This is a genomic window from Mycobacterium sp. E2479 (assembly GCF_001667925.1).
Taxonomy (GTDB): Bacteria; Actinomycetota; Actinomycetes; order Mycobacteriales; family Mycobacteriaceae; genus Mycobacterium.
Map to the genome: position 1 here is coordinate 1 of NZ_LZJR01000158.1, position 115343 is coordinate 115343.

The 115343-nt window shown below is 64.3% G+C and carries 108 protein-coding genes and 1 pseudogene (1 of these 109 running past the window's edge); 45 read left to right on the forward strand and 64 right to left on the reverse strand.

The annotated features are described in order from the left end of the window. Positions 1-37 precede the first annotated feature (37 nt). The 4 genes from A5686_RS24595 to A5686_RS24610 form a co-directional block, all read right to left on the reverse strand. Positions 38-523, reverse strand: coding sequence for an SRPBCC family protein (locus tag A5686_RS24595; RefSeq protein ID WP_067939886.1), 486 nt, complete (start codon positions 521-523; stop codon positions 38-40). Between the two features lie 63 nt (positions 524-586). After that, a complete protein-coding gene (locus tag A5686_RS24600; protein ID WP_082947811.1) occupies positions 587-1039 on the reverse strand; it encodes an SRPBCC family protein in 453 nt (150 codons plus the stop codon). Positions 1040-1097: 58 nt separating this feature from the next. Beyond that, positions 1098-2234, reverse strand: a complete 1137-nt coding sequence (locus tag A5686_RS24605) for a CaiB/BaiF CoA-transferase family protein (protein WP_067939890.1) — start codon at positions 2232-2234, stop codon at positions 1098-1100. A 5-nt stretch (positions 2235-2239) separates the two neighbouring features. After that, complete coding sequence (locus A5686_RS24610; protein WP_067940067.1) at positions 2240-2683, reverse strand: SRPBCC family protein; 444 nt, start codon at positions 2681-2683, stop codon at positions 2240-2242. A gap of 65 nt (positions 2684-2748) precedes the next feature. Here A5686_RS24610 and A5686_RS24615 point away from each other — a divergent pair, with 65 nt between their 5' ends. Continuing rightward, positions 2749-4434 (forward strand): alpha-keto acid decarboxylase family protein, encoded by a 1686-nt coding sequence (locus A5686_RS24615; protein WP_067939892.1) that lies wholly within the window; start codon positions 2749-2751, stop codon positions 4432-4434. An 8-nt stretch (positions 4435-4442) separates the two neighbouring features. Here A5686_RS24615 and A5686_RS24620 read toward each other — a convergent pair whose 3' ends face one another. From A5686_RS24620 to A5686_RS24640, 5 genes are all read right to left on the reverse strand, one after another. Then, positions 4443-4628, reverse strand: coding sequence for a bacterioferritin-associated ferredoxin (locus A5686_RS24620; RefSeq protein WP_067939894.1), 186 nt, complete (start codon positions 4626-4628; stop codon positions 4443-4445). Positions 4629-4638: 10 nt separating this feature from the next. After that, complete coding sequence (locus tag A5686_RS24625) at positions 4639-5265, reverse strand: fatty-acid--CoA ligase (RefSeq protein WP_067939896.1); 627 nt, start codon at positions 5263-5265, stop codon at positions 4639-4641. Continuing rightward, positions 5262-6704: a FadD3 family acyl-CoA ligase gene (locus A5686_RS24630; protein ID WP_082947812.1), complete on the reverse strand. Its 1443-nt coding sequence runs from the start codon at positions 6702-6704 to the stop codon at positions 5262-5264. The genes A5686_RS24625 and A5686_RS24630 overlap by 4 nt, the downstream gene beginning before the upstream one ends. Before the next feature lie 52 nt (positions 6705-6756). After that, on the reverse strand, positions 6757-7947 hold the full coding sequence (locus tag A5686_RS24635; RefSeq protein ID WP_067939898.1) for an amidohydrolase family protein: 1191 nt from the start codon (positions 7945-7947) through the stop codon (positions 6757-6759). Between the two features lie 87 nt (positions 7948-8034). Further along, positions 8035-8454: a lipoprotein LpqH gene (locus A5686_RS24640; protein ID WP_067939900.1), complete on the reverse strand. Its 420-nt coding sequence runs from the start codon at positions 8452-8454 to the stop codon at positions 8035-8037. Between the two features lie 106 nt (positions 8455-8560). On the opposite strand from A5686_RS24640, the gene A5686_RS24645 reads away from it, so the two are divergent. Together A5686_RS24645 and A5686_RS24650 are read left to right on the forward strand one after the other, a co-directional pair. Further along, a complete protein-coding gene (locus A5686_RS24645) occupies positions 8561-9316 on the forward strand; it encodes an enoyl-CoA hydratase/isomerase family protein (protein ID WP_067939902.1) in 756 nt (251 codons plus the stop codon). Positions 9317-9333: 17 nt separating this feature from the next. Next, positions 9334-9750 (forward strand): hypothetical protein, encoded by a 417-nt coding sequence (locus A5686_RS24650; protein ID WP_067939904.1) that lies wholly within the window; start codon positions 9334-9336, stop codon positions 9748-9750. Here the strand turns inward: A5686_RS24650 and A5686_RS24655 are convergent. After that, positions 9666-10385, reverse strand: coding sequence for a TetR/AcrR family transcriptional regulator (locus A5686_RS24655; protein ID WP_067939906.1), 720 nt, complete (start codon positions 10383-10385; stop codon positions 9666-9668). The two genes, A5686_RS24650 and A5686_RS24655, sit on opposite strands and share 85 nt — an antisense overlap. Before the next feature lie 193 nt (positions 10386-10578). Here A5686_RS24655 and A5686_RS24660 point away from each other — a divergent pair, with 193 nt between their 5' ends. Next, complete coding sequence (locus tag A5686_RS24660; RefSeq protein ID WP_067939908.1) at positions 10579-11874, forward strand: cytochrome P450; 1296 nt, start codon at positions 10579-10581, stop codon at positions 11872-11874. Between the two features lie 13 nt (positions 11875-11887). On the opposite strand, the gene A5686_RS24665 is transcribed toward A5686_RS24660, so the two are convergent. From A5686_RS24665 to A5686_RS24680, 4 genes are read right to left on the reverse strand one after another with little or no spacing between them, the layout of a single operon-like run. Continuing rightward, positions 11888-12136: a cytochrome C oxidase subunit IV family protein gene (locus A5686_RS24665; RefSeq protein WP_067940072.1), complete on the reverse strand. Its 249-nt coding sequence runs from the start codon at positions 12134-12136 to the stop codon at positions 11888-11890. A gap of 37 nt (positions 12137-12173) precedes the next feature. Then, on the reverse strand, positions 12174-12752 hold the full coding sequence (locus A5686_RS24670; protein ID WP_067939911.1) for a cytochrome c oxidase subunit 3: 579 nt from the start codon (positions 12750-12752) through the stop codon (positions 12174-12176). Further along, positions 12749-13564 carry a hypothetical protein gene (locus tag A5686_RS24675; RefSeq protein WP_067939913.1) on the reverse strand — a complete coding sequence of 272 codons (816 nt, stop codon included), beginning with the start codon at positions 13562-13564 and terminating at the stop codon, positions 12749-12751. The genes A5686_RS24670 and A5686_RS24675 overlap by 4 nt, the downstream gene beginning before the upstream one ends. After that, entirely contained in the window at positions 13561-14346 is a 786-nt protein-coding gene (locus A5686_RS24680) for a hypothetical protein (RefSeq protein WP_067939915.1), read from the reverse strand. The genes A5686_RS24675 and A5686_RS24680 overlap by 4 nt, the downstream gene beginning before the upstream one ends. Positions 14347-14447: 101 nt before the next feature. On the opposite strand from A5686_RS24680, the gene A5686_RS24685 reads away from it, so the two are divergent. Beyond that, positions 14448-15050 carry a TetR/AcrR family transcriptional regulator gene (locus tag A5686_RS24685; RefSeq protein ID WP_067939918.1) on the forward strand — a complete coding sequence of 201 codons (603 nt, stop codon included), beginning with the start codon at positions 14448-14450 and terminating at the stop codon, positions 15048-15050. Positions 15051-15055: 5 nt separating this feature from the next. Here the strand turns inward: A5686_RS24685 and A5686_RS24690 are convergent, their stop codons facing one another. Continuing rightward, a complete protein-coding gene (locus A5686_RS24690) occupies positions 15056-15475 on the reverse strand; it encodes a hypothetical protein (protein WP_197520697.1) in 420 nt (139 codons plus the stop codon). 181 nt (positions 15476-15656) lie between these two features. Here A5686_RS24690 and A5686_RS24695 point away from each other — a divergent pair, with 181 nt between their 5' ends. The 3 genes from A5686_RS24695 to A5686_RS24705 all read left to right on the forward strand — a co-directional run bounded on the left by A5686_RS24695 (position 15657) and on the right by A5686_RS24705 (position 17696). Then, positions 15657-16427 (forward strand): hypothetical protein, encoded by a 771-nt coding sequence (locus A5686_RS24695; protein ID WP_067940077.1) that lies wholly within the window; start codon positions 15657-15659, stop codon positions 16425-16427. After that, positions 16424-17041: a hypothetical protein gene (locus tag A5686_RS24700; RefSeq protein WP_067939919.1), complete on the forward strand. Its 618-nt coding sequence runs from the start codon at positions 16424-16426 to the stop codon at positions 17039-17041. Before A5686_RS24695 ends, A5686_RS24700 begins: the two co-directional genes overlap by 4 nt. Positions 17042-17174: 133 nt before the next feature. Continuing rightward, a complete protein-coding gene (locus A5686_RS24705; protein WP_067939921.1) occupies positions 17175-17696 on the forward strand; it encodes a hypothetical protein in 522 nt (173 codons plus the stop codon). A gap of 62 nt (positions 17697-17758) precedes the next feature. Here A5686_RS24705 and A5686_RS24710 read toward each other — a convergent pair whose 3' ends face one another. From A5686_RS24710 to A5686_RS24750, 9 genes are all read right to left on the reverse strand, one after another. Continuing rightward, complete coding sequence (locus A5686_RS24710; RefSeq protein WP_067939922.1) at positions 17759-19495, reverse strand: MCE family protein; 1737 nt, start codon at positions 19493-19495, stop codon at positions 17759-17761. Next, a complete protein-coding gene (locus tag A5686_RS24715; protein WP_067939925.1) occupies positions 19496-20824 on the reverse strand; it encodes an MCE family protein in 1329 nt (442 codons plus the stop codon). Further along, positions 20821-22236, reverse strand: coding sequence for an MCE family protein (locus A5686_RS24720; RefSeq protein WP_369829743.1), 1416 nt, complete (start codon positions 22234-22236; stop codon positions 20821-20823). Before A5686_RS24720 ends, A5686_RS24715 begins: the two co-directional genes overlap by 4 nt. Beyond that, entirely contained in the window at positions 22233-23351 is a 1119-nt protein-coding gene (locus A5686_RS24725) for an MCE family protein (RefSeq protein WP_067940079.1), read from the reverse strand. The genes A5686_RS24720 and A5686_RS24725 overlap by 4 nt, the downstream gene beginning before the upstream one ends. Continuing rightward, entirely contained in the window at positions 23351-24373 is a 1023-nt protein-coding gene (locus A5686_RS24730; RefSeq protein ID WP_067939928.1) for an MCE family protein, read from the reverse strand. The genes A5686_RS24725 and A5686_RS24730 overlap by 1 nt, the downstream gene beginning before the upstream one ends. After that, entirely contained in the window at positions 24370-25632 is a 1263-nt protein-coding gene (locus A5686_RS24735; protein ID WP_067939930.1) for an MCE family protein, read from the reverse strand. The genes A5686_RS24730 and A5686_RS24735 overlap by 4 nt, the downstream gene beginning before the upstream one ends. A gap of 20 nt (positions 25633-25652) precedes the next feature. After that, the gene (locus A5686_RS24740) at positions 25653-26498 is read right to left on the reverse strand and encodes an ABC transporter permease (RefSeq protein ID WP_067939932.1); all 846 of its coding nucleotides are present in this window, start codon (positions 26496-26498) and stop codon (positions 25653-25655) included. Positions 26499-26505: 7 nt separating this feature from the next. Next, a complete protein-coding gene (locus A5686_RS24745) occupies positions 26506-27324 on the reverse strand; it encodes an ABC transporter permease (RefSeq protein ID WP_067939934.1) in 819 nt (272 codons plus the stop codon). Between the two features lie 372 nt (positions 27325-27696). After that, positions 27697-28902, reverse strand: coding sequence for a CaiB/BaiF CoA-transferase family protein (locus A5686_RS24750; protein WP_067939936.1), 1206 nt, complete (start codon positions 28900-28902; stop codon positions 27697-27699). A gap of 366 nt (positions 28903-29268) precedes the next feature. Between A5686_RS24750 and A5686_RS24755 the strand changes: the two genes are divergently transcribed. The 6 genes from A5686_RS24755 to A5686_RS24780 all read left to right on the forward strand — a co-directional run bounded on the left by A5686_RS24755 (position 29269) and on the right by A5686_RS24780 (position 33685). Further along, positions 29269-29970 (forward strand): SDR family NAD(P)-dependent oxidoreductase, encoded by a 702-nt coding sequence (locus tag A5686_RS24755; protein WP_067939938.1) that lies wholly within the window; start codon positions 29269-29271, stop codon positions 29968-29970. 53 nt (positions 29971-30023) lie between these two features. After that, positions 30024-30224, forward strand: a complete 201-nt coding sequence (locus tag A5686_RS24760) for a ferredoxin (protein WP_067939940.1) — start codon at positions 30024-30026, stop codon at positions 30222-30224. 47 nt (positions 30225-30271) lie between these two features. Next, positions 30272-31636 (forward strand): cytochrome P450, encoded by a 1365-nt coding sequence (locus A5686_RS24765; RefSeq protein WP_067939941.1) that lies wholly within the window; start codon positions 30272-30274, stop codon positions 31634-31636. 99 nt (positions 31637-31735) lie between these two features. Then, positions 31736-32182, forward strand: coding sequence for a hypothetical protein (locus A5686_RS24770; protein ID WP_067939943.1), 447 nt, complete (start codon positions 31736-31738; stop codon positions 32180-32182). A gap of 55 nt (positions 32183-32237) precedes the next feature. Beyond that, positions 32238-33116, forward strand: a complete 879-nt coding sequence (locus tag A5686_RS24775) for a hypothetical protein (protein ID WP_067939945.1) — start codon at positions 32238-32240, stop codon at positions 33114-33116. Continuing rightward, positions 33113-33685: a hypothetical protein gene (locus A5686_RS24780; protein WP_067939947.1), complete on the forward strand. Its 573-nt coding sequence runs from the start codon at positions 33113-33115 to the stop codon at positions 33683-33685. Before A5686_RS24775 ends, A5686_RS24780 begins: the two co-directional genes overlap by 4 nt. 143 nt (positions 33686-33828) lie before the next feature. On the opposite strand, the gene A5686_RS24785 is transcribed toward A5686_RS24780, so the two are convergent. The 10 genes from A5686_RS24785 to A5686_RS24830 all read right to left on the reverse strand — a co-directional run bounded on the left by A5686_RS24785 (position 33829) and on the right by A5686_RS24830 (position 43265). Then, positions 33829-35007 carry an acyl-CoA dehydrogenase family protein gene (locus A5686_RS24785; RefSeq protein WP_067939949.1) on the reverse strand — a complete coding sequence of 393 codons (1179 nt, stop codon included), beginning with the start codon at positions 35005-35007 and terminating at the stop codon, positions 33829-33831. Continuing rightward, positions 34991-35989, reverse strand: a complete 999-nt coding sequence (locus A5686_RS24790) for an acyl-CoA dehydrogenase family protein (RefSeq protein ID WP_067939951.1) — start codon at positions 35987-35989, stop codon at positions 34991-34993. The genes A5686_RS24785 and A5686_RS24790 overlap by 17 nt, the downstream gene beginning before the upstream one ends. 123 nt (positions 35990-36112) lie before the next feature. Continuing rightward, the gene (locus A5686_RS24795) at positions 36113-36730 is read right to left on the reverse strand and encodes a nitroreductase family protein (RefSeq protein ID WP_067939952.1); all 618 of its coding nucleotides are present in this window, start codon (positions 36728-36730) and stop codon (positions 36113-36115) included. An 89-nt stretch (positions 36731-36819) separates the two neighbouring features. Next, a complete protein-coding gene (locus A5686_RS24800) occupies positions 36820-38214 on the reverse strand; it encodes an acyl-CoA reductase (RefSeq protein WP_067939954.1) in 1395 nt (464 codons plus the stop codon). Continuing rightward, positions 38211-39557 carry a hypothetical protein gene (locus A5686_RS24805; protein WP_067939956.1) on the reverse strand — a complete coding sequence of 449 codons (1347 nt, stop codon included), beginning with the start codon at positions 39555-39557 and terminating at the stop codon, positions 38211-38213. Before A5686_RS24805 ends, A5686_RS24800 begins: the two co-directional genes overlap by 4 nt. An 85-nt stretch (positions 39558-39642) precedes the next feature. Beyond that, a complete protein-coding gene (locus A5686_RS24810) occupies positions 39643-40101 on the reverse strand; it encodes a hypothetical protein (RefSeq protein WP_067939958.1) in 459 nt (152 codons plus the stop codon). A gap of 10 nt (positions 40102-40111) precedes the next feature. Then, a complete protein-coding gene (locus A5686_RS24815; protein WP_369829744.1) occupies positions 40112-40777 on the reverse strand; it encodes a hypothetical protein in 666 nt (221 codons plus the stop codon). A 411-nt stretch (positions 40778-41188) separates the two neighbouring features. Further along, positions 41189-41803: a TetR family transcriptional regulator gene (locus tag A5686_RS24820; protein ID WP_067940080.1), complete on the reverse strand. Its 615-nt coding sequence runs from the start codon at positions 41801-41803 to the stop codon at positions 41189-41191. 66 nt (positions 41804-41869) lie between these two features. Further along, entirely contained in the window at positions 41870-42613 is a 744-nt protein-coding gene (locus A5686_RS24825; RefSeq protein WP_067939963.1) for an alpha/beta fold hydrolase, read from the reverse strand. Between the two features lie 7 nt (positions 42614-42620). After that, complete coding sequence (locus A5686_RS24830; RefSeq protein ID WP_067940083.1) at positions 42621-43265, reverse strand: TetR/AcrR family transcriptional regulator; 645 nt, start codon at positions 43263-43265, stop codon at positions 42621-42623. A gap of 46 nt (positions 43266-43311) precedes the next feature. Here A5686_RS24830 and A5686_RS24835 point away from each other — a divergent pair, with 46 nt between their 5' ends. The 7 genes from A5686_RS24835 to A5686_RS24865 all read left to right on the forward strand — a co-directional run bounded on the left by A5686_RS24835 (position 43312) and on the right by A5686_RS24865 (position 49885). Next, positions 43312-44736 (forward strand): aldehyde dehydrogenase family protein, encoded by a 1425-nt coding sequence (locus A5686_RS24835; RefSeq protein WP_067939965.1) that lies wholly within the window; start codon positions 43312-43314, stop codon positions 44734-44736. A gap of 12 nt (positions 44737-44748) precedes the next feature. Beyond that, entirely contained in the window at positions 44749-45141 is a 393-nt protein-coding gene (locus A5686_RS24840) for a carboxymuconolactone decarboxylase family protein (RefSeq protein ID WP_067939967.1), read from the forward strand. A 51-nt stretch (positions 45142-45192) separates the two neighbouring features. Continuing rightward, positions 45193-46086 carry an NAD(P)-dependent oxidoreductase gene (locus A5686_RS24845; RefSeq protein WP_067939969.1) on the forward strand — a complete coding sequence of 298 codons (894 nt, stop codon included), beginning with the start codon at positions 45193-45195 and terminating at the stop codon, positions 46084-46086. Positions 46087-46336: 250 nt separating this feature from the next. Then, positions 46337-47428: an amidohydrolase family protein gene (locus A5686_RS24850; RefSeq protein WP_067940084.1), complete on the forward strand. Its 1092-nt coding sequence runs from the start codon at positions 46337-46339 to the stop codon at positions 47426-47428. A gap of 29 nt (positions 47429-47457) precedes the next feature. After that, positions 47458-48603, forward strand: coding sequence for an amidohydrolase family protein (locus tag A5686_RS24855; RefSeq protein ID WP_067939971.1), 1146 nt, complete (start codon positions 47458-47460; stop codon positions 48601-48603). 1 nt (position 48604) lies between these two features. Next, on the forward strand, positions 48605-49003 hold the full coding sequence (locus A5686_RS24860) for a Rieske (2Fe-2S) protein (RefSeq protein WP_067939973.1): 399 nt from the start codon (positions 48605-48607) through the stop codon (positions 49001-49003). Positions 49004-49018: 15 nt separating this feature from the next. Next, complete coding sequence (locus A5686_RS24865; protein WP_067939975.1) at positions 49019-49885, forward strand: alpha/beta fold hydrolase; 867 nt, start codon at positions 49019-49021, stop codon at positions 49883-49885. Positions 49886-49890: 5 nt separating this feature from the next. On the opposite strand, the gene A5686_RS24870 is transcribed toward A5686_RS24865, so the two are convergent. Next, positions 49891-50364 (reverse strand): hypothetical protein, encoded by a 474-nt coding sequence (locus A5686_RS24870; RefSeq protein ID WP_067939977.1) that lies wholly within the window; start codon positions 50362-50364, stop codon positions 49891-49893. 36 nt (positions 50365-50400) lie between these two features. On the opposite strand from A5686_RS24870, the gene A5686_RS24875 reads away from it, so the two are divergent. The 9 genes from A5686_RS24875 to A5686_RS24915 all read left to right on the forward strand — a co-directional run bounded on the left by A5686_RS24875 (position 50401) and on the right by A5686_RS24915 (position 72526). Next, positions 50401-51705, forward strand: coding sequence for an NADH-ubiquinone oxidoreductase-F iron-sulfur binding region domain-containing protein (locus A5686_RS24875; RefSeq protein WP_067940086.1), 1305 nt, complete (start codon positions 50401-50403; stop codon positions 51703-51705). Continuing rightward, entirely contained in the window at positions 51702-51998 is a 297-nt protein-coding gene (locus tag A5686_RS24880; protein WP_067939979.1) for a ferredoxin, read from the forward strand. The genes A5686_RS24875 and A5686_RS24880 overlap by 4 nt, the downstream gene beginning before the upstream one ends. Positions 51999-52225: 227 nt before the next feature. Continuing rightward, positions 52226-52546, forward strand: a complete 321-nt coding sequence (locus A5686_RS24885) for a hypothetical protein (RefSeq protein WP_067939981.1) — start codon at positions 52226-52228, stop codon at positions 52544-52546. 119 nt (positions 52547-52665) lie between these two features. Further along, the gene (locus tag A5686_RS24890) at positions 52666-67443 is read left to right on the forward strand and encodes a nuclear transport factor 2 family protein (protein ID WP_082947813.1); all 14778 of its coding nucleotides are present in this window, start codon (positions 52666-52668) and stop codon (positions 67441-67443) included. A gap of 82 nt (positions 67444-67525) precedes the next feature. Then, a complete protein-coding gene (locus A5686_RS24895; RefSeq protein ID WP_067939986.1) occupies positions 67526-69190 on the forward strand; it encodes an OB-fold domain-containing protein in 1665 nt (554 codons plus the stop codon). Then, on the forward strand, positions 69187-70080 hold the full coding sequence (locus A5686_RS24900; RefSeq protein ID WP_067939988.1) for an alpha/beta hydrolase: 894 nt from the start codon (positions 69187-69189) through the stop codon (positions 70078-70080). The genes A5686_RS24895 and A5686_RS24900 overlap by 4 nt, the downstream gene beginning before the upstream one ends. Continuing rightward, positions 70080-70895 carry an NAD(P)-dependent oxidoreductase gene (locus tag A5686_RS24905; RefSeq protein ID WP_067940087.1) on the forward strand — a complete coding sequence of 272 codons (816 nt, stop codon included), beginning with the start codon at positions 70080-70082 and terminating at the stop codon, positions 70893-70895. Before A5686_RS24900 ends, A5686_RS24905 begins: the two co-directional genes overlap by 1 nt. Before the next feature lie 215 nt (positions 70896-71110). Continuing rightward, a complete protein-coding gene (locus A5686_RS24910; RefSeq protein ID WP_067939990.1) occupies positions 71111-72316 on the forward strand; it encodes a cytochrome P450 in 1206 nt (401 codons plus the stop codon). Between the two features lie 9 nt (positions 72317-72325). Continuing rightward, a complete protein-coding gene (locus A5686_RS24915) occupies positions 72326-72526 on the forward strand; it encodes a ferredoxin (RefSeq protein ID WP_007777398.1) in 201 nt (66 codons plus the stop codon). A 3-nt stretch (positions 72527-72529) separates the two neighbouring features. On the opposite strand, the gene A5686_RS24920 is transcribed toward A5686_RS24915, so the two are convergent. From A5686_RS24920 to A5686_RS24955, 8 genes are all read right to left on the reverse strand, one after another. Next, positions 72530-72763, reverse strand: a complete 234-nt coding sequence (locus A5686_RS24920; RefSeq protein WP_231986477.1) for a DUF1330 domain-containing protein — start codon at positions 72761-72763, stop codon at positions 72530-72532. A gap of 82 nt (positions 72764-72845) precedes the next feature. Beyond that, positions 72846-73034 (reverse strand): ferredoxin, encoded by a 189-nt coding sequence (locus tag A5686_RS24925; protein ID WP_067939994.1) that lies wholly within the window; start codon positions 73032-73034, stop codon positions 72846-72848. After that, positions 73031-74305, reverse strand: a complete 1275-nt coding sequence (locus A5686_RS24930) for a cytochrome P450 (protein WP_067939996.1) — start codon at positions 74303-74305, stop codon at positions 73031-73033. The genes A5686_RS24925 and A5686_RS24930 overlap by 4 nt, the downstream gene beginning before the upstream one ends. A gap of 160 nt (positions 74306-74465) precedes the next feature. Further along, positions 74466-74972, reverse strand: a complete 507-nt coding sequence (locus A5686_RS24935; protein WP_067939998.1) for a hypothetical protein — start codon at positions 74970-74972, stop codon at positions 74466-74468. Next, complete coding sequence (locus A5686_RS24940; RefSeq protein WP_067940089.1) at positions 74969-75583, reverse strand: TetR/AcrR family transcriptional regulator; 615 nt, start codon at positions 75581-75583, stop codon at positions 74969-74971. Before A5686_RS24940 ends, A5686_RS24935 begins: the two co-directional genes overlap by 4 nt. Before the next feature lie 126 nt (positions 75584-75709). Beyond that, a complete protein-coding gene (locus tag A5686_RS24945) occupies positions 75710-76864 on the reverse strand; it encodes a thiolase family protein (protein WP_067940001.1) in 1155 nt (384 codons plus the stop codon). A 111-nt stretch (positions 76865-76975) separates the two neighbouring features. After that, on the reverse strand, positions 76976-78142 hold the full coding sequence (locus A5686_RS24950; protein ID WP_067940003.1) for an acyl-CoA dehydrogenase family protein: 1167 nt from the start codon (positions 78140-78142) through the stop codon (positions 76976-76978). Between the two features lie 132 nt (positions 78143-78274). Beyond that, complete coding sequence (locus A5686_RS24955) at positions 78275-79573, reverse strand: amidohydrolase family protein (protein ID WP_067940091.1); 1299 nt, start codon at positions 79571-79573, stop codon at positions 78275-78277. Positions 79574-79956: 383 nt separating this feature from the next. Between A5686_RS24955 and A5686_RS24960 the strand changes: the two genes are divergently transcribed. The 8 genes from A5686_RS24960 to A5686_RS24995 all read left to right on the forward strand — a co-directional run bounded on the left by A5686_RS24960 (position 79957) and on the right by A5686_RS24995 (position 86171). Continuing rightward, the gene (locus tag A5686_RS24960) at positions 79957-80490 is read left to right on the forward strand and encodes a carboxymuconolactone decarboxylase family protein (protein ID WP_067940005.1); all 534 of its coding nucleotides are present in this window, start codon (positions 79957-79959) and stop codon (positions 80488-80490) included. A 17-nt stretch (positions 80491-80507) separates the two neighbouring features. Beyond that, positions 80508-81785 (forward strand): aromatic ring-hydroxylating dioxygenase subunit alpha, encoded by a 1278-nt coding sequence (locus A5686_RS24965; protein ID WP_067940007.1) that lies wholly within the window; start codon positions 80508-80510, stop codon positions 81783-81785. Next, positions 81769-82092 (forward strand): hypothetical protein, encoded by a 324-nt coding sequence (locus A5686_RS24970; RefSeq protein ID WP_067940009.1) that lies wholly within the window; start codon positions 81769-81771, stop codon positions 82090-82092. Before A5686_RS24965 ends, A5686_RS24970 begins: the two co-directional genes overlap by 17 nt. Before the next feature lie 3 nt (positions 82093-82095). Continuing rightward, on the forward strand, positions 82096-83328 hold the full coding sequence (locus tag A5686_RS24975) for an amidohydrolase family protein (protein WP_067940011.1): 1233 nt from the start codon (positions 82096-82098) through the stop codon (positions 83326-83328). Next, entirely contained in the window at positions 83306-83776 is a 471-nt protein-coding gene (locus tag A5686_RS24980; protein ID WP_067940013.1) for a nuclear transport factor 2 family protein, read from the forward strand. The genes A5686_RS24975 and A5686_RS24980 overlap by 23 nt, the downstream gene beginning before the upstream one ends. An 18-nt stretch (positions 83777-83794) precedes the next feature. Continuing rightward, positions 83795-84892, forward strand: coding sequence for an acyl-CoA dehydrogenase family protein (locus A5686_RS24985; protein ID WP_067940015.1), 1098 nt, complete (start codon positions 83795-83797; stop codon positions 84890-84892). A 75-nt stretch (positions 84893-84967) separates the two neighbouring features. Next, complete coding sequence (locus A5686_RS24990; protein WP_369829745.1) at positions 84968-85726, forward strand: acyl-CoA dehydrogenase family protein; 759 nt, start codon at positions 84968-84970, stop codon at positions 85724-85726. Positions 85727-85901: 175 nt separating this feature from the next. Beyond that, a complete protein-coding gene (locus tag A5686_RS24995) occupies positions 85902-86171 on the forward strand; it encodes a DUF4190 domain-containing protein (RefSeq protein WP_067940020.1) in 270 nt (89 codons plus the stop codon). A 9-nt stretch (positions 86172-86180) separates the two neighbouring features. Here A5686_RS24995 and A5686_RS25000 read toward each other — a convergent pair whose 3' ends face one another. Next, entirely contained in the window at positions 86181-87368 is a 1188-nt protein-coding gene (locus tag A5686_RS25000; protein ID WP_067940093.1) for an acyl-CoA dehydrogenase family protein, read from the reverse strand. 242 nt (positions 87369-87610) lie between these two features. Here A5686_RS25000 and A5686_RS25005 point away from each other — a divergent pair, with 242 nt between their 5' ends. Together A5686_RS25005 and A5686_RS25010 are read left to right on the forward strand one after the other, a co-directional pair. After that, positions 87611-88261, forward strand: a complete 651-nt coding sequence (locus tag A5686_RS25005) for a TetR/AcrR family transcriptional regulator (RefSeq protein WP_067940022.1) — start codon at positions 87611-87613, stop codon at positions 88259-88261. A 228-nt stretch (positions 88262-88489) separates the two neighbouring features. Continuing rightward, positions 88490-89338 carry a mycofactocin-coupled SDR family oxidoreductase gene (locus tag A5686_RS25010; RefSeq protein ID WP_067940024.1) on the forward strand — a complete coding sequence of 283 codons (849 nt, stop codon included), beginning with the start codon at positions 88490-88492 and terminating at the stop codon, positions 89336-89338. Between the two features lie 3 nt (positions 89339-89341). Here the strand turns inward: A5686_RS25010 and A5686_RS25015 are convergent, their stop codons facing one another. Both A5686_RS25015 and A5686_RS25020 read right to left on the reverse strand, forming a co-directional pair. After that, a complete protein-coding gene (locus A5686_RS25015) occupies positions 89342-89758 on the reverse strand; it encodes a DUF5313 domain-containing protein (protein WP_067940026.1) in 417 nt (138 codons plus the stop codon). A gap of 21 nt (positions 89759-89779) precedes the next feature. Continuing rightward, entirely contained in the window at positions 89780-90274 is a 495-nt protein-coding gene (locus A5686_RS25020; RefSeq protein ID WP_067940028.1) for a MarR family winged helix-turn-helix transcriptional regulator, read from the reverse strand. An 85-nt stretch (positions 90275-90359) separates the two neighbouring features. Here A5686_RS25020 and A5686_RS25025 point away from each other — a divergent pair, with 85 nt between their 5' ends. Next, a complete protein-coding gene (locus A5686_RS25025; protein ID WP_067940030.1) occupies positions 90360-91199 on the forward strand; it encodes an SDR family NAD(P)-dependent oxidoreductase in 840 nt (279 codons plus the stop codon). On the opposite strand, the gene A5686_RS25030 is transcribed toward A5686_RS25025, so the two are convergent. The 10 genes and pseudogenes from A5686_RS25030 to A5686_RS25075 form a co-directional block, all read right to left on the reverse strand. After that, positions 91196-92005: an SDR family NAD(P)-dependent oxidoreductase gene (locus A5686_RS25030; protein WP_067940032.1), complete on the reverse strand. Its 810-nt coding sequence runs from the start codon at positions 92003-92005 to the stop codon at positions 91196-91198. The two genes, A5686_RS25025 and A5686_RS25030, sit on opposite strands and share 4 nt — an antisense overlap. A gap of 6 nt (positions 92006-92011) precedes the next feature. Then, entirely contained in the window at positions 92012-94441 is a 2430-nt protein-coding gene (locus A5686_RS25035; protein ID WP_067940034.1) for a CaiB/BaiF CoA-transferase family protein, read from the reverse strand. Continuing rightward, positions 94441-95267 (reverse strand): annotated as a pseudogene (locus A5686_RS25040) (enoyl-CoA hydratase/isomerase family protein). The gene A5686_RS25035 and the pseudogene A5686_RS25040 overlap by 1 nt, the downstream one beginning before the upstream one ends. A 2-nt stretch (positions 95268-95269) precedes the next feature. Continuing rightward, positions 95270-96397, reverse strand: a complete 1128-nt coding sequence (locus tag A5686_RS25045) for a Xaa-Pro peptidase family protein (protein WP_067940036.1) — start codon at positions 96395-96397, stop codon at positions 95270-95272. Next, positions 96387-97631 (reverse strand): Xaa-Pro peptidase family protein, encoded by a 1245-nt coding sequence (locus tag A5686_RS25050; protein ID WP_067940038.1) that lies wholly within the window; start codon positions 97629-97631, stop codon positions 96387-96389. Before A5686_RS25050 ends, A5686_RS25045 begins: the two co-directional genes overlap by 11 nt. Continuing rightward, positions 97631-98692, reverse strand: coding sequence for an amidohydrolase family protein (locus A5686_RS25055; protein ID WP_197520698.1), 1062 nt, complete (start codon positions 98690-98692; stop codon positions 97631-97633). The genes A5686_RS25050 and A5686_RS25055 overlap by 1 nt, the downstream gene beginning before the upstream one ends. Positions 98693-98844: 152 nt before the next feature. Then, positions 98845-100089 carry a cytochrome P450 gene (locus tag A5686_RS25060; protein WP_067940042.1) on the reverse strand — a complete coding sequence of 415 codons (1245 nt, stop codon included), beginning with the start codon at positions 100087-100089 and terminating at the stop codon, positions 98845-98847. A gap of 1 nt (position 100090) precedes the next feature. Continuing rightward, complete coding sequence (locus A5686_RS25065; protein WP_067940095.1) at positions 100091-100285, reverse strand: ferredoxin; 195 nt, start codon at positions 100283-100285, stop codon at positions 100091-100093. A gap of 11 nt (positions 100286-100296) precedes the next feature. Further along, positions 100297-100962, reverse strand: coding sequence for a TetR family transcriptional regulator (locus tag A5686_RS25070; RefSeq protein ID WP_067940044.1), 666 nt, complete (start codon positions 100960-100962; stop codon positions 100297-100299). A gap of 131 nt (positions 100963-101093) precedes the next feature. Further along, entirely contained in the window at positions 101094-101900 is an 807-nt protein-coding gene (locus tag A5686_RS25075; protein ID WP_067940046.1) for an SDR family NAD(P)-dependent oxidoreductase, read from the reverse strand. Positions 101901-102071: 171 nt separating this feature from the next. Between A5686_RS25075 and A5686_RS25080 the strand changes: the two genes are divergently transcribed. Together A5686_RS25080 and A5686_RS25085 are read left to right on the forward strand one after the other, a co-directional pair. Then, on the forward strand, positions 102072-102839 hold the full coding sequence (locus tag A5686_RS25080) for an SDR family oxidoreductase (protein WP_067940097.1): 768 nt from the start codon (positions 102072-102074) through the stop codon (positions 102837-102839). A 266-nt stretch (positions 102840-103105) separates the two neighbouring features. Then, the gene (locus A5686_RS25085) at positions 103106-104653 is read left to right on the forward strand and encodes a multicopper oxidase family protein (RefSeq protein WP_082947815.1); all 1548 of its coding nucleotides are present in this window, start codon (positions 103106-103108) and stop codon (positions 104651-104653) included. 4 nt (positions 104654-104657) lie between these two features. Here the strand turns inward: A5686_RS25085 and A5686_RS25090 are convergent, their stop codons facing one another. The 8 genes from A5686_RS25090 to A5686_RS25125 are packed head-to-tail and all read right to left on the reverse strand — an operon-like array spanning position 104658 to position 113815. Continuing rightward, complete coding sequence (locus tag A5686_RS25090; protein WP_067940048.1) at positions 104658-105476, reverse strand: alpha/beta fold hydrolase; 819 nt, start codon at positions 105474-105476, stop codon at positions 104658-104660. Then, positions 105473-106465: a cyclase family protein gene (locus A5686_RS25095; protein WP_067940050.1), complete on the reverse strand. Its 993-nt coding sequence runs from the start codon at positions 106463-106465 to the stop codon at positions 105473-105475. The genes A5686_RS25090 and A5686_RS25095 overlap by 4 nt, the downstream gene beginning before the upstream one ends. Further along, complete coding sequence (locus A5686_RS25100) at positions 106453-107280, reverse strand: coniferyl-alcohol dehydrogenase (protein ID WP_067940052.1); 828 nt, start codon at positions 107278-107280, stop codon at positions 106453-106455. The genes A5686_RS25095 and A5686_RS25100 overlap by 13 nt, the downstream gene beginning before the upstream one ends. A 41-nt stretch (positions 107281-107321) precedes the next feature. Continuing rightward, the gene (locus A5686_RS25105) at positions 107322-108623 is read right to left on the reverse strand and encodes an LLM class flavin-dependent oxidoreductase (protein ID WP_067940054.1); all 1302 of its coding nucleotides are present in this window, start codon (positions 108621-108623) and stop codon (positions 107322-107324) included. A gap of 3 nt (positions 108624-108626) precedes the next feature. Further along, entirely contained in the window at positions 108627-110354 is a 1728-nt protein-coding gene (locus A5686_RS25110) for an FAD-binding protein (protein ID WP_156750232.1), read from the reverse strand. Positions 110355-110362: 8 nt separating this feature from the next. After that, positions 110363-111280, reverse strand: a complete 918-nt coding sequence (locus A5686_RS25115) for a 3-carboxyethylcatechol 2,3-dioxygenase (protein WP_067940057.1) — start codon at positions 111278-111280, stop codon at positions 110363-110365. Next, positions 111228-112952 (reverse strand): bifunctional 3-(3-hydroxy-phenyl)propionate/3-hydroxycinnamic acid hydroxylase, encoded by a 1725-nt coding sequence (locus tag A5686_RS25120; protein ID WP_067940059.1) that lies wholly within the window; start codon positions 112950-112952, stop codon positions 111228-111230. Before A5686_RS25120 ends, A5686_RS25115 begins: the two co-directional genes overlap by 53 nt. Beyond that, positions 112952-113815: an alpha/beta fold hydrolase gene (locus tag A5686_RS25125; protein WP_067940061.1), complete on the reverse strand. Its 864-nt coding sequence runs from the start codon at positions 113813-113815 to the stop codon at positions 112952-112954. Before A5686_RS25125 ends, A5686_RS25120 begins: the two co-directional genes overlap by 1 nt. 126 nt (positions 113816-113941) lie before the next feature. On the opposite strand from A5686_RS25125, the gene A5686_RS25130 reads away from it, so the two are divergent. Together A5686_RS25130 and A5686_RS25135 are read left to right on the forward strand one after the other, a co-directional pair. Next, positions 113942-114619 (forward strand): IclR family transcriptional regulator, encoded by a 678-nt coding sequence (locus A5686_RS25130; protein WP_067940063.1) that lies wholly within the window; start codon positions 113942-113944, stop codon positions 114617-114619. A 25-nt stretch (positions 114620-114644) separates the two neighbouring features. Then, positions 114645-115343 carry the start of an FAD-dependent oxidoreductase gene (locus A5686_RS25135; RefSeq protein ID WP_067940065.1) on the forward strand. The gene runs 918 nt beyond the window's last position, so only the first 699 of its 1617 coding nucleotides appear in the window; it begins with the start codon at positions 114645-114647; its stop codon lies beyond the right edge, outside the window.

A 115343-nucleotide genomic window follows, 5' to 3' on the forward strand; every position in this document is an offset into this window, starting at 1 on the left:
GGGTTCGAGGCCATCATCGCGTCAAACAACCACCAGCTCAGCCATCGCCACGCCCCGACTTTTTCAGGTCGAAGTAGTTAGCCGGACCGAAACCCTCCATCACCCGAGTGCGCAGGCCCTCCAGCGCGGCATGAAGGATTTTCTTGCGGGCCCGGGCGACCCAGAACTCCGGCAGCGGCGCCCACGGTTCGACGGTGATGGTGAATCGCACCCTGGTCTTGTCGTCGCCCACCCGGCTCAGGTTGTACTCACCGTGCTGACCGTGTTGCTGCGCGGTCTTGTCGGCGTCCCACACCATCCAGTCCGGACCCCAGTGGTACTCCAGCAATTCGGTGTCGTGGATACCGGTCACCGAGATCGTGACCTTCACATGGTGCGGTCGCCCGTCGGAGTGCTTGTCGACGACCTCGACCCGCTTGTGCACCGACGACCATGACGGCACCGCGTCCATATCGGCGAGCGCCTCCATGATGAGTTCTAAAGGCGCGTCAATGACGATTTCCGACGATGCTTGCACAGCCATCGCCTACAAGTTAACAACAGCACCGCCGGCGGTGCGGACTAAAAATGTCGACGTTGCCGATTATCAGGACTCGGCCGGATGATTGCCGCTGTTCACCAATTCGCACAATCCCCTCACCGCCGCGTCCAGCACGCTCTCGGCCGCCCGCCGCACGATGAACGCGGGCATGGGACGTCCGGGTTCGACGGTGACGTCGAAGCGCACCCGGGTCTGATCGACACCTTCTGGTTTGAGGGTGTACTCGACGTGCTGACCATGCTGCTGTGAGGTGCCCTTGGCGTCGTAGACAACCCAATCGGGCCCCCAGTGGTACTCCAGGATCTCTTTGTCGACCAGCCCGAGAATCTTGATGGTGGCCTTGACGTGGTGCGGCCGGCCGTCCGGATACCGGTCGATCACTTCGATGTGTTTGTGCAGGGGCGACCACGATGACAGAACACCGACATCTGTCAGCGCTTCCATGACCACTTCTGGCGGCGCGTTGACGACAAAATCCCGTGATGCTTTTACGGCCACTGAGGATCAACTTAGCAACGCCGATCGCGACGCGGACCGGTTCGCCGTAAACGACTTTCTACCAATCGATTTCGTTGAGCGGCGTGGTCGCCGCCGGGGGCCGTCCGACCGGTCCGGCGGGCGTCCGCGAAAAGCGTGGGGCGGGTGCGGCCTGGTCGACGCCGTGCGCGGTGATCACGGTAGACCTGCTGCGCAAGTGCTCATCGGCAGCGGCCTCGCCCCACGTCAGTACCGGGGTGACGCACGCATCGGTGCCGGCGAAAATCCGCGCCCATTCGTCGCGACCGCGGCTGGCGAATCGTTGGGTGAAGATCTCGCGCATGCGTGGGTAGGAAGCCTTGTCGTGCTGGGCGGGCACGTCGTCGGGTGACAGGCCGAGCCCATCGAGCAGCGCCGAGAAAAATTGCGGCTCGATGGCGCCGACGGCCACGTATTTTGCGTCGGCGGTCTCGTAGCAGCCGTAGAACGGCGCACCGCCGTCGAGCAAAAAAGATTCGCGTCGGTCCCGCAGTGCGCCAGTGGACTTCATAGTCCACATCATCTGGGCCAGCAGGCTGACCCCGTCGACCATCGCCGCGTCGATCACCTGACCCATGCCCGAACGCTCCCGTTCGTATAGGGCGGCCGCAATGCCGATCACCGCCAGCATCGAGCCGCCGCCGAAGTCGGCGACCAGGTTCAGCGGCGGCATCGGGGGCCTGTCGGCGTAGCCCAGCGCCGACAGCGCGCCGGTCTGCGACAGGTAGTTGATGTCGTGGCCGGCGGTCGGCGCCAGCGGTCCTTCCTGTCCCCAGCCGGTCATGCGCGCGTAGATCAGCCGCGGATTGGCCGCCGCGCACTCGTCCGGCCCGATGCCGAGTCGCTCGCAGGTCCCGGGCCGAAAGCAGTCCAGCAGCACGTCAGCCTTGGCGGCCAGCTCCAGCAGCGTTTGCGACTGAGTCTTGACGTCCAGGTCGACAATTCGCTTGCCGCGGTGCAGCAGATCGCGCTCCTCGGCCGGCATCGTGAGCCCGCCTGTTTGGTGGCGACCCGCTTCGCCCGGCTTCGCCGCGCTTGCGATCGCCAAGCCGCCGGGGCGGCGCACCCGCACCACGTCGGCCCCCAGATCAGCGAGCAGCATTCCCGCGTGCGGTCCCGGTCCGATGCCGCCGAGCTCGATTACTCTCACCCCGGCCAGCGGGCCGCCCCGCGTCACGGCGGCTACTTACCCTTCTTCACCGCAAGCACCCGCTCCCGCAGGGCCTTCGTCGCCGAATCGATCGTCCCCTTCACGGCGCGCTTGAGCACGAAGCCGGGCAGGGGCACATTTGGGTCCGCGAGAAGCTCGAACTTGACCAGAGTCGCATCGCCCTGTGGCACCAGGGTGTACTTGCCGTCCTGCGCCTTTTGCTGCGACGAGTTGACCAGCTTCCAGCTCACCACGTTGTCACCCCACGTGTAGGCGACCACCTGTTCGTCGGTGATCCCGGCGACCTTGACCTTCATCTTCACTTGGCGGGGGCGCCCGTCGTCGCCGGTGTCGAGAATCTTCGCACTCTGGTGCGGTTCCGACCATTCGGGCATCGCCTCGAAGTCGGCGATCACGTCCAGAATCTCATCCGGACTGGCTTCGATAACGATCTCGCGGGATTCTTTGAGTGCCATGGCCCGCACGATACTGGCCTGGCGTCTCACCCGGAACAGATTCGACCGAGCGTACCGTCGTGCCTGTGAGTGATGCCGCGGCCGACCCCGCATACACCGTCGGTGACTACCTCTTGGACCGCCTCGCCGAGCTCGGCGTCTCGGAGATCTTCGGCGTTCCCGGCGATTACAACCTGGAATTCCTCGACCACATCATCGCCCACCCCCGCATTCGCTGGGTCGGCAACGCCAACGAGCTCAACGCCGGCTACGCCGCCGACGGGTACGGCCGGCTACGCGGAATGTCGGCGTTGGTAACGACTTTCGGGGTCGGCGAGCTCTCCGCGGCCAACGCGGTCGCGGGCAGTTATGCCGAGCAGGTGCCCGTTGTACACATCGTCGGCGGCCCATCCAAGGATGCCCAGGGCACCCGGCGGGCGCTGCACCATTCACTCGGTGACGGGGACTTCGAGCGCTTCTTTCGGGTGAGCCGCGAAATCACCTGCGCCCAAGCCAATCTCATGCCCGCGACGGCACGCCGCGAGATCGACCGCGTGCTGTCCGAAGTGCGCGAGCAGAAGCGCCCCGGATACATCCTGCTGTCCACCGACGTGGCCCGCTTTCCCACCGAGCCGCCGGAGGCACCGTTACCCCGCTATACCGGTGGCACCAGTCCCCGCGCCCTGGCGATGTTCGCCGAGGCGGCCGCCGAACTCATCGGCGACCACCAGATCACCGTGCTTGCCGACCTGCTGGTACACCGGCTGCAGGCGATCAAAGAACTCGAGGAGTTGCTGGCGGCCGACGTGGTGCCGCACGCCACGTTGATGTGGGGAAAAAGTCTGCTCGACGAGAGTTCGCCCAACTTCCTGGGCATCTACGCGGGGTCCGCCAGCGCACCGGCGGTGCGTACCGCGATCGAAGAGGCACCCGTGCTGGTCACCGCCGGAGTCGTGTTCACCGACATGGTCAGCGGCTTCTTCAGCCAGCGCATCGACCCCGCCCGGACGATCGACGTGGGCCAGTATCAAAGCAGTGTGGCCGGAGAGGTCTTCGCGCCGTTGGAAATGGGTGCCGCGCTCGAGGCGCTGGCCACGATCCTGGTCCGGCGCGGAATCTCGTCGCCACCCGTGGTGTCGCCGCCGGCCGAGCCGCTGCCGCCGCCACCACCGCGCGACCAACCGCTCACCCAAAGGATGTTGTGGGACCGCCTTTGTGTGGCCCTCACGCCCGGCAACGTCGTGCTCGCCGACCAGGGCACCTCTTTCTACGGCATGGCCGACCATCGGCTGCCGCAGGGCGTGACCTTCATCGGGCAACCCCTTTGGGGTTCAATCGGTTACACGTTGCCCGCCGCGCTCGGGGCGGCGGTCGCACAGCCGGACCGCAGAACGGTGTTGCTCATCGGGGATGGTGCCGCGCAATTGACCGTCCAAGAGCTCGGGGCCTTTTCGCGTGAGGGGCTGTCCCCCGTCATCGTGGTGGTCAACAACGATGGCTACACCATCGAACGGGCGATCCACGGCGTGACCGCACCGTACAACGACATCGTCAATTGGAAGTGGACGGACGTCCCCCGCGCGCTAGGGGTTACCGAACACCTGGCGTTCCAGGTCCGGACCTACGGCGAACTCGACGACGCCCTGACCGCCGCCGCCGAGCGCAAAGACTGCATGGTTTTCGTCGAGGTGATGTTGCCCCGGCTCGAAATCCCCAACCTGCTGGTCGACCTCGTCCAGCCGACATCACCGGATGGCAGTCCGCGCCGCTGAAGCACGCTCTAGCGCGAGTTGGCGGTTCGATCCGGATGCGAAGACCGCAGGATGGCCTGCACCGTGCGTCGGCAACGCCCGCAGTCGGCGCCCGCACCGCACGCCTGGGCGACTTCCTTCGTGGTCGACGCCCCTCCTGCAACGGCCTCGGTCACGGTTTGGGTGGTTACTCCGTTGCACAGGCACACGAACACCGGCGAACCCTCAGTCCGCCTCGATGCGCATCATGTCGAAGAAGCGGCCGACGAACAATGGTGGGTAGGCACCGATACCGGCCCCCGACATCCATTGCGCCGCGGCATCGGGGTGGTCGATCCAATGCCGCGCGCTTTCTTCGTCGGGGAACTCCTGCAGGATCAGGACTTCGTGATCGTCGTCGAAAGCCTTGAACACCCACGTCTTTCGGATGCCGGCGGTGGTGAATCTGTCGATCGCCGTGCTGACTTCGGAAGTCAGTAGGGATACGTCGTTGACGGACGCGATGGCGGCCACCACGACGCCCGGTGCCGCAGGGGCTTTCGGTGGCTGCGCGATGAACCTGTCGACGATCTCGCCGGCGAAGACCGCGGGAATGTCGTCGACGCCGGCCTCGTCGAACCAATCGAAGAAGACCCGGGAGCGCAGCAGCTCCACGATCGGCTCACGGCTGTGCACGCCGATCATCACCAGTACCCGGCCGTGGTCGCGGGTGGAGGTGTAGACCAGCACGTGGTGCGCGCCGATATCTGCCAGAGCGGCCTTGTTGCGCTTCAACAGCGGCCATACCCGGGTGGGATCGGGGACACGATAGTCCGAGGCGATCACCATCGAATGAATATCGCCGTTGTTCATCGGAGTCGGTCCTTCATCACTTTCCCCGTCGCGTTGAGTGGGAGTGAAGTGAGGAACTCTACCGTGCGCGGCACCTTGAATCCCGCCATACGGTCACGACACCAGGCGATCAATTCGTCGGCACTGACATCGCCGGTGCGGACCACAAACGCCTTTCCGACTTGGCCCATGCGTTCGTCGGGCACACCGATGACCGCGGCCTGTGCCACGACCGGGTGGTTGAGCAGGAAGCCCTCGATCTCGGCCGGGTAGGCGTTGAAGCCGCCGACGATGAACATGTCCTTTTTGCGGCCCACGATGCGCAGCCGCCCGGTCTGGGTGAAGTCACCGAGGTCTCCGGTGTGCAGCCACCCATCGCGATCGATCGCCTGGGCGGTGGCCTCCGGCTCGTCGAGATACCCCTGCATGACTCCGTAACCGCGGACCAGCACCTCGCCGTCATCGGCGATGCGCACCTCGACCCCCTCGCACGGCACGCCCGCGGTCGTGGCGACGTCCTCAAACGAATCGCCGGGCAGGGAAAGGGTGACGTTGCCGGCCTCGGTGAGACCATAACCGGTCATCAGCGTCTGAAACGGCAGTTCGTCGTGGATGCGACGCACCAGCTCGACGGGGATGTCGGCGGCGCCGGTCACTCCCGCACGCAATGACGACAGCTTGGACTTGTCCGTCACCGTCAGCAACGAGTGATACAGCGTCGGCGGTCCGGGAAGCATCGTGATGCGTTCGCGTGCAATGAGATCCACCACCGTGTCGACGTCGAACACCGCGACGGGCAGCATTGTGGCACCGCGCAGGAACGACGTGACCAGACCCGCCTTCAGCCCGAACGTGTGGAAATAGGGGTTGATCTGCAGGTAGCGGTCACCCTCGCGCAGGTCCGCGAGCGTCGCCCACTCCTCGTACATGCGCAGCGTCTGACCGTGATTGAGCATCGCCCCCTTTGGGCGCCCGGTCGTGCCCGAGGTGAAGATGATGTCCGAGGTGTCGGTACTGCACACTGGACGCTCGAAGGGCGAGCCGCTAAGCAGAAAATCGGACTTCAGGTCGATGACCGGCACGCCGGCGGGCACGGCGTAATCCTGGTCTAGAAAGCCCTTTTGGACCAGGACGGCCCTCACCTTGCTGCGGGCGATGATGTCGCCGGCTTCCTCTTCCTTGAACCGCGTGTTGACCGGGACGAGCACGCCGCCCGCGGTGAGCAACCCGAACGCCGCGATGATCCACTCGGCCGAATTGGGTGCCCAGATCGCGACCCGGTCACCCTTTTGTATGCCGAGTTCTGCGAAGGCGCCTGCGGCGCAACGGATCCGCTCGACTACCTGCCTGAAAGTCAAGCGCAGCGGACCGTCGACTACTGCTTCGGCATCGCCGAAGCGATCCGCTGCACTCAAGACCATCTCGGGGATGGTCTGCCATGGCTGACGGGCCTCGGTCATCTTGCGCTGTTCCTCATCGGGCGCTTCGCGCCCTTGATCGTGGCAGCGCGGGTCACACCGTGACGAGTCGACCGAGGTTGCCGCCCATGATCTTTGCCTGGTCGTCCACGGACAGGTGCGACAGCGCGTTGACGTAGAACGTCGGCTCCGCCAACCCCTCCGGGTGCGGCCAGTCCGACCCGTACAACACCCGGTCCACGCCGACGAGGTTCACCAGATCGTCGATGCCGTCCTCGAAGAACGGGCTCACGTGGATCCGGTTCTTGACCATCTCGACGGGGTCGCTTGGGAAGACTTCGGGGGCCTTGCGGAAGACCTCGGCCAGGCCGTCCAGCAGCGGGTTCATCCACTTCGAACCGGCCTCGACGATCGCGACCTTCAGCTTCGGGTGGCGGTAGAGCGCGCCGTGAATTACCCACGACCCCACCGCGTCCTGGATCGGCCGCCACTCGTTGAGGATGCCCATCGCATTGGTTTGGAACGGCAGCATCTCTTGTTCGGCGCCGTCCCACTCGGAGGTGTACCGGGAGTAGCCGCTGTCGCTGGAGTGCATGCCGACCAGAACGTCGTGCTCGACGACCCGCTCCCAGAACGGGTCGAACTCTGGCACCGCGAACGAACGTGGGCCGCGGAAGCCGGGAACGGGAGCGGGACGGATCAGGATGGCACGTGCACCACGCTTGACCGCCCATTCCAGCTCCTCGATCGCCTTCTCGACGATCGGCAGGGTGATGACCGGGGTGGTGAAGATCCGGTTCTGGTAGTTGAAGCCCCAGACCTCGTCGAGCCACTCGTTGAGCGCGTGAATCAGGACATGGACGGCGACCGGGTCGTCGCGCAGCCGTTCCTCGAGGAGGCTGGCCAGTGTCGGGAACATCAGGGTGCGGTCCAGACCCAGCTCGTTCATCTTCTCCAGGCGCGGGCCGGGCTCGAAGAACGCCGGGATCGCGCGCATCGGCTCACCGAACAGCTCGCGCTTGCTCTTGCCGTCCGGGTTTCCGTACTTGAAGTACTCCTCCCAGGCACCCGGCCGGGCGACGACCTCGAAGGTCGGGTTGGGAATGTAGTTGCTGATATGGCCGCGGATCGCGATCTTCGTCCGCCCGTTGATCTGCACGTACTGGACGAAGTCCTTGTACTGCTTGGGCAGGAACTTGGTCAGCGCCTCGGGCGGCTCATACAGGTGGTTATCCGCGTCAAAGATGGGAAACGGGACGTCCTCCCGGTGTGACAACTGGCCCATGAGATCCTCCTTCGCATTTTGTGAGAATACTATTCTCTACAAGCGCCTAATCGCAACGTGGCCCCGCCGCCCGCCGGTTCGGCCTGGTCAACACGCCACGGAGATCTTGTACGTGGCGTCAGCCGGTTCACCGGGCTTTGCGGTCAGGTAGCCGTTGGCGGTGCCGCTGACGGTGAATTTGTCGCCGGTCATGCTCATGCCCGCGGTCCCGTCGCCGCCTCGCGAGTACATCCCGCTGAAGCCACCCAGGTTCTGGATGTGCACCGACTCGACTGTCGCCGGTTGTGCGCTCTCGTCGATGACGAGTTTGGCCCCGGCAAAATCGCTGCCGATGTCGATCGTCCGAGTCCACTCCCGCTGGCCGCACTTGACGACGTGAAAATTCCGGTCGGTGCCGTTGACGGTCACTGAAGCCGTGCTGGCGAGTTGGGTCGGTGGCCGCGACGTGCAGGCCCCAACCAATGCAACGGCAAGGATCGCGGCCGCGGCCACGATTGGGTTGCGCATCAGCCACCTCTATCTCACGGACGAAAGTTCTTGGGCCTGCAGCGATGATGTTATTCTCGCGAAAAGAGAATGCCAATATCGGGTTTGTGCCGAGGAGCGATAACACGTGGTGGACCTAGAGATTGACGCCGGGCTGGCGGTGGTCACCATCGACCGCCCCCATGCGCGCAACGCCATCGGTCTGGACACCATGGACCAGCTGGAGAAGGCGCTCGATGTGGCGAAAGGCGCTGAAGCGCTGGTGATCAAGGGCGCCGGAGACAAAGCTTTCGTCTCCGGCGGTGACCTCAAGGAGTTGAGCGCGCTGCGGACCGAGGAGGACGCCGCGGCGATGGCCCGGCGGATGCGCTCCATCTGCGATCAGCTGGCGGACTTCCCCGCCCCGGTCATCGCCGCCCTCAACGGCCACGCGTTCGGCGGCGGCGCAGAAGTCGCCGTCGCCGCCGACATCCGGGTGGCCGCCGACGACATCAAGATCGCCTTCAACCAGGTGCAGCTGGAAATCATGCCGGCCTGGGGTGGAGCCGAGCGGCTGGCCGCGCTGGTCGGAAAGAGCAAGGCGCTGTTGCTGGCCGGCTCGGGAATGACCCTCACGGCGGTCGACGCCGAGCGCATCGGCTTGGTGGACCAGGTCGTGCGCCGTCAGGTCTTCGACTCGCCCGACGAAGGATGGCGAGCCATCGCGAGGTCGCTGACCCGGCGCCCGGCGACCGAGATAAAGCGGGTAATCCGCGGAGTTTCCCCGGACGAGGCGATAGCATCCTTCGCACGGTTATGGGTTGCCGACCCGCACTGGCAGGCCGCGGAACGAATCATGACCCGCAACACCAAATCACGTCCGGCGTCCGGAGGAGCGTCATGACCACTTTGAAGACAGCGATGGGTGTCGGTTCCGTCGTGTCGCTTGCTTCTCTTTTGGCAGCGGCGGGTCTACTGGTGGGAAGCGGACGGGCGCATGCCGATGACCCGGTCATGCATCACGTCAAGTACACGGTCAGCGCGCAGAATCCGATCTACACCAGCATCTACTACCTGGACCACGAGCCGGAGAAATTCTCCGACTACAGCCACAACACCTACTCATTCACACCACACGTCGACATCGATATCGCCCCGGGCAAACCGTGGAGCTACGAGCTGGACTTGGCCAAACCCGACGTGTACGCGATGGTCGTGGCGAGCACGGGCACCGAACCCGGCACGCCGGGACTTCACTGCGACCTGGCGGTAGACGGCGCCGTCGTCGTATCCAAGGACGGGCCCAAAGGCGTGCTTTGCTCACTGCGGAACTGGTGAACCACCCAGTTCTCCGGCACACCCTCGATCGGCTGCGGTTCGCCTTCCAGGCGGCGCAAGTAGTTCTCCACCAGCTCCAACGTCTCGGCATGTCCGGCGGACATCCCGATCGCCTGCTCGAGAACCAGAAACCGCGACAGGCTGCTCATCAACACCGTCCACACCACCGGAGGGATGTCGATGTCTTGACCTCCGTCTTGGATTTTGGAGCCGTAGCGCTCCAGGGCCGTAGCCACCGCTTGGCGCTGTTCTTCGCGAAAACGCTCTGCGTAATAAGCGATTTCGGCGCGCATCTCCTTGCGGTGGTTGGCCAGCGCCATGAATTCCATGGAAATCCGTGTGAAGGCGGGATCGGTGCCGAATCGCCACAGCGCCCACAGCGGCTGTGGCAACTTCAGCATTTGCGCGTGCACTTCGAGCGCTTCTTCCGCGCGGCGTCGGAAGACTTCCAGGAACAGCTCTTCCATGGTCCGGAAGTAGTAGTGCACCAGTTGAGGTTTCAGCCCGGCTTTGTTCGCGAGGCGGCGCGACGTGACCGCGGCGTAGCCCTCCTCGAGCATCAGCTGCTCGGCGGCATCGAGCAAAAGACCACGATTTTTGGCGTCCGGCGCCCCGATTCTGCGGGCCGATGTCATGTCCCTGCTCCGTACTGTGTGCCATCCCGTGCCGACCACACGGATCGTATCGTGATGCGGCGTTGCCTCCTTGACCCTGACATTACCGCCATGCTAAGCAGGTGCTCAGCACATTTTCGATCTCGGAATCGGGCGGCGGTACCGTTTGCCGCCGAATACCACCGGTAGACCCAGCGCAGGGAGACGCAATCCGATGAGCACCTTCGACTCGATCGACTTCTTCACCGATCCGTCACTGGTCCCAGATCCGCACCCTTACTTCGACTACCTGCGCAGCCAGAACCCGGTGCTGCGGCTGCCGCACTACGGGGTCGTCGCCGTCACCGGCTATGACGAAGCCTGCGAAATCTATAAGGACCCGGACACGTTCTCCAATATCGTCGCCCTCGGCGGACCCTTCCCGCCGCTTCCGTTCACGCCCGAAGGCGACGACATCAGCCCCCAGATCGACGCGCATCGCAGCTATTTCCCGATGAACGAGCACATGGTCACCATGGATCCACCGGACCACACCAAGGCCCGGTCGGTGCTCGCCAAGTTGCTGACCCCGAGCCGGCTCAAGCAGAACGAGGAGTTCATGTGGCGCCTCGCCGACCGTCAACTCGACGAGTTCCTCGGCATCGGTGAGTGCGAATTCATCGCCGAATATTCCAAGCCGTTCGCCACCTTGGTGATTGCCGACCTGCTCGGAGTTCCGGAATCCGACCACAAAGAGTTCCGTAAGGTCTTGGGTGCCGATCGCCCCGAGGCGCGGGTGGGTGCCCTCGACCACGAGTCGGTGGGAATTAACCCGCTGGAGTGGCTCGACGACAAGTTCTGTCACTACATCGAGGATCGGCGCGGTGCGCCCCGCGGCGACGTGTTGACCTTCCTGGCGGAAGCCAAGTATCCGGACGGATCGACGCCACCGGTCATCGAGGTGGTCCGCTCGGCGACGTTCCTCTTCGCCGCCGGACAGGAGACCACGGCGAAGCTGCTCAGCGCGGCCCTGCAAGTGCTCGGTGACCGGCCCGATATCCAGCAAGAGTTGCGCGACGACCGCAGCCTGATTCCCGGTTTCATCGAGGAATCGCTACGGATGGACAGCCCCGTCAAGAGCGACTCGCGGCTGGCCCGTAAGACCACCACCATCGGCGGTGTCGACATCCCCGCGGGCACCGTGGTGATGATCCTGCCGGGCGCCGCCAACCGCGACCCGCGCCGGTTCGAGAACCCACACGAGTTCGACTTGCGGCGCAAGAACGTTCGCGAACACATGGCGTTCGCCCGTGGCGTGCATTCGTGCCCCGGCGGTCCGCTCGCCCGCGTCGAGGGGCGTGTCTCGATCGAGCGGATCCTGGACCGGATGCCGCACATCGAAATCGACGAAGCCCATCACGGGCCTGCCGCCGATCGTCGTTACACTTACGAGCCGACGTACATCCTGCGGGGCCTGAGCGAACTGCACCTGAGATTCACCACCGCGGACGCGATCGCGCCGGTGGCCTAGTCACCGGCGAGCGCTACCGGACCTGCATGCCGACGAAGTAGCTGCCGAGCAAGACGGCGGCGATCAGCACCACCCATGCGTCGGTGAGTCGGCACAGTAGGACCGGGGCGTCTCGCACTTCCATGAATTCGCGAAAGATGATGCGCACCTTGATAAGTGCGATGACGATGACGCTCGAGGTCACCACCGCACTGGACTTCAGCAACCCACCGGCGGAGCGATCTATCCACAGGTAAGCCAGCGTCAGCGCGGCCAAGATCATCCAAACAAACAGCAGCCTCTTGTTGAATTTCACTGGCTCACCTCACCACGTAGAGCAGCGCGAAGATGAGCACCCACAGGAAATCGACGGTGTGCCAATACGTTGCGCAGGTTTCGACGATTTCCTGGGAGCGCCGTGCCGGACTCCGGAGTTGGTAGACGATGACGCCGAGGACGACGAAGCCGATCAGCAGGTGAACGAAGTGGATCCCGGTGAGAAAGAAGTAGTACATGAAGAAGTCGTTGCGGTCTATGCCATTTCCGGCTTGAATCAACCGCGCCCACTCGAACACCTTGAAAAACAAAAACACCACGGCGAATGCGGCCGTGATGAAGGCGTCCCTGAGGGCCGCCCGGTAAGCGCGGGCACGCGCCGACTGAACACACCTCGCCACCGACCATGAGCTGAGCAACAGAACCAAAGTATTGAAGACTCCCACCCGCAGGTCGAGGTGGGCCTGCGAGTGCAGGAACAGCTCGGGATTGCGGCCCCGTGAGAACAGGTAAAAGGCGAAATACGCGGTGAAAACCAGGGTCTCGAACAATACGAAGGCCCACATGTCGGGCTGCCCCGGTACGGCCTTGTCCCGTCCTCGCTTTTGCGCCAGGTCTGTCATCGTGCAGCCGCCTTCTTTTGCGGCAGCGCGGGCAGGGGTCCGGTACCGAAGTCTTCGCGTCGGATCATCTGAAACAGCATGACGATGAAGGTGACTTGGTAAACGCCGAACACGACCATGTCCAGCCACCAAGCGATCTCGCCATTCCACGCGAACACGCCGCGCCTAAAAATCCAGCAGGGCGCCACGACCACCTCGGTCAGCGCGTTGCACAGGTTGAGATATCCGAACCACTTGGGGAAGACGCGATTCTTGTCGAGCAGGATCGCCACCATCCAGATGAGCGAACCGATCAAAAACACCCCCATCGTCCCGTCGAAAGACAAGAAGGCGAAGTCATAGAGCCAGCCGATCACCCGGGGGTCGCGTTCCGGGCGCAGCGTGCCGACGATCAGCGCGATGTTGAGCAGCAGCATGCCGGGAACCGCGGCGAGCGAGTAGATGACGAGGTACGAATAGCCGAACGCGCGGCTGACCGACATGCGCCGCATCGAATACGCGATGAGGGCGTTGTTGACCGCGGTCATGCCGCTGATGGCGAAGATGACGCCGAAACCGACGGGTATGCCGAGGTGACGTTCGGCGAACCAGTGGGCCTGCGTCGCGAGGTCCCAGGTGGGCTCCGGCGGCGGCTGGACCTGCGCCACGATGAAGAACATCGGGAAGAACAGGGTGTAGAACACCATGAGCACAGCCCACGCCAACCACAGCTCTCGCTTGGGGTCGCACCTCAGGTGCCATCCGATCCGGTGATGCAGTGGACCTTCGGGCGGCGTTGCCGGGGACGTGGGCGGGGTGATCACCGCACTCATGCGGTCGCCAAGTCGTTTGGGCGCCCGCGGTTCTCGGCACGTTCGCGATGAACGGCCTGGCCCAAGACAAAGCCCATCACGACGATCCAGATGGCGATGGCAACATTCTTCACCCAGAACGACAGCAAGCCGTCCCAGGCCAGCGGGCCGGTCAACGAAACGCCGACGAACGACGCCGGCACGAGGGCAGCCCCCACGAGAAGATTGAAGTGTGCCACCCAGCGGTTGAACACCGGGCGGGACGGATCATCGAAATAGACTGCCAGGGCCAGGATTACGCACTGCCCGATGAAAAATGGGACCAGAATGGTAAAGGTGATCCAGCCGAGGTCGTTGAGCAGTTGAGTCAGCTCGGGGCTGCGCTCCGGCCGGAAGGCGGCCAGCAGCCAGCACACATTGGCGACGAGGAACAGCGTCGGCCCGCCGGCCGCACATCCGAGCATGGCGTAGGAGAAGATCGGCGTCCGATGGGCCATGCGGCGGATCTGCAGCACAATCAGGGCCAGGATCGGCACGAGGCACACCCCGAACCAGTTGAACAAGATCATGCTCGAACGGATCTGCGGAATGTGCCCCGGATCGCGGTAAAAGGCGGCCACCTCATCCGCGGGCATGGTGGGTGACATCGGCGGGTTGAATCCCGGGAACAGGAAGAAGGAGACGATCCAAAGGATCAGCGCCACCGGCAACGTCCAGAGCAGGATGAGCTCGCCGTCGGTTCGTCGCGACGCGGTCCGGGTGGATTCGCCACTGTCTGCATCGTTTCCGCCGACGTCGGACATCGAAACTCCTTCCCCGCACGAAATCGCCGCCGAAACACGGCTAGTGAGCGAAGCTAGCCGATCGGCTAGCCACGGTCAAGGGCGTCGTCTAGTCTCGGTGCGTGGGAACAGCACGGCAGCCCGTCACCGGTGAGCAATTCTGGCTCATCGAGCACAGCCCGGCCCGGACGCGGGTCCTCGATGCCGCGCTGGATCTCATCGCCACACACGGTGTCAGCGGCACGTCACTGCAGATGATCGCCGACGCCGTCGGGATCACGAAAGCCGCTGTCTACCATCAATTCCGGACCAAAGAACAGATCGTCATCGCCGTGACCGAGCGCGAACTCGGCCGGCTTGAGCCGGCCCTCGAGGAGGCCGAGGCATACGACGACGGCCCCCAGGCACGGGACGCGTTGTTGGTGCGCGTGGTTGAGATGGCCGTTCGCGATCGCCGGTTGGTGCGCACGCTGCAATTCGATCCCGTCGTCGTCCGGTTGCTGGCCGAGCACAAGCCATTTCAACTTTTCATGGACCGTCTGTACCGGGTGCTGCTAAGTGATGCGGGCCTGGACGGGCGGATCGAGGCCGCCATGTTCTCCGGGGCGCTCAGCACGGCTGTCATGCATCCGCTGGTCGCCGACATCGACGACGAGACCTTGCTCGATCGGGTTACCGATTTGAGCCGGCGCCTGCTCGGCCTGCCGCGTGAACCCCACGGCTGACGCGCCTATGTGTCGGCGCGGACCCAGCTTGTTATGCCGTCGTGAGCAATACAGATCAGGAACAGGCCATCAGGCGCCTGCGCGACGTAGTTCAGATAGTTCGAGCACTCCGCGTTTTCTTCCTTGACCCCCGCCATCGGCGGTGACCGGAACCATCGCGGCTGGTATCTCCGCGGCGAGCCGCAGAACATCAGCCGTCCGGGTTCCGAGGCGAAGGAAACGTATCCGTCGGCTACACCGAAGGCATAGTAGGTGGTGTTGTCACACGGCGCACCGAGAACCTGATGGGGCATGATGCCTGGGGTGCAGGCCGGGTAGTCGCAGACCGTCGGCCCGGCGATGGCCGGCGGCGCCGCCAGCACACCCGCGCCGAGCAACGCAGCAACCAGGGCCACGAACGATCGCACCCGATTACTCTGCCACATCCGAAAAGAAAATTCTCCTCGTTGGAGAGCATCATCTGAACCAAGGATCCGTCGGCGCCGGGCCACCCCGACTCACTACGCCTCGTTATCTGCCGGACGAACATTTCCGCATGTAAGGGGCACGATTTATGCTGTGGGACGACGCCGTTGGGGCCGGACCGAAGTGATAAGCTCGTTCTCCGTGCACGATCCGGAGGGGCCTGAAGCCGACCATCGCGGCCGGGCGGAGGCGACTGATCCCAACGAACCGCAGTCGACCGCCGGTGCCACAGCTTCCGCCTCGGAACTGGACGAAGACAACGAAGTCGCCCAGGCTGAAGCGCGCGCCGAGGCGGCGCGGGCACGCGTCTTGCAGCTGCGCGAGGCAGCCGAAACCGCCCCTTCCCAAGATGTCGAGCAGCGCCCCCCGAAGTGGACTCGGAAACGGTTGCCGTTGCGGGGTCGTGGGCGACCACGGTGGCTCCGCCGCCCGGGGCGCAAAACAATAGCCGCCGGCGTCGGCATTGTGCTCGCTGCCGCTTCCCTCGGTGCCAGCGGGTACATGGTGTGGCAGCACAATGTGATCGCGCACAAACGGCAACTCGCCGCTGAATTCACTGCGGCAGCTACGCAACGGGTCACGGCGCTGATGTCGATTGACGCTAATCATGCCAAGGAGGACTTCCAGCGGGTCATCGACGATTCGACGGGCGACTTCAAGAACCAGATATCGGTGATGTCAGGCCTAATGGCCAAGCAGGCGGCGCAGTCGAAGGCGCGCAGCAAGGCCACCGTGGAAGCCGTCGCGGTCGAATCGTTGACCGATGACTCGGCGGTCGTGCTTGTCGCGGCGAAATCCGATGTCACCAATGCCGACAACACAATGCAGCCACCTGTCGTGTGGCGGCTCAGCGTCGACCTCAAGCGAGACGGCGGTCGGCTCAAAATGTCGAAAGTCGATTTCCTGCAATGACTGTCGAGCATGGCTCGTCGCTGGACGCCACCGAGACCACGCCGCCCGGCCAGAGTGAGCGGCCACCCGCTTCGTCGGGATCGCCTCGCACCACAGCACTGGCCACGATCAAGCGCTGGATCCGCCCGTGTTCGGCGCGGTGGCGTTCGATAGTCGGGACGGTTTTGGTTGCGACGACGGTGGGCGTCGCTGCCGGTTTGTTCTTCGTTATGTACCGGCCGGATCAGCAGATCGGTGACGCGGCGGCGCAGCGGGCAATCCGCGCGGCGTCAGACGGTTCCGTAGCGGTGCTGTCGTACTCTCCCGGCGATCTGAACCGCGATTTCGCCAAGGCGAAGTCATATTTGACCGGTGATTTTCTCGCCTACTACACCAAGTTCACCGAACAGATCGCGGCGATGGCGCAGCAGAAGCAGGTCACAGAGACGGCCCAGGTGGTTCGGGCCGCCGTTTCGGAATTGCACCCGAATTCAGCCATCGTTTTGGTTTTTATCAACCAGACCGCTACGAGCAAAGCGGTGCCTGAACCGCAGACAACGGCAAGCAGCGCCCGGGTGACATTGACGAAGATCAAAAATTCCTGGCTGATCTCGAAATTGGATCCACTGTTGTGACCGCTGCCAACTTCGATTTCAATCGGTTCCCAGGCGGCCGCGCCGGTGTTATTCTCATCGCACAAGAACGCCGCAACCGATGCCGAAAAGCTGCCATAGGCGCTGTCGGATTATTCCCGTCGAGGAGCACTTGATGCGTTCAGTTCGAACACTTGCTACCGCAACGCTGTTGACTGCCACGGTTTTCGGCATATTGGGCACCGCATCCACAGCCGGGGCAACGACGAAGGAAGAGGTGGCCGTCAACGGGACGTTCCGCGCCACGTCAATCGGCGATTATGCACAGCGGAATGATCAATATTACGGCGAGCCCACGGTCATCCAGACATGGACCATCAGCTCATCGTGCGTCACGTTTCAGGAATGCCACGGCACGGTGACCAGCGATCAGGGCTGGAGCGCACCCATATACATGATCGATGGGCAGATGTGGAAGTCGAAACGCGAAGTGCCGAACTGGGAAAGGTGCGAGGACGGTACCGCGTTCACCGGACAGCAGACCTTCTTTTTCTATCCGGTGAACGAGTACGGGGGATATCAACTCGGGTCGTCGACCTTCGCCGGAAAGGACAAAACGGTTGGCCCGACCGGAGCGTGCGGGCAAAACCAATGGCTCGATATCACCATGCCGCTGCGCCTGGACAAGTTGAGCTGACCGGCCGTTCGTAGCTCTATCGCCCTGCTCATTCCAGACCGTTCCGGAATCGCAAGAATGCTTCAGGTCGGAAGCATGTCCTTCCACGTCTTGGGCGCTTTCGGAGCAACGAGATCCGACTGCTGGTACAACTTGCCGTCGGGACCGACATAACGACCAGTGCGCGGATCGTACTTTGCCACCACGATCGACGGCGCGGGCTTGGATGCCTTGGCTCCGAATGAGCTTGGCGCCGCCTGCGGTCCTCCGCCGCCGGCCGCGTCGGCGGGTGCAGGATCGGGCGGTGCGGGCGCGGCAGGCGCCGCTGGAAGTTCCCCGTGAGCAGGGACGTCGAGTGGTGCTATGGGTGGGATGTCGGCCGACATTCTCGACATAGGCGCCAGCGCGGGGGGGCCCGACGACGGCACCGGCGGAACAGCGGCCCCAACCGTGCCCGGTGGTGGATTTTCGCCCCGCGGCCCCGCGGGTGCGCCGCGCGGCACCGCTCCCGGCGGCAGTGGCGTTCCCTCGACCGGCCCGAAGATCCGGTCATTGGAAGTAACCCGGTCATCGGGCGGGACCCCCTGGGAAAGCAGGTTCGGATCCAGGGGGTAGGGACCGAGAGTGTGCTGGCGCATCGCCAACGGCATGAATGGCTTGTCGCTGTTGCAGATTTCGACAGTGGGGGCCCGCTTGCCCGGATGACCCATGCAGGGGTAGTTGCGGGCGCCGCGAACCGAGAGCGGTGAATCCTGCGGGAGTTTACAATACAACCCGTCGGGTGTGTCGATGTCGCTGAGGTCGTCCGGGGATCGCCATGTGTTGGGCGGCATGAATCCGACCGTGCAGATGGGCGGATCGTCGATCGTGAGTGCGAAGTCGCCTTTGGCCAGACCGTCGGGATCATTTGTGGGGGAGGCGGCCTGCTCAATAGCAACCGCCGACGGCAGCAACACCAGCAGCTGCTCTAGCGAGGGGTGATAGGTCACACCGATCTGCCCGATGGTGGTCAGGTTGGCAAGCAACACCGGCAGCGTCGGTTTGATTTGTTCTAGAAGCCGCGACGCCTCGTTCGCAGCCTCAGGGCCTCTTTCCAAGATGGTGCGGAAGTGGGAATCGTTGTCCACCAGCGTATCCGAGATGCCGGCGAAGCTGCGTGCCCACGTCCTGATCGAGTCGGTAGTGCGCGCTTGGGTATCCAGCAGCGGCCCGGTGTCTTCGGTGAGGGCTCGGGTGCGATCGACGACGCCGTTGGCGTCGCGGGACAGCGTCTGCGAGGAATCGATCAGTGACCCAAGGTCGTAGCCGGCACCGTTGAAGCCCTGGAAGGACTCGTCAAGCAATTGGCCGAGTTTGGTCTTCGGGATACTTTGAACCAAGGCATTGAGCTGGTCGAGCATCGGCCCGACCGGCTGCGGAATCGTCGTGTCGCGCATGGCGATTACGGAGCCGTCGTGCAGGTAGGGCGCCGCATCGGTCTTGGGCTGTAAGTCCACGTACTGCTCGCCCACCGCGGAAACGCTCAGCACCTTCGCCGTCAGGTTCGCGGGGACCTTCGGCGAACTGCTAAGCGACAGTGTGGCTTTCGCGCCGGTCGGTGTCAGACTTACCGAGGTGACCTTGCCGAGCTGAACCCCGCGGTAGGTCACGTTGGAAAACCGATACAGGCCGCCGGTGGCCGGCAGCTCCAGTGTCACGGTCATCCGACCGATGCCCAGTAGCGTCGGCGCTTGGATGTAGAAGAGGACCATCGCGATCACGCCAATGGTCCCGGCGATCACGAAGATCGCCAGCTGGATACGGACGAAGCGCGTCAGCATCTATCCACCCGATCCCGTTCCGGGCGCCTCTGCGGGCGGCGCCGTTTGACCGAGACCCGCGTCCGGCACTGGCGCCGCACCCGGCGCAGGTCCAGGGAGCGGTGCCGCACCCGGCGGCGGTCCGGGCAGTGGTGCCGCACCCGGCGGCGGTCCGGGCAGCGGAGCCGTAGCCGGCCGAGGGCCTGGCAGCGGAGGGAGGCTCGCGGGGTCAACCCAGGGTGGCCTCAGGGGGTCATGCATCGGGTCGTGCGTGTAATTCAAGTAATACGGCTCCCCCGGCGCTGGGGGCTCCGGCGCGTCGAGCTCCCCCCAATGGGTCCCCAACAGCAGTCCTCGCTTGAGCCTTGGAATCGACAGATCGAGCTCGACGTGCAGGTTGAAATAGTCGCCCCGGACGGCTCGGTCGACGAAGTTCTGGGTAAAGGGGAACACGAACCCGGCCGCGAGCGCCGTTCCGAACTCCGGCCCGACGTCGGCGAGCGCTCGGATGGTCGGCGCCAGGTTTTGCAGATTCTTGACCAGGTCGGCCTGAGAGTCGTTGATCAATCGGGTGGCGGTGTTGCTGAAGACGCGAAGTTTGTCCAGGGCGGCCGTCAGGCGCGGCCGCTCCTTGATCAGCACATCGAGCGCGGGCGGTATCTTCTGCAGCGCCTGGGTGAGAACGTCGCGTTGTCCGGCGAATGTGCCGGCGAGCCGGTTCAGCGCCTGGATGGAGTCGACAATGTTGTTCCGCTGATCGTCCAGCGTTCCCACGAAGGTGTCGAGACGAGTGAGCAAATCACGTACGGCACCCTCGTGCCCGGACAGGGCGGCGGAGAAATTGTGGATGATCTCCCCGATCTGTCCTAGTCCGCCACCGTTGACGACCGCGCCCAGCGACGACAGCGTCTGTTCTGTCGACGGGTAGGCCGATGACCGGCTGAGCGGGATGGTGGCGCCCGGCTGCAGCCGTCCCCTTCCCTGCTGGCCGAGTGGCGTGTTGAGCTCCACGTGCATCGACCCCAGCAGGCTGGTCTGACCGACGGTGGCGACCACGTTGGCCGGGATGGCGACGTCGCGCTTCACCGAGATCTCGACATCCGCGTGCCAGCCCTGCACCCGCATCGCTCCGACACTGCCGACTACGACATCGTCGACCATCACCGGCGAATTCGACTCCATCGTGCCGACATTCGGGAGCTCGACGTGGTAGATGTCGGCCCCCGGGCCACGTCCGACCGCGCCGGGCAGTGGGAGTGAATTAAGGCCGTGGAATGCGCATCCCGTCGCCGTCAACACCACGCAACACCCGACTGCGAACACCCGCCGAGCCGCAACCCGGGCGATCATTGTTGTGGCCCTTCCGCCGGCAGCAGCATGCCTGACACGCCCGGCGCGGGAGGCGGAGGTGGCGCTTCCGGTGTGGACGGCGGCGGCGGCAACGGCATCGCCGCGCCCGGTATCCGCGCCGGCGGCACCGCACCCGGTGGTCCCACCGGATCACCGGGCAAACCGGTGTAGGCGGACACCGCTGGCGGGATTTCCGGTGGCCCCGGTTTGGGGCCCTCGCCCCCGGGCGCTAGACGCGATTCGCTGTAGAGGATCTTGGACGGGTCCACCGACTTCTGCAGGAATATGTTGATGGGAATCGGCAAGTTGTTGAAGTTGAGCAGTCGCAGCCCCGGGCCGAGGAACAACGAGCACAGCTTGCCCGATTCGACTGCGGTGATGTTCTCGATGGCGCCGATCTGCGTGCAGCCCGGGAAGGACAGCAGAAGCTGACCGCCCCACGTGGGATTCGCGAAGTTCATGATCCCGAAGCCGCCCACGATGGTTCCGGTGTCGGCGTTGTAGTCATTGAAGAAGTTGCCGAGCGCGTTCGGTGCGCCGTGCAGAATGTTTTCCAAAGCCATGTGCTTATCGACCAGGACCTGCGTGACGTCGGCCAACCTGGCGATCTGCTCGCTCGTCTGGTTGCGGGTCCCGGCGATGAAACGCTGCACCTCGCCGACCGCCGTCGACAGATCGGTCAGCGCCGCGTCCAGGTCGGATTTGCTGTCATTGACCACACTGGTGAGCGTGGCCAGGCGGTCGTTGAACTGCACGATCTGGACGTTGCTGTCGCGCAGCGCGCCGACGAATGTCTGCAGGTTTTTGATGATGTCGACAATGTTGCCGCTACCATTGGCGAGGATCCGGCCTACCCCGGACAGTTGACCGAGTGTCTGCCGCAGCTTGTCGCCGTTGCCGTCCAGCGCGTTGGCGGCGCTGTCGATGAACCGGCCCACCGACGTGCCCGATACACCACTCTTCGGCCCTAAATCCGTTGCCAGCCGCATCAACTGGGTTTTGACCTCGTCCCACTCGACGGGCACCGCGGTGCGTTCGATCGGTATCACTGCCCCATCTCGCATGACCGGCCCACTGTCTCGATAGGCCGGCGAGAGCTGGACATAGCGGGCGGACACCAGATTCGAGGCAACGATAACCGCCTTGGCGTCCGCCGGAATGGGCACATCGTGTTCGACCTTGAGGGTCATCTTGGCCTGCGTGCCTTGCGGTTGAATGGATTTGATGCTGCCGACTTTCACACCCGAGACCCGCACGTCGTCATTCGGATAGATCGCGGTGGCGGTGGTGAAGTAAGCGGTGATCGTCTTCGGGCCGTAGAACGCATTGCGGACGAGAACGGCAGCACCGGCAATGATCAGTCCGACCAGGACAACCGCGGTCAAGGCCCCTAGCCTCTTGCGGGGGATCACTGCGATCCTCCGATTCTGCCGCCCAACGTGCAGCCGGGGCACACCGGAATACCGTTGTACGGCCACGGAATCAGCGCGCGAGGTACGGGGGACGGGTGGCCGGGACCCTTGGAAGTATCGAAGGTGCGGAAACCCCAAAGGTAGTCGAAGAACGGTTGGAAGAGCTGCGGGACAAGGAAGTTGGGGACGAACGCCGAGTACGCATACATGCTTGAGATGGCCTCACCGACCGTGATCTCGAATTTGGCGAGACCCGGCAGTGCTTTGCTGATGTTGTCGCGGTTCTTCTCCAACATCGCCAGCACCGAATTCAGCCTCTCCAGCGTCGGCGCCAATTTGCTCTCGTTGTCGTGCACCAATCCCGTGAGCTGCTTGGCCACCACTGACGTGTTGGCCAGTAGATCTACGATCTCTTGCCGGCGCGCGACCAGCACCTGCAGCAGAGAGTCGGAGTTGAGGATGAGCTTGTTGACCTGCATGCTGCGTTCGGAAAGAACACCGGTGACGTCGCCGGCGCTCTTGAACAGCTCGCCCAGGCTCTTGTTGCGGCTGTTGAGGGTCCGCGATAAGCGGGTGAGTGCGTCGAAGGCCGGCCCCATTTGCGGCGCGATCTGGTCGAGCGTCACTGCCAGCGTGTCCAATGACTGGTTCAGTGCAGTGGTGTTCGTTCCGGCGGTGTCGGTGGTCAGGTCGCTCACCGCTTCCGTCAGCGAGTAGGGCGAAGACGTGCGCGAGACGGGAATGAGGGCCATCGGATGCATCGTGCCGGCGCCGGCGGACTCCAACGTCAGCATCCGCTCGCCCAGCAGCGTGCCGGTGCGGATGTGCGCGGACGTCTCCGACCCCAGCAGGATGTTGCCCTTCATCGCGAACGTCACCAGCGCATCGCCATGGCGCAGCTTCACATCCGACACAGTGCCGACCTTCATCCCCGACACGATCACGGGGTTGCCCGTGGCGAGGCCGCCGGCTTCGGTGAACAGCGCCTGGTACCTGACCATCGTCGCCCATTGCGTGAACCGGTCGGGCGACAGGCCGACCAGGATGACCATCACCGCCAGAACGACGCCGATGAGTCCGGCCTTGACAAGTGCAGCTCCGCGATACTTGAGCATCAGGGTTCCGTGCACCTTCCAGCTTCTGACCTGAATATGGGGGCTTTCACCGTCTTGCCCGAGAGATCCGTTCCCCGCAGTTCCAACATGCATAGGTAGTACGGGATGGTGGCGCCGTTGACGCCGAGCCGGACCAGCTTGCGGTAGTTCTTCGGCGCCTTGGCGATTGCGGCGTCGAGGCGGTCCTTGTCGTCATCGAGAATCGGTGCCAGGCGGTTCAACTGGTCGATGGTGCCGGACAGCGGCGGCCGCGCGCTGCTCAGCAGGTCCGCCAGCGAGGCGGTTCCGTGGTCCAGGGCGTCGATGGCGGAGCCGATGGTGTTGCGGTCATCCGACAGCCCGCTGACCAATCGCTCGAGGCGATCGATCGCACCGGAGAACTGCTTGCCGTCCTTGTCGATCGTGCCTATGACGATGTTGAGGTTGTCGATGAGTTGCTGCACGGTTTGATCGTTGTCGGCCAAGGCGTTCGAAAACGACGTCGTCTTGGCGAACAGGGACTCGAGAGTCCCGCCCTGACCCTGGAAGACCTGCAACAAACCCGAGGTAAGCGCGTTGACATCGCGCGCATTCAGGCCCTGGGTAACGGGTTTCAATCCGCCGAGCAGTAGATCGAGGTCGAGCGCCGGTGCGGTGCGGTTGACGGGAATCTGACCGCCGGCCGGCAGGCGTCTGGTCGAGCCCGGGCCGTCGACGAGTTCGAGGTAGCGATCGCCCACCAGGTTCAGGTAGCGGACCGCCGCCCGGGAGCCTTCGGTGAGGACGACGTTGCGATCGACGTCGAACTTCACCACCACTTTTTTGTCGGGCTGCAGTGAAACGTCGTTGACCGTGCCCACGCGGATCCCCGCGACCCGTACCGATTGCCCCGGCTTCAGGCGCGACACGTCGGTGAACACCGCCGAATATCCGGACGTCGAACCCGTCCGGTACTGGCCGAAGATGAAGAACAGGAAGGCGGTAAGCATCGCCATCACGATCGCAAAGATCGCGAACTTGATCAGCGTGGCGCGCGTCCTCATCCGGGTTGTCCGATCTGAGCGGAGTTGCGCGGCGGGCCGGCAATCGGCCCGTACAACAGCTGTTTGAGGAGATCGGAGTTGATCAGCAGCTGCGGGTTTCCGTACCCGACCGGGTCGGCGCCGATATCGGTGATGAACTGCGGCGGTGCCGAGTTGAACGGTATTTGCGGCAGCCCCAAGCACTTCGGGCCGCCCGTCGCCGCTACCTTGGGCAGGTTCGTCGGATAGCGATAGCGTTCGCCGCCCCACGTGAGGCTCGCCGAGATGTTGATGCTCGGTTCCGACAGCGGCGGACTGTGCGCGATCGTTATCAGTCCGCCGAAGCTGCAGGTGAGCGCCTCATGGTATTCGTTGGTCAGATCGGTGGTCGGCACCAACAGATGCAGCACGTTCGTCAGCGGTTCGCGGTTTTGGGACAAGACGTCGTTTCCGATGTCGGCCAGGCCGATCGCGCTGATCAGCAACGCATCCAGGTTGTGCTGCTCATCGACGAGCGTCTTGCTGATCCGGGTCGCGTTCGCCGCGGTCTTCACCAAGTTTGGTGCCGCGTCGGCGTAGGCGTTGGACACCGCCGGCAAGACCGCAAGGTCATGCCTGAGAGCGGGAAGGCTCGGCTCATATTTGGCCAAAAACGAATTCAAGTCGCTCAGCGATTGGCCAAGCTGTGGGCCGCGCCCGCTGAACGCTTGTGCCAGCGCACCCAGTGACTCGTTCAGCTTCGGCGGGTCGATATGCGACAGCACCGACACCAGTTGCTGGAACACCGTGTTGATTTCGACCATGACGTGCTGGCCCTGCAGCGTCTGGCCGGCGCGGAGCCGCTGCGCCGAGGGCTGATCGGGTGGCACCAGTTCGACGGACTTCGCGCCGAATACCGTCGAGGACGCGATGTTGACGAGCACATTGCTGGGGATGAAGTGCAACTGGGATGGGTCCATCGCCAAATGAATGGCCGCTTGGCCGTTGGGCAGCGGTTGGATCGAGTCGACCTTACCCACCTGCACGCCACGCATCTTGACCTTGGCGTCCGGGTTCATCACCAGGCCGGCTCGTTGCGAGATCACGGTCACCGGCACGGTTTCGGTGAAAGAGCCCTGAAACAGACCCACCGCGACGGCAAAAATCACGCCAATAATGACGACGGTGGCCAGTCCGAGCAGGGGTGGCAGGTAATTCCGTCCGGCCGGCGGCCGCGCATGACCGGTGCGCGGGGGGCGGCCGGCGACCGCGCCGCGACCCGCTGGCACACTCTGCGTCACTGCCGTTCCACCTCCTGAAGCTAACCGGACAGGTTGAAGTTGCCGTTCGTGCCGTAGATAGAGAGCGAGACCAGCAGTGTTACCGAGACCACGACGATGAGCGAGGTGCGCACGGCGTTACCGGTCGCGTTACCGACACCGGCCGGGCCGCCCGAAGCGAAATAACCGTAGTAGGTGTGGATCAGCAGGATGGTGAGTGCCATCAAGATGGCCTGCAGGAACGACCACAACAAGTCGATCGGGTTCAGGAACGTGTTGAAGTAGTGCTGGTACAAACCCTGCGACTGTCCGAGCAGAAACGTCGTGGTGAATTGACTGGCCACGAACGACAGGATGACGGCGATGGCGTACAACGGGGTGATAGCCATCATTCCGGCTAGAATCCTGGTGCTCACCAAGTAGGCAACGGGCCGAATGGCCATGCTCTCCAAGGCATCGACTTCTTCGTTGATCCGCATGGCGCCCAACTGAGCAGTCACCCCGGCGCCGAAGGTGGCGGCCAGACCGATCCCGGCGACCACCGGCGCCGCGATGCGCACATTGATGAACGCGGACAGAAACCCCGTCAGCGCCTCGATGCCGATATTGCCCAGCGAGGTGTACCCCTGAATGGCCAAGGTGCCGCCCGCCGCGAGCGTCAGGAACCCGACGATCACCACGGTTCCGCCGATCATCGCCAGAGTGCCCGCGCCCATGCTGATCTCGGCGATCAGTCGAACGACTTCGCGCGTGTAATGCTTGGCTGCGAAGGGCACCCCAGCGAGCGCCTTGCCGTAAAAGAGGGTGTGGTCGCCGATCCGCCCCATCAGGGCGACCGGCCTCTCGAGTTGGCGGCTTAATCGCGGATATGTAGCCCTCAGCGCCATAATCGCCCTACTTCGCCGTCATCTTGATGCCGATCGCGGTGACCACCACGTTGACGACGAACAGGGACATGAACGCATAGACCACGGTTTCGTTCACCGCGTTGCCGACAGCTTTGGCGCCACCGCCGGTGATCGACAGGCCCCGATAGCAAGCGACCAACCCGGCGATGAGGCCGAAAAGCGCTGCCTTGACGCACGAAATGACCACTTCGGGCACGCCGGTGAGCAAGGTGATACCCGCGGCGAATGCACCGGGATTGACGTCCTGCACAAACACCGAAAAGACGTAGCCGCCAAGGACGCCGATGATGACGACGAGACTGTTGAGCAAAAAGGCGACCAGTCCGGAAGCCAGCATGCGCGGGGTGACCAACCGTTGCACCGGGTTGATGCCCAGCACTTCCATCGCGTCGATCTCTTCACGAATCGTTCGGGCCCCCAGGTCAGCACACATTGCCGTAGCACCCGCCCCCGCCACGATCAAAACCGTGACCAGCGGGCCCAGCTGGGTGACCGCACCGAATGCCGCACCCGCACCGGATAGATCCGCCGCGCCCAGCTCGCGCAGAAGGATATTGAGCGTGAAGCTCACCAGGACGGTAAACGGGATCGCTACCAACAAGGTGGGAGCCAGCGACACCCGCGCGACAAACCACGACTGCTCCAAGAACTCGCGCCACTGGAAAGGACGGCGGAACGCAAACTTGACCGCGTCCGCCGACATTGCGAACAGGGCGCCGACGGCCTGCATGGGTCCCGAGAGGTCCCACTTCAGTTTCAGCTGCGGCAACCCCGCCGACCAGTGGTCTGCTCCCTTAGTCGCCATAGGCGGCTGCCCCTCCCCCCGCTACGAGACCGGCAGTCTTGTTGTTGCGCACAGGTTGAGGTAACGTCGGCTCAACCAGCCGTCCCAAGCAGGCCCCGCCGACCACGAAACGCCCAGCGGACAGCTGAGATTCGGCGCCCATCATCGGCGCGGCAGCGCTTCGGATCCTCACGCCGGGGCCTCCGTTCAATCGCGTGAGTTGACGCCCCAAAACGCTCAGCTCCCCGTCTTGAAGCGTCCGGCGATTATGACTCATGCCGAGTCCAGGTGGAGCAAAAAACACAGAACCGTTATCGGACGGCCTGTAACCGCAGCGCGGGCGCAGACAACGTCACATTCGTTGGTGGGCTGACACATTGCGGCTCCAGAGTTTTAGGTGACGGCGCCGGCCGTCTTGAGTTCGATGATGCGGTCCCAGTCGAGGCCTAGCTCCCTTAGGATCTCGTCGGTCTGCTCAGCGAATCCGGGCGCTGGCCCGGTCTGTGGCGCTGCGACGTCGAACTGTACCGGGTTGGCCACCAGCTCGAGTTCACCCGCCCGCACCAGGTACTCGTTCGAGCGGATCTGTGCGTCGTTGGCCGCTTGTAGGGTGTCCTGCACGGGAGCCCACGGGCCGGCGAGCGTAGCGAAGCGTTCGCTCCACTCCGCCAGCGTGCGGGTGGCGATGGCCTTGGTCAGCAATTCCACCGCATCGGCCGTGTTGGCGGCGATGTTCTCTACGGTGTCGAAGCGCGGGTCGTCCGCCAACTCCGGCAGGTCGACATGGCGGCACACGTCGGCCCAGAACTTGGTGGGCTGCATCATCACGAAGGAGATGTAGCGCCCGTCGGATGTCGTGTACAGCCCCACCAACGGGTTATTGGGCGCCCCGTGCACCCCGGGTGGCGGCGCTTCCAGGCGCTGCCCCAAATGGTTCGTCAGCGCAACTGTGTGCCCCATCGACCACAGCCCGCTGCCCAACAGGGACACGTCGACGACGGACGGTTCGCCACTGCGCTCACGCTTGAGCAGCGCCGCCGCGATGCCACCGGCGAGGTTGGTACCCGAAATGGTGTCGCCGTACGCCGGTCCGGGCGGCGCGATCATGCCCGGCATGCCGGCGGGGGTGATGGTGGCGGCGGTGCCGGCTCGGCACCAGAAGGCGGTCATGTCGTAGCCGCCTTTGGTCGACTCTTCGCCGCGCGGGCCGAGCGCGCTCCCCCGCGCGTAGACGATGTTCGGGTTGACGGCCCGAAGGTCATCGACGTCGATGCCGAACTTCCGCCGGTGGTCTGGCAGGAAACTGGTCAGAAAGACATCGGCGCGACGAGCCAGCTCGTACAGCACTTCCTTGCCCGCGGGCACCGACATGTCGAGTCCGATGCTGCGCTTGCCGCGGTTGGCGTGCTCGATGTTGGGGTTGGGATCGCCTTCGACGCGCAGCATCCCGGTCTGCCGCAGCCCGCGCTGGGGATCACCGGTCACCGCGTGCTCGACCTTGACCACGTCGGCGCCCCATTCGGCTAGCACCGCGCCCGCCGACGGCACGAACCCGTACATGGCGACTTCGAGAACGCGGATGCCTTCGAGCGGCCTCATGCGCCGGTTCCTTCCGCCGAGGCGGCTGGCACGGCGATGGTCACTGTGATTCCAGTGGCGGGCTCGGCCGTGTCCTGGGCAGGCATCCTTGACCCCCTAACGTGGTGGCGATCACGATAACTTCATTCTCCTCCCCGGCGAATCTTACATTCGAGTTTCGATAATTCAAGAAAGTCTCAGGAATGGTATCGGGGTGCTGACCAGGCCGGAAACGCTCGAACGCCGCCAGCCTGGGCCGCTCTATGCAGGCAGGACGTGCTGTTGCGCGCGTGTTGCATGCCGCTCCGCGCGGAGAGTAAGGTTCTCATAATTGTAAGGGAGATTCTTTGTGACTGAAATGGCCCGCTTCGGAGTAGAGGCCTCAACGTGAAGACCGCGGTAGTCACCGGTGGCGGTTCCGGCATCGGTCTCGCCGTTGCGCAACGCCTGCGCGCCGACGGTTTGAATGTCGCCTCCATCGACCTGCGCCCGTCGGAGGCCGACTTCGCGTTCGCTGCCGATGTCACGGACCGATCGCAAGTGGATGCGGCGCTATCGGCCATCCGTGCCCAACTCGGGCCGGTGACGGTGCTGGTGAACGCCGCCGGACTCGACGGGTTCAAGAAGTTCAGCAACATCACCTTCGAGGACTGGCACCGAGTGATCGACGTCAACCTCAACGGCGTCTTCCATACGGTCCAGGCGGTGCTGCCCGACATGGTCGAGGCGGGGTGGGGACGGATCGTCAACATCTCGTCGTCGAGCACGCATTCCGGCGCGCCCTTCATGAGTCACTACGTGGCGGCCAAGTCGGCGGTCAACGGCCTGACGAAGTCGCTGGCACTCGAGTACGGGCCCAAGGGCATCACGGTCAACGCGGTGCCGCCGGGTTTCATCGACACCCCGATGCTGCGTGCGGCCGAGAAGAGCGGATTCCTCGGCGACATCGACGAGACTATTGCGCGGACCCCGGTACGGCGAATGGGTACGCCCGAAGACATTGCGGCTGCATGCGCGTTTTTGGTATCCGAGGAAGCCGGCTACATCACCGGTCAGATCTTGGGCGTCAACGGCGGTCGCAACACGTAAGCGGTGGCGACTTGTCAGCGACGTCCGGCAATCAGTGTGAGAGGAGAAAGCCCGTGAAGGTCTCGGTGGATTCGGAACGGTGCCAGGGCCACACCCTGTGCGCGATGATCGCCCCGGAATCGTTTCAGCTCAGCGACATCGACGGCAGTTCGTCGGCAATCGACGAGGTGGTACCCCCCGATCGCGAGGACCAGGTGCGTGAAGCCGCCCTGTCCTGTCCCGAGCAGGCCATCATGATCACCGACGACGCCTGACCCGACCCGAGTCCTTGGCTAGCGAAACACATAGGGAGACTAGAGCGTTGAGTGTCGACGACGTCGTCAACGACAGCGACCGCAAGAAGAACCGGTACCACTTCGACCGGCATTCCTCCGAGTACCGGTCGCAGTTCAAGAAGATCACCGAAGAGATGCACGCCAAGTGCCCCATGGCGTGGACGGAAACCTACGGCGGCCATTGGGTCGCGGCCGGCAGCCGCGAGGTCTTCGAGCTGGCCCGCTGCCCCGTCGTCTCCAACGATCACGACATCCACGGCGAACGCCGCGGCTACAAAGGCATTTCGATCCCCACCGCCAGCCGGGTCAGCGCGGTGCGCGGCGGGATCTTGGAGATGGACGACCCCGAACACCGGATCTACCGAACGGTGCTCAACCCGTATCTGTCCCCGGCGGCGATCAAGCGCTGGGAACCGTTCATCGATGACGTGACGCGCGCCTGCCTCGACGAGAAGATCGAGAGCGGCCGCATCGACTTCGTCGACGACCTGGCCAATATTGTGCCCGCTGTCTTCACGCTGGCGATGCTGGGCATCCCGCTGAAGAAATGGAACATGTACAGCGAGCCGGTGCACGCCGCGGTCTACACGCCCGAGCACTCCCCCGATATCGAGCGCGTCACCGCGATGCACCGCGAGATGGGGCTCGACATGGTCAACAACATGATCGAGATCCGCGCCAATCCGCGGCCCGGAATCGTGAACGGTCTGCTCGAGATGCGGATCGACGGCCAACCGGCACCGGAGTTGGAAATCCTGGGGAACGTCGGCCTGGTCATCGGCGGTGGCTTCGACACCACGACCGCCCTAACGGCGCACTCGCTTGAATGGCTTTCGGAGCACCCGGATCAGCGACAGCTGCTCAGCGATGAGCGCAAAATCCTGCTTGACCCCGCGACCGAAGAGTTTCTGCGCTTTTTCACCCCCGCGCCCGGGGATGGCCGGACCTTCGCAAACGACTTCGAGCTCGACGGCACCCAGTTCAAAGAGGGTGAGCGGTTGTGGATTTCGTGGGCAATGGCCAACCGCGACCCAGCGGTGTTTCACGACCCGGACGAGATCATCCTCGACCGTAAAGGCAACCGGCACTTCAGCTTCGGGCTGGGGGTTCACCGGTGTATCGGGTCGAACGTGGCGCGCACCGTGTTCAAATCGATGCTGACCGCGGTATTGGACCGGATGCCCGACTATCGGTGCGATCCGGAGGGCACCGTCCACTACGAGACCATCGGCGTCATCCAGGGCATGCGTAAGCTGCCGGCCACCTTCACGCCGGGTCGCAAACTCGGAGCCGGCCTGGACGAGACACTGGAGAAGCTGCAGCGCATCTGCGATGAGCAAGAGCTCGCCAGACCGATCACCGAACGCAAGGAAGCCGCCGTTATCGACTGAGTAGGTCAGGACGAACCGGTCGTTGACTGCCGCAATTTCTCCGAGTAGGGCTGTTCAGCGTGACCGCGCTCTATATTCAGGCCAGGCGCGTGTGCAGAGATGGGAGACGCATCGGTGAAGACTTTGGCGGTGAGCCTTGCGCTTGCCACAGCCTGGCTGTCTCTGACCCCGACCGCCCACGCGGACATGCAGGTTGGCAACTACCGGCTGGACACCCCCCGGGATCCTGGCCACAGCTGGATCTTTGCCATTCGACCGTGCAGATATGACCAAGGGCCGGAATGCCTCACCGTCCAAGGGGTTCCGCAACCCAACGGACAAGCGGCGCCCTGGAAGGCCGACGCTCACCTGTCTAACGGCCGCTACATCTTGCCCGTTGACGTACCGGACGGCGTGCGCTGCGTGGTCCAGTTTTTTCCCTCGCACGACGTCTACTCGTGGGATCCGGTGACGCTGACCGGTCAGGTCGACTCAACCTTCGACACGGGCTGCGGTGGTGGGCCGGGGGGCACCGCCAGTTGGCCGTTCTCGCTCGTGCGATGGTAGCCGCGTGAGAGGTACAGGAGTCAGTCGATCATGAGGGCGACGGGCAGTAGGCGCAATGGCTGAGGAGAAGAAACCGCCGCAAGATGCCGCCACCTCGAAAGCCGACGCGAAGGCGTTGCTCGAGGAAGCCGAGGCCGAGGCAGCCGAAGCCGAAGCGCTGGCGGCCGCGGCACGCGCCCGCGCTCGCGCGGCCCGGCTCCGGCGTGAAGCGCAAGCCCAAGCTGAGGCAGAAGCCGAGGCCGAGAGCGCCGCAGAAGAATCCGACGGCGGCGAGGACGCAGCCGACACCACCGCGCCAGAGACCACCGAGGCGAAGACCGACAGCGTCACCGACGAGGACGCGACCGACGCCGACGGCGTGAAGCCCGAGGACGATGAAGCCTCCGACGAATCCGCCGAAGAGGCGGAAGCGGAATCCACGTTGGGCCGGTCTGGGCGACGCGTGCGAATGCCATCTTGGTCCGTGGCGTGGAAAGCGGCCGTCATCGTCCTCATCTGTGCGTTCGTCGGGGCCAGCGGATACATGGTGTGGCACCGCCATGAACGAACCGAGCACGACCAACGCGTCGCGAACTTCGTCGCGGGGGCCCGGCAAGGGGTTGTCAACATGATTTCCTTGGACTTCAGTAAGGCCAAGCAGGACGTCCAGCGGGTGATCGACAGCAGCACTGGCCAGTTCAGGGACGACTTCGCGCAGCGCGCAAAAGATTTCACGACCGTCGTTGAGCAGTCCAAAGTGGTGACCCAGGGAACCGTCAATGCGGCGGCCCTGCAATCCATCGATGGGAATTCCGCGTTGGTGCTCGTCGCGGCGACATCGCGGATCACCAACGCCGCCGGCGCCCAGAACGAACCACGCAACTGGCGGCTCAAGGTGACCGTCACAGATGACGGCGGGCAATACAAGATGTCCAAACTGGAGTTCGTTCCGTGAGTAAGGACGACGACAGCATCGACACCGCCGACGACTTTTCGGAGCGAACCCGGCGAATTCAACGTGGTGAATCGCGCGTACGGCGCACGGTGAAAGTCGTTCCGGTGATCCTGATTTCGCTGCTGCTGATTTCCGGTGCCGCGGCGACGTGGCTGTACTTCCACCAGTACCGGCCGGACAAGCAGACCGACGCCGGCGTCGCGAGCGCGGTCGTCAGTGCGGCGTCCGACGGAACGGTCGCGTTGCTGTCCTACTCGCCCGACTCACTTGACAAGGACTTCGCCGCCGCCAAGTCTCATCTGTCCGGGGACTTCTTGTCGTACTACAACCAGTTCACCGAGCAGATCGTGGCTCCGGCGGCCAAACAGAAGTCACTGAAAACCAGCGCTCGGGTGTTGGGGGCCGCGGTTCAGGAATTGCATCCGAATTCGGGCGTCGTGCTGGTGCTGGTCGATCAGAGCACCACGAGCAAGGACAATCCCGACCCCGCGATGGCTTCCAGCAGTGTTCTGGTGAGCCTGACCCGGGTCAACGGCGCCTGGCTGATCACCAAGTTCGACCCGGTCTAGACCCGATCCAGGGCCCTGGGCCCGCGCGCCTCTGGCCGTCGGCTTACTCGGCCGTCGAGTGTGCACCCACAACTTTCGCCGGGCGCTGGCGGCGGAGACACGCCGACGGCAACCGTCGTGGCTTCCCGCTCAAAGCCGTGGATTCACACTGACCGGGGCAGGCCGAGCACCCGCTGGGCGATGATGTTGCGCTGGATCTCGGAGGTGCCACCGGCGATGGTCCCGGAGAAGCTGCGCGCGTAACGCTCGAACCAGCTGGCGAAGTAGTGGTCGAGGTTCATGTGCGCGTACGGCCCCGTCAGCGCCGGGTGCACAAGCCCGTCGGATCCCGCGGCCGTCAACGCCAGCTCCATGCCACGCAACTCCGCTTCGGAACCGAGCAGCTTGAGCACCGAGATCGCGGCCACGTCGTCTTCGCCGCGCGCGGCGCGGGCCAGGGCCGCCGAACCCAACAAGCGCAGCGCCTGCTTGTCCATGATCGTGCTGGCGTACTGATCGCGCTCAACCTCGGTGCTGGGATGGAAGTCGTCGATCATGTTCTCGAGCCGATCGGCGAAACCCAGCCACATCATGGTGCGTTCGTGCCCCAGCGATCCGTTCGCCACCCGCCAACCCCGGTCGAGCTCGCCGACCAGGTTCTCGGCCGGCACCCGCACGTCGGTGAAGAACACCTCGTTGAAATCCAGATCGTCGGCGCCGCAGATCGACGGGAACGGGCGGCACACCAGACCCGGGGTATCGGTGGGGATGACGAGCGCGCTGATTCCTTTGTGCTTCGGCACATCTGGGTTGGTACGGACGAACGTCAACAAGATGTCGGCGTCGTGGGCGCCCGAGGTCCACACCTTCTGGCCATTGACCACGAAGTGATCGCCGTCGAGCACGGCGCGGGTGCGTAGCGACGCCAGGTCGGAGCCCGCGCTGGGTTCGCTCATCCCGAGCGACGCGGTGATCTCGGCCCGCAGGATCGGCACCGCCCAGCGCCGCTTCTGCTCGTCGCTTCCGAACGACAACAGCGATGCCGCAACGATGTTCACGCCCTGCGGGTTGAAGCTGTGGTAAATCCGGCGCCGGCTGAGTTCCTCGAGGTAGACGAAATGCTGGATGACCGACGCGTTACGACCACCGAATTCGGGCGGTTGGCTGGGCAGCAGCCAGCCGTTGTCGAACAACAGCCGCTGCCAGTCGCGTGCCCACTGCGGCATGTGTGAGACGGATCGGGGACGCTCGAGGGTTTTGCTTGCGGGAGGCAGATTTTCGTCGAGGAACGCCGAGAACTCGGCCCGGAACTCCTCGACGTCGGAATCAAAAGTCAGCTGCACGGTATTCCTCCGCGATCCGCGCCCGGTGCTCTGCCGCGCCGCCGAGCATCAACTCACCCGCTTTGGCTCGTTTCAACGCGAACTGCAGATCGTTCTCCCACGTGAATCCCATTGCGCCGTGCAGTTGTAGGCCGTGCCGGAAGACCAGCGACTGGCACTCTCCCGCGGATGCCTTGGCCATCGCGGCCGCCAGTCGGCGGCGTGGATCGTCGGCCGCTATCGTCAACGCGGCGAAATACGCCAGGGCCCGGGCCCGTTGGATGGCGACGTGCATGTCGGCGGCCTTGTGCTGGACGGCCTGGAACGAGCCGATCGCCACACCGAACTGCTGTCGGCTACTCACGTGCTCGAGCACCAGGTCGAGAATGCGTTGGCAGGCACCGACCATGGTGATCGCCATGCCGGTCAGCGCAAGGTGGTGTGCGCGCTCGGCGTCGACCGTCAGGCGCTCGCTGTCGGGCACCCGAACCTCCGCGAACGACAGATCGGCGATGTGCAGCACCGGGTCGAACACCGCCGAGCGCCGAGCCGTAACCTGCCTGGGCTCGACGAGGAAGACCCCGGCATCGGTCACCACCGCCAGCCGATCCGCGCGGTCACCGTCAAGCACATGGCGCGCCGTGCCGTCCAGTACCCAGCCCTCAGCGTCGCGGTGCGCCGTGATGCCGCCGTACACCGCGGTGCCCGACTGGTGTGGGTCGAACCGGTCGGCGGCCAGCGGTGCGTACTGGCTCATCGTTGCCAGGAAGGGGGTGGGGTCGGTGGCGCGGCCGAGCTCTTCGAGCACGATGGCCAGCTCGACGGCGCTGTCGGCATCGCTGAGTTCGGTCCAGCCCTGGTCTACATACGATTTCCACAGTGGGCTCGGGTCGACGCCATCTTCGGCCACGCTGCGCACCAGCGAGGGCGGGCACTGCTTCGCGACGGCGTCGCGCACGGTGTCCAGCCACAGTCGCTGATCAGCATCGAACTCCAGCAGCATCCGCGTCGCCTCTCGTCGTGACTGTCAGGTGAGAATAACATTCTCGGTTGCGGAAGTAATAATCTCTGAATCGGCGTATGGGTTCACCGGAATGCCGGTGACAAGCTGAATCCCTTCCGCGACCTAAGCGCCCGTCACCAGGCCGTTAGCCGGGTTATCCCAGCGGTCGAGGTTCACGAACTCGGTAAGCGGGCGGCGGCGCAGCGGCCCGTGATTTCCTTTGGGCCACCCGATCACGACGTGACCGGCGACCATCCAGCCCTCCGGCACACCGACGGCATCCCTGAGCAGGTGTTCACCGCCGTAGGAGGCCCAGCTGGTCAGGCAGGCGCCTAGGCCCTGGGCGCGCGCGGCCAGTAGAAAGTTCTGCATGGCGGGAAATATCGAACCGCCCAGCAGCAGTTCGGACGCCGTCGGATAGTGCGCCTGGGCGAACAACACCGAGGTGAATTCGCCAGCGCGGTCGTGCAATTCGTACGTCGCACGGTAGGTTCGGGCGCGACGGCTGTTGTCGTCGGCGGCGGGCCGGCTCATGCCGTAGACCGGCTCGATCACCTCTAGCGCATGGGCCGCGGCCTTGGCCACCACGGCCCGCTGCTCGGGCGACCGCAGCACCACGAAACGCCAGCCTTGCGCGTTGGCGCCCGAGGGGGCCCATCTGGCCGCCTCGAGGCACCGCGCCAAGGTGGCGTCGTCGACCGGCTCGTCGGTGAAGCGCCGGATCGTGCGCGCCGTCGACATAACTTCCCAGATGTCCGCGCTTGCTCCGGTCACTGCTTCTCCTTCTCCGGCTCCCTCACGCAACCTAGCGCGCTGCGCGGCTCGTAAGGTCAGACGCCGTCCCGGGTGATGTCGTCGTCGCCCATCCAATGCACGAACCGCTGCAGGGGATACATCGCATCGTGCGGGCTGCCGAGCACATGCGCGTTCGCGGTTCCCAGCCGGCACAGACGTTGGGCTCCTGCGCTTGCCAGCCGGTCTCGCAGCTGCGCCTTGCGCTCGAACGGGTACACACCGATGGTCTGTGTGGCGACGTTGACATAGCGAACCGCGTCGTCGAGCGACGGGACCATGACAACGTTCGAAGTCTTATTGGTGGGCTGAAATTCGACGGGTCGATCCGAAAGGATCACCAGGCCACGCCCGTCGAAGCCGCCCCAGACCTTGAGATCGCCCATGGCCTCCATCACCTGAATTTCGTCGCGCACCTCCGACGACAGCGGAGGGCCGACGGCCGAGGCCAAATCGCGATCCACGGCCAGCCGCTGCGCCAGCGCGCCACACAGCGATTCGACCTGGGGCCGTTCACCTTCCACGAATGCGAAGCGGCTGGCCAAGCAGGCCTCCTGGTTGAACACCGTGGTGTCGGCCGCCAGCCGATCGGCGACATCGGCGACGCGATCGTCGGACTCGAACACCTCGCGCCCGATCATCGAGATCGAGGACTTCGGATCAAAAGAGATCAATTGAATTCCCGGGCCCAGGTACTGGATCACGTTGTTGATCGCCTCGCCGCCTCCCCAGGCGACGATCTTGTCGAAGTACTGCGGCCGGTAGAGCGTGCGTTCGATGGTGGTGTCGCCACCCTGCCAGTAGACCGCCGACATCGATTGCACGACGGGATGTTTCGGGTCTATCTCGGCCATGGTGCGCAGCACCGCCACCGTGGTGAAGGGGTCGCTCGACGGCATCTTGAACAGATTGACAGCCTTGACCAGGGCGCCCTGCGCAATCGACGCGACGCATCCCGACGGGGCATTGCCGGCAAGCATGTGCACCATTCGCGACGGGAACGCCCGCACCGCACCCTTGTTGCCGTATAGGTCGACGCGCTCGACCCATCCGTCCAGCTCCTCTCGATTGGCGAAGTTCGAATCGACCATGCTTTCCAAGAGCGGCTTGGTCAGGTACATCGGGGCCTGGTGATAGAGATTCTCCACAACGCGCCGCGGCAACGGGTTTGTGGCCGCGATCAGTTCCAGGCAGTGCTGCAGGTGTGAGTTGCGGTCCAAGTTCAGGCGTTCGCCCGTTTCAGCCAGGAAGTCGATGATCTCGGCGAGCTTGACGTTCAGCAGCGGCGGCAGCTGCGACCGTGGCATGACCAGTGCGTCAAGATCGATTGCGGGAGTGACGAAGTCGGCACCCAGATCTCGGGATCGCTGACGGACAACGTCCCCTTCAGTAAATACGCCCCGGACGAAATGGGGCGCCGCCAACGTGGTCATGCGACGCCTCGGACATAGGCGTCGATGCTGCCCGCGCAGGTGATCTTGTCGCCGCCTGGCAGGTCCACGTACCGCGTGATCTCGCGGCCCACCGTTGGGCCCTGATGCCCGCATGCGCACTTTCTGAAACTGACACTGACCCGGTCTCCGCTGATCACGCCACCCCAGCGTCCCTCGATCGATGCGTCGAAAAAGGCTGCCCGAGCCTCGATCTCGCCGTCAGCGGGATCCAATAACCTTTCGCCGGCCGCATCCAGCGGCAGCACGATTACCCAGGGTGAGACGTGGTACCGCTCGGCATGGCACAGTGGAAATGTCGCATTGATCTCGCGCATGCTGTACGCGTGATACAGCCGCTCTTCGGCGACGTTGAACGTCTCCATCACGTATTCGCGGTAATTGCCCGGTAGCGCAGCGCCTTTGAGTCCGCCGGCGACCATCATCGCGTTATTCGGATTGAAATCGCCGCCGCCGTGTCCCGTTCCACGGATGCCCTCTGCGATCTGATACAGCGTCGCGAACATGCCGGTTGCCAGCAGAGGCAGGTCACGGGCCTCGACCACTGCGTCGATTGCCTTCTTGGCCGAGATGTCCATATCGTTCGCGCGCTGAGTAGCGATGCGCTCGAACTCGGCGATCTCGCTGGGACGCGCGGTGCCGTCGGTGAGTTTGCGGCGCAGTGTGATGATGTCCACCATCGACCCGACGGTGATCGGTTCGCCATCGCCGAACTGATAGGGCGGATACTTCGACGAGAAGCAATCGACCATCGCCTGACGGATCGCATCCTCACGCGGAGCGGCGAATTGTGGTCCCAGGCCAAGGAATTTGCGATCCTCGCCGCGGGTCAAGCCCGTTGCCCACAGCAGCGCTTCGATGTTGATCCGCGCCGACAGTTCGATGTCACCCTCGGTGCACGACAGCATGGCGGGCTTCCCGGTGGTTCCACTGGAGCAGGAGAGGTAGTGACCTACCGTCTCGAGTTGCTTGATCCAGTCGTCCAGCGTCTGCACACTGCTGGTGTCGAGCCCGGCCACATCCCGCGTGGAGACGGTGGCCAGCCACTTGCCCATCCGATCCCACTGGCCGTCGTTGAGCCAGCCTTCCGCGTAGGTCTTGTAGGTGGTGTGGGCGAAAAGCAGCTTCACCAGGTCGGCGGGTCGTTCGATCTCTGTGACGCCACTGGATTCGGCGCGGTTGGCCAGCAGCGGAATGCGTTGGGCCTGAGCCTCAAGGCGCTCATTGGCCGCCTGCAACTGCAGCGGCAGCAGTTCGGTGGGCTCGATGTCGAAGCAATCCTTGGCTCCTACCAGCTGGACCAGCCGCTCGGTCGCGGATGTCATCGATGGCTCCTCTCTGACCGCACCGTCATTAAGTACACGCTACTGTATATTATTGTCCGTCGGCGGTCGAGGCGGATTCCACCCGTCACGGATGCGGCGTTGCGTGATCGCGCCCGGCTTGTTGCCGTGCGATCCGTTGATCGTGGATCCTGACCAGCTCGCGGAAGCCCAACCGCGGATATTGCGGTACGGGCTGGATTCCCCACTGGTCCTTGGCCGTGTTGATGCCCGCTCCTTCGGGCGCGCCGCTGATCGGCGGGCCCGGGAAAGGGTAAGGATGTTGGCATTCCAACGACTCGTTGCTGTAGCGCACCTTCATCAGCTCGCTGCAAATGTCACGAAAGCTCAGGGTCGGGTATCCATACCAAATCGCCAAGAATGGCAGGGTGAATGCCCCTTCGACTACCAGCCCGACCAAACAAACCATGATGCCGCGTCGCAGCCACTTGTGCAGGCGCGCATACTCTTTGGTGGTGCCCAACGGCAGTTCGTCACCCAGCACCAATTCATCCAGCCGATTGCGCTCGTCCGCCGATGTAGTCATTGGCGTCTCCCTAATCCGTGAATATTTCGCGATTAACGGTGTGCAGGTAAGGAATCGCCAGGAATGGAGTGATGTACATGATGTCGTAGATCCACCATCCGAATACCGGGAACACCACCCCCGAATAACGGACATCGGCGTACACGGTCATGTTCATCACGTAACCGACCCAGATCACAACGCCGAACCAGCACGTGACCAATAGCCACTGGTAGCCCCAGCGCTTCATCTGGAGAAAGGCTATGGCCGCGGCGATCCGCATGGGGAACACGGTCAGGATGAGAGCGACTTCCCAACTCTTTTCGCCCGGCGCGCTCGCGCCGCCGATCCACAGTTGGTTGTAGTGCCAGAAATATCCGGCGTCAAAAGCGTTGCCCCACGCCGTATACAGGACGCGGTAGATGAGGGAGTGATTGGCGACCATGTCGAGGATCCAGCCCTGCAGGTTGAGCCCGGCATCGAGTATGACCAGGTATCCGATCAACGTGACCATGATCGGGCGTACCGACAGCCCGGATTTCAATGCCCGTCGAAGCAAAGCCAACCCGTACAGAAACAGCGGTAGACCGAAGATGCCGGGCACGTTGGCCCCCATCAGTAACGTTCCGGCGATCAGCCATTTGTCGGCCCGTCGCTGTGCCAACCTGCTCTGCTCGATTTGGTCGTCAAGCGACATCGACTCGGCGCCGGACGATGCGATTGCGGCAGGGCGTTGCTGGCCGGAAAAACGTTTGATCAGAGGAGGATTCATCGTCGGTCCTACCAGTCCCGCGTCGCCCACATCGACAATTGGATTCCGAACATCAGCAGCAGGTAGCCGTAGATGAAGATCTGGAAGACGATCAGGGCCCGCTTTCTACGCCGTTCCGGGTTCATGTTGGCTGGCTCCCTTCTCAAACGGTCGATGGATTTCTTCGGCGTTGCGTTAGTCGGACGGGTGGAGGTGCCGACTAGAAGGTGCCGATGCCGCGCAGGACGTAGTACCAAAAGCCCACCAGCGCAGCCGCTGCGCCCCATCCGAGACCAAGTCGCACTAATTCCTGCCACACAGTTGATCCTCCAATCGATCAGTTGACGCCCGGTCGACTTATCGGGCCCCTAGCCCATGGCGTGTATTCGCGACGAACTCATCGAGTACACGACCGCGCGCCGGCTTGGAGTCGTGATTGGTGACGAGCAGCGCATAGAACCCCATCAGAAAGAAGAGCGCACTGTTCTCGGGGTTTGCCTCCGCACGGACGACTCCCTCGCGTTGAGCCCGGGCGATCTGCTGGGCGACGAGCGCCACCAGTGGATGGTCCGCGGGCTTGCCGAATCCAGGTGGTCGAGTCTGCGAAAAGTGCAGTGCCAGAACATCCCTGAATAGCCGTGTCCCAAACCTGGACTCGGCCGCCAGAACCAGGCGCACTACCTCCGAGAGAGTCGCCCATACGTCGGGCGCGGCGGCGACAAAGCGGTCCAAATCGCCCGCCAACCGGGTGACCAAACCTCGCTCAATCTCCTCAAGAACGTGCTCCTTAGTGGGGAAATGAAAGTAGAAGGTTCCGCGGGCAACCCCGGCTGCCGAGATGATTTCGGCGATATCCGCGTCCGCCATTCCCGATCGTTTGAACTCCGCCATCGCCGCGTCGTAGACACGTTGGCGAGTCTCGAGCCGCTGCGCTTGGCGTCCCCGCGGCTTCGCATTAATTTGCGCTGTCATCAAAGGCATCGTGCCGCATTTCGTTGAAAACTGTCAATGACAATTTTCAACGAAATGTCTCGGCCCCTAGAGACCGGCGTGCCGGCGGCACCGATCGGCCAGCGTGGCGGCGAGCCATCGTGGGCGAGAGAACATCACGTCATGGCAGGCGTCGACGCAGATCATCGTGTCGACACCGCCGAGGGATCTGATCGCGTCAAGCTGCTGGCGCACCGACAGTGCTCGATCGGCCAGCGTCATGATCCACGTCCGCGGCACCTCGCTGGGCAGGTCGCTGCGGTCGGCCCGTTCGAAAATGACGTTCGGTGATTCCATGCACAGTCGGGACAGGGTCAGCGCGCGTTGCTCACGCGTCATGCCGTTGCAGAACGCGAAACGCGCGACCGCCCTGGGCATGGGGAACGACCTGTGAATCCGACCCGCCGATCGCGCCAATGGGACCAGGGGCCCGCGTAGTGCTTGCACCACGGACGAGCCCTGCGGCGGCACGAACGCCGCCAGCAGGATCATCTCCCGCACTCGCGCGGCCCCGAGCTTCGCCACGATGCCTGGCACGGTCAGCCCACCCATCGAATGCCCCACGACCACAACATCACCGAGACCGGCGTCGTCGATATCGGCAACCGCGGAGTTCACCCAGTCGGCGATTGTGACGGCCCTCAGATCTGCCGGCCGGCTGCCGCGGCCCGGTGAATCGATGGCGAGGACCGGCAATTCCGGTGTCTGCCGGGACAACTCGGCAACCGTGAGATCCCAGGAATCGGCAGCATGCGCTCCACCGTGCACCAGTACCAGCCCCAGCCACGCCATCGCGAGTTCAGCCCCGCCGCAGTATGCCGCGCAGGAACAGGTCTACCGCGTGTTGCAAGTGGCGCTCGTCCTCCTCGGGATCGCGGTAGATTCCGCAGTCCGCCAGCCGCGCGGGTAGATGCTCGACCAGCGCGATGAAGTGGCCGGCGGCCAACTCGAGGTCGTCGATCTCAATGACCCCGGCCTCTTGGTGGTGACTAAGCAGGTCCATCACCTGCCGGTGACGGGGCGACCAGGTCATCGAATGCGCGCTGACGGCGAATTCGGGGAACCGTGCCGACTCGTTCATCGCGATGCGCTTCAGGCGCACGATGTCAGGATCGATCGCCCGCGCGAGACCAGCGCGCCCGACCGCTACCAGGGCGTCGCGCAGGTCGCCGTCTTCCGCTTCGAAGGATTCTTCACGTTCCGTCCTTCGGGTGAACGCCCAGGGAATTACGTCGAGGAAGACCGCACGCTTGTCGGGATAGCGGGCGTACAGAGTGCGCCGGGTGATGCCGGCCGCCTTGGCGATCGCGTCCATGCTGGTGCCGTCGTAGCCATGCTTGACGAACGTCGCGACGGCCGCCTTGCGCAGCTTTTGTTGGAGCTTCTTTGCTTCGGCCTGCGTTGGGCGTCCACGCCGGGTTGTCGTGACCACGGAAATATACATTAACGTGTAGATATCCGTCGGCGCGACGAAAGAGGTCAGGGCCACCGTGACCAGCACACAGTCATTCATCAACGGCGAATCGGTGCCCTCGACGGACGTGTACGACAACATCGATCCGGCAACCGGAGGATCCCTCGGACCGGTGGCGCGCGGCGGCAGTGATGAAGTGGATCGCGCTGTCCGGGCAGCGCGAGCGGCGTCGAAGCACTGGCCGGACACCTCACCGGAGGCGCGGGCAACAATGTTGACGCGGATCGCCGACGTCATTGAGGAGAACAGCGACGGGTTAGCCCGGATGGAGAGTGAGGACACCGGAAAGCCGCTGCGCCAGGCACGCGCCGATGCCGGCGTCGCCGCACGGTATTTGCGCTTCTACGGCCACGCCATCGACTCCTACTGCGGCCAAACCATCCCGCTCTCAACGGATCTACACGCTTACACCCGGCGCGAGCCGTTCGGAGTGACCGGTCACATCATCGCCTGGAACTATCCGATGCAACTGCTCGCCCGGGCGGTGGCTCCCGCGATCGCGGTGGGCAACTGCGCGGTGGTCAAACCCGCCGACGAAACACCCCGAACGGCAGTCGAACTCGCCGCACTGGCGGTGCGGGCCGGCTTGCCGCCGGGAGTGTTCAATGTGGTGACCGGCATCGGTGCCGAGGCCGGTGCGGCGCTGGCCGCGCATCCCGATGTCGACCATCTCGGCTTTGTAGGGTCGACTCAGATCGGGTCGGTGGTCGCCCGTGCAGCGGCCGATCGGGTGACGCCCACGACGCTCGAGTTGGGCGGGAAGTCCCCGCAGATCGTATTTCCCGACGCGGATCTGGCTCGCGCCGCGGAGTCGATCGCGAAGGCGATTCTGCAGAACGCCGGCCAAACATGCTCGGCCGGGTCACGCCTGCTGGTACACGACACGATTCATGACACCTTGGTCGACGTGGTCCGCCAGCATCTGTCGTCGGCCACCATCGGGCCCGGCATCGAGGACCACGACCTCGGCCCGCTGATCTCCCGAAAGCAGCAACATCGGGTTCAAACCATGCTCGCCGACAACGTCAAGGGCGAAATCCTCTGCGGCGGTGGCCCTCCGGACGATGCGCGACTGGATGACGGCGCTTACTTCGCCCCCACGATCATCGACGGTGTCGACCCCGCATCGCCGTTCGCCCAGGAAGAGATCTTCGGCCCCGTTCTGACGGTCAATCGGTTTCGCACCGAGGACGAGGCGATCGAGTTGGCCAACGGCACGCGGTACGGTCTGATCGCCGCGGTATGGACGACCGATCTATCCCGTGCACACCGGCTGGCCGCACGGATCCGCGCGGGCCAGGTGTACGTGAACACCTACGGTGCCGGGGGCGGAGTCGAATTGCCGTTCGGCGGTTTCAAGAAGTCCGGCTATGGCCGCGAGAAGGGCTACGAAGCGCTCGATACATTCAGCGCCACCAAGACCGTCGTCGTTCACCTTTGAAGGAGGAAAGCATTGGATCGCGAAACCTATCAGCGGGGTCTCCACATCCGTTCGGAGGTACTGGGCGAGGAATATGTCAACCGCGCATTGGCCAACGCGGATGACTTCACCGGGCCTTTGCAGGATCTCGTCACCGAGTACTGCTGGGGCGCGGTGTGGGGCCGTGAGGAATTGCCACGCAAAACCCGCAGCATGCTCAACTTGGCGATGATCTCGGTGCTCAACCGACCCAACGAGTTACGCACGCACATCAAGGCCGCAGTGACCAACGGTGTCACCCGCGAGGAGATCCGCGAGGTCTTCCTGCAGGTGGCCATTTACGCCGGCGTGCCGGCCTCCGTCGACAGCTTTCGTATCGCGGGTGAGGCGTTCGCCGAACTGGACCGGGACCGTGGCGATCGCTAGCGCGGCGGAGCCGGCGCAGCGGGTCGCCACCATCGAGGAAAGGGGCGCGTCGTGGACGTCGGATTCATCGGGCTGGGAAACATGGGCTTTCCCATGGCATGTCGCCTCATCGAAGAACAGCATGACGTAGTCGCCTTCGACACGCGCGGCGAAGCCGTCGAGCGCGTCGCCGCCCTGGGGGCACGACCGGCGTCGTCACCCAAGGAGGTCGCCGACCGCGCGGACACGGTGCTGGCCAGCCTTCCCACCCCGGGCGCGTCGCTCGAGGTGGCCACCGGTCCCGCGGGCGTGATCGAAGGCGCGCGGGTGCAGCGCTACGTCGACTTGTCCACCGTCGGCAGCCGAACGGCGGTGCAGATCCATGGCCTGCTGGCCCAGCGCAGCATCGCGGCGATGGACAGCCCGGTCAGCGGCGGTGTCGGGGGCGCCGAGAAAGGGACGCTGGCGCTCATGGTGTCCGGCCCGCGCGGGGAATTCGAGGCCGTGCGAACCGTGCTCGAGACTCTGGGCCGGCCGGTGTATGTCGGCGACAAGCCCGGCTCGGCGCAGACGATGAAGCTGGCGAACAACCTTCTGGCGGCGAATGTCTTGACCGCGACCGCGGAAGTGGTCGTGATGGGCGTCAAGGCCGGCCTCGACCCAGGAGTGATGATCGAGGTGCTCAATGCCGGATCGGGTGCGACGAGCGCGAGCCGCGACAAGTTCCCCCGCGCGATCCTGCCGCGCACCTTCGACTACGGCTTTGCGACGGGGCTGATGCTCAAAGACGTGCGCCTTTACCTTGACGAAGCGAAGGCGCTTGGCGTGCCCGCCGAAGTTGCCGAGACTGTTGGCCGGCTCTGGGAGGCACTCGCCCGCGAGGAGGGGGCGGAGTCCGACTTCACGACGGTGATCAAACCGTTCGAGCGGGCCGCCGGCGTCACGGTAGGCGGGACTTCGGACTAGCCCATCGGGGGTCAGCCGTCGTGGTGACCAACCATGCGGATCGCGGCTGTCCCTGGACGGGAGAATGGTATTATCCATAAAAAAGAATCAGACTTGTTCGAAAACCCATAAAATGCCCGCTACCAGGGATGATGATTAAACGAAATGCTTACCGGAAACCCATTGATGGACCGCTGAAGAAAATGTTAGATTGGCTATCATATGACCTCGCACGGCCGGCTTCAGCCGCCGGAGCCGAAGGGTGGCCCTCGTGATCACACACGCTGACGGAACCAGCGCACCGTTGATCGACGCGAGCGTGCACATCTTCTTCCCGTCCAACAAAGCGCTGCGGAAGACCCTGCGCGAGCCGTTCAAGAGCCGCGGCTTCCCCGACTACGAGATGGACTGGTATGGCGCCCCCGGCGGTGAGTACGCGCCCAACACCGAAGGTCCCGACCGCCAGTACCCTGGTTCGGATCCGGATTTCGTTGCCAATGAACTATTTTCGAAGCGCGGGGTCGATGTGGCGGTCCTGCATCCGATGGCGCGCGGCATCATGCCGGACCGGCACCTGGGCAGCGCGCTGCACGCCGCGCACAACGAGATGATGGTGTCGAACTGGCTGGAGTCCAGCCAGTTCGGCGAGCGGTTCCGCGGCACCATCCGGGTCAACCCCGACGACATCCCCGGCGCGCTGCGCGAGATCGAGAGATGGCGCGCACATCCGCGGGTGGTCCAAATCGGCGTGCCGCTGCAATCCCGTGAGCTCTACGGAAAACCGCAGTTCTGGCCCATCTGGGAGGCCGCCGTCGACGCCGGGCTTCCCGTCGCCGCGCACATCGAAGTCGGCTCGGGCATCGCGTTTCCGCCGACGCCGAACGGGAACACCCGCACTTACGAGCAGTACGTCAGCTTCATGGCGCTGAACTACGTGTATCACCAGATGAACATGATCGCCGAGGGAGTGTTCGAGCGGTTCGACGGCCTCAAATTCGTATGGGGCGATGGCGCCGCCGACTTCATCACGCCGTTCATCTGGCGCATGGACACGTTCGGCCGGCCGCACCTCGAGCAGACACCATGGGCCCCGCGGATTCCCAGCGATTACCTGCCGGGTCACGTGTATTTCGTTCAGGGCAGTCTCGACGGCCCCGGCGACGTCGAATTCGCCGGCGAGTGGTTCGGCTTCACCGGCAAAGACGACATGGTGATGTTCGGCTCGAGCTATCCACACTGGCAGTGCGGCGATGTCACGAAGTTGCCCAGCGCGTTGTCCGCCGAGCAGCGCGAGAAGCTGTGCTGGCGCAACGCGGCGCAGCTGTACGGCATAGACATTCCTGCCGGGGTGGGCGCACAGTAGAAAGATCGCGAAAGACTGAGGAGAACCAGATGACGTTGACCCATTCGCAGGAGCGGGTTCCCGCTACCGAGCGTATAGCCGTCCGCTGCGTCGACTCGGATGTTCACCCGGCCCCCAAGCGCGGAGAGTTGCTCCCGTATATCCCCGAGCCGTGGCGCAGTAAGTACTTCCTCACTCGCTCCATTGGCGAGCAGATCTACTACGACGCGCCCGATTACGCGCACTCGTACGCGATGCGCGTGGACTCCTTCCCTCCCAACGGCGAGTTTCCCTGCAGCGACCCTGATTTGGCGTTCCGTCAGCTGATCATGGAAGCCGGCTCCGACATCGCGATCCTGGAACCGGGCGCCTACCCGGCCCGCCTACCCGAGGCGCAGCATGCGATGTCGGCCGCGTTGAACGACTGGCAGGCCAATCACTGGCTGGACAGCCACAACAACTGGCACGAGCGGTGGCGCGGTTCCATCTGTGCCGCCATCGAGGAGCCGGAAGAGTCCGCCCGCGAAATCGAGCGCTGGGCTGGGCACCCCTACATGGCGCAGATCCTGATCAAGGCCGAGCCGAGACCGTCCTGGGGCCACCCTAAATACGACCCGATCTGGGCGGCGGCCACCAAACACGACATCACCGTGAGCTGCCACCTGTCACGCAGCCAGTTCGACGAGCTGCCGATTCCGCCGGTGGGATTCCCCAGCTACAACCACGACTTCATGGTGACGTACTCGCTGCTGGCGGCCAACCAGGTGATGAGCCTGATCTTCGACGGTGTATTCGACCGATTCCCGACGCTGCGAATCGTGTTCGTCGAGCACGCGTTCAGCTGGATCCTTCCGCTGATGTGGCGCATGGACGCGATCTATGACGCACGCAGGTCGTGGCTCGACATCAAGCGCAAGCCGTCCGAGTACGTCAAAGACCACATCAAGTTCACCACCCAGCCGCTCGACTACCCGGAAGACAAGACCCAGCTGACCCGCGCGCTGGAATGGATGGAGTGCGAGAAGATTCTGCTCTTCTCCTCGGACTACCCGCACTGGACGTTCGACGACCCGCGCTGGCTGGTCAAGCACCTGCCCAAGTACGCCCGCGACGCGGTCATGTACAAGAACGGCATCGCGACCTATCACCTGCCCGAGACCGTTCCGGTCCTTGAGGGTCAGACCCGGGTGCTCTGAGTTGACGGAAGAAACCAAGCGGCCCGAGCCACGTCTCGCCCAGGGCCGCGAGCACGTCGTCGCAACCGTAGACGAAATCCCGCCGGGCACACACAAACTGGTGCCGATCGGACGGCACGGCGTCGGCGTCTATAACGTCAACGGAACGTTCTACGCCATCGCGAACTACTGCCCCCACCAAGGCGGGCCGCTGTGTTCGGGACGACCCCGGGGGCGCACGATCGTCGACGAGACCGCGCCGGGCGATTCCGTCATGGTGCGCGACCTGGAGTACATCTACTGTCCCTGGCACCAATGGGGTTTCGAGCTGGCGACCGGCACCACCGCGGTCAAGCCCGAATGGAGTATCCGTACCTATCCGGTGCGCGTCGTCGGCAACGACGTTTTGGTTCAGGCCTAGCTACAGGAGAATCGGGTGCCTTCTATCGAGATCAACGGGGGAAATGTCGTCTACGAAATCCTCGGTGACTCTGGCGATCTCATTGCCCTTACGCCGGGCGGCCGGTTCAGCAAGGAGATCCCCGGCCTGCGTCCGCTGGCCGATGCTCTGGCCGCGGGCGGCTATCGGGTGCTGCTGTGGGACCGGCCCAACTGCGGTGCCTCGGATGTGCAGTTCTACGGACAGAGCGAGTCGCATATGCGCGCCGACACGCTGCACAAGCTGGTGACCGGCCTGGGCTTCGAGCGCTGCATTCTGGCCGGAGGCTCCGGTGGGGCAAGGGATTCCATGCTGACCACGATGCTCTACCCCGACATGGTCACCAAGCTCGTGGTGTGGAACATCGTCGGGGGCACCTACGGAACCTTCGTGCTCGGCTCCTTCTACATCGTTCCCAGCATCCTCGCGGTGCGCGGCACGGGCATGGACGGCGTGATGAAGGTGGCCGAGTGGCGTGAGCGCATCGAGGAGAACCCGAACAACAAGCAGCGGTTCCTCGACTTCGACTCCGGCGAGTTCCTCAAGTTGATGCTGCGCTGGCTCAACGCCTTCGTCTCCAAGCCCGGACAGACGATCCCGGGCGTCGAGGACGAGATGTTCGACCGGATCAAGGTCCCTACGTTGATCATTCGCGGCGGCGAGAACGACTTGGATCACCCGAAGCGGACGTCGCTGGAGGTCAGTTGCCTGATCAAGGGATCCAAGCTCATCGATCCGCCCTGGCCCGAGGACGCCTGGGAGCGCGCGTCCGAAGACCGGGCCGCGGGCCGGGTACAGCACTTCAACATGTTCGACACCTGGGTGCAAGCGGCACCCGCGATTCTCGAGTTCCTGGGCTCGTAATGGCGCTACACGGTATGAATGTAGACCTCACAATTGAGCGACGCCTCCAGCGCCGTGTGTACACGGCTTTCCGGAATCCGTTCGAGGTCGGACTCCCGCAGCGTCACGTGGACGATGTCGAATCCGTCGTCGCCGGGCGTGCGCTCGATGTCACCGGTCAACCCGAACGCGGACAGCACCCCGTGCGCGTCGTCGTCAGTTCCCCGGCTGACAAAGGTGATCACGCCCGGGACCGGTCCAACACCGAAGACCTTGGTGCACAACTCGATAGCCGTGCCCATGGCCGTATCGCCATCTTCGGCCGCAATGAGCAGTTCCACCCCGCGACGACTCGCCGGCATGGATGCGAGGTCCTTTTCAACGACGCCGACGCCGGCCTCGTCCGCAACCTCGAGGAGGGCCGCCATGCCGTCCCGTAGCTGCGCGGGCGTGAGCACGCTGTCGGGGTCGACGTTGACACGCACCACCGCAGTTCGCATGTGCGCAAGCCTAACCAAGACGATGGCGGGCCGACCGTGAGCACCACCGAATCCACCAACGTCACCACCGTCAGCGCACCTGGGTGCGCCCCGCGGCTGTTGAATGAGCAGACCGGCCAAGGTCGGGAAGACCTGGCGGCCTATCGCAAGCTCGGCGGTTACCGTCCGCTTGCCGACGCCGATGCATTCCTGCGCGAAGTCGAATCCGGTGGTGTGGTCGGGCGCGGCGGTGCGGCCTTTCCGCTAGCGGTGAAGCTGCGGTCGGTGCGCGACAACGGACGATTCATGGGTCCCCCCGTCGTTGTCGCGAATGGCGAAGAGGGAGAACCGGCTTCGGTCAAGGACCGCTGGCTGCTGCGCAATCGCCCTCACCTGGTCCTCGACGGGCTGCGGCTGGCCGCGACGATCGTGGCCGCTGACCGCGCCTACGTCTACGTGTCCGACCAGGAATCGGCGCACAGCGTCGACTCCGCGCTCGGCGAGCTGGATCCCGATACCCTGGGCGTCACGATCGACCTTCGCACCGTGCAGCCCGGATACGTGGCAGGCGAAGAGACCGCTGCGGTTCGGGCCATCAACGGCGGCCCGGCCAAGCCGACAGACAAGCCGCCGCGGCCCTTCGAGGCGGGAGTCGATGACCGGCCCACCTTGGTGAGCAATGTCGAGACTTTGGCCAACCTGCCCTACCTGCAAAGCCACGGCTCGGCTGAATATCGATCGGAAGGCACCACGCTGTCGCCGGGGACCTTCCTGGCCACCATCACCGGCGCGGGTAGGCCGCCGGTCCTCTACGAACTCCCCCACGGCCTAGCGTTCACCGACTTGCTTGCCTTGCATGGTGTTTCGGCAGACCACGTTCGGGGAGCGTTGATGGGCGGCTACTTCGCCGGCCTGCTCAACCGCTCGGTGTTGGCGACAACCTTGGACCACGAGACGATGCGCCGCGTCGGCAGCGGTCTGGGCTGCGGCGCGATCTCGGTCATCACCGACGAGTGTCCCGTTGCGGTCGCGGCGTCGGTGCTGGCGTACTTCGACCGCGAAAACGCCGGACAGTGCGGATCCTGCTTCAACGGGACGGCGGCGATGGCCGCGGCCGCCGGGGCGCTGCGCGACGGTGCGGCGACGACAGAAGATGTCGAACGGTTGCGCCGCTGGTCGGTGCTGCTGCGGGGACGCGGCGCGTGCGCGACGCTGGATGCCGCCACCAACGTTGCCGCCAGCCTGCTCGATCAGTTCCCGAACGAAGTCCGCGTCCATCTCGACGGCACGTGCCCGGACTGCGCACGCGGCCCGTTCCGCGCGGACCGTCCCTACGAGGCGGAACCTGCGAGGCAAGCATGAAAATCCGTCTCGACCGCACAGTCTGCGACGGCTTCGGCATCTGCGCCAAGCACGCGCCGGGATACTTCTCGCTGGACGATTGGGGATACGCATCGCTCATCGGGGACGGCACGGTGGCGGAACCGGATCGCGACGCGGTCATGCGCGCGCTGCTCGACTGCCCCGTACACGCGATTACCGAAATCGGTGAGCGCGCCCCCCGCGCTTCTCAGCCGCCGCTCGCCGACACCGAGGATCCTGCCGAGCATCTCAAAACCGAAGAGAACGAGGCAGAGTGGGGATTTACGCGCTGAGGACCTCACACAGAAAGTAACCGGTGATCAGGATCTTCTCGGCGTCGAGCAACCAGCCCTCCGAATATTAAGTACTTGATACCACGGTGACGCGCATAACTCCCGGCCGGACGGACATGCCACGCCGGCGGTGTGCCGTTCCGGAATGATTTTTTCTGGTCGTGGCGGTATCGACGCAATAGGCTGGCGTCATCCCAGGCCGGGATGACGCCAAGGGGAGGCCCACCATGAGGTGGTTATTTCGTCGTCTGACCGCTGTCGTTGTGGCTGCCACGGGCGCGATCGCGGCCACGGTGATCGCGACGCCGGGGATCAGCTCGGCGGAGTGCGATTCCAACATGTCGTGGAATGTGGCGACGTTCGAATGCAAACCGCCGCCCGCGTCACCAGAGTGGTACGCGCCCAAGCCGCCATACGCGCCCCCATTTGCGTCGCAGGACGTGCCGCCCCCGCCGCCACGGCCATGGTGGTCACCGAACGAACCGATGTGGAGTGTCGGCTTTCACCAGTGGGGTGCATATTTCAACGGCGTCTGGGTGCCGTACTAAAAGTTCGCGAGCCGATTTGCTGCTAGTTAGCTGGCTACGGTCTGCGGCGCCTTTACTCGATCTTTAACAGGCATTGAATCGCACCACCGACGATTGCCAATGTGAGTACGCTTCCATGGGTGGAGCTGGGGGTTTTAGGACCTCTCCACGTCCGGCAAGGCGGGGCGCCCGTCACCATCCCGGGCGCCAAACCTCGCGCCATCCTCACGATGCTCGGGTTGCACAGCGGTTCCGTCGTGTCCGCCGACACCCTCGTCGAGTTGCTCTGGGGCGACGACCCGCCACGCACTGCCGCCAAAGCCCTGCCGACCCATATCTCCTCGCTTCGTCGCACCTTGGGCGACGGTTTTGTTTTGACCGAGGGAGCAGGTTGGACCCTCGCCGAAAGCGAGGTTGATGCCTCGCTCTACACATCGGCCGCCCGATTGGGGCGCGAGGCTGCCGCCGCAGGCGACACCAGCCAAGCGGTGACCCGTTTCGAGGAAGCTCTTGCCCTTTGGCGCGGAATCCCCGAACTACCCGATGGGCGGCGCGGAACCTCTGAGAAGACCCGGTGGATCGAGGGCCATGCCGCGCTGGTTGAGGACCGGGCGGAGGCCCTGCTGGCCACAGGTCGGGCCGCGGAAGTCATCGGCGATCTCGAAGCCGCGGTGGCTGACGCCCCGCTGCGGGAAAGACGATGGGGCCAGCTGATGCTCGCCCTCTACCGTGCCGGCCGACAAGGTGAAGCTCTGGCCGCTTACCAACGGGCACGATCGTTGCTTGCCGCCGAGCTGGGCGTCGATCCCGGGCCAAACCTTCGCAGGCTCGAGGCTGCGATCGTCGCGCAGGATGCATCGCTGGATATCGCCGTGGCACAACAGGCTTCGTCGGTTACTCGCGCCGTGACCTTTGTGCTCACCGACATCGAGGGATCAACCGCGGCCTGGGAGGCGGACGCCGACGCCATGGCGGTCGCGCTCGCACGCCACGATGAGCTCATCGAACAGGTCGTCACGTCTCAAGGGGGACGACTGATCAAGACGCGCGGCGAGGGCGATGCCACGTTCTCGGTCTTCGAGCGGCCGTCGGCGGCGGCTGCCGCCGCGATTGAGCTGCAGGAAGCGATCGCCCAGGAGCCGTGGTCGCTGCGTGAGCCGCTGCGCATCCGCATGGCCTTGCATACCGGTGAGGTGGAGCTGCGCGATGGCGACTACTTCGGTAGAGCAGTCAACCGCGCCGCCCGCCTGCGGTCACTCGCTGTGGGTGGGCAGATCCTCTGCTCGGGCGCGACCGCCGAGCTCGTCATCGACTCACTGCGCGACGACGCTGTGCTCACCGATCTCGGGATGCGCGAGCTGCGTAACCTCGTGCGCCCGGAACACGTTTTCGAGCTTCGGTTCCAGACCGCCGATGATCATCGTCATGCCGTGACAACCGATGCGCCCCTCAAACGCCCCAGCCTGCCCGCGGTGCTGGCCGGCCCGGGGCCATTCGTCGGCCGCGAGCACGAATTCGCACGGCTTTTTGCTGCGTGGCAGACCTCCCTCGCCGGTGCCACGAACGCGGTGCTGATCGCCGGCGAACCCGGTGTCGGCAAGACACGTCTGGCCGGGGAATGGTCGCGACAGGCCTACGACCAAGGCGCCCTGGTGATTTATGGCCGCTGCGACGAGGACCTCGGCGCGCCCTACCAACCATTTGCGGAAGCGCTACGTGCGCTCGTACCGTGCCTCGGCAGCAGTCGGCTTCGCGGAATGCGCGGCGCGGAGGCACTGCTCCCACTGGTCCCGGGCCTGACCGATCTCCTGCCCGATCTTGCCGCGCCGGCCCGCGCCGATCCGGACACCGAACGCTACGCACTGTTCGACGCTGTCGTCGCGCTGTTGGGACTCGCGTCCGGGAGCGCGCCCGTCGTACTGGTCCTTGATGACCTGCACTGGGCAGCCAAACCCACCCTGCTCCTATTGCGGCATCTCCTGCGTTTCGGCGAGCACGCCCGCGTTCAGATCCTGGGCACATATCGCAGCACCGACCTCGACCGCGCCCATCCCCTGGCGGCAACACTCGCCGACCTGCACCGCGACCGCACCGCTGACCGCATTGCGCTCAGCGGGCTGGACGAGGAGGACGTCACCGCGTATGTCGTCGAGGCGGGCTACGACGACGAAGAGCTGGCGCGCGCGCTGGCGTCGGTCACCGGAGGCAACCCGTTCTTCCTGATCGAGGCACTGCGCCACGTCGACGAGAGTGGCGGCCATTGGGATCCGGGCACCCTGCCGCAAGGGGTTCGTGAGGCCGTAAGCCGCCGACTTACCCGGCTCCCGGCGGAGACGAACAAAGCCCTTGCGGCGGCCGCTGTCGTCGGCAGCCGATTCGGCTTGGAACTGGTCGAGCGCGTGGTCGAGGCTGACCTCGTCGATGCGTTCGACGAGGCGTGCAAGGCCGGAATCGTGATCGAAGAGTCAAGCGGTCACTATCGGTTCAACCACGCCATCGTGCGACAGTCGCTGCTTGCAGAGCTGCCGTCTGTACGCCGGTTACGGCTGCACCAGCGCATCGCCACAACACTGGAGAACGAGCCCGGCGCGGACGACGAGTTGCTCGCTGAACTGGCGCATCACTACTTTGAATGTGCTTGGGCGGGAAACGCGGCCAAGGCCGTCGAGTACTGCCGGCGTGCGGCGGACCAAGCGATGACCCGCCTCGCCTACGAGGGCGCCGCCGACCTTTACGACCGGGCCCGTCACGCGCTGGAGGAGATCGATGACGAACTCCCCGACCGTGACGACCAAGTTGCCGCGGTACTGATCGCCCGGTGCGAGGCACTGCTGGCGGCGGGTGACGTCACCTCGGCGGCCGGCGCGGTGGCGCAACTACAGGAAGCGACGCGCGATTCGGCTCGGTTGGCCGCATGGGCAACGTGCTTCGACGGACAACTCTCGATGTTGGTCCATCCTGAGCGACTCGACGAGATCGAACCCGCGGTGGGCGCAGCCGCCCGCAAGCTGGCCGAATTGGACGACGCCGCCGGAGAAGCCATGGCGCACACCGTCCGTGCAGCGTGCCTCGCCCGGCTCGGGAGAATCGGTGACTGCGAAATCGCACTGGACGACGCTCTGACCGCGGCACGACGCGCGCGTGAGCACCGCCGGGTGAATGCAGTTCTGGCGAACGCGCCGCTAGCGGCGCTGTGGGGGCCCAATCCCGTTCCGCGCGCTGGTGGCCGGTGTCTGGACGTGGTGCGGCTGCTTCGAATCACGACCGACTCCCCCGCGGTCGAGGCGACGTCGACGCGGTGCCAGGCCATGTTGGAGGCCTTCCGTGGACGCGCCGCGGCAGCGCGGCGGATGATCGACTCGGCCCGGCGCACGGTCACCGAACTCGGCCTGCGCCATGCCGTTCTGGAGGTCCAGCAGTTCGCCGGCATCGTCGAGCTCGTAGTCGGCGATCCTGCTGCGGCCGAGCCGCATTTACGACAGGCATACAACGGATTTCGCCGCATGGGCCTCGATGCCGACACCGCCGAGACCGCCGCGTTGCTCGGCCGCGCGTGCCTCGCACTCGACCGAGGTGACGAGGCCGACGAATTATGCACGGAGAGTGAGCGTCTCGCCGGACACGCCCTGAAGGCGTCGATCGCCTGGCGCACACTTCGGGCGCGGCTGCTTTCGCGCAGCAACGACCACGACGAGGCTCGCCGAGTCGCGGAGGCTGCTGTCAGCGTGGCCGAGCACACCGACGCGTTGGTTGATCATGGCGACGCCTGCTTGACACTGGCAACGGTCTTGGGCGCCGCCGGCAACGTCGCCGGGGCTCGAGCCGCCGCCGAGCAAGCGGCGGACCTGTACGAACGGAAAGGCGCTGCAACACTTGTCGAGCGGGCGCGCCTGGTTCTCGGCAAGCCCATCCCGACCGCCCCGGCTGCACCCGAACCGCCCGCTGTCGAGCTCCACACGGCGGCCGTCCAAGCCAGCGAACGCGTCACGGCCGCTGTTGATCACGAGGACTGGGACGAATTCGAGCGGTTGTTCGCACCCGACGGCACTATAGAGAGTCGGCGGAAAATAGTCGGCTTCACGCCTACCGATTTCCGGTCGGGCGATGTGATACGGCAGACGAGGCGCGATCTCGAGGCGGGAATCATGCGGGCGCGTCATGTCGTAATTGCCGTACGAGGCGAGCGCCTCGCTCTCGCTCGACTTACGTTGGGCACCCTCGATGTAACCGCCGGAGCGCCGCAAGACGAATTGCTCCAGCTATACGGCATCGACAACAAGGGTCGAATCGCGTGGCAAGTGTGGTTTGACGTCGACGACATCGACGCGGCTATGGCCGAACTCGACGCAGCGCATGCCCTCAAGGAGGAACACCCACGGCCAAGGCTGCAAAACACGGCAAGCCGGGCGAATGAATGCTTCTTGGCGAACTTCGCCGTCCGCGACTGGGACGCGTTAACGGAGAACTTCGCCGCCGAACTGTACGGCGACGATCGTCGTGCTGTCGTAGGCGTTGGGATTCAACGGGGTCGAGATGCGATGATGAGGCATTTCCGGACGGCCCCGGGCCTGGAAGTCACTCAAACAGCGTCAGACACCATTGCCACCCGTGGGGACCGCCTCGTCCTCGCCCGGAATCAGTTCTCGCGCTTCGACGATAAACCCGACGCGTTCCGCGTCGATCTCCTACAGATAGTGGAGACCGACGCTGACGAGCGAATCTCGGCGATCTTCGCTTTCGACACGAACGATTTCGACGCGGCAATCGCCGTGCTAGACGCCCGATACCTCGCCGGCGAAGCGGCGGCTTGCTCGCAAACATGGTCGCTTTTCGTGGACAGCTATGCCGCGGTCAACCGACACGAGCTGCCGCCGACGGCGCCGGACTTGGTGAGCGTAGACCACCGTGGGGTGGCGCCGTTCACGCCCGGAGATATGACCCCTTACATCCGTGCCACGTGGGACGTCGCGCCGGATATCAAAATCTTCATCGAGGCCGTGCACCGACTGAGCAATCTGGGCGCAGTGGTGACTCACAAGGGCCGTGGAATCACGAAAGAAGGCTTCGAGGCGGAGTGGCACGAAATCGCCGTCGGGACGGTGGAAGGCGGCCAGTTCAATCGCAGCGAGCTATTCGACGAGGCCGACCTCGATGCTGCGCTCGCGAGATTCGAAGAACTTAGTCGGCCGGCACCCCGGCTGGAAAACACCGCAACGCGTGTATTCGAGCGTCTTTACTCGTATGTTGCTGCCGGCGACTGGCACGCCGTGGCTCAAATATCGGCTGAGGACGTCTGCGTCGACGATCGCCGGCGGGTGGTGAACGCCGGGATCCTGCATGGTCGAGATGCCAATATCAAAGATGCTCAGGCAACCGCTGCTGTCGGATTCACGATGACGATGTTGGACGTCCTGGCAACTCGCGGCGAGCGCCTCGCCCTCACAGGAGTCCGCGTTTCGGGCCGTGACCCCGAAGCGATTCAAAACGACGCCCTTCAAATCGTCGAGATCAACGCCGAGGAGCGAATCGCGGGCGTTGTCGTGTTCGAGCTCGACGACTTCGACTCAGCCGTCGCCGAGCTCGACGCGCGCTACCTCGCCGGTGACGCGGTCGCTCACTCGGATGCCTGGTCGGTCATTGCTGGGGCGTATGCCGGTCTCAACCGCCATGAACTCCCGCCCACGACATCGAGCTTGGTGGACATCGACCACCGAGGTGAGTCAGCGTTCGGCTACGCCGACCTGGCGGCATACGCCCGCGCTGGGCGAGATTTCGGACAATTCCGAATCTATATCGAGGCCGTGCATCGCCTGAATAACTCTGGGGCGATGTTCACTTATGTGGCCCACGAGAGGTCACAAGAGGGCTTTGATGCCGAATGGCGAGGGGCCAACATTTTGCTGGTCGAGGGGAACCTGATCGGGCACTCTGAGGTATTCGACGCGGCAGACATCGACGCTGCGATCGCGAGGTTCGAGGAACTACACCCGCAGGTCCATCGATTGGAAAACTCGGCAAGCCAAGTGGCCGAGCGCTACTCGTCGCATTTCGCATCTCGTGACTGGGATGCGCTGGGAGAGGTCCTGGCCGTCGATTTCATACTCGAGGATCGTCGGCGCGCCGTAAACGCAGGGGTCCGGCACGGTCGGGACGGCGAGATCGCGAACCTGCGGGCGATGGTCGAGGCCGGATTCACGCACATGGCGTCCGTCGTTGTCGCGGTCCGTGGCCAGCGTCTAGTCCTCACGCGCTCGTCTGGCCGCACTACTGCATCCGACGAGTTCCAGAGCGATGCGCTCGGTGTCGTTGAAATCAACTCCGACAATCGGATTGCAGCAATTGTCGTATTCGACGCCGACAACTTCGACGCCGCCATTGCCGAACTCGACGCGCGCTATATCGCCGGCGAAGCGGCCGCCCACGCGCACACGTGGTCCGCCATAGTGGAAAACTACTCGGCGATCAACCGCCATGAACTGCCCGCGATGACGGCGGACTGCGTGAGCATCGACCACCGGCGGGCTGCGGGGTTCGCCCCCGGCGAGGTAATCGCATACGCCCGTGCCAGTTTGGACGACGAACACAACATCCGTAACTATGTCGAGGCCGTCCATCGGCTCAATGACCTCGGAGTGGTCTTCACCCATGTCCGGCACGAAATCGCACAGGAAGGCTTCGATGCCGAATGGCGGATCGTGTTCATCTGCATGGTCGAAAGCGAACTGGTCAGCCGCTGTGAGCTATTCGACGAAGCGGACCTGGACACCGCGATCACGAAATTTGAGGTTTTACTGCCGCAGGCGCATCGGCCGGAGAACGCGGCAAGCCAAATAGGTGAGCGCTACTTGGCCCACATCGCGGCCGGCGACTGGGACGCCATGGCAGAACTACTGGCCGACGACATTGTCATGGACGATCGCCGTCGGATGGTGGGCGCGGGAATTCGACATGGTCGAGACGCCCTAATCGTGGACATGCGAGCGATCGCCAACCTCTCCGTCATGAACGTGGATTCGCGCGTCATCGCGGTCCGCGGCGAACGCCTCGTCATCCTGCGTAGCCGCTTTACAAATCGTGATCCAGGGTCCGAGGCACTACTCTCGGAGGTGCTCGTCATCGTCGAGACCAACGCCGACTATCGGATCGTCACGGCAATCGCGTTCGGTCTCGACGACTTCGACGCCGCCATCGCCGAGCTGGACGCCCGTTACCTCGCCGGCGACGCGGCAGCCCATGCGCGCACATGGTCTGTCATTGCGGAGAACTACGCCGCGCTGAACCGACACGAGCTGCCCCCGATGGCGCCGGACTGCGTGAGTATCGACCACCGGCGCGGCGCAGCTTTCCCGGCTGGTGAGGTAATCGACTACGCACGTGCCGGTTTAGACCACAACCACAGTATTCGCAACCATGTCGAGGCCGTCCATCTGCTCGACGACCTGGGAGTGGTCTTCACCCATGTTGGGCATGAAACCTCACAGGAAGGCTTCGATGCCGAATGGCGGATCGTGTTCATCTGCACGGTCGAAGACGACTTGGTCAGCCGCTGTGAGCTATTCGACGAAGCGGATCTGGACACCGCGATCGCGAGGTTCGAGCAGCTCAGCCGACCGACACCGCGACTCGAAAATGCGGCAAGCAAAGTGCACGAACGCTCCAACGCGTGTTTCATGGCACGCGACTGGGCTGCCCTTGCAGAGACATTCGCCGACGGCATTACGACGCAGGATCGCCGTCGAGTCATAGGCCATGCTGTGGGGCACGGTCGAGACGCGGTGGTGGCTAACGGTCGGGCAATCATCGACTTCGGGATGACGAAGGTGACGTCGACCGTTATTGCGATCCGCGGCAACCGCCTTGTCCTCGCGCGTGCGCGTTACTCGGGCCCCGATGAAGAGCCCGGGGCATTCCACACGGACGTACTCAACGTCGTGGAGAGCAACGCCGACAACCGGGTCGCGATGCTTTTTATCTTCGATCCCGACGACATCGATGGCGCGCTCGAAGAACTCGATGCCCGTTATGCCTCCGGTGAAGCGGCCGATTTTGCGCACGCCTGGTCGCTCGTCACCGGAGCATACGCCGCGATCAAGCGTCACGAACTTGCCCCGACGACACCGGACTTCGTGAATATCGACCATCGCCGCGGGGCGGCATACGCACCCGGTGACCTAATCTCTTACATCCGCGCGGGATGGGAGCTCGGACAAGACATCAGTACGCACATCGAGGCCGTGCATCGACTAAACAACTTTGGAGCGGTCGTCACCCATTCAGCCCATGGAACCACGCAAGATGGGTTCGATGCCGAGTGGCGCGGAGTACAGATCCTTGCGGTCGAAGGTGACATGATCAGTCGCAGCGAGATTTTCGACGAGGCCGATCTGAAAACTGCGATCGCGAGATTCGATCAGCTGAGTCGGCCGGCACCGCGCCTGAAAAATGCTGTGAAAGAGCGCTTCCTGAAGCACTTCGAGGCCCGCAACTGGGACGCCCTGGCGGAGGATTTCGCCGAGGATTATTACAACGACGACCGCCGTCGAGTCGTGAATAGCGGGGTTCGGCACGGTCGGGATATCGCAATCGAAGACCTGCGGACGGGCGTCGACATCGGGCTATTGACGCGCATCGCGGTGGACATCATCGCGACCCGCGGTGAACGCCTCATCCTCATGCGCGTCCACAATTCGGGCCACAACCACGATGCAGTTGAACTCGATATGCTCCAGGTCGTTGAGTATGACGCCGACGAACGGATCGCGGCCGCCGTAGTGTTCGACCCCGACGACTTCGCGGCCGCGTTCACCGAACTCGACGCCCGATATCTCGGCGGTGAAGCAGCCGCGCACGCGCACACCTGGTCCGTCATCAGCGGGGTCCACGCCGCTTTCAACCAGCGCGAACTTCCCACGACGCCAACAGAATTACTTGATCATCGACCACTTGTAACGGTCGAGGCGGGTGACCCTACCGCGAGCATCCGGGGCATGTGGGACTTCACGCCGGACTTGAATATCTACATCGAAGCTGTTCACCGGTTGAGCAATCTCGGCGCAGTCTTCACACAGGTCTCGCATGGCACGTCAAAAGAGGGTTTCGCCGCCGAGTGGCGAATCGTCGAACTCGTAACGGTCAGCGGTGATCTGATCAAGCGCGGCGAGTTGTTCGACGAGGCAGACCTCGACACCACGCTCGCTCGCTTTGACGAATTACACTCGCAGGCACCACGACTGGAAAACACGACAAGCCGACTAATCGAGCGAATCCAGACGTGCTTCGCGGCCCGCGACTGGGAAGTCTTGGCAGAGCTCATAGCCGAGGACTTTTCCACTGACGATCGCCGTCGGGTGGTAAGCGCCGGCGTTCGGCATGGCCGAGATGCTGAGATAGAAAACAATCGGGCGATCGCCGACCTGGGGATCACGAAGATCACTACTGCTGTCATTGCGACGCGCGGGGAGCGCCTCCTCCTCACACGTACCCGCTATTCGAGCCGCGACGAAGGGCGCGATGCTTTCCTCACAGAGCTACTCAGCGTCGTCGAGATCAATGAGCATGAACGAATCGCCGCCGTCGTCGCTTTCGACCTCGACGACGTCGACGCCGCCTTCGCCGAGCTTGATGCGAGATATCTTGCCGGCGAAGGGGCAGCCCACGCGCATACGTGGTCCGTCATCGTGGCGGCTTGCGCCGCATTCAATTGTCGTGAAATCGATTACGCTACAACAGATTCTGTATACATCGACCATCGGCGGCTAGACGGTCTCGATGCGGGGGGCATAGACGCACTCGCCAGCGCCACATGGGACGTTACACAGAACGTCAGAACCCGGATCGAAGCCGTGCATCGGCTCAGCGAACTCGGCGTCGTGTTAACCATCGCTATGACAGGGACATCCCCAGAGGGCTTCGACGCCGAGTGGCGGACGATCAGCGTTTTCATGATCGACGGTAACCGCCTCAGCCGGTGCGAGATCTTCGACGAGGCGGACCTGGACGCGGCACTCGCCCGCTTTGATGAATTGCATCCGCCTGCACGACAGCTGGCGAACGCGGCGAGCCGAGCGGAGGAGCGCTTCTTTGCGTATTTCGGGACCCGTGACTGGGCGGCGATGGCCGAGATCCTCACTGACGACAGTTCCATCGACAATCGTTCCCGCGTGGTCAATAGTGGATTCTGGAATGGCCGCGAGGCCATAATCGCAAATCAGCGAGCCCTGGCCGATGTTGTTGCTGCGGAGAACATAACGTTGACCGTGATCGCGACCCGCGGCGAGCGCCTGGTCCTCACTCGTATGCATTCCCCGGGCAGCGATCCGCGCAACGGAGAGTTCGTTTCCGAGATGCTGATAATCGCCGAGATCGACACCAACGGTCGGATCTCGGCGCACATCGGGTTCGATCTCGATAACCTCGAGGCTGCGTTCGCGGAGCTCGACGCCCGCTACGTCGCCGCCGAAGCGGCCCCTTATGCGCACACGTGGTCGCTCATTGACCAGACCCACGCCATGCTCAACCGCCACGAGATACCCCCGACAGCAGCTGGTTTCGTTAACATCGACCACCGGCGCGGGATCGCCTTCGCCCCAGGCGACATCGTCCCGTTCGTGCGTGCCACGTTTGATGACACGCCTGACGTCCGCCACCACATCGTCGCGGTCCATCGACTGAGCGGCCTCGGGGCGGTCATCACCCAAGCGTTGCACGGGACCTCGCGCCAGGGCCTCGACGCCGAGTGGCAAAACATCGCCCTTTTCATATTTGAAGGTGACTTGGCCACCCGCGTCGAGATTTTCGACGAGGAAGATCTTGACGCCGCAATCGTTCGATTTAACGAACTGCAATCACCAGTGCAACAACTGGAAAATGCGGCAAGCCAAGCGGGCGAGCGCTTCCTGACGCGGTACGAGTCGCGCGATTGGGACGCTATGGCAGAGCTATTGGCGGACGACTCTTTCAGAGACGATCGTCGGCCGGTAGTGGGCGCAGGCGTGCAACATGGCCGGGATGCCCAGATCGCGGACATGCGCGCTATCACCGAGCTCTGGATCATCACCAACCTCAAATTGGCCGTCATCGCGACGCGCGGGGAGCGCCTCGCCCTGACGCGGACCAGTTTTTCGGGACGCGATCAAGGATCTGAGCCATTCCTCACGGAGGTACTCAACATCGCGGAAATTAATTCCGACGGGCGGTTCCTGGCGAACATCTCGTTCGACCTCGACGACATCGATGCCGCCTTTGCCGAGCTCGATGCTCGATACCTCGCCGGAGAGGCGGCCGGCCACGCGGAGACATGGTCGGTCATCACGCGGTGGTTCGCCGCAGTCAACAAGCACGACATACCGCCGACGACGCCGGACTGGGTCGCCGTCGATCACCGCCGGCTTCCCGCGTTCGAGGGGGGCGATCTGCCGACGGCCCTACGCGCCGTCTGGGACGTCACGCCAGACCTCACCATCCACATCGAAAGGGTGCACCGGCTCAGCAGTTTCGGAGTGGTCGCCGCCTTTATCATGCATGGGACCTCGCCGGAAGGCTTAGCCGTTGAGTGGCGGACAACCGAGATACTGACTGTCGAAGGCGATCTCATCAAAGATTTGGAAATCTTCGACGAGGCGGACCTCGACGCCGCGCTCGCCCGCTTCGAGGAGCTGCAACCGCAGGCACCGCGTCCGAAAAACGCGGCAAGCCAAGTGGAGCAACGCTGCGTGAGCTACTTCGCGGCCCGCGACTGGGACTCCATAACCGAATTACTAGCTGACGACATTCTGATGGACGATCGTCGTCGCGTCGTGAACGTCGGGACCCGGCGCGGTCGCGATGCCCAAATTGCGGACATGCGCGCTATCGCCGACGTCGGAGTAACGGACATAACGCCAACGGTGATTGCGGTCCGCGGGGAGCGCCTCGTACTGGCTTCTTACTTCGGCCTCGACAGCTGGTCGGGGCACAAGGAGCTAGGCGTATCTGAGATCAACTCCGAAAACCAGATCGTGGCACGTGTCCAGTTCAACGCCGACGACATCGACGCCGCATTCGAGGAACTCGACGCGCGGTACATCGCAGGCGAGGCGGCCGTCCATGCGCACACGTGGTCGGTCATCGCGGGCGCCCATGCCGCAATCAACCGGCACGAACTCCCCGCGACGACACCCGACTGGGTGAATATCGACCACCGTCGGGGAATACCAGTCGCGTCCGGTGACGTGACCGCATACCTCCGCGCCTCACTGAACGCCCCCGCGGGCAGCATTTGCATCGAGGCGGTGCATCGGCTGAGCCACCTCGGAGCGGTTGTCACCTGGGAGGGGCGTGGGACCTCGGAAGAGGGCTTCGATGCCGAGTGGCGCGGGATCAATGTTCTGGCAGTCGAGGGTGATCTGATCAGCCGCTGCGAGCTGTTCGACGAGACAGACCTTGACGCCGCGCTCGCCCGCTTTGACGAACTGCAACCAGCAGCGCGTCAACTGGAGAACGCGGCAAGCCGGGTGGACCGGCGGTTCCTCGCGTGTGTCGGGGCCCGAGACTGGGACGCGATGGCAGAGATAGCCGCCGACGATTATTACGTCGATGATCGTCGTCGTGCGGTGAACATCGGTCTCCTACAAGGTCGCGCCGCCGCGATTGCAAGCGCGCGGACAGTCGCCGAGCTTGGACTCACGATCACAATGTCAGACGTCATCGCGACGCGCGGAGAACGCCTGGTCCTCAGCCGTGCCCGATGGCAGTGGTCCGGATCCGATCAACGGGCCGAGTCGTTCCACTCCGAGGTGCTTAACCTCGTCGAAATCAACGACCGAGGGCGTATGACTGCGCGTGTCTGGTTCGAAACCAACGACTTCGACGCCGCGTTCGAAGAACTCGACGCGCGTTACCTCGCCAGCGAAGCGGCACTGTACGCGCGCGTGTGGACGGCCATTGCCACGGCCTACGCCGCATTCAACCGGCACGAAATGCCGGCGACTGCATCAGGTTCGGTTTACATCGATCATCGACCGCTTGTGATGGTCGAGGCAGCAGATCTGGCCGACTTTACTCGTGCGACGTGGGACATGACTCCGGACGTCACCATCTACATCGAGATGGTGCACAGCCTGAGTGACCTCGGAGCGGTCGTCACCAGTACCGCGCGAGGAACTTCGCATGACGCCTTCGACGCCGAGTGGCGGATGATCCACCTGTTCACGGTCGAAGGCCATGTAATCAACCGCTCGGAGATGTTCGACGAGGCGGACCTTGAGGCCGCGCTCGGCCGCTTTGACGAACTGCATCCGAAGCCACAGCTGGAAAACACTGCGAGCCGAGTCGGTGAGCGCTTCTTGGCGCACTTCCACGCGCGCGACTGGGACAGCATGGCGGAGATGTTGGCCGACGATTTCGCCCAGGATGATCGCCGTCGAATCGTGGGCGCGGGAGTACGGCATGGTCGAGACGCCCAGATCGCAGACCTGCGGGTGGTCGCCGACCTGCGCGCAACGTACATTTCGTCGACCGCCGTCGCGACCCGCGGCGAGCGCCTAGTTCTCACGAGACAGCGCTTGTCTTTCCGCGAAGAAGAACAAGAGGGTTTTCTCACAGATGTGCTCGTCATGTTCGAAATCAACGCCGACGAGCGAATAGCCGTGTCCGTCTCGTTCAGCCCCGACGACATCGACGCGGCATTCGCGGAACTCGACTCCCGATACCTCGCCGGTGAAGCGGCGGCTTACAGCAAGTTTTGGTCCGTCATCGCCAACGGCTACGCCACACTCAACAACCACGAACTCCCCCCGGTGACATCGAAATGGGTGACGATCGACCACCGCATGCGCGCCACCTTCCAGGCGGCCGACCAGACCGCATATATCCGTGGCGCTTGGGCTCTCACGCCGAACCTCAAGATGTACATCGAGGCCGTGCACCGGCTGAGCGACCACGCTGCCGTCGTGACCCACGCGGCGTATGGATCGACGCAAGAAGGCTTCGCCGCCGAATGGCGAATGATCGAACTTCTGGCGGCCGAGGATGACAACGTAAGCCGCTGCGAATTGTTCGATGAGGCCGACCTCGACGTCGCGATCGCCAGCTTTGAGGAGCTGCAACCGCAGCCGCCACGGCTGGAAAACATGGCAAGCCAAGTGGTCGTGCGCTTCATGGGGGAGTTCGCGCGAAGCGAGTGGGACGCCATGGCGGGGACTATGGCCGATGACTTTTCCAACGACGATCGGCGTCGGGTGGTGGGCTCGGGAATCCGATATGGTCGAGACGCCGAGATCGCAGACATGCGGGCGATCGCCGACCTCTCACTGACCAACGTGACATCGACGCCCTTGGCGACTCGCGGGGACGGCCTCTGCCTCGTGCGTCTCCGCTTCTCCGGCCGCCGGGAAGGGCCTGAGGCGTACATCATCGAGTTCCTCAGCGTCGTCGAGATCGACGCCGACGAGCGGGTCGTTGGAGTCGTCTCGTTCGACCTCGACAACATCGACGCCGCCTTCGAAGAACTCGATGCTCGCTATCTCGCCGGCGAAGCGGCCGCCCACGCGCGCACGTGGTCGGTCAACTCGCGGCTCTACGCCGCATTCAACCGGCACGAACTTCCCGCGACGGCGCCGGACTGGGTTTACATCGACCATCGGCCGCTCGTAACGATTGAGGCGCCTGATTGGCCCGCGTCCCTCCGCGCCTTCTGGGACATCGCAGCGGACTTCAGGAGCTATGTGGAAGCCGTGCACCGGCTGAGCGACCTCGGAGCGGTTATCACGGCAGCGGTGTATGGGACCTCGCACGAAGGCTTCCACGCCGAGTGGCGGGTGATCGACCTCTTCACGATCGATGGAGACCTCGTCAACCGCTGTGAAATCTTCAACGAGGACGACCTCGACGCCGCGCTCGCGCGGTTTGACGAGCTCGATCGGCCGACGCCTGCGGAATAGATCGTTTCTACACGGCAGTGATAACGTAATTCTCCGATTCGTATAACGGGGCTACCGCCCGCCGTCGACTCCCGGAGGTGACGTGCCAGAATCCGGACGTCCGCTGCCCCTGATCACGCAGGACAACGAATTCTTCTGGACGTCGGGCGCCGACGGGAAGCTGCGCCTGCAGGAATGCAAGGCCTGCGAATCGCTGATCCATCCGCCGGCGCCGGTATGCCGCTACTGCCGCTCACTCGATGTTGGGGTGCGCGCGGTCTCCGGAAGGGCGACCCTCGCCGGATTCACCATCAACGAGCGGTTCAGCCTGCCCGGCTTGGCGGCGCCCTACGTGATCGCGCAGGTGGCTATCGCCGAAGACCCCCGGGTGCGACTGACCACCAACATCGTCGAGTGCGATTTCGACGCGCTTGAACTCGGACAGCAGGTCGAAGTCGTCTTCGAGCAGGTCGAGGACGTGTGGTTCCCGCTCTTTCGGCCCTTGCAGGAGAGCGGGGCCGGCGCCGATCCCGGTCAACTGCCAGTCGACGAGGTCGCGCCAGACCGCTTCGGCGAACACGTCCGGCCCATGCTCACTCCGGAGAAGTTCGAAGACAAGGTCGCGCTGACCGGCATCGGCATGTCGCCGATCGGCCGCCGGTTGATGCAGCCGCCGCTGGCGCTGACGGTGCAGGCATGCGAAGCGGCCATCGCCGATGCCGGCCTCACGTACGCCGACATCGACGGCCTCTCCACCTATCCCGGTGCGATCAACGTCGGCGGTTTTGGCGAGGGCGGTGTCACCGCCCTCGAAGCGGCGCTGGGCATTCGGCCGACGTGGCACAACGGCGCCATGGAGACTTTCGGCCCGGCCGGCTCGGTGATCGCCGCGATGCTCGCGGTCGCATGCGGTTTGGCGCGTCACGTGCTGTGCTTCCGAACGCTGTGGGAAGCCACCAATGGCGAGCTGATGAAGCAGGGCAAAATCACTCCGTCGATGGGCCGGATGTCAGGCTGGCAGATGCCATTTGGTGCCACGTCTGCGGCACACACCTTGGCCATGAACGCGCAGCGGCACTTTCACCGGTACGGCACCACGAAAGAAACGTTGGGCTGGATCGCGTTGAACCAGCGCACCAACGCCGAACTCAACCCGACCGCCATCTACCGGTCGCCGATGACGATGGACGATTACCTCAACGCGCGTCCCATCACCACGCCATTCGGCCTCTACGACTGCGACGTCCCGTGCGACGGCGCCATCGCCGTCATCGTCTCGGCCGTCGACGTCGCCCGCGACCTGGCCAAGCCGCCCGTGCTGGTGGAAGCCGTAGGGACTCAGATCATCGAGCGAATCGACTGGGACCAAAGCACTCTCACCCACGAGCCGCAGGTGCTGGGCCAGGCGGCGCATGTGTGGACGCGCACATCGCTGCGGCCGTCGGACGTCGACGTGGCCGAGCTGTACGACGGTTTCACCATGAACTGCCTTTCCTGGATCGAGGCGCTGGGCTTCTGCGGGATAGGTGAGGCGAAGGAATTCCTGGACGGCGGCAAGAACATCGCGCGCGACGGTCAGCTGCCGCTCAACACGCACGGTGGTCAGCTCTCGCACGGCCGCACCCACGGCATGGGTCTGTTGCATGAGGCTGTCACGCAGCTGCGCGGCGAGGCCGGTGACCGTCAAGTCGCCGACGCCCGCGTCGGTGTGGTCAGCAGCGGCGGTCTCACGCCCAGCGGCGTGATCTTGCTACGGGCCGACGCATGAGCAGTACCGCTCCCCATCCCCGGCTCGTCATCGTGCACGGCGTACCGATGTCGGCGTTGGTCGCCGAAGCCGACGATCCTAAGGCCGTGATCGTGGCGATCCACGGGGGTGGAACCACCGCAATGTATTTCGACTGCCCGGGTCATCCGTCGTATTCGCTGTTGCGCACCAGTGCGGCAGCCGGATTCACCGTCGTGGCCCTCGATCGGCCCGGCTACGGAAGCTCGGCACCCTATCCTGAAGCGATGGTCTCCGGCGAGCAGCGGGTCAACCTGGCTTACGGTGCTGTGGATCGCATCCTCGGCGAACGTCCGCGTGGCGCAGGCGTATTCGTGTGGGGCCATTCGGGCGGCTGCGAGCTGACATTACGGATGGCCGCCGACGCGCGAGGTGCCGACCTGCTCGGCATCGAGCTCGCGGGCACTGGCAGGCACTACCTGCCCGCGGCCAAGGAAATACTCAAAACGGCTACCCGCGAGCGCCGCCCGTCGGGCATGCGCGAATTGCTGTGGAGCCCAGAAGAGCTCTATCCGCCCGAGGTCCTCGGCGGCGCCACGGTTTCGCCGTCGGCCCCGTCTTACGAGGACCAGATGGTGTCGGACTGGGCGCGAAAGACTTTCCCGGAGCTCGGGCCGACCGTACGGGTCCCGGTGCACTTCAGCATCGCCGAGCACGAAAAGGTCTGGCAGACCGACGACGAGGCGGTGGCCGAGATTGGCGCCCTGTTCGCCGGGGTGCCGCAGTTCGTCGTGCATCGACAACCGGGCGCCGGGCATAACATCAGCCTCAGCCACGCGGCCCCTGACTACCACTCGAAAGTTCTTGATTTCGTGCGGGAATGCGTGGTTGATGGTGCGACGAACACGGAATCCGATTTGGAGGCAGGATGATCCACGTCGGGTTCATCGGGTTGGGCAGCCAGGGCGGCCCCATGGCCCGGCGGATCGCCGAGGGCGGGTACCCCACCACCTTGTGGGCGCGTAGGCCGGAGGCCCTCGAGGCATTCGCCGACACCCCAGCCAAAATCGCCGGGTCCCCGGCGGAGCTCGCCGCGGCGAGCGATCTGGTCTGCCTCTGTGTGGTCGGTGACGCCGACATCGACGAAGTCGCTTGCGGCGAAGACGGATTGCTCAAGGCGATGAAGCCGGGCAGCGCCATCATCGTGCACAGCACGGTGCACCCGAACACCTGCCGAGAGCTCGCGAACAAGGCCGCCCCGTACGGCGTTTCCGTCATCGACGCGCCGGTGAGCGGCGGCGGAGGGGCGGCCGCCGAGGGTCGCCTGTTGGTGATGGTGGGCGGCGACACCGACGTTGTCGAGCGTTGTCGTCCGGTCTTCGAGACCTATGCCGATCCGGTCGTTCACCTCGGCGAGCTGGGTTCCGGGCAGACCACCAAACTGCTCAACAACTTGCTGTTCACCGCCCACCTGGCCACCGCGGCCACCGCCCTGTCACTGGCCAAGGAGCTGGGCGTCGAGCCGGATCGTCTCACCGAGGTGGTCTCCCGCAGCAGTGGAAAAAGCTTCGCGCTCAATGCCCTCGGCGGGATCGGGGGGCTGAATCGGTTAGCCGGTGTTGCGGGAGGGCTGCTGCAAAAAGATGTCCGGCTCGTCGTCGACCTTGCCGACCGGGCCGGGGTGAAGGGCGGCGCGGTGCTCGATGCGGCCGACGCGGCGCTGACCCTGATGGACCACCCCCGATGAGGGGCCGATGAAGGTCGAATTCAACGGCGCGGGGCCGGTGGACCGCCCCATGGCGGGCCGTCTGGGAACGAGCAGACACACCGTGCGCCGCGAAGAGGGCGCGAAATGCCAGCGTTTTGGTCTTCCCGGTTCGTCACGAAGGTATTACCGTTGACGTTACAGTCAGGGACTCCGCTGTAAAGGTTCAGCCCGACCTCGCCGCTGAGGAGGATTCAGTGACAAAAGCGAAGGTTGTCTTCGACCCGTACTCCGAGGACTACTTCAACAATCCGTTCGACATCTATCGGCGGATGCGCGAGGACGCGCCCCTGTATTACGACGAAAAGGAGGACTTTTACGCGCTGACCCGTCATGAAGACGTGTCGGCAGCGTTCAAGGACTTCGAGACGTATTCCTCGGCACGCGGCTGTGACCTGGCGATGGTGCGCAGGGGCATCAGCCCCGAGCAGAAGTCGATCATCTTCATGGACCCCCCGGAGCATCGGCACATGCGCAGCCTGCTCAATAAGGCGTTCACTCCGCGGGCTATTCAATCGCAGCGCGAGACCATCATCGAGGTCATCGACAAGTACCTGGGTGCCGTCGACTCGGACAACTTCGACGTGGTACAGGACTTCTCCGGACCCTTCCCGGTAGAGGTCATCACCCGGATGGCCGGCGTGCCGGAGGAATACCGCCAACAGGTTCGCCACTGGATCGACACCAGCCTTTCTCACGAACCGGGCCAGATCGAGGTCAGCGAAGCCGGCATGCAGGCCAACATCGACACGGCCATGTACTACTTCAGCCTGGTGCAGGAGCGGCGCCAGGAACCGCAGGACGACATGATCAGCCGGCTCATCGCGGCCGAGGTCCCCGGCGAAGACGGTGCCCTACGCAAGCTCGACGACATCGAGATCTGCGGGTTCGCAACACTTCTGGGCGGCGCTGGTGCCGAGACCGTCACCAAACTGATGGGCAACGCGGCGGTGATCTTCGCCCAGCATCCCGACCAGTGGCAAAAGCTGCAGGAGGACCGGAACAAGATCCCGGGGGCGGTCGAAGAACTACTGCGCTATGAGGGACCGGTGCAGTACAACGTCCGCTACACCCTAAAAGAGGCCCACGTCAGCGGTGGCGTTATCCCTCCCGGCAAGCCGGTGTTCCTCTGCGGCGCCGCGGCGAACCGCGACCCGGAGGCCTTCACCGATGCCGACACATTCGACATCGAGCGTGACCAGACCGAGGCGCAGCACCTCGGGCTCGGGTACGGGATTCACAGCTGCCTCGGCGCCGCGCTCGCCCGGCTGGAAAGCCGCCTCGCGCTGGAGAGGCTGCTCGACTTCATGCCGCGCTATGAAGTGGACTGGGCGGGCTGCAAACGGGTGAACATGCAAAACGTCGCGGGCTGGAAGAACGTGCCCGTCAAGGTGCTTCGGTAAGGGGTCACGGTGACGAAGAAGATCGAAGTCGATTGGGGGCTCTGCGAGAGCAACGGTGTCTGCATGGGCATCAACCCCGATATATTCGAGCTCGGCGACGACGACATGCTGACCGTCCACCAGGAGGAGGTCACGCCGGAGAACGAGGCGGACGTGCGCGAGGCCGTCCGTCAATGTCCCCGGCAGGCCATCTCCATCGTCGGAGAGTAGCGATCAGAGTCCGGCGAGGATGACCGCGTTGCAGTCGGCCGCGGCCTGCCGCAGTTTCGCCGCCTTCTGGTAGCCCTCCGACTCGTACCAAGCCCGAGCGGCATCGACCGACTCGAATTCCAGTACGACGGTTTGGTCTCCATGCCAGTCGCCTTCGATGACCTTGGGCGCGGTGTCTACCGCCAGGATGGTGGCACCGCTCATCGCCGATCCGGCGGCTTGCGCATACGCCTTCATGCCTTCCGGATCTTTGATGGCCTCGGTCAAGATGACATAGCCCTTAGCCACTGAAGAATCTCCTACTCGCCGGTGTATTCGGTTATTTCTCGCTGATCGCCTGCTCGGGACAGCATTGGATTGCCTCCTGAGCTGCCGCCTCCATTTCCGTTGGAACGTCGGAATCTATGGCCTCGGCGTAACCGTCCTCGGTCAGGCTGAACACGTCGGGGCACAGCGTGAGACACATGCCGTGGCCGCGACACTTCTGGTCGTCTACCCATACCTTCATGCCAGCGTGAACTCCAGGTGCAGTTCGGTCAGGCCGCGCAGGATGTACGTCGGAACATATTGGTAATGGCGGTCATTCGCCGGCCCGTGAACGCTCTCGTCGATCCTGATGTCCGTCGTGCGGTCAAGCAACCGTTCGATCGCCACCCGGGTTTCGGCACGTGCTAGCGGCGCTCCCGGGCAGCTGTGGATGCCGCGCCCGAACGAGATGTGTTGGCGCGCATTCTTGCGGGCCGGATCAAAGGTGGCGGGTTCTTCGAACCGCCGCGGATCCCGGTTGGCTGCCGCCTGCACGATCATCACGGTGCTGCCGGCGGGCAGGTCGACGCCACCGACGTTGACGGGCACCCGGTTCATCCGGAAGTCGCCCTTGACCGGGCTCTCGTGCCGCAGCGACTCCTCGATGAAATTCGGGATGAGGCTGCGGTCCTTCCGCAACCGCGCCTGGATGTCGGGGCGTTCCCCCAATGTCTGCAGCGCCGCACCCAGCAGCCGCACGGTGGTCTCCTGGCCCGCCGAGAAGACGTTGGCGGCGACGCGCGCCACGTCCTCGACTTCCGGTACCGAACCGTCGGGATACGTCGCGGTGGCCAGGCCGGTCAGCACGTCGTCGCGGGGGTCGCGCCTGCGGTCGGTGACGTAATCGGAGAACAGGCCGTAGAGGAATTCGAGCGGGCTGTGTGCCAGCGATTCCTTGCCGGTGCCACCGATGCCGCCACCCGAGTGCTCGCGGATGCCCTTGACGAACTTGTCTCGATCTTCCATGGGCACGCCCAGCAGGTCGGCGATGACCAGCAGCGTGAACGGCCCGGCGAAGCCCTTGATCCATTCGCCACGCCCGGGCGCCAGGAAATCGTCGAGCGCCTGATCGGCGAGTGCCCACATGGCGTCCTCGTTCTCCTTGAGGCGCTTCGGGGTGATCAAACGCATCAGCAGGGAGCGATGGTTGGTGTGGGTCGGCGGGTCAAGGGTGGGCAGTTGGTCACTGAAGGGCAGCTCGTCGCGGTGCTGCTCGATCAATTCGGTGATGTCGTCACCCTCGATCGGGACGGGAAAACCGGGAAACGGGCCCGTGACCGAGATGCACGAGGACCACGTCTCGGCGTCGTTGAGAACCACGCACGCCTCGTCCCATCCGGTGATCATGGTGACGCCGTGATGGCTCTCCCGGGTGACGGGGCAACGCTCGCGCAGCGCCTCGTAGTACGGGTACGGGTCTGCGATGAGCTCGCTGCCGCGGAAGAAGTCCAACTCCGAGAATTCCTTCGCCATCTGCCGCTCCTTGAATCTCGGCTAGTGAGAACGCGCCTCTCGCATGTGAGTATTACATTTCCATACGGGCTGGTGGTCGTCAACGAGGGCCGTTGCCGGATGCCGATCGAACGACGAATCACCCGAACTACTGGAAGTCGCGTGCGGTTCGGGCTGCGCCTTAGCTGGCGGGAACCAGGTCGGCGGCAACCGACGGCCACGCCAGCAGCCCGCTGCGGAAGGTCTCCACATGACCGATCGCGGTTTGCGGTGCGGCCGCGGCCGCCAATGCCTGGGCCTTGAACGTCTGGGCGGCCATGCTCAGCTCGTGTTGCACCACGCCGACGCTGTCATCGAGTTCGGACGGCCAATCCTCCCCCCACAGCGTGACCTCGGTGACACCGTGATCGAGTGCCTGCAGCACGCCCTGGCGCACCCGCGCGTCGCAGCCGAACAGGTCCGCCGCGGCCGCCAGGGCCTGCGGGCGCGGACGCGATTGCACCGACGCCAACGCCTCTTCGAGGTCGAGCATCTGGGCGCCAACGATCTGCAGCGGCCGGTCGTCGGGGTGGTCGGCGACCAGCACGCTAACGTCCCAACCCGCCATCGCCCGGTCGAAGATCCAGCCGCCGGCGAACCTCACCACGTCGAGGACGGTGGCGGCGATGACGTCGAGCCGGTATCTCATGTCGTCTCGGGGTTCTTCGTGGGCGCGAAATCCCGCGCCAGTGCCTCGGCGTACTGCTTGAACGCCTCGGCTAGCGGGATCGAAGGATCGAGTAACCATGTGGTTTCCATTCCGTGGACGAAAGCGAGAATTTCCACTGCCTTGACGGCGGGGTCTATGTCTGCGCGATACCGGCCGTCGGCCTGACCGCGACGGATGAGATCGGCGACGATGTCGGTCGCGGCCCGGTGCCTGGCCAGCATGCGGTCGTGCAACGGAGCCTCGGGAAGGATGTTCTCCACCAGCAGCACCGTGAAGGTGCCCACCAGTTCGGGGGCCCGGTAAAAACGGTCTGCGACCGCGGCGATCTGGGCGAACAGGTCACCGGTCCGGTCTGCATGCGTGTCGTCGTCGAGATCGCGGGCATCGAGCACCGCATGCAGCAACTGCTCCTTCGATTCGAAGTGATGTAGCAGCCCCGCGGGGGTCACCCCGGCCTCGCCGGCAATCTGGGCGAGTGTCGTGCTGCGCCAGCCGTTGCGGGTGAGCAGGCGTTGCGCGACGTCGAGAATCCGCTGCTTGCGGTCCTCCCCCTTGGCGAGAAGCGTGTCGTATCGGCGTGCGACAGGCACCAGGACCTCCTCGCGCTTTTGTATCGACGCCGGAAAAACCAACCAAGTGAACACACAGTAGGTTAGTTTGGCCGCTGTGACAAGGGTCACCTGGCTCGAGTTTTTGTCCGCGACGGCCCGCCGCCGCTAGTTCACCAGCTCCACCAGCGTGGCGTTGGCTGTGCCGCCGCCCTCGCACATGGTCTGCAGTCCGTAACGAATGCCGTTGTCGCGCATGTGATGCGCCATGCGTGTCATCAGCACCGCCCCGGATGCACCCAGCGGATGTCCTAGCGCGATGGCGCCGCCCAGTGGATTCATCCGTGCCGGGTCCGCGCCCGTCTCCGCCAGCCAGGCCAGCGGCACCGGCGCGAAGGCTTCATTGACCTCGAAGACGCCCACGTCGGACAGCGCGACGCCGGCCTTGCTCAGCACCTTTTCGGTCGCCGGGATGGGGCCGGTAAGCATCAGCACCGGATCCGCTCCGGTCACCGCGCCCGCCAGGTACCGCACGATCGGTACCAGGCCCAGCTCGACAGCCATCTCGGCGGTGGTCACCAGCAGCGCGGCAGCGCCGTCGGAGATCTGCGACGAATTACCCGCGTGGATCACGCCGTCTTCGGCGAAGGCCGGCTTGAGCGTGGCGAGCTTCTCGACGCTGCTGCCGCGCCGCACGCCCTCGTCGGTGGTGCAGACGTTGCTATCGGCTCCGTCGACGAACACCGGCACGATCTGTTCGGTGAATGCGCCCCCGTCCTGGGCCGCCGCGGCCCGCTCGTGGGATTCGACGGAGAATTCATCGAGCCTGTTGCGCGAGAACCCCCACTTTTTGGCGATCATCTCCGCCGACAGGCCCTGGTTGAACGAGAAATTGTCATAGCGGGCAAGGACTTTCGGACCATACGGCATCCCGGTTGCCCGGGCCGAGCCGAGCGGAACACGGCTCATGACTTCGACCCCACCGGCCACGACGACATCCTGCTGGCCTGACATCACTGCCTGCACCGCGAAGTCGAGCGCCTGCTGGCTGGACCCGCATGCGCGATTGACCGTGGTCCCTGGGATGGTTTCGGGCCAACCGGCTGCTAAAACCGCGTAGCGACCGATGTTGCTGGATTGGTCGCCCACCTGGGACACGCAGCCCCAGATCACGTCGTCGATGACGTCTGGACCGATGCCGGTGCGTTCGAGGAGTTCGGTGAGGACGACCGCGGAGAGGTCGGCTGCATGCATGCCGGACAGCGCGCCGTTCCGCTTCCCCACCGGTGTACGCACGGCCTCGACGATGACTGTTTCGCGCATAGCTCTACTCCGATTGCCTCTCGCCCGAATGTGGATCCATCATCACCGAGTGTGTACTGAGGGCGCAAAAATCACCAAAAATTCGCCGTGACTACACGTTCGACGTTAGACCTAATAGCTTTTCGGCAACTTCAGGACGTTGGCTCCCAAGAAGTTCAGAATCATTTCCTGACTGACGGGCGCGATCTTCATCAGCCGGGCCTCCCGGAAGTACCGCGTGATGTGGTACTCCTCGGCGTAACCCATGCCGCCGTGGGTTTGCAGCGCCCGGTCGGCGGCTGTGAAGCCCGCGTCGGCGCAGAGATACTTGGCCGTATTGGCCTCGCGGCCACACGGTTTGCCGTTGTCGTAAAGCCATGTCGCCTTGCGCAGCATCAGTTCGGCGGCATCGAGCCGAGCCAGCGAATCAGCGAGCGGGAACTGCAATCCCTGGTTCATCCCGATGGGCCGGCCGAAGACCTCGCGCTGATTGCCGTATTTCACCGCCTTTTCCAGCGCCACCCGGCCGATACCGAGAGCCTCGGCCGCGATGAGCATCCGTTCCGGGTTGAGGCCGTCGAGGATGTACTGAAAGCCCTTGCCCTCTTCACCGATTCGGTCCTCGACCGGCACCTCGAGATTGTCGATGAACAACTCGTTGGAGCTGACCGCGTTGCGGCCCATCTTGCGGATCGGGCGGATGTCGACCCGGCTGCGGTCGAGATCGGTGATGAACAGCGTCATCCCGTCGGTCTTCTTGGTGACCTCTTCGTAGCTTTGCGTTCGGGTGAGCAACAGGATCTTGTCGGATTCCATCGCCTTGGAGATCCAGACCTTGCGACCGTTGACGATGTAGCGATCGCCGTCACGCTTGGCGAACGTGGTGATACGCGAAGTGTCAAGCCCGGCACCGGGTTCGGTGACGCCGAAGCAGACGTGCACTTCACCGGTCGCGACGGCGGGTAACGTTCGTGCCTTGAGTTCATCGGAACCGTGCACCACGACCGGCTGCATGCCGAAGATGGACAGGTGAATCGAGCTGGCGGCGTTCATGGCACCACCCGACTTGGCGACCTCCTCGAGCAGGATCGTCGCTTCGGTGATGCCGAGGCCGTGACCGCCGTATTCGGTGGGGATCGTCATTCCCAACCAGCCGCCATCGGCGATGGCGCGGTAGAACTCGGTCGGGAACTCGTGCGCCTGGTCCTTCTCCATCCAGTACTGGTCGTCGAATTTTCCCGCCAGCTCCGCCACTGACCGACGGATCAATTCCTGGTCATCGGTCAGCTCAAAGTTCATTCCGGCGCCAGGCACTGCTAGATCTCCTCATTCATTGCCGGCGGCGAGATTGCCGTGGTGGTCGCGTATTGCCGGACAGGGCGACCCTGAGTGCAATGTCGACACGGCTCACCCGAGGCCGAGACCGGTTTGTCAGTCCTTGTTGCCGGTAAGAGCTTTCGCGTTGGCCGCGAAATCGGCAAAGGACGACCCACCTCGGCTGTCCTTGTCGTGGCCCGCCGCCCTAATGGACACGTCATGCCCCTCGGCGGCCTTACGCAGCGCACCGACGGTGGCCTGTTCGCGCGAAATGTGTGTGAAGGGGTCGAATGAGTACCAGCGCATGGCGTTCTCGTAGGTCATCTTGTTGATCTCGTCATCAGGAACGTTGTTGATCGACAAGACATCCCACAACTCTTCCGGCGCGCCCGGCCACATCGAGTCGCTGTGCGGGTAATCGGCTTCCCAGCAGATGTTGTCGATGCCGATCATATTGCGCAGCGCCACTCCGACCTTGTCGCTGATGAAGCAGGTCAGGAAATGGTCGCGGAAGACGTCGCTGGGCAGCTTGCCCTTGAAGTCCTGGTGCGTCCAGGTGGAGTGCATCTCGTAGGTGCGGTCGGCGCGCTCCAGGAAGTAGGGAATCCAGCCGGTCCCGCCCTCGGACAACGCAATCTTGAGGTCCGGATACTCCTTGATCGGCCGCGACCACAACAGGTCAGCGGCGGCCTGCACGATGTTCATCGGCTGCAGCGTGATCATCACGTCCATCGGCGCGTCCGGCGCGGTGATGGCCAGCCGGCCCGACGACCCGATGTGCACGTTCATCACGGTGTCGGTGTCGCACAACGCTTTCCACAACGGGTTCCAGTACTCGTTGTGGAAGCTCGGGTAACCCATGGCGGCCGGATTTTCGGTGAATGTCAGCGCATGCACGCCCTTCTTGGCTACCCGTCGCACCTCGGCGGCACACGCCTCGGCATCCCAGATCACCGGGATCGCCATCGGGATGAACCGCGCGGGGTAGGCGCCGCACCACTCGTCGATGTGCCAGTCGTTGTAGGCCTGCACCAGCGCGATAGAGAAGTCGTGATCGTCGGTGACGAACAACCGCCCGGCGAAGCCCGGGAACGACGGGAAGCAGATGGAGGCCAGGATGCCGCCGGCGTTCATGTCCTTGACGCGTTCGTCGACGTTGTAACAACCAGGCCGGATCTCGTCGAGCCCCGTCGGCTCGATGCCGTACTCGTCCTTGGGCCGGCCGGCCACCGCGTTCAATGCCACGTTCGGAATGACCGTGTCGCGGAACTTCCACATATCTGAGCCGTCGTCGTTGTGCACCAACCGGGGCGCGTCGTCCTGGTACTTCTTCGACAGGTGGTTCTTGAACATGTCAGGCGGCTCGACGGTGTGGTCGTCGACGCTGATCAGGATCATGTCTTCTTTGTTCATGGCCGTCCCTTCCATCGGATCCATTGGATCGATTACAGCCTCGGCGAATCGCTGTCCCGTGCCAAGATCGTTAAAATGAAAACTATCTTCTCGCCTGACGAGAATCAACATCCAGAGGTTGCTGCACCGTTGGCAGCCGCCTGACCAGCAGCCGAGCTCAGGGGCGAATTTTCCGCTACCACGTGGAACGCAGTGAGTCGGAACCCGGCGTGAGAAATCGCTTGCGGCGTGCGGTCCAGGCGAGGGCCATCTGGCCGGACGGCCGCGCTAGGCGGCGCCCTGCTCGAGCCTCGGCAGCCCGGCATTGACCGGGCGCGCGTTTCGTGCCAGTCTGTTAGTTGCAAATGAGAATATGATTCTCTTTCACCGAGAGGACACTGCTGATGCGGTTGCAGCCGCTCCCCGCCGACCAGTGGGACGAGGCTACCCAGCAGGCACTCTCGGCGATGCGTGGCGCGGACACGAACAACGCGCTTTCCACGCTGGCTCACCACCCGGCGCTCGCCAAGGCGTTTCTGCGCTTCAATGTCCACCTCCTCACGTCGTCGACGCTGCCGGCCCGCGTCCGCGAGCTGGCCATCCTGCGGGTGGCTCATCGTCGCCAGTGCGCGTACGAGTGGTCACACCACGTCAGGATGGCCAAGGACGAAGGGCTCACCGACGACCAGATCGCGGCGGTGCAGCGATTCGGCGATGACAGCGGCGCGGACTTCGACGCGTTCGACCGCGCGGTGATCACCGGCGTGGATGAACTCGATGACAAGTCGGAGCTGTCCGACCTGACATGGGCGGCACTGGGCGAGCGCCTCAACGACCAGCAGCGCATGGATTTCGTCTTCACGGTCGGCTGCTACGCCCTGCTGGCCATGGCCTTCAACACTTTTGGCGTCCAGCTCGAACCCGCCGAACAACACTGACACGAGAGGTTAGAACGTTGCCGCACTTCCCCAAGCCAGCCGTCGGCAGCTGGACAGAAAACTACCCCGACCTCGGAACCGGCCCGGTTGACTACACCGATTCGATCGATCCGGCGTTCTTCGAGGCCGAACGCGACGCCGTCTTCAGGAAGACCTGGCTCAACGTCGGCCGGGTCAATCGGCTCCCGCGCACCGGCAGCTACTTCACCCGAGAGCTGCCGTCGGCCGGCAAGGGTACGTCGGTGATCATCGTCAAGACCAAGGACGGCACCGTCAAGGCGTACCACAACGTCTGCCGGCACCGCGGAAACAAGTTGGTGTGGAACGACTTTCCCAACGAGGAGACCTCCGGCACCTGCCGGCAGTTCACCTGCAAGTACCACGCCTGGCGCTACAGCCTCGACGGTGACCTGACCTTCATCCAGCAGCCGGAAGAGTTCTTCAACGTCGACAAGGGCGATTACGGCTTGGCGTCGGTGCGCTGCGAGGTATGGGAGGGCTTCATCTTCATCAACTTCGACGACAACGCGGCGCCGCTCATCGACTATCTCGGGCCGCTGGCCAAGAGCATCGAGGGCTACCCGTTCGGCGAGATGACGGAGACCTACTCCTACCGGGCCGAGGTCGGCAGCAACTGGAAGCTGTTCATCGACGCGTTCGTCGAGTTCTACCACGCGCCGATCCTGCACCAGGGCCAGTACACCAAGGAGGAAGCCGCCAAGATCCAGAAGTTCGGCTACGAGGCGCTGCACTACGAGTTGGCCGGACCGCACAACCTGCAGTCGACCTGGGGCGGTCAGGCCCCGCCGCCGGACATGTCCATGGTCAAGCCGATGGACCAGGTGTTGCGCAGCGGTTTGTTTGGTCCGTGGGACAAGCCGGAGATCATCGAGAAGCTGGAACTGCCACCGGGCGTCAACGTGAAGCGGGTCCCGCAGTGGGGCATCGACTCGTGGCTCTTCTACCCGAACTTCATGCTGCTGATCTGGGAGCCGGGCTGGTACCTGACCTACCACTATTGGCCGACTGCCGTCGACAAGCACATCTTCGAATCCACGCTGTATTTCGTCCCACCGCGCAACGCGCGGGAACGCCTGGCACAAGAGCTGGCCGCGGTAACGTTCAAGGAATATGCGCTGCAGGACGCGAACACCCTGGAAGCGACCCAGACCATGATCGGCACCCGGGCCGTCAAGGAGTTCCTGCTATGCGACCAGGAAGTCTTGATCCGTCATCTGCACAAGACGACCGCTGACTACGTGAAGGAGCACCAGCGCAATGGCGTTACCGTCTGAATTCGCGGCCCTGGAGCCCTATTTGGATTGGGACCTGGCCACCGAGCCTGAGCGCTATGCCAAACGCCTGGCCTCCACGATGTCGCAGATGCAGGAGTTCTACGACGCCGCGTTCCCGTTGCTCAACGACGTCATCGCCTACTGCGACAAGTTCCCACTGGACGATCTGCCAGACGACGCAAAGACTTTGATGCACATGATGCAATCGCTGGTCATGGTGTCGTTCCCGATCGAGGCCTGGAAGCAGCCGCGGGTTCCCGACAGTGGCGCGGCGTGGGTTGAGGTAGTGCGGGAGCCGGTGATCTAAGCGGTGCTGACGCTCAAGGCCGCTGGGCTGCTCGACATCGATGCCGGGGAGATCCTTCGGCCCGGGATTCTGAAGGTCGAGGACGATCGGATCGTCGACGTCGGGGGTTCGGGCTCGACGGGCCCAGAAGACACTGTCATCGATCTCGGCGACCAGATTCTGTTGCCGGGCCTGATGGACATGGAGGTCAACCTGCTCATGGGCGGGCGAGGCGAAAAGCCCGGCCTGTCACAGGTTCAAGACGATCCGCCGACGCGAATGTTGCGCGCGGTCGGCAACGCCCGCCGCACCCTGCGCGCCGGGTTCACCACGGTGCGCAACCTCGGCCTGTTCGTCAAGACCGGCGGCTACCTGCTCGATGTCGCGCTGGGCAAAGCGATCGACGCGGGCTGGATCGACGGGCCGCGGGTGGTGCCGGCCGGTCACGCCATCACACCGACCGGTGGACATCTGGACCCGACGATGTTCGCGGCGTTCGCACCGCACGTGCTGGACCTGACCATCGAGGAAGGTATCGCGAACGGGATCGACGAGATCCGTAAAGCGGTGCGCTACCAGATCAAACACGGCGCCGAGCTGATCAAGGTCTGCTGTTCGGGCGGCGTGATGTCGCTGACGGGACCACCTGGGGCGCAGCATTATTCGGACGAGGAGCTGCGAGCTATCGTCGACGAGGCGCACCGGCGCGGAATGCGCGTCGCCGCACACACCCACGGCGCCGAGGCCGTCAAGCATGCCGTCGACGCCGGCATCGACTGCATCGAACACGGTTTTCTGATCGACGACGAGGCGATCGCCAGCATGGTTGAAAACGGCACGTTCCTGGTGAGCACGCGGCGGCTGGCCGAGGGAATGGACGTCTCGCACGCACCGCCGGAGCTGCAGGCCAAGGCGGCCGAGATGTTCCCGAAGTCGAGGACCTCGATATTGGCCGCGCACAAGGCCGGTGTGAAAATCGCCGTCGGCACCGATGCCCCGGCAATACCCCACGGCCGCAACGCCGACGAGCTCGTCACGCTGGTGGAGTGGGGTCTGCCGCCTCTGGCGGTACTGCGCGCGGCCACCACCACAGCCGCCGATCTCATCAACTCGAGCGACCGGGGCCGGCTGGCGCCAGGCCAGCTCGCGGATGTCATCGCGGTGCCCGGAGACCCGTTGCAAGACATCACGGTTACCCGGCACGTCAGCTTCGTCATGAAAGGCGGCAAGGTTTATGTCGACGCCGGATCAGTCTAAGAGCGGCCCAACCAGAACTGACGACCTGGTCGAGATCCAGCAGCTCCTCGGCCGCTACGCGGTCACCATCACCCAGGGGGACATCGAGGGCCTCGTCGCCGTCTTCACACCCGACGGCACTTACAGTGCTTTTGGTGAGACCTACAGCCTGAGCCGATTTCCGGAGTTGGTGGCTGCGGCCCCAAAGGGCTTGTTTCTCACCGGAACCGCGGTCGTCGACCTGGACGGGGATGCGGCCAGCGGCACTCAACCGCTGTGCTTCATCGATCACGCCACCCATGACATGCGGATCGGCTACTACCGTGACACCTATGTGCGAACGGCCGACGGGTGGCGACTGAAGACCCGCGCCATGACCTTCATCCGCCGCAGCGGTGTACACGACTCCGGACGCCCGCACGCCATCGGGCGTCCCGCAGGTGACTCTGCGGCCCAGCCAGCGACTTAAAGGAGCCGACCAATCGAAGTGAATGTCGAGCAGTTCCGGGCCGATCTGCGCGCGTGGCTCGACGACAACGATCTGACCCCCGGGCCCGACCGCTCGCTGCAGGGGCACATGCGGCAGTTCGCCCGGGTCAGCCGTGCGCTTTACGACGCCGATTGGATGCGGTTCGGCTGGCCGGTTGAGGTCGGCGGATTGGGTGGTCCCGCGGTGCTGCGGGCCATCGTCGGCGAAGAGGTGGTGGGCCGCCGCCTGGCCGAACCCGGGCCCTATTCGATGCTGGAGGTGCTCGCGCCGACGATGATCGACTACGCACCGGCCGAACTCGCCAAAGAAATGGTTCCGCGCCTGCTAAGCGGTGAAGAGCAATGGTGCCAAGGCTTTTCCGAGCCCGGTTCCGGCAGTGATCTGGCGTCGCTGACGACCCGGGCGGTCCAGGACGGCGACAACTGGATCGTCAACGGGCAGAAGGTCTGGACCAGCTTCGCGCAGTTCTCCACCCGGTGCGTCCTGCTCACCCGCACCGCGCCCGGGCACGACGGAATCACCGCGTTCTTCGTGGATCTCGACACTCCGGGCATCACCATCCGTCCGTTGCGGACGATGCACGGCGTCGACGAATTCTGCGAGGTGTATTACGACGACGTCGTGATTCCGGCCAGCCGGATGCTGGGGAAGCGCGGGGACGGTTGGCGACTGGCCATGGACCTGTTGCCCTATGAGCGTTCCGCCTGTTTCTGGCAGCGGATCGCCTACCTCTATTCGCGTTTCGACGAGCTGATCACTACGGCATCCAAAGCCGGCGAACCCGACGAATCCGCGCTCGGCGGCGCCTATTTGGCGCTTCACACGCTGCGCTGCCGGTCACGCGCCACTCAGCACCGGATGCGCGACGGCGCCCGACTCGGACCCGACACCTCCATCGACAAGGTGCTGCTTGCCTCCGCGGAGCAGCGGCTCTATGACACCGTCCGCGATATGCTGCCCGGCACACTCGAGCTCGAAGATACACCGTGGCGCTCGGAATACCTGTACTCGCGCGCGGCGACGATTTACGGCGGCACCGCCGAAATCCAGCGCAATATCATCGCTCGCCGGCTGCTCGATCTCGGGAAGGAGTGAATCGTGGCCCCTGCGGCAGACATCGAGTCAGACCCCGAATCGCTGCGCCTGCTGGCTGAGTCGCTGCGGACGACGATGAACGCCGCCTCCGGAGCCAAGCTCGATGAGGCGCTGACCGACCTCGGCTGGCGCGACATGCTCGAGGAAATGCCCGATGTCGCAATCCCTCTGGTATTCGAGCTGCTCGGTGAGACAGGCACGCACGCACCCGTGCTCAACGACGTGGTGCTGTGCGCGGGCGGTGACGCGCCGGGAGGCACACTGCCGCTCCCGTTCGCCGGCGGCTCCTGGGTAGTGTGGGAGCGCCGCGACCGCCCCGACTCGGCCATCGATGAACTGTTGCCGATACACCCTGTGCCGCAAGAGGATCCCTTGCCGTCAGAAGCACTGCAGGCGGGTTGGCGGGCCGTGGGGTGGTGGCTGGTCGGCACCAGCCGCGCCATGCTGTCACTGGCTCGACAGCACGCCGTGGACCGCGTTCAATTCGGCCGCCATATCAGCTCATTCCAGGCGATCCGCCACCGGCTTGCCGAGACACTCGTCGCGATCGAAGGCGCCGAGGCCACACTGCAGGCCGCGACGGAATGCGACGACCCGCAGGGGCTGGCTTCCCTGCTGGCCAAGGCCGCGGCCGGTCAGGCCGCGCTGACCTCCGCACGCCACTGCCAGCAGGTACTCGGCGGTATCGGCTTTACCGCCGAGCATCCGCTGCACCACCACATCAAGCGGTCGCTGATCCTCGACGGGCTGCTGGGCAGCTCTCGGGAACTGACGCGTGCGGCCGGAAAAGCGTTGGTGGCGGCCGGTTCTGCGCCGCGACTCGCGCAGCTCTAATGGTCGCGGCCCAGGCGGCCACGCGGATTGTCAACCGAGATCGACGCTAGAGCGCATAAGTTCGAGTGGTCACCACGGTGGCGTCGATTTCGCTGAATGCCGGCGGTGACGGTAGGGGCATGCGGGTGGTATGTCCACGTAGACTCGTGCCGATACCTCCAACAGGATGGGACGCATGAGTCACCCCGATGCACCGCAGAACCAGTTCGGCGTCGCGTCGGTGCTGCTGGGCCTGGTTGGACTCCTTACCTGCTGGTTGCTGCTTGGAGTGCCTTTTGGCATCGCGGCGGTGGTGACGGGCGACATCGCCCGGCGCAGGGTTGCCCGCGGTGAGGCGAACAATCCCCGAGCCGCCATGGCCGGCATGGTTTTAGGGGCGATCGCGATCGTCGCGGGCCTCGTCGCCGTCGGTTACTACGCCCAGCTGGACACCCGGAAGCGCTGACAACGCAAATCAGTTGCGCGGCAGCCCTAGTACGCGTTCCGCGATGATGTTGCGCTGGATTTCCGAGGTGCCGCCCGCGATGGTCGCGGCGAAGGTACGGGTATACCGGTCGAACCAGCTGCCGTAGTGGCTATCCAGGTTGAGGGGCGCGAACGGGGCCGTGACCGCACGCAATGCCAGACCGTCACCGTCCTTGGCGTTGAGCGCGTCCTCAGTGGCGCGTTGCATCGACTCCGAACCGAGCAACTTGAGCACCGACTGAGCGGGAACATCCTCTTCGCCACGCGCGGCTTTGGCCAACGTCGCCGACCCCAGTAACCGCATCGCATAGAAATCCATCACCAACGTCGCGTAGTGATCCCGCTGCACCGGACCCGAGGTCCTGGACTCAACGGTCAACGCGTGCAGCATGTCTGCGTAATCCAGCCAAAGCATCGCGCGTTCGTGGCCGAGCGAACCGGTCGCAACGCGCCAGCCCGCGTTGAGCTCGCCCACCAAGTTCTCGGCCGGCACGCGTACATCGGTGAAGAAGACCTCGTTGAAGTCGACGTCGTCGATGTCGCCCACCGAGGCGAAGGGGCGGCGGACCACACCTGGGGTGTCGGTCGGAATCAGTAAAGCGCTGATACCCTTATGTTTTGGCGCGTCCGGGTCGGTGCGCACGAATGTCAGCAATACGTCGGCGTGATGGGCACCCGATGTCCACACTTTCTGCCCGTTGACGACGAAGTAGCCACCTTCGGAATCAGACGAGCGCACGGCGCGCGTCTTCAACGAGGCGAGATCCGAGCCCGCGCCGGGTTCGCTCATCCCAAGGGATGCGGTGATCTCCGCCCGCAATATCGGCACCGCCCAGCGTTGCTTCTGTTCGGGTGTGCCGAACGACAGCAATGACGCCGCGATGATGCCGACACCCTGCGGATTGAAGCTTTGATAGATGCGCCGCCGCGACAGCTCTTCGCGGTACACGTATTGCTGCAACAGCGTCGCGTTGCGCCCACCGAACTCCGGCGGGTTGCCGGGCTGTAGCCAGCCGCTGTCGAACAGCAAGCGCTGCCATCGACGGGCCCACTCCGGTATGTCCGAACTCGACTGGGGCCGCACGAACGCCTCGGCCTCGGAAGGCAGATGTGCGTCGAGGAATGCGACGAATTCGGCCCGAAACGCCTCCACGTCGGCGTCAAACGTCAGCTGCACGGCACTTCCCGGGATGGTCCTGAGCACACCGCGCCGTCGGTAGATCCGGGTTTCCGCCGACGTCGCGGTTCGCTCTTGCGATTAAGCTTCCATAGACACGTCTGGGAGAATACTATTCTCGTCGTAAGAAAGTTACAATCTCCGACACGTGATCCGTGAGGGGGTAGAGCGCAGCGATGTCACGGCGTTCTCCGGTAGAGTCCAACCATGTTCTCCCCTCGCGGCAATCAGCTGAGCCGGCCGTGACCAATCCCAGTGAAGAGCCGGCCTGGAAGCAGCGTGCCGTCGAGCGGTCCATCAAGACGGCGAAACTGCGCGCCGCGCAGCGTGTTCAGCGCTTCCTCGACGCCGCCCAGGCCATCATCATCGAAAAGGGGAGCACGGACTTTACCGTGCAGGAGGTCGTGGACCGCTCCCGCCAGTCGTTGCGCAGCTTCTACCTGCAGTTCGACGGCAAGCACGAGTTGCTGCTGGCGCTCTTCGAAGATGCCCTGAGCCGATCGGCCGACCAGATCCGCGCCGCCACGGAGAGCCAAACCGATCCGTTGGAGCGGCTGCACGTGGCCGTTCAACTGCTGTATGAGGCATCGCGCCCGGACCCGACGGCCAAGCGACCGCTGTTCACCGACTTTGCCCCTCGTTTGCTGGTGACGCATCCGGCTGAGGTCAAGGTAGCTCATGCACCGTTGCTCGCGTTGCTGACGGAGTTGATGGAGGCGGCCCACGACGCCGGCAAGCTGCGCACCACCATCAATCCCAAACGCGTCGCCGCCATGACGATGCAGACCGTCATGTTCATCGCGCAGTCCAGCGGCGGACCCGACGACGCCACGATGCACCCCATCACCGCCGACGAGGTGTGGGACTTCTGCTCACGCGGATTCATCGCGTAGCGCCCTCGCCGCGCCCTCATCTCATAATGAGCGATTACCGCGCGCCATTTGCCGGTGAGAATGAGATTCTCTAATATCTAGAACCACAGATAGCCAAAATGGATTCGTCATTGACACCCGTGATGACGCGGTGACAGAGTTCAAGGGCGGCAAGACCCGCGGTCCTGCGAACGCATTCGTTCTCCGCAATGGCGTGCCGATCAGATCAAGTCAGGAGTTGAGGTAGTCATGACCGGACGTGTTGAGGGCAAGGTCGCTTTCGTCACCGGAGCGGCGCGCGGTCAGGGCCGCAGCCATGCAGTGCGGTTGGCCCAAGAGGGCGCCGACATCATCGCCGTCGATATCTGCAAGCCCATCCGCGAGGGCGTGCTGGACACCGCGATCCCGGCGTCGACGCCCGAAGACCTCGCCGAGACCGCTGACCTGGTCAAGGGGCACAACCGCAGGATCTTCACGGCCGAAGTCGATGTGCGCGACTTCGACGCACTCAAGGCGGCGGTGGACAACGGCGTCGAGCAGCTCGGCCGGCTCGACATCATCGTCGCCAACGCCGGAATCGGCAACGGCGGCGAGACTTTGGACAAGACCAGCGAAGAAGACTGGACGGAAATGATCGACGTCAACCTGTCCGGGGTCTGGAAGAGCGTGAAAGCCGGCGTTCCACACATCCTGGCCGGTGGCCGCGGCGGGTCGATCATCCTGACCAGCTCGGTCGGTGGGCTCAAGGCTTACCCGCACACCGGGCACTACGTCGCCGCCAAGCACGGCGTCGTCGGCCTGATGCGTGCCTTTGGAGTTGAATTGGGGCAGCACATGATTCGCGTCAACTCCGTGCACCCCACGCACGTGAGCACCCCGATGATCATGAACGAGGGCACCTGGAAGATGTTCCGGCCCGACCTGGAGAACCCCGGTCCCGACGACATGGCGCCGATTTGCCAGATGTTCCACACACTGCCGATTCCCTGGGTCGACCCGATCGACATCAGCAACGCGGTGCTTTTTTTCGCCTCCGATGAGTCTCGTTATGTCACCGGCGTAACCCTGCCCATCGATGCGGGTAGCTGCCTCAAGTAGTCGCTAGAAAGGGCTGCTATTCGACTGCCATTCGGCCGATTCGGGTCGCGGCCCGTAGCGGGCGATGTAGTCCTCGTGCATCCTCGCCTGTTTGCGGCGGGCGATCACGTCGACCAGGTTCGGGTCCAATCCATGGACTGCCAGCCGGTGCCGGCGCCAGACCTTGTTCAGCGCAAGGGTTATCAGCAACGCCCAGATGTAGAGCGGCGCGGTCATCTCCGTGTGCACGTAGAGCGAAGCGGGCAGCAGCCAGAATGGGGCAAGGACCAGCAGGGGCGGGATCGCCCACCTGATCATGTGCCGGCGGATGGCCCCCTCGCCGGCCAGATCTCGTGCCACCCAACTGCGCATCGAGTCGGGCAACCGCCGGCCGTAGGAATAGCCGATCCGCTGCCAGAGATTGGGTTTTGCGTCGGTCATGGTGGGCTCCTTAGGGTGATGTCAGGCATGCAATGCGTTGGCCGCGACGGCGGCGGCGTTGATGCGGGTAAGGATCTGATGGAGGTTCTCGAGTTCGGTCAGTTCGACCCCCAGACGTGCCACGACAGCCGGCGGGATCGCAAGTGCCCTCTCCCGCAAGGTGATTCCACGCTGCGTGAGCATCACGTCGGTGGTGCGCTCGTCGGCCGCATTCTTGGCGCGGGTGATCAGCCCCTGCCCCTCCAAACGCTTGAGCATGGGCGACATCGTGGCGGAATCCATCTGCAGCGCGGCGGCGATCTGCTTGACCGACAACGGGAAACGGTCCGCCGCGGGGGTTTTGCGGTGGTGGTCCCACAGTGCCAGCATCACCAGATATTGCGGATGGGTCAGGCCGAGCGGCTCCAAGAGGGGCCTATACACCGCCAGGACCGCGCGGTTGGTCGTCGCCAACGCGAAACACACCTGGTGTTCGAGGGCCAACGGATCGATGTCGCGCGCAGTGGGTGCGGCCATATTTATATTGTGCCCTAATAGTTAGCGGCCTATCCACATGATGTCTCTCACACCGGTAACGCGGCGAGTAATACGCTCGGCAGCTATGGACGATTTCGCGGGACGCGGGGCAGTGATCACCGGCGGTGCGAGCGGCATCGGTTTGGCCACCGCCACCGAATTCGCCCGCCGCGGCGCGCGCCTGGTGCTGGCCGACGTCGATCAGTCCGCTTTGAAACGGGCGGTGGCGCACCTTGAATCCGAGGGGTTCGAGGCGCACGGGGTGGCGTGCGACGTGCGACACCTCGATCAAATGGTTCACCTGGCGGATGAGTCCTTCCGGCTGCTGGGTCAGGTCGATGTCGTGTTCAGCAACGCCGGCATCGTCGTGGCGGGACCGCTCGCGACGATGACGCACGAAGACTGGCGCTGGGTGATCGACATCGATCTATGGGGTTCGATCCATGCCGTCGAGGCGTTCGTGCCGAAGTTGATCGAGCAGGGCAGGGGCGGCCGCATCGCGTTCACCGCTTCCTTTGCCGGGCTGGTGCCCAACGCCGGGCTCGGGGCGTACGGTGTCGCCAAGTATGGGGTCGTCGGGCTGGCCGAAACGTTGGCCCGGGAACTCAAGGACAACGGCATCGGCGTCTCGGTGCTCTGCCCGATGGTCATCGAAACCGGATTGGTCGCGAACTCGGAAAGAATTCGCGCCGCCGATGACGGGCTCGCGTCAGCGCCCGACCTGGCGAGCGGGTTCGGACAGCTTCCGCCGACGCAGGATGACGCAGTGTCAGTCGATGACGTGGCCCGGCTCACCGCCGACGCGATTGCGGCCAACCGCTTGTACATCCTGCCGCACGAAGCGGCCCGGGCCTCGGTCAAGCGCAGGTTTGAGCGCATCGATCGCACCTTCGATCAACAGGCCGCCGAAGGGTGGAAACACTAGTCGGACGGGCCCAGCCGGTAGGCCCCGGTCCGCCGGTCGTGGTACCAGCCGCCGGCGGCGTGGGTGCCGCCGTCGACGTGTAGCGTCTGCCCGGTGAGATAGACCGACATGTCGGACGCCAGAAAGACCGCGGCGCCGGCGATTTCGTCGACATGGCCGGGACGTCCGAGCGGCACGATATTGCCCATGGCGGTCGTCGCTGCGTCGCTGTTGAGCGCGGCGAGGCCTTCGGTGAGGGTGATGTCGGGCGCTATCGCGTTGACCCGGATACCGTAAGACGCCAATTCCAGTGCCGCGGTTTTGGTGTAGTTGATCACGCCGGCCTTGGCCGCCGCGTACGCGGCGTAGCCCGGCGCGGCGCGCACGCCCTCGATCGACGTCACCGAAACAATGCTGCCGCCAACGCCGCCGGTAACCAATTGCCGGGCCACTCGCTGGGTGCAGAGCAGCACGTGTCGCAGGTTCGCCTTATATAATGCGTCCCAGCCGTTTTCGCTGGTTTCGAGCAACGGCGAGGGAAAGGCACCCCCGGCGTTGTTGATCAGAATCGTGGGCGTGCCGAGTTCGGCCGTGGTCCGCTGCAACGCGGCGTCGACCTGCTCGCTGTCCCGGACATCGCTTACGATTCCCAGCGCACCGATGGATGCGGCCGCCTGCGCGCAGGTCTGCGGGTCGCGCTCCCAGATCGCCACCCGGGCACCGAATGCCGCCAACCCGGCTGCGATTCCGCGCCCGATGCCCGCTCCCCCGCCCGTCACGACCGCGACACGATCGGTGAGCAAAATGTTCGAGGGGTCGATTGCCATGGTCGGTCAGCTCCTCGCGCGCATGGCCGGTGTGCGGCCGATCACGCCGTCGGATTCCAGCCCGGCGATGTCCGACTCGGACAAACCCAGACCGGACAGCAGTTCATGGTTGTGCTGCCCCAGCAGCGGCGCAGGCTCAGTGTGGAATTCATGGGGCCCGGCTGAGAACCTCATCGGCACGGTGCTGAGCCTGGCCGGACCGTTGACCGGATGGTCGACCTCCTCGAAGAAACCCCGGAACGCCAACTGGTCCAGTTCAGCTTGACGGTGCGGTTGCATGACCTTGGCCACCGGCACGCCGGCGTCCCACAGGGTCTTGACGATCTCGTCGCGGCTGCGGTGCCCGCACCACGCACCGAGTTCCTCATCGATGAATTCCTGGTGCGTGCGCCGGCCGGCGTCGGTTGAGAGCCTGGGATCCGTTGCCCAGGACGGCGATCCGAGGGCACGGCATAAACCGTCCCACTGGCCATCGGTAGCCACCGCGATGGCCACCCAGCAATCAAGCCGGCCGAATTCGTCGATGTCGGCGCTGAGGTAGAGGTTCTGCGGCGCGGCGGTCGGCCCCCGGTTGCCCGCGCGCTGCAGCAGGGCCCCGTACGCCGAGTACTCGATGACCTGCTCGGCGGAGATGCTGAGTGCGGCGTCGACCATCGCCGCTTCGACAAACACGCCTTCGCCCGTACGGCGTCGGTGCTCGAGCGCGAGCAGTATCGCGTTGAGCGCGTGCACTCCGGCGCATGCGTCGCCGATCGAATACGGGTCATACGGCGTGCGATCCGGATAGCCGGTAAGCCAACTCAGGCCGGACGCCGATTCGATGACGTAGGCGAATGCCGGGTTGTCGCGCCACGGGCCGTCGAGGCCGAAGCCAGGCATCCGCACCAACACCGTGTCCGACCGAATCGATTGAATGGTGCAGAAATCCAGCCCGATCTGGTCCAGGACCCGCGGCGTAAAATTCTCCACGATCACATCACACGTCGCGATGAGCTCACGCAGCAATTCGCGGCCGCGCGTAGTCTGTAGGTCGAGGGTCAAACCTTTCTTACTGGTGTTGAGTGCCTCGAAGATCGGCGACTTCTCCCACCACTTCTCCTCGGTGATCGGTATGCCGGCGATCATCCGGGTGCCATCCGGGCGGCGGGTGGATTCGACGTGGATGACCTCGGCACCGAGCAAGGCCAAAGCATGGGTACAGCAGGGTCCCGCCCAGAAGGTCGTCATGTCCAAAACCCGAAGTCCGCTCAGCGGCAGCGCTTTCGCTACACCGTCCGGCGCCGGTCGCACCGAAAGTTTCTCGTCGCGGTAATACTCGGTGTGCTCTCCCAGCCGCGGCGCCGGTTGCGGCGGGCGCAACTGCGCGGGCCGCATCCGATACGGGTGACTCGGTTGCATGAAGCCCTCGCGCGGATTACGCACAAAGGCGCCACGTTGCATGAACTGATCGAAGGACGTGGCGTTGGCGCCGCTGGCGACCGGCGCGTTGGGAATGCGGAACGCCGAGGCCAGTTCCCGAATTTCGTCGACCGGTGTGCCGGCTAACCAGGAAAAGATTTCGTCGGCATGGATGTTGGCCTGCTCGGTGATCGACAGCGGCGATTCCTCATCGATCCACTCGGGATGGCCCACCATCGCGCACAAGTCGAACCATTGCTGCGCGGTCCCGCAGCCGAGGCTCACCAGGCCATCCTTGGCCTGAGCCACTCCCGGAATCGTGGGCCGCCGCATTTCTCGCCATGGCCGGCCGAGCACCTCGAAATAGGAAACCGGGTAGTAGGTGAGGCAGAGGATCTGTGTCTCCAGCATCGAGAGGTCCACCAGTTCGCCCGTACCGCCGTCGATTCGACGCCATCGCGATGCCAAGGTGGCCGCGCTTGCGTAGGCACCCGTCAGGTATTCGCCGACCTGGCCGCCGACGAAGACAGGCGGACGCTCCTGCTCGCCGCGGCCGAGCCCGACGATCCCTCCCGACCATGCTTGCAGGGTGAACTCGGTCGCCGGCAGGTCGTGCCACGGACCTTCCAACCCGAACGGCGTGATCGCGGTGACGGTGAGATGCGGATGGCGATCCCGGATGACGTGTGGTGAGAAATCCGGATGCTCAGCCACATTCGAGCCGGCCGACCATACGGCCGCGTCGGCGGAAGCCAGGAGCCGGTCCGCCAGTTCGGTGTCGGCGTCCTTGTCAGGATCGACCACGACGCTGTGCTTTGCCCCCGCCAGGAAGCTGAACAACGCGCCGTCTGCGCCAGCCGGGATGGCCGCACCCGAAGCCGACCACCTACGCAACGGATCGCCCTGTGGCGATTCGACTTTCACGACATCAGCGCCGGCGTCGGCGAGCAACTTGGTGCAGTATGCGCCGGCTATACCGGTGGACAGGTCGATGACGGTATAGCCACTCAGCGGCGCTTCGACGCGGTGTCGCGCCACTATTTCTTTCTCTTCGCTTTGGCGCCGTTGTCGGCACGGGCCTTCTTGCGGGCTTTCTTGCTCAGCCGCCATTCGGCTGGGAACTTATGGTCGTTGTCCTTGACCGCATCGCCCAGGCCCCGTTTCATCGCGTCGTCGAGCATCGACTCGTCGGCGACATCCGGGCGCACGCTACCGCCCATCGGCTCGAAGACGCCGCTGAGCATGCTGCCCAGGTATTCACCCTGAAACTGCTTCATGATCTCGAAGAAGACCTTCTGCATGAAAACCGTGTCCGTGGGCCGGTTACTGGCGCAGGCCAGCGCGTATTTCTCCACCTCTGCCTCGAGTTGATCCCGGGGAACCACGCTGTTGAGGAAGTTGCAGTCATACATCTCGGCGGCGGTGAAAGCCCGTCCGGTGAACACCATTTCCTGAAACTTCCGGATGCCCATGGTCTGTGCCCACCACCACATGCGGGGACCCCATCCGTAATACCGAAACGATGGATGCCCAAACAGCGCATCGTCGCTGGAAATGACCAGGTCGGCGTCGGCGGCCTGGTAAAAGTGCCAGCCATAGCACTAGCCCTTGGCCTCCAGGATGCTGATCTTCTTGAAATCCTGCAGCCCGCGGATGCCCGAATTCGGGTTGGCATACCACTGGCCGAGGGTGGCGCCGCTGCGAAACGAACCCCGCGGGGGATATCCGCGTAGCGCAGGCGCGCGGCGATCGTCGGCGCATTGAGATAACCTGGCCGGTCGAATGTGATCGTGGCGATCCGCGTCGCAGCGTCTTTGTGGTACCGAATGATCTCTTCGGCTGCCGGCTCCGAGGGCTCGGGCATGGCTAGGGCTGCCAGAACGGGCTCGCGGTAAGCACTTCGGCGCCGGCCGCGGTGACCAGGACCGCTTCTCGCCCGAATACCGCGCCGACACCTTCTTCCCACACGTACGCCGTCACGGCCAGCGCCATTCCCGGCTCCAGGCGTTCCTCGGCGGCGGTGGTGAGCAAGTGCTTGGAAACGACGGGTGGATCGAACCCCATGCCCAGGCCGCGGGCAACCGGCATCGGTGGCTCGGGCTCACCCGCAGCGTGGTAGGCGGCAAGCAATTCGTTAGCTCCCGCGCCGGGCCGGCAGGCGGCGAACAGCTTGTCCCACAAGCGTTCCCAACGCGCATGCAGGCTCGCTGCACCGTTGGGCGCACGCCGGTTGTCGGCGGGCCAGGTCCGGCCCACTTCGCCGACGTAGCCTCCCGCCAGCACTCCGGCCGAAAACGCCACCAGATCGCCGTCGCGGATACGACCATCGCCGTGGGCGCGCCGCCACGGGTGCTTGCGTGACGTCACCCATGCGACATCTTGATTCGACGGCGTGCTCACGCCGCCGGCCGCGGAGGCCTCTAGCAAGACGCCGGCCAGCGCCTGTTCGCTAATCCCCGGCCGCAATTCGGAAACCGCCGCCGCCAGCGCCGACTCGGCCACCGCGACGGACTCCCGCAGCGCAGCGATCTCCTCGTCCGTCTTGATGCGGCGCGCGGCCCGCATGGCCAGCTCGCCGTCGACCAGCTGCGCGTTGGGAAACGCCGTCGGCAGGAGTTGCGCGAAAACCGGTGATAGCGCGTCGGTTCCGACGCGCCGTGCGGTGGCCGCCCCGTCGATGTGCTGCAGGGCAGCTATCGTGTTCATCGGGTTCCACGAGATGCCGTAGAGGTTCTCGTGGGGGATGTCTTCGGGAACACCCTCGTCCCAGGTGCTGAGGAGGTGCACGGCGCCGCTCTCACGCATCAGCACGCAGGTTGGGCCAAAGGGCCGAGTGCCGGCGACCCACAGTTGCGGAGCCCCGGTGACGTACCGAACGTTGGCTTGCCGGCCGAGCACCAGGACGTCGAGATCGTGCGCCGCCATCTGGGCCAGCGCCCGCTGGCGGCGGCCAGAGCGCAGCGTGCGTTCGTCGGGCAGGACCTCAGTTGCCATAGGGGTCATAGGGGTAGTCGGTCAAACGGATCCAGCCTTCCTCGGTGATCACCAGGACCTCTTCGCTGCGGTAGCCGCCGGTGCCGTCCTCCCACACCACCGGCTCCAGCACCAGCACCATGCCGGATTGCAGAACAAAATTCTCGTCGAACTCCTGACCGAGATCGGTTCCGATCATCGGCATCTCGGCGGCGTTGACGCCGATTCCATGGCCGAGGTAGAAATGCGGCAGCCACGGCTTGGTGCCGCGATTGGCTTTGATGGCGGCCCGGCCCAGATCTGCCGCCGTGGCACCGGCCTTGGCGACGCCGAGCACCGCTCCCATGATCTCGAACCATTTGTCGAACTGCGCCTGCTGGCGCGGGGACGGATCCCGCCCGACGATCCAGGTGCGCCCGAAGTCGGAACAGTAGCCCTGATAGGTGATGCTGACGTCGGTCCACAGCACGTCGCCTTCGGCCAGCTCGCGCTCGGTGGTCAGCAGCGGCAGCGCCAAATCGCCGTGCGTGGTCCACACTCCCTCGGCTTTGCTCGGTGGCATCACCTGCCAGATCGGCTCGAGCATGCTGGCCGTGGCGCCCAGTTCGAAGGCGCGGCGCAAAAAGCTTGCCGACAAATCGATCTGACGGATGCCGGGGGCCAGGCGTTTCTGCACCTCGACCATCGCCTCATCGGTGATCCGGATCGCGGTGCGCATGCAGGACAATTCGTCCGGCGTCTTCACCGACTTGGCGGCGCTGACGATGGCCGCGGCGTCGACGGGTGCACCACCCGGGAACATGAGCTTCGTGGCGCGCGACATGGCGCCGGTCAATTCGTCGACCGCGACGACCGCTTCGGCCGGAATGAGATCGGTCATTTGACGCGCGAAATGCTGGACACCCTCGTCGAATTCGAGATAGACGGGCCCGTGCAGGTGATCGGCGGGCAAGTCCGTTTCCTGCGCGGCTCCCTCTCGGAAGGGCAGGAACAAGTGCGGCCATTCGTCGTCGGCGAGCACCACGGCCACCGGCCGTTCGACGTAGGACAATCCGGCGTCGCCGAGAGGCCAGCTGGCCCCGGTGGCATAGACCACCGCGTTGTTGCCCAACAGGATCATCGCGCCGACACCCCGCTCGGTCATCGCCGAACGCAGCCGGGACCCCGTCTCTCGGCGCAGGCGAGTCAGGTCGGGCGTTTCCGGTATCACCAGTCCGCTACCGGTGTTGGAGCCAAGTTGTGCGAACGTCGCCACTACAAGCCCAGGAACTTCGTGACGTTGTCGCTGACGATCTTCACCGCATCGTCCGGACCCACAGCATCGACGACGGCTTTCAGTGATTTCTCGGAATAGCCGTAAGTGCTTTCGTTGTGTGGATAGTCACTGGACCACATCACCTTGTCGACCCCGATCCCGTCGATCAGCTGGAGACCGAGCGGGTCGACCATGAACGACGCGCTCATGTGGTTGTCCCAGTAGTGGCGCACGTCGTGTTGCAGCGGCCGGTTGAACATGTGCTGGTAGGAGGCGACCAAGTGCTCGGCGTCCTGCAGCGCCCACGGCACCCAGGAGATTCCGCCTTCGAACCAGCCGATCCGCAATCCGGGGTGGTCGTCAAGAATCCCGCCAAAGATGTACTTGGAGAACGTCTCCCGGAATCCGTCGATGTTGATCATCATGCCGACCACGACGCTGTTGAACTCGGTCGGGCTTTTCGGCGGTGTTTCCCCGATGTGGTGCGCGACGGGAAGTTCGGCGGCCTCGATCTCGTCCCACACCGGCCTCATGGAAGTGCTGGAGTAGTCGATCGGGTTGCCGTCGTCGCCCTTGCCGGGATTCAACGGCATCAAGAAGGTCTTGAGCCCCAACGACTTCAGCTCTTCCAGGGTCTTGCGGGTGCCTTGCGGGTCCCACCAGTTGATCAGGCCGGCTCCGTAGAAGTGGCCGTTCGAGCGCTCCTGGAGCTCGGCGATGTATTCGTTGTAGATACGGAAGGCGAGCTCGCGAAGCTGTTTGTCCGGGTAGTGAAACAGCGCCAGCACCGCGTTGGGGAAAGCCAGTTCCTTCTCGACGCCGTCGTCGTGCAGCTCTTGGATCCGGGCGTCGATGTTGGTGCTCGCGGCACCGGGCAGGTCGTCGTACTGCATCAGCACGGCGCTGAAGTCTCCCGGCAGGAAGGACTGTCCCTTGCGGCCGACTTGGTAGGCACCATCCTCGTACCAGATCCGCGGCGCCTTGTCCTTCAGGTCGTCCGGAAAGCGTTGATAGAAGATGTCATCCGCCAGCGAGATGTGGTTGTCCGCCGAGAAGACCACGGTCCCCTGCGGCAAGCCGACATCGCTGTCCGCGGCGTGCCCACGCCGATCCTTTGGAGCGCCATAACCTCCGGGCGGGTAGAGCGTGCCTGTCTGAGTCGTCATCGTTGACCCTCCGTTCGGTTCCGCATTTCAGTAGGTAGCGAGCCGGGCTACCAGGTCACCGGCAGTTCGTAGACGCCGTAGGCGAGTCGGTCGTCCTTGAACGGAACCTCCTCGATCGGAATGGCAAGTTGCAGTGTGGGAATGCGCTGGGCCAGGGTGTGGAACACGATCTGCAGTTCGGCGCGGGCGAGTTGCTGACCCACACACTGATGCCGACCGTAGCCGAATGCGACGTTGCGGTCCGCGCCCGACCGATGCAGGTACAGTCGCTCCGGTTCGGCGAACGCGTCGGGATCCCAGTTGGCCGGGGCGAGATCGATGATGATGCCCTCGCCGGCACGGATCGTCTCGCCGGCGATGTGAATGTCTTCCAGCGCGACGCGGCGTTGACCGTTTTGGATGATGCTGAGATAACGCAGCAGCTCCTCCACGGCGCTTGCGATGACCTTCGGATCTTCGGCGTCGCGGATGACGGCCAGTTGGTCTGGGTTTTCCAGCAGCGCGAGCACCCCGAGGCCAATCATGTTGGAGGTGGTCTCATGCCCGGCGATCAGCAGCCCGGTGCCCAGCTGGGCGGCCTCCTTCACGCTTAGCTCGCCGGCCTTCACCCGCTCGGCGAGGTCGGAAACCGCATCCTCGGCCGGATTCTTGATCTTGGCCTCGACCAACTGGGCGAGGTATTTGTTGAGATTCATCGCGCCTTTGACGGTGTCTGCACCGGTGGCGTAACGCGCGAGGCCGATGTTGGCATGGTGCTGGAACATGTCGGCGTCTTCATAGGGAACGCCAAGCAGCTGGCTGATCACCAGCGAGGGCACCGGCAGCGCCAGCGCGGTGACGATGTCGGCGGGCTGCGGTCCGGCGAGTATCGAGTCGATGTGGTCGTCGGTGATCTTCTGGATGGTCGGGCGCAGATTTTCGACGCGCTTGAACGTGAAGGGCTTCGACAACATACGCCGGAACCGGGTGTGCTCCTCACCGTCGGAGGTGAAGACCGACCGCGGGCGCTTGTGCACCGTGGACAGCATGCCTTCGTTCCAGTGCGGGAATCCGGGCTGCCGGTCGTCGACGCTGACCCGGGAATCCGAGAACAGCTCGCGCACCTGCTCGTAGCCGGTGATGAGCCACGGTGTGCTGCCGTCCCAGATCCGGACCCTGGACAGCGGCCTGGCTTTCGCCAGCGCCATCACATCCGGTGGCGGCGCGAACGGGCAGCGCGGCTCCCTGGCCATCGGGTAGTCCGGGATATCGGAGGTCTGCGCTGTTGCGGTACTCACCAGTGTGTCTGACATGTCATTCCTCGATGTGGATGGCAAGCGCGGGGCAGGCCGCCGCCGCCCGCCGCGCGCCTTCGGCCTGCTCGGGTGTCGGATTGGGGTTGAGGAGGACGACGACGCCGTCGTCATCGCGCTGATCGAACACTTCGGGCGCATTAATTACGCAGTTCCCCGAAGAAGCGCAAACATCTTGGTCGACAGTCACCTTCATCCGCGAGTCCTTCACTCGTACGCCGTCACGGGCGCCAGCCACAGGCCCACGATCGCGTCGATGAGCCCGGACGCCGCAGCCCGCCATGAACGATGAGACGTCAATGAGCCTGTCGCGAAAGCGCGCTCACGATCCGCGCAGGTGTGCATCAACAGGTTTCGGGCCATGATGTTGCGTTCGAAATGCACATCGGCCGGCAGGTTAGGGAGGCAGCGGTTGAAGCCGTCCACCACCTGCACCAGCGACGGCGAGCTGAGCGCGCCCTTGACGATGATGTTGTAGTAGGCCGGATCGGTCATGGCCTGCGCAGCGAACCGCGCGTACCACGTCGGGTTTCCGAGCTGCTCCAGGTGATCGGTGAGCGGACGCACCAAACAGGCCACCCAGGAACGCAATTCGTCGGACTCCCCCGACGCCAGCAGGTCGGACACCATCTGTTCGCGGAGTTGCTCAACGGGTCCGCGGTGCTTGTGCTCGATCGCACGCACCAGGTCGGCCTTGGTGCCGAAGTGGTAACCGACGGCGGCATTGTTGCCCTGTCCCGCAGCCTCGCTGACCTGCCGGTTGGACACCGCGAACATGCCGTGCTCGGCGTACAGCCGCTCGGCGGCCACCAGGATCGCCTCCTGGGTGGAACTGGCCCGCTCGGTGCGCACGGTCCGGCCGACGGTGGTCATCGGATCAGTCAACCCCCTACCCGGGGTTTAAGTCAAGCGATTGATTTAAATTGTGCACCGAGTATGCTGTGGCCTCGGCCGTGTCTAGGCCGGACGCGACCTCATCGTCAGGCTGGAGCCGTGCGGCGACGTCAGCCGTGCTTCTTGGATCGGATCGGCTTGCCCGCCACCGTCCCGCCGTCGACCGGGAGCACCGTGCCGGTGACATAGCGCGAGCGGTCGGTGGCGAAGTACAGCGCGGCTTCGGCGACGTCGTCGGGAGTGCCCTCGCGCTTCAGCGGCCGATCCTCCCGCATCGTCTCGCGGATCCGCGCCTCGAACTGCTTGAGCTGTTCGGGGTCCATGCCGGTTCCCGATTTCCCCAAGATCGGCGTCGGTATGTTGCCGGGCGCGATGGCGTTGACCCGAATCTCGTGGTGCGCCAGCTCGATTGCCGCGGCCTTGGTGAATTGGATGACGGCCGCTTTGGACGCGCGATAGGTCATCACGCCGCCGCCGGCCTGAATGCCGCCGATCGAGGTGATGTTGATGATCGACCCGCCCCCGTGTTCGGCCATGTGCCGTGCGGCATCTCGGGTTCCCGCCATCACGCCCAACACGTTGACCCCCATCACGCGGTGGAAATCGCCGAGGTCGTCGTCCAGCAGCCTGCGCAGCGGGCTGGAAATCCCGGCGTTGTTCACCATGACGTGTAGGCCGCCGAACTTCTCGACGGCACCGGACACCAGCGCTCCCACCTGTCCGGGGTCGGAGACGTCGGTCTGCCGGAAGACGGCGTTGACCCCGAGCGACTTCGCAAGGGCCTCGCCGCGATCGGTCTCGACGTCGGCGATGACGACCTGTGCACCCTCGGCCACAAAGCGCTCCGCGAGACCGCGACCGATGCCGGACGCCGCGCCGGTGACGATGACGACCTTGCCGTCCAATTCGTTAGCCACACGACGAGTTAATCGGCGCCTGCCGCGTTAAGTCAAGCAATTGATTTAACGACGCCGCGGGCCTCGTCCGCGGCGATCGTTTGGCCGCTACCTAGCCGGGGTTCCGCCCCGTCGACGTCTAGGCCATGCTGGGAAGGCCAGTTCGTCGGGAAACTTGGGAAAGGCGTGATCATGAAGGTGTTGGTAATCGGTGGCAGCGGGTTGATCGGGTCACAGGTCGTCGCCAATCTCACCGAGCTGGGACACGACGCGGTCCCAGCATCGCCAAGGACGGGTGTCAATAGCGTGACCGGCGAAGGTGTTGCCGAAGCGGTCGCCGGCGTCCACACGGTCGTGGACGTGTCCAACTCCCCGTCCTGGGCCGACGACGACGTCCTGAACTTCTTCACCACCTCTACCCGCAACCTGCTGGACGCGGAGCGGACCGCGGGCGTGCAGCATCATGTCGCCCTGTCGATCGTGGGCGCCGACCGGGCGGCCGAAAGCGGATACATGCGAGCCAAGATTGCGCAGGAAAAAACGATCGTGGAATCGGGGGCGCCGTACTCGATCGTGCGGGCAACGCAGTTCTTCGAATTCGTTGACGGCATTGCTGATTCGTTCACCGAGGGTGATACCGTTCGCGCGCCGCATGGGGCGTTCCAGCCCATTGCCGCCGCGGATGTGGCCCTGGCGGTCACGCGTGCAGCATCGGGCGATCCCGTCAATGGAGTGATCAATATCGCCGGTCCCGAAAAGCATGGTATGGACGACTTCATCCGGACCCGCTTCGCGGCGACGGGTGATGCCCGCACGGTGGTGATGGACAACGGCGCCCGTTATTACGGTGCCGTGCTCGATGATCGCAGCATCGTTCCCATCGACGGCGAAGAACTGGTCGTCTACCCCACGACCTTCAGCGACTGGATGGCCGCGCAGGCACGCAGCGGTGCCCAATAGAAGCTCCTCGGGAAAAGACTCCTTGATGGGGCGCGGCTCGGCCCACCGACCTTCGCGCACACAAAAATATCGGCGTCATCCACGCGCCGTTCGGAACGTACGCATGCGCCGCGCGATGCTCGCGAAGCCTAGCGCGCGCGGTTGCGCTCCGCCTAGCATCCAAGCACAAGGACGTTGGGGTGAGCCAAAGACGAGGAGCGCCGATTGCCGTGCAACCCACAAGTGGCGGTCCCTTCGGCGGAACTCGGCTCACCAGACGCGGTTTCATGGCTGCCGGCTTCGCCGGCGGGTTGGCGCTGACAGCGTGCAGCCAAACTAAGCCGGAACCGTCGGGCAGTGTCCGAATGGCCGGGGCCATCGCCGAGGCCGAGTCCGCCCGACCGCACAGTGGCCGAACCGTCACCGCCAAGCTGGCGCCCCAGCAGGCCGAGGTCGACCTGGGCGGGCCGGTCATTCGCACGCTGGCCTACGGCAACAGCATCCCGGGCCCGGTGATCCGTGCCAGCATCGGTGACGAGGTCGTGGTGTCGGTGTCGAACGGACTCGACCATCCTACGTCGGTGCATTGGCACGGCGTCTCCCTGCGCAACGACATGGACGGCGCAGAACCTGCGACACCCGACATCGCACCCGGCCACGACTTCACCTACCGGTTCTCCGTACCGAATTCGGGTACCTACTGGGCACACCCGCACACTGGCCTGGACACAGACACCGGTCTGTATCTGCCGGTCATCGTCGACGACCCGACCGAGGGCAACTACGACGCCGAATGGATCGTCGTCCTTGATGATTGGACCGATGGCGTCGGTAAGAGTCCTCAGCAGCTCTACGGCGAACTGAGCAACCCGAACAAACCCCCGCAGACCACGCCCGAAACGACGACTTCGACAACCGAGACATCCCCCACGACGACGACCGAGACGAGCGAGACGACGTCGACCAGCCCGGCCAGCTCGACCAGCCCGGCACCGCCGCCCCCGGCGGCGAGGGGCGGTACCAGCGATCTCCTCGGCGGCGACGCCGGCGACATCGCCTACCCCTACTATCTGATTAATGGCCGAATCCCGGCTTCTCCCATCACGTTTAACGCCAAACCCGGCCAACGCATCCGCATCCGCTTGATCAACACCGCCTCCGACACCACCTTCCGGGTCGCACTCGCCGGCCACCCGATGACCGTGACGCACACCGACGGCTACCCCGTCGTTCCCACACAAGTCGATGCGCTGCTGATCGGGATGGCCGAACGCTACGACGTCATCGTGACCGCCGCGGACGGCGTCTTCCCACTGGTCGCCCTCGCCGAGGGCAAGAACGGCCTGGCACGCGGGTTGCTCGCTACGGCCGCGGGCGGTGCGCCAGACCCGCAGTTCCAGCCGGGCGAGCTCACCAAGCGGGTGGGAACCATCGAGATGTTCACCGCGACAACACCGGTCAACCTAGGACGTCCCGATCCCGGCCTCAACCTGCCGGTCGTGCTGGGCGGCAACATGATGCAGTACAACTGGACGATCAACGGGGAGCCCTACGCAAAGACCAATCCTCTGCACGTCCAGCAGGGCCAACGGCCCACCATCACGTTCGACAACACCACGATGATGTATCACCCGATTCATCTGCACGGGCATACGTTCCAAGTGATCAGGGCCGACGGCAGCCCGGGCGCGCGCAAGGACACCGTTATGGTGCTGCCGAAGCAGAGGCTCGTTGCGGTTCTCGTCGCCGACAATCCCGGAACCTGGGTCATGCACTGCCACAACACCTATCACCAGGTAGCCGGAATGATGACCCGGGTGGACTACGCCTTCTGACGTTTCAGAGCCCGCCCAGAAAATCCATCAGCAGCTGGTTGACCGCCGAGGGCCGCTCAATCTGGGGGCAGTGTCCGGCCTTGTCGATTACAACCGAGCGGGCCCCATCGATCTGCTTGGCGATCTCGGCAGCCCAGCCGGCCGGTAGGAGCTTGTCCTCGCCACCTTCGACGACAAGTGTTGGCACGCCGATGTTCTCGTAGGCTCGCGCGGGCAATGGGGTCGCGGCCTGTGTGGCGCCGGGACGGCGGAACCGGGCGGCGGCGACGGCCTCCCATGCCCCCGGCGCGGTGCTCGATTCGTAACGGCGGCGCACATAGGCGTCGTCGGCGGGGTAGCCGGAGTCGAAGAACAGCGCTTCGACAATGCGGCGCATCGCCGGCAGCGTTGCGTCGTAGTTCTGTAGCGCCTCGAAGTGCTGGTTCTGCTGGATCTCCCCGCCGCCGCAGATGATCACCAGGCTGCGCGCTGGTAGCAGCGGTGTGCCCGACGTGGCGTCGGTGAGCAGGTTGATGGCTCCCATCGAATTGCCGACGAAGTGCGCCGAGTCGACACCGACCAGCTCGCAAAACCGCGCCACGTGCCGAATCCGCATGCCGCGGCCGTCGACGAAGTCAATGACCTTGGCGGATTCCCCGAACCCCAACTGGTCCGGCGCCAGGACCCGGTGTCGCGCGGCAAGCGCTTCGATGTTGCGTTCCCAGCCGAGCTCGGCGCCCGCACCGAACTCCCCGCCGTGCAGCAACACTACCGGGTCCCCGTCGCCCGCTTCCAAATAGCTGGTGGTCAGTCCGTCCACCGTGATGGTCTTACGCAGCCTCATTTGATCGCGATCGGGTTCACCGGTGAGCCCACTGCCCCAACGACTCTCAGCGGTGGGGCGATGAGCTGGAACTCGTAGACGCCGTCGGCGGCGCAGTCTTCGGCCAGCGCGGTGAGATCCCAGTACTCGCCGAACATCAGCCCCATGTCGCGCAGGCAGAGCAGATGCAAGGGAAAGGTAAGCCCCTCGACGCCCGAAACCAGGTCTTCGACTTGGAGGTTGTCCGCCGCGACGGCGGCGATCTCGTGGTCGTGCAGCCACTGGGCGCATCGCCAGTCCAACCCGGAATAGCCTTCTGTCTTGTTGCCGGTCATGAGAAACCTTGCCCACCAGCCGGTTCGGATCAGCACGATGTCGCCTCGGCCGATCGTCACCCCCTGCGCGCGCACCACGTCATCCAGTTCTTCCGGTGAGATTGGGTTTCCGGCTTCCAGGAAGACATCCGCGTTCCGGTGACGAACCAGGTCCAGTAGTACGCCCCGTGACGTGATGCCCTTGCCGTCGACCTTGTCGATGCCGCAGCGATAGGCCCCCAGGCTGGTCACCGAATCGGCCGGGAAGCCGTTGTAGAGGTGGCCGTCGTAGTAGACGTGAGACAACGCGTCCCATTGGCTGGCCGCCTGCAACGGCATGATGATGATGTCGTCGTTGAAGCGGAAGGGGTTGTCTGCGGTCATGTAACCGCTCAGCTGCTGGGCCACCAGGTTACTCGGCCAGTCGGACCCGTACCGAGCAAGGGTGTTCACATCGCCGCCGTCCACGGTCATTACGTGAATGGGATTGTGCCGAAACCCGAAGGCGCCCTGTGGACCGGACGCACCGAAGTCCACGCCCAACGGGAACACCTTTCCATGGCGGACCAGGCTTGCGGCTTGGGCCACCTTTTCCGCGGTGATGAAGTTCAGGGTGCCCAGCTCGTCGGCGTCTCCCCACCGGCCCCAGTTGCTGACGTCGCGAGCGACCCGCCGAAAGTCGGTCATACCGGCCACGGTGCGTGTCCTTCCTCGAGTTCTCGCGCGATCGACGCACCCACATTGCCGCCGTCGACCCATACCACCTGGCCCGAAATGTAGCTGGCGGCACGGCTATTCAAAAAGACTAGAACGGCGGCTTGTTCGGCCGGGCCGGAAACACGGCCCAACGGCTTGGGAATGTCGTCGAGAAAGCCCTGCCCGTATGCCGTGCGCAGCTGGTCCAGGATCGGGGTCTCGGTGACTCCGGGACCGGTGCAGTTGATGCGAATTCCCCGTGCGCCCAACAGGGTGGCGCGGCGCATGGTGTAGAGGATGACCGCTTCCTTGGACAACTGATAGCCGGTGCCGAGCGCATCGGGATGCGCAGCGCACCACTCGATACCCTCCTGCATCGTCGCGGTACCCAGTAGCGGCGCCACGTCCCGCAGATGCTCCCGATACGCGGCCGCCGCGAGCGATGACACGCTGACAATGGCAGACCCCGCGACCATTTTCGGGACCAGCGCCTCGGTGGCATGGCGCAGCCCCAAGAAATTGATGGTCACCACCAGCGGCGCATCGCCGATCCCGGACGACACGCCCGCAACATTGAACAGCGCGTCGACTTGCCCGGTCACCGCCGCCACCGCCGACTCGATCGATGTCTGATCGGCCAGGTCGACTTCATGAAATTCGTCGATTGTGAAGTCTGGTCGCCGCTTGTCCAACCCGATGACTTCGGCCCCAAGCTCGGTGAGCTGCCTCACCACGTGTTCGCCTATGCCCGAAGCACATCCGGTCACCACCGCACGGCTTCCGTCGTAGCGCCACAGCTCGTCGATCGCTCCCAAGGCTCGCCTCGAAATTCTTCCGACTCAGATGCCGTCCGAGATTACTTCTGCTGTTCCTTCGCGCGCTGCGCCGCCTGAACGCGTCCTTCGTTGATCTCCGCCATAGCTTCCGGGATCTCGCTGGCGGTGAACTTACCGCCACGGCCAGTCGGGAGTCCACCAAACGAGTAATCCTCGTCGAATTGCGGTGCGCTCGATTCGGGCCGACGCGCCTCCACCTTCTCGATGATGGGTTCCAGCCGCTTGGCCTTTTCCGCCACAGCCTTTGCGTCCCGCTCGATGAATTCAGGGAGGACCTCTTTGCCCATAAGCTCAATCGATTCCATGGTCCCTTCGTGGCTGCGCGGGTTGAGCAGCAAGATGATCTCGTCGACGCCACTCTCCTCATAGCCGCGCAGAAACTCACGCACGGTGGCCGGGGATCCGATCGCGCCCCGGCCGGGTCCGTACGCCAGCGTCGGATCCTTTTCCACCTCTTCGAGATACCGCTGCCACACCCCGGTCCGACCCGGCGTGTGCACACCCGTCATGTAGTAGTGCATGATTCCGAACGAGAAGAACCCGCCGCCCTGCCCGAGCCGCTGCAGGGCCAGCTCATCGGACTTGGCCACCATCATCGACAGGTCGCCGCCGATGGCGAGGATGTTGGGGTTGATCCCAGGAGTGACCGGGACGCCGTTCTCCTCGAACTCCTTGTAATAGCCGTTGACCCGTTCGGTCAGTGGTCCGGGACCGGTGTAGGCGAAACTCAAGGCGCCGATCGCCTTTTGGGCTGCCATCTGGACGCTGGCCGGTCGCGTGCAGGCGACCCAGACCGGCGGGTGCGGCTTTTGCAGCGGCTTGGGAACGACGTTGCGCGCCGGCATCTGGACGTGTTCGCCGTGGAAGCCGGTGAACGGCTCCTCGATCATGCAGCGGATCGAGACCTCGAGGGCCTCTTCCCACTGTGCCCGCTTATCGGCGGGATCGATATTGAATCCGCCGAGTTCACCGACCGACGAGGATTCCCCGGTGCCGAATTCGACACGACCATTGGACAGCAGGTCCAGGGTGGCGATGCGCTCGGCCACGCGGGCGGGGTGATTGACCGCCGGCGGCAGGTGCATGATGCCGAATCCCAGCCGAATGTTCGTGGTCCGCTGGCTGGCCGCCGCCAAGAAGATCTCCGGTGCCGTCGAGTGGCAGTACTCCTCGAGGAAGTGGTGCTCGGTCAGCCACACGGTGGAAAAACCCGCCTTGTCCGCGGCCTCGACCTCGTTGAGACAGTCCTGCAGCAAGACATGCTCGTCGTCGGGCGCCCAGGGCCGGGGCAGGGCGAATTCGTAGAACAGTGAGATTTTCATTCGTTACCTCCTATGAGTATTAATGGCTCGGCTGGCCGCTTGGGCCGCAACGTGTTTGGCTGCGACGTAGCCGAACGTCATGGCTGGGCCGATGGTCGCGCCGGCACCGGCGTAGCTGCGACCCATCACCGCCGCGGAAGCGTTGCCCACCGCATAGAGCCCGGGCAGCACGGTGCCATCGGTTCGCAGCACGCGGGCGTGTTCATCGGTCAACAGGCCGCCCGAGGTCCCCAGGTCCCCGAGCACGATACGGAAGGCGTAGTACGGCGGATCACCAAGCGGATACAGGTTCGGGTTGGGCAAGGTGTGGTCGCCGTAGTAATTGTCGTACGCGCTGTCCCCGCGGTTGAAATCGTCGTCGTGGCCCTTGCGGGCCAGTTCGTTGAAACGGCGGGCGGTTTCGGCGAGTTGTTCTGCGGGGACGCCGATCTTCGCCGCCATTTCGCTCCACGTCGTGGCCGCTTTGACCACACCCGATTCCAGCCAGGCCGATGGGATTTTGCGGCCGGTGGGGACCGGTGCACCTGGGATCTTGGGTACCGGCAGGTGCCCCGCGACGACGTAGCGGTTGAACGATCTGTGGTCGGTGATCAGCCAGCACGGGATATGGCTTACCCCGGATCTCTGCCCCTCGATCATGGCGTGACCGAAGTCCATGTAGGGGGCCGCCTCGTTGATGAAGCGTTTGCCCGCACCGTTGACGATGAACTGTGCCGGCATCATCCGCTCGTTGAGCATGAATTGCATGCGCCCGTCCGGCCATTGGATCGCCGGGAACCACCAGGCCTCATCGAGCAGGTCCGTCCCGGCTCCGACCGCTATGCCGGCACGGATGCCGTCGCCCATGGCCGCGGGATTGCCGAAGCTCCAGTCCTGGTCCACCTCGGGCAGAAGTTCTTTGCGCCAGGCGAGGTCGTGGTCGAACCCTCCCGAGGCCAGGATGACGCCCGAGCGCGCACCGATCCGCTGCGGATCACCCTCGCGTTCCACCACCGCGCCGGTGACCGATCCGTCCGAGTCGGTGAGCAGCTGCACCATCGGCGAGTCCAGCCAGAGCGGGATGCCACGATCTCGCAGCGCCAGCCGGAGCCGGGCCGCCAGCGACTGTCCGATGGCCGCCATCCGCTCGCCGAACACCCTCGCCCGCACCATTCGCGCAACCAACTTCAGCAGCATGCCTTTGCCCGCCCACGACTGCCTGATCCGGTAGAACGTGCGGAGATCCTTGGGCCCCAGCCAGATTCCCTTGGGGGCCAAGGCCAGCGGCTGCAACAGTCGGTGCTCGTCGGGGCCCAACTTCCGCAGGTCGATGGCGGGCACGTTGATCGTACTGCCGAGTTCGGAGCCGCCGGGTAACTCGGGGTAGTAGTCTGCATAACCGGGTTTCCACACGAATTCGAACCATCCGGAAAGCTGCTCCAAGAACTGCAGCATCTGCGGCGCGCTCTCGACGTACTGGCGCAGCCGCGCCTCACTGACCAGTCCGTCGGTGATCTGTTTGAGGTAGCCGACGACGGCTTCCGGCGAGGGCACGTAGCCCTCCCGGCGCTGGGCGGGGGCTCCGGGCACCCAGATGCCGCCGCCGGATAAAGCGGTGGAACCTCCGAAATAGGACGATTTTTCGACCACCAATGGCTCAAGTCCGCCGGCCTGCGCGGTCAGCGCGGCCGTCATGCCGCCGCCGCCGGAGCCGACGATGAGCACGTCGACAACGTGATCGAAACCGTGCACCGCGACCGTCATTTCGGAAGTGCCGTTCTGATGGCGAAACCGGCGATCAGTTCGGGTGCGGGTTTGTAGAAGCGCCCAGTGATTTCGTAGGGTCCCGCTGCGTCCAGCGCCGCGAACGCCGCCACCCAGGTGCGGATCTCCTGCGCCGAGCTGCCGCCCTCGTGGGCGACAAATGAATTCGACCAGCCGTCTAATTCGTCCAGCCAGCCGCCGTCGATGATCGCCAAGAATCGCTGGTCCCACGTCGGGTTGAGTGCCTGCAGGTCACTTTGGCCTGCGGCAAAATTTTTGGCCGCATCGATGATGGCCGCTTGCCGGGCCTGTCGCTGCTCGGACGTCATGGGTCGGCCGTGCACGATCCGTTCCAGCACCGGAGCGGGCGCGGTTGCCAGGGTCGGCACCGGCGGGCTGTGCGAGAGCCCGCCGGATCCCAGGAGGAGGACTCGCTTGTCCAGGGTGGCCAGGTAGTTGCCGACCGCGGCACCGAGTGCACGGCAGCGATGCATCGGGCCCAGCGGCACGCCGATCGCGTTGACGAAGATCGGTATCAGGGGGCGCGCTGTGGCGTCCCCGAAGAGCTTTTCGAGCGGCTGGACCGTGCCGTGGTCCACGTCCATGCTGGCCGACACCGCGATGTCGACACCGGCGTCGAGGACCGCCTTCGCGCAGTCGGTCGCAAGTGTTTCGGGTACGTTCAGCGGTCCGGCGTGGGTTCCGTAGTCGCCCACTCCGCGGGCGCTGGTGCCAATGCAAAAGGGCGGCATCACCTTATAGAAGAACCCGTTGTAGTGGTCCGGGGAGAAACTGACCACCAGTTCGGGGTCATAGTCTTCGACGAACCTTCGAGCTTCGGCGATTGCGCCTTCGATGTCATCAAGCAGGTCCCGCGACGGCCCCGGAAGATTCAGGAGCGGGCTGTGCGACATACAGCACAGAGCCAGTGCCACTTTGCAAATCACCCCCTCGCGGCGTCAGGGTGAGCGCGTCAAGGAGCGCGGCGCTCAGGTCGGGCGCGCGCTGAGCGATGCAGGCACCCGCGATGCATCGGTCGGGCCGCAGGAACAGCACCGAGTCCGAGTGGGCGTCGAACCATGACTTGAGGCCACCGTGCCGGTCACCCACCACCACGACATCGGGATCGTCGTGCCCGGTCCAGTGCAGCTGGGTCGCCGGGCGCAACGTAAAGAAACGGGTGCCCAACGCTTTCCAGTTTGCGAACGCCACATCACCGAGGATCTTGCGCGGGTTGTTGTTCCAGGACAGCACGGCGAACCACGAACCGAGCACGTCGTCGAGCAACACGTCCTGCTGGTCGCGGGTGTCGACACGCGGCTGGATGAACAGCGTGCCCACCGGCGAATCGGGGCGCCCGGGTGTCGCGTGCACGACGGCGCCGTGCTCGTAGCGGGGCATCGGCTTGAACCGCATTTCCAGCACATATCGCTTGAGCGACGGCACGATTGACGCCGACCGCACCAGAAGATCGCGGGCCGTCGCCACGCGGCGGTTGGTCGGTGAGATCACTCGGCCCACCATGGTGGACAAGTCGATCATCGCGCGTGCGTGCTTGCGGCGTTCCACGTCATAGGTGTCCAGCAACTTGTCGTCGGCCCGGCCGCTCACCACCGCCGCGAGCTTCCAGCCGAGGTTCGCCGCGTCGCGGATCCCGCTGTTGTAACCCTGTCCCTGCCACACCGGCATCAGGTGGGCGGCATCCCCGGCGAGCAGCAGCCGGCCCCGGCGGAACGCGCCGGCGATGCGCGAGTGGTGCGTGTACACCCGGCGCCGGATCACATCGACCCGGTCGGGGTGAGGCACCATCCTGGCCAGCATCTGCGTCAGGAACGCCGGGTCTTCGGCCTGCTCATCGGTCTCGTCGGCGTGAATCATGAACTCGAAGCGGCGAATTCCATGGGCAATCGAGATCGAGGCGTACGGGCGTTCGGGATCGGCGCCGACCTCACTGTTCGGGTGTCCCAGCGGGTCGTTGGCGATGTCGACCACCAGCCAACGGGTCGACGACGTCGTTCCATCGAACGACACACCCATCACGCGGCGCGTAATGCTGCGGCCGCCGTCGCACCCGACAACGTATCGCGTCCGCACACATGAGGCGTCGCCGTCGTTACCGGCGCCGCCACCGAGCTCGACGGTCACCCCCTCGGCGCTTTCGTGACATGCCGTCATCGGACGTCCCCACCACACCTGGACGTGTTCGAATCGATCCAGTCCGGAGAGCAATTCGGCGTCGACGAGCGGTTGCACGAAGCCATTACGCTTCGGCCACCCGAAACATGCGTCCGGCGGGGCCATTTCGGCGAGCACTCGGCGCTTGGCGTCGACGAACCGCAGAATCTGGTTGGGCACGGTATGCGGCAGTACCCGGTCGGCGAGCCCGATCGACTGGAAGGTCCGCAGCGCCTCGTCATCAAGGCCGACCCCGCGGGGGTAGTCGATGAGGGTGTCCCGCTCGTCGACCACAACGGTGCGGATGCCCTGCAGGCCAAGGATGTTGGCGAGGGTCAAACCGACCGGGCCCGCGCCCACCACCAGGACGTCGGTCTCGATCTCAGGAATCTCCTGCCCCGGCGTGGCCATCACCGGTCCAGCAGAAAGTCGAGGTGCAGCCGGTTAAAGGTCTTGGCGTCCTCGTACTGTGGCCAATGACCGCAGCCGGGCATCACCTCGAAGCGCGCGCCGGGAATCATCGACGCCATTCGACGACCCTCCGTCACGTCGGCGGTGGGATCGTCACTGGTCCACAGCACCAGCGTCGGCGCGATGATCGACCCGTATTCGTCCGGGCCGAGGATGTTGCGTGCGCGAATCTCTGGATCCTGCAATGCCATGATGTCGCTCATCGCGGAGACGAATCCCGGTTGCCGATATACCCGTTGGCGGCTGGCAACCAGATCGTCGTAAGCCTTGGACTTGTCGGCCATCAGCCATTTGATGCGCGCTTGCACCGTTTCCCAAGTCGGGTCCTCGGCGGCCGCCATGGACAAGGTGATGATCCGCTGCATCACCACGGGATCGGCTTGAGATCCGCCGGCCGTGTTAAGCACCAGTCGCGCAACCACATCCGGATGATCGACCGCGGTGCGCGCTGCCACCCAGCCGCCGAGCGATTCGCCGCTGAGGTAGGCGCGATCCACACCGATGGTGCGCAGCACCGCCATCAGATGCTCGACATAGTGGCCGACTTCCAGCGGATGTCCCGGCTTGTCGGTGTACCCGTGGCCCAGCATGTCGATCGACCACGTCCAGAAGTGCTCGGCGTGTGCGCCGAGGTTGCGCACGTAGGCCTCGGCATGACCGCCTGACCCATGCAGCAGCACCAGCACGGGCTTGCCGGGATCGCCGGCGCGCAGGTAGCGGGTCCGTATCCCTCCGGCGTCGAGGTAGCCCTGCTCGAACGCGACGCCCTGGAGATCGCTCCATATGCTCTCGAACTCCGCCACGGTGCTGACCGGCCTCCAGATCGAGGAAATGTCGTTCTCGTTTTCGACTTACTTGGTGTGCTAATATCGCACACTAATGTGCGTTATATATAGAGCTTCGCTCTCAGGGGAAGGTCTGTCAAGGCTGTGACCGGGTCCAGTGCCGGTTCGCAGACCCTGGCCAGGGGTCTGACCGCGCTGCAGATGGTGGCGGACTCCCCCGGCGGGCTGACGGTGCAACAGCTCGCCGATCAGGTGGGCGTGCATCGCACCATCGCCTATCGATTGCTGACCACGCTGGCCGATTTCCGCCTGGTGGCCAAGGGAGAGGACGGCCGCTACCGACCTGCCGCGGGCCTGGCCGTGCTCGGTGCCGCCTTCGACCGCAACGTGCGCCAAGTGAGCCTGCCGACGCTGCGCGCCCTGGCCGACGAACTCGGCACGACGGTCTCCCTGCTCATCGCCGAAGGCGACCAGCAGGTGGCGATCGCGGTGATCGTGCCCAGCCATGTCGCGTACCAGCTGTCTTTCCATGAGGGCAGCCGATATCCGCTCGATCGCGGCGCCGCTGGGATCGCCTTGCTCGCATGCATGCCCCCGCGCCCCGGCGAACGCGAGCTGGTGTCCGTGGCGCGCGAACGCGGCTGGGTGACGACCTACGGCGAGATCGAACCGAACACCTACGGTCTGGCCGTGGGGGTGCGCCGACCGGCGCCGTCCCCACCCACGTGCATCAACCTCATCTCACACCGAGAAGACGTGGTGATGCGCGGCAAAGACGCGGTCGTCAAGGCCGCCGAGCAGTTGGCCGAGCTCCTGAGCTAGCACTGAGCTGAAGGGATGGCAGTCCATGTCTTGGGACCACGAAGTCGACGTCGTCGTGCTCGGCAGCGGCGGCGCCGGGCTCACCGCCGCGCTGACCGCGGCCGTCGCGGGCGCCTCGGTGGAGGTCTACGAAAAGGCTGCGACCGTCGGCGGGACCACCGCCGTGTCCGGCGGCATCGTGTGGATCCCCGCTCATAACCGTTGCCCCGACGGCGAATTGACGGCAGCCGACGCGATGCGTTATTTGCGCGCCCAGTCACTGGGGTCGATGGACGACGAGTTGGTCGAAACGTTCGTGCGCACCGGACCCGGGATGCTTGATTTCATCGAGGCGCACAGCGGTCTTCGGTTCGAGATTGCGACCGGGTTCCCGGACTACCGCCCCGAGTTGCCGGGCGGGCGGCCGACGGGCGGTCGGTCACTGAGCGCGGCTCCCTTCGACCTGGCCCAACTCGGCGAATGGGCAACGCAGATCACGTCTTTCCCGGCCGACTGGTCCAACGTCGGTTTCGATGCCGAGACCAGGGCGCGCCTGCACGCTGCGATCGACGACCGAACCAGCCATCTGTGCGTCGCCGGCACCGCGCTGGTCGCGGGGCTCCTCAAGGGCCTGCTGGACGCCGGGGTCACCCCACACACCAAGGCGCGGGCCGAAGGACTCGTCGCCGACGACGGAGAAGTCACCGGGGTACGCGTGGCCCTGCCGGATCGGACGATCAGTGTG

Bases quoted from the DNA above. Each gene is read 5' to 3' on its own strand.
- A5686_RS24740 (WP_067939932.1), bottom strand. From the start codon at position 26,498: ATGGCGCTGAGGGCTACATATCCGCGATTAAGCCGCCAACTCGAGAGG.
- A5686_RS24900 (WP_067939988.1), top strand. From the start codon at position 69,187: ATGAGCAGTACCGCTCCCCATCCCCGGCTCGTCATCGTGCACGGCGTA.
- A5686_RS24825 (WP_067939963.1), bottom strand. From the start codon at position 42,613: ATGGCGTGGCTGGGGCTGGTACTGGTGCACGGTGGAGCGCATGCTGCC.
- A5686_RS25045 (WP_067940036.1), bottom strand. From the start codon at position 96,397: ATGGCAACTGAGGTCCTGCCCGACGAACGCACGCTGCGCTCTGGCCGC.
- A5686_RS24635 (WP_067939898.1), bottom strand. From the start codon at position 7,947: ATGGGCCAGTTGTCACACCGGGAGGACGTCCCGTTTCCCATCTTTGAC.
- A5686_RS24770 (WP_067939943.1), top strand. From the start codon at position 31,736: ATGGGAGACGCATCGGTGAAGACTTTGGCGGTGAGCCTTGCGCTTGCC.
- A5686_RS24715 (WP_067939925.1), bottom strand. From the start codon at position 20,824: ATGATCGCCCGGGTTGCGGCTCGGCGGGTGTTCGCAGTCGGGTGTTGC.
- A5686_RS24790 (WP_067939951.1), bottom strand. From the start codon at position 35,989: ATGCTGCTGGAGTTCGATGCTGATCAGCGACTGTGGCTGGACACCGTG.
- A5686_RS24995 (WP_067940020.1), top strand. From the start codon at position 85,902: ATGAGTCACCCCGATGCACCGCAGAACCAGTTCGGCGTCGCGTCGGTG.
- A5686_RS24700 (WP_067939919.1), top strand. From the start codon at position 16,424: ATGACTGTCGAGCATGGCTCGTCGCTGGACGCCACCGAGACCACGCCG.
- A5686_RS24920 (WP_231986477.1), bottom strand. From the start codon at position 72,763: ATGAAGGCGTATGCGCAAGCCGCCGGATCGGCGATGAGCGGTGCCACC.
- A5686_RS24805 (WP_067939956.1), bottom strand. From the start codon at position 39,557: ATGACATCCGCGACCGAGCGGCTGGTCCAGCTGGTAGGAGCCAAGGAT.
- A5686_RS24630 (WP_082947812.1), bottom strand. From the start codon at position 6,704: ATGACCGAGGCCCGTCAGCCATGGCAGACCATCCCCGAGATGGTCTTG.
- A5686_RS24655 (WP_067939906.1), bottom strand. From the start codon at position 10,385: ATGACATCGGCCCGCAGAATCGGGGCGCCGGACGCCAAAAATCGTGGT.
- A5686_RS24925 (WP_067939994.1), bottom strand. From the start codon at position 73,034: ATGAAGGTATGGGTAGACGACCAGAAGTGTCGCGGCCACGGCATGTGT.
- A5686_RS24725 (WP_067940079.1), bottom strand. From the start codon at position 23,351: ATGCTCAAGTATCGCGGAGCTGCACTTGTCAAGGCCGGACTCATCGGC.
- A5686_RS25030 (WP_067940032.1), bottom strand. From the start codon at position 92,005: ATGGCAATCGACCCCTCGAACATTTTGCTCACCGATCGTGTCGCGGTC.
- A5686_RS24820 (WP_067940080.1), bottom strand. From the start codon at position 41,803: ATGACAGCGCAAATTAATGCGAAGCCGCGGGGACGCCAAGCGCAGCGG.
- A5686_RS24880 (WP_067939979.1), top strand. From the start codon at position 51,702: ATGAAAATCCGTCTCGACCGCACAGTCTGCGACGGCTTCGGCATCTGC.
- A5686_RS24690 (WP_197520697.1), bottom strand. From the start codon at position 15,475: ATGTGGCAGAGTAATCGGGTGCGATCGTTCGTGGCCCTGGTTGCTGCG.
- A5686_RS24625 (WP_067939896.1), bottom strand. From the start codon at position 5,265: ATGAACAACGGCGATATTCATTCGATGGTGATCGCCTCGGACTATCGT.
- A5686_RS25025 (WP_067940030.1), top strand. From the start codon at position 90,360: ATGGACGATTTCGCGGGACGCGGGGCAGTGATCACCGGCGGTGCGAGC.
- A5686_RS24660 (WP_067939908.1), top strand. From the start codon at position 10,579: ATGAGCACCTTCGACTCGATCGACTTCTTCACCGATCCGTCACTGGTC.
- A5686_RS24650 (WP_067939904.1), top strand. From the start codon at position 9,334: ATGGGTGTCGGTTCCGTCGTGTCGCTTGCTTCTCTTTTGGCAGCGGCG.
- A5686_RS24730 (WP_067939928.1), bottom strand. From the start codon at position 24,373: ATGAGGACGCGCGCCACGCTGATCAAGTTCGCGATCTTTGCGATCGTG.
- A5686_RS25020 (WP_067940028.1), bottom strand. From the start codon at position 90,274: ATGGCCGCACCCACTGCGCGCGACATCGATCCGTTGGCCCTCGAACAC.
- A5686_RS24990 (WP_369829745.1), top strand. From the start codon at position 84,968: ATGAACGCCGCCTCCGGAGCCAAGCTCGATGAGGCGCTGACCGACCTC.
- A5686_RS24810 (WP_067939958.1), bottom strand. From the start codon at position 40,101: ATGACTACATCGGCGGACGAGCGCAATCGGCTGGATGAATTGGTGCTG.
- A5686_RS24855 (WP_067939971.1), top strand. From the start codon at position 47,458: ATGACGTTGACCCATTCGCAGGAGCGGGTTCCCGCTACCGAGCGTATA.
- A5686_RS24665 (WP_067940072.1), bottom strand. From the start codon at position 12,136: ATGATCTTGGCCGCGCTGACGCTGGCTTACCTGTGGATAGATCGCTCC.
- A5686_RS24710 (WP_067939922.1), bottom strand. From the start codon at position 19,495: ATGCTGACGCGCTTCGTCCGTATCCAGCTGGCGATCTTCGTGATCGCC.
- A5686_RS24680 (WP_067939915.1), bottom strand. From the start codon at position 14,346: ATGTCCGACGTCGGCGGAAACGATGCAGACAGTGGCGAATCCACCCGG.
- A5686_RS24800 (WP_067939954.1), bottom strand. From the start codon at position 38,214: ATGACCACGTTGGCGGCGCCCCATTTCGTCCGGGGCGTATTTACTGAA.
- A5686_RS25120 (WP_067940059.1), bottom strand. From the start codon at position 112,952: ATGGCCACGCCGGGGCAGGAGATTCCTGAGATCGAGACCGACGTCCTG.
- A5686_RS24795 (WP_067939952.1), bottom strand. From the start codon at position 36,730: ATGTCGACGGCGCGCACGATCCGGCGCTTCACCGACGAGCCGGTCGAC.
- A5686_RS24970 (WP_067940009.1), top strand. From the start codon at position 81,769: ATGGCGTTACCGTCTGAATTCGCGGCCCTGGAGCCCTATTTGGATTGG.
- A5686_RS25065 (WP_067940095.1), bottom strand. From the start codon at position 100,285: ATGAAGGTGACTGTCGACCAAGATGTTTGCGCTTCTTCGGGGAACTGC.
- A5686_RS24980 (WP_067940013.1), top strand. From the start codon at position 83,306: ATGTCGACGCCGGATCAGTCTAAGAGCGGCCCAACCAGAACTGACGAC.
- A5686_RS24640 (WP_067939900.1), bottom strand. From the start codon at position 8,454: ATGCGCAACCCAATCGTGGCCGCGGCCGCGATCCTTGCCGTTGCATTG.
- A5686_RS25115 (WP_067940057.1), bottom strand. From the start codon at position 111,280: ATGTCGCACAGCCCGCTCCTGAATCTTCCGGGGCCGTCGCGGGACCTG.
- A5686_RS24885 (WP_067939981.1), top strand. From the start codon at position 52,226: ATGAGGTGGTTATTTCGTCGTCTGACCGCTGTCGTTGTGGCTGCCACG.
- A5686_RS25090 (WP_067940048.1), bottom strand. From the start codon at position 105,476: ATGAGGCTGCGTAAGACCATCACGGTGGACGGACTGACCACCAGCTAT.
- A5686_RS24870 (WP_067939977.1), bottom strand. From the start codon at position 50,364: ATGCGAACTGCGGTGGTGCGTGTCAACGTCGACCCCGACAGCGTGCTC.
- A5686_RS25015 (WP_067940026.1), bottom strand. From the start codon at position 89,758: ATGACCGACGCAAAACCCAATCTCTGGCAGCGGATCGGCTATTCCTAC.
- A5686_RS24750 (WP_067939936.1), bottom strand. From the start codon at position 28,902: ATGAGGCCGCTCGAAGGCATCCGCGTTCTCGAAGTCGCCATGTACGGG.
- A5686_RS24745 (WP_067939934.1), bottom strand. From the start codon at position 27,324: ATGGCGACTAAGGGAGCAGACCACTGGTCGGCGGGGTTGCCGCAGCTG.
- A5686_RS24960 (WP_067940005.1), top strand. From the start codon at position 79,957: ATGCGGTTGCAGCCGCTCCCCGCCGACCAGTGGGACGAGGCTACCCAG.
- A5686_RS24705 (WP_067939921.1), top strand. From the start codon at position 17,175: ATGCGTTCAGTTCGAACACTTGCTACCGCAACGCTGTTGACTGCCACG.
- A5686_RS25085 (WP_082947815.1), top strand. From the start codon at position 103,106: ATGGCTGCCGGCTTCGCCGGCGGGTTGGCGCTGACAGCGTGCAGCCAA.
- A5686_RS24950 (WP_067940003.1), bottom strand. From the start codon at position 78,142: ATGAACTTTGAGCTGACCGATGACCAGGAATTGATCCGTCGGTCAGTG.
- A5686_RS24675 (WP_067939913.1), bottom strand. From the start codon at position 13,564: ATGAGTGCGGTGATCACCCCGCCCACGTCCCCGGCAACGCCGCCCGAA.
- A5686_RS24595 (WP_067939886.1), bottom strand. From the start codon at position 523: ATGGCTGTGCAAGCATCGTCGGAAATCGTCATTGACGCGCCTTTAGAA.
- A5686_RS24945 (WP_067940001.1), bottom strand. From the start codon at position 76,864: ATGCGCGAAACAGTCATCGTCGAGGCCGTGCGTACACCGGTGGGGAAG.
- A5686_RS25010 (WP_067940024.1), top strand. From the start codon at position 88,490: ATGACCGGACGTGTTGAGGGCAAGGTCGCTTTCGTCACCGGAGCGGCG.
- A5686_RS25060 (WP_067940042.1), bottom strand. From the start codon at position 100,089: ATGTCAGACACACTGGTGAGTACCGCAACAGCGCAGACCTCCGATATC.
- A5686_RS24670 (WP_067939911.1), bottom strand. From the start codon at position 12,752: ATGACAGACCTGGCGCAAAAGCGAGGACGGGACAAGGCCGTACCGGGG.
- A5686_RS24930 (WP_067939996.1), bottom strand. From the start codon at position 74,305: ATGGCGAAGGAATTCTCGGAGTTGGACTTCTTCCGCGGCAGCGAGCTC.
- A5686_RS25080 (WP_067940097.1), top strand. From the start codon at position 102,072: ATGAAGGTGTTGGTAATCGGTGGCAGCGGGTTGATCGGGTCACAGGTC.
- A5686_RS25070 (WP_067940044.1), bottom strand. From the start codon at position 100,962: ATGACCACCGTCGGCCGGACCGTGCGCACCGAGCGGGCCAGTTCCACC.
- A5686_RS24955 (WP_067940091.1), bottom strand. From the start codon at position 79,573: ATGAACAAAGAAGACATGATCCTGATCAGCGTCGACGACCACACCGTC.
- A5686_RS24830 (WP_067940083.1), bottom strand. From the start codon at position 43,265: ATGTATATTTCCGTGGTCACGACAACCCGGCGTGGACGCCCAACGCAG.
- A5686_RS24610 (WP_067940067.1), bottom strand. From the start codon at position 2,683: ATGGCACTCAAAGAATCCCGCGAGATCGTTATCGAAGCCAGTCCGGAT.
- A5686_RS25105 (WP_067940054.1), bottom strand. From the start codon at position 108,623: ATGAAAATCTCACTGTTCTACGAATTCGCCCTGCCCCGGCCCTGGGCG.
- A5686_RS24815 (WP_369829744.1), bottom strand. From the start codon at position 40,777: ATGTCGCTTGACGACCAAATCGAGCAGAGCAGGTTGGCACAGCGACGG.
- A5686_RS24775 (WP_067939945.1), top strand. From the start codon at position 32,238: ATGGCTGAGGAGAAGAAACCGCCGCAAGATGCCGCCACCTCGAAAGCC.
- A5686_RS24935 (WP_067939998.1), bottom strand. From the start codon at position 74,972: ATGAGATACCGGCTCGACGTCATCGCCGCCACCGTCCTCGACGTGGTG.